This window comes from Amycolatopsis pigmentata (genome assembly GCF_042684065.1).
Classification (GTDB): domain Bacteria; phylum Actinomycetota; class Actinomycetes; order Mycobacteriales; family Pseudonocardiaceae; genus Amycolatopsis_E; species Amycolatopsis_E pigmentata.
In genome coordinates, this window is sequence record NZ_JBHUKR010000004.1 from 1 (window position 1) to 112,725 (window position 112,725).

At 68.2% G+C, this 112,725-nt stretch carries 107 protein-coding genes and 1 pseudogene (1 of these 108 only partly in view); 56 read left to right on the forward strand and 52 right to left on the reverse strand.

Going from position 1 to position 112,725, the window contains the following annotated elements; all coding sequences use genetic code 11:
• The first annotated feature begins 265 nt into the window (after positions 1-265).
• Positions 266-766, forward strand: coding sequence for a transposase (locus tag ACFSXZ_RS01730; protein ID WP_378260481.1), 501 nt, complete (start codon positions 266-268; stop codon positions 764-766).
• A gap of 147 nt (positions 767-913) precedes the next feature.
• Here the strand turns inward: ACFSXZ_RS01730 and ACFSXZ_RS01735 are convergent, their stop codons facing one another.
• Genes ACFSXZ_RS01735 through metX form a run of 3 tightly spaced genes read right to left on the reverse strand, consistent with a single transcriptional unit; the run spans position 914 to position 3,943 of the window.
• Positions 914-1,396: a CoA-binding protein gene (locus tag ACFSXZ_RS01735; RefSeq protein WP_378260483.1), complete on the reverse strand. Its 483-nt coding sequence runs from the start codon at positions 1,394-1,396 to the stop codon at positions 914-916.
• Positions 1,393-2,724, reverse strand: coding sequence for an O-acetylhomoserine aminocarboxypropyltransferase/cysteine synthase family protein (locus ACFSXZ_RS01740; protein WP_378260485.1), 1,332 nt, complete (start codon positions 2,722-2,724; stop codon positions 1,393-1,395). Before ACFSXZ_RS01740 ends, ACFSXZ_RS01735 begins: the two co-directional genes overlap by 4 nt.
• A gap of 19 nt (positions 2,725-2,743) precedes the next feature.
• Positions 2,744-3,943 (reverse strand): homoserine O-acetyltransferase MetX, encoded by a 1,200-nt coding sequence (gene metX / locus ACFSXZ_RS01745; protein WP_378260487.1) that lies wholly within the window; start codon positions 3,941-3,943, stop codon positions 2,744-2,746.
• A gap of 136 nt (positions 3,944-4,079) precedes the next feature.
• Here metX and ACFSXZ_RS01750 point away from each other — a divergent pair, with 136 nt between their 5' ends.
• From ACFSXZ_RS01750 to ACFSXZ_RS01765, 4 genes are all read left to right on the forward strand, one after another.
• On the forward strand, positions 4,080-4,637 hold the full coding sequence (locus ACFSXZ_RS01750) for an OsmC family protein (RefSeq protein WP_378260489.1): 558 nt from the start codon (positions 4,080-4,082) through the stop codon (positions 4,635-4,637).
• Positions 4,638-4,655: 18 nt separating this feature from the next.
• A complete protein-coding gene (locus ACFSXZ_RS01755; protein WP_378260491.1) occupies positions 4,656-5,906 on the forward strand; it encodes an NAD(P)-binding domain-containing protein in 1,251 nt (416 codons plus the stop codon).
• Positions 5,907-6,006: 100 nt separating this feature from the next.
• Positions 6,007-6,501 carry an OsmC family protein gene (locus ACFSXZ_RS01760; RefSeq protein WP_378260493.1) on the forward strand — a complete coding sequence of 165 codons (495 nt, stop codon included), beginning with the start codon at positions 6,007-6,009 and terminating at the stop codon, positions 6,499-6,501.
• A gap of 74 nt (positions 6,502-6,575) precedes the next feature.
• Complete coding sequence (locus ACFSXZ_RS01765; RefSeq protein WP_378260495.1) at positions 6,576-7,820, forward strand: FAD-binding protein; 1,245 nt, start codon at positions 6,576-6,578, stop codon at positions 7,818-7,820.
• Here the strand turns inward: ACFSXZ_RS01765 and ACFSXZ_RS01770 are convergent.
• Positions 7,817-8,767: a DMT family transporter gene (locus ACFSXZ_RS01770; protein WP_378260497.1), complete on the reverse strand. Its 951-nt coding sequence runs from the start codon at positions 8,765-8,767 to the stop codon at positions 7,817-7,819. The genes ACFSXZ_RS01765 and ACFSXZ_RS01770 overlap by 4 nt on opposite strands.
• Before the next feature lie 431 nt (positions 8,768-9,198).
• Here ACFSXZ_RS01770 and ACFSXZ_RS01775 point away from each other — a divergent pair, with 431 nt between their 5' ends.
• From ACFSXZ_RS01775 to ACFSXZ_RS01805, 7 genes are read left to right on the forward strand one after another with little or no spacing between them, the layout of a single operon-like run.
• The gene (locus ACFSXZ_RS01775; RefSeq protein ID WP_378260499.1) at positions 9,199-10,254 is read left to right on the forward strand and encodes a ketoacyl-ACP synthase III family protein; all 1,056 of its coding nucleotides are present in this window, start codon (positions 9,199-9,201) and stop codon (positions 10,252-10,254) included.
• 10 nt (positions 10,255-10,264) lie between these two features.
• The gene (locus ACFSXZ_RS01780) at positions 10,265-11,392 is read left to right on the forward strand and encodes an acyl-CoA dehydrogenase family protein (protein ID WP_378260501.1); all 1,128 of its coding nucleotides are present in this window, start codon (positions 10,265-10,267) and stop codon (positions 11,390-11,392) included.
• Positions 11,389-12,843, forward strand: coding sequence for an AMP-binding protein (locus ACFSXZ_RS01785; RefSeq protein WP_378260502.1), 1,455 nt, complete (start codon positions 11,389-11,391; stop codon positions 12,841-12,843). Before ACFSXZ_RS01780 ends, ACFSXZ_RS01785 begins: the two co-directional genes overlap by 4 nt.
• A complete protein-coding gene (locus ACFSXZ_RS01790; protein WP_378260504.1) occupies positions 12,840-13,568 on the forward strand; it encodes a class I SAM-dependent methyltransferase in 729 nt (242 codons plus the stop codon). The genes ACFSXZ_RS01785 and ACFSXZ_RS01790 overlap by 4 nt, the downstream gene beginning before the upstream one ends.
• Positions 13,565-13,843 carry an acyl carrier protein gene (locus ACFSXZ_RS01795; RefSeq protein WP_378260506.1) on the forward strand — a complete coding sequence of 93 codons (279 nt, stop codon included), beginning with the start codon at positions 13,565-13,567 and terminating at the stop codon, positions 13,841-13,843. The genes ACFSXZ_RS01790 and ACFSXZ_RS01795 overlap by 4 nt, the downstream gene beginning before the upstream one ends.
• An 11-nt stretch (positions 13,844-13,854) precedes the next feature.
• Positions 13,855-15,204, forward strand: coding sequence for an NAD(P)/FAD-dependent oxidoreductase (locus ACFSXZ_RS01800; RefSeq protein ID WP_378260508.1), 1,350 nt, complete (start codon positions 13,855-13,857; stop codon positions 15,202-15,204).
• Entirely contained in the window at positions 15,201-15,875 is a 675-nt protein-coding gene (locus ACFSXZ_RS01805; RefSeq protein ID WP_378260510.1) for an HAD family hydrolase, read from the forward strand. Before ACFSXZ_RS01800 ends, ACFSXZ_RS01805 begins: the two co-directional genes overlap by 4 nt.
• Here ACFSXZ_RS01805 and ACFSXZ_RS01810 read toward each other — a convergent pair.
• Entirely contained in the window at positions 15,847-16,869 is a 1,023-nt protein-coding gene (locus ACFSXZ_RS01810) for a ketopantoate reductase family protein (RefSeq protein WP_378260512.1), read from the reverse strand. The genes ACFSXZ_RS01805 and ACFSXZ_RS01810 overlap by 29 nt on opposite strands.
• A gap of 238 nt (positions 16,870-17,107) precedes the next feature.
• Positions 17,108-17,308 carry a hypothetical protein gene (locus ACFSXZ_RS01815; protein ID WP_378260514.1) on the reverse strand — a complete coding sequence of 67 codons (201 nt, stop codon included), beginning with the start codon at positions 17,306-17,308 and terminating at the stop codon, positions 17,108-17,110.
• 280 nt (positions 17,309-17,588) lie between these two features.
• On the opposite strand from ACFSXZ_RS01815, the gene ACFSXZ_RS01820 reads away from it, so the two are divergent.
• Positions 17,589-17,984 (forward strand): YchJ family protein, encoded by a 396-nt coding sequence (locus ACFSXZ_RS01820; RefSeq protein WP_378260516.1) that lies wholly within the window; start codon positions 17,589-17,591, stop codon positions 17,982-17,984.
• Between the two features lie 3 nt (positions 17,985-17,987).
• On the opposite strand, the gene ACFSXZ_RS01825 is transcribed toward ACFSXZ_RS01820, so the two are convergent.
• Both ACFSXZ_RS01825 and ACFSXZ_RS01830 read right to left on the reverse strand, forming a co-directional pair.
• Complete coding sequence (locus ACFSXZ_RS01825; RefSeq protein WP_378260518.1) at positions 17,988-18,593, reverse strand: hypothetical protein; 606 nt, start codon at positions 18,591-18,593, stop codon at positions 17,988-17,990.
• A gap of 55 nt (positions 18,594-18,648) precedes the next feature.
• Positions 18,649-19,134: a DUF6924 domain-containing protein gene (locus ACFSXZ_RS01830; protein ID WP_378260520.1), complete on the reverse strand. Its 486-nt coding sequence runs from the start codon at positions 19,132-19,134 to the stop codon at positions 18,649-18,651.
• A 176-nt stretch (positions 19,135-19,310) separates the two neighbouring features.
• Between ACFSXZ_RS01830 and ACFSXZ_RS01835 the strand changes: the two genes are divergently transcribed.
• Complete coding sequence (locus ACFSXZ_RS01835) at positions 19,311-20,807, forward strand: FAD-dependent oxidoreductase (RefSeq protein WP_378260522.1); 1,497 nt, start codon at positions 19,311-19,313, stop codon at positions 20,805-20,807.
• Between the two features lies 1 nt (position 20,808).
• Here the strand turns inward: ACFSXZ_RS01835 and ACFSXZ_RS01840 are convergent, their stop codons facing one another.
• On the reverse strand, positions 20,809-22,314 hold the full coding sequence (locus tag ACFSXZ_RS01840) for an FAD-dependent oxidoreductase (protein ID WP_378260524.1): 1,506 nt from the start codon (positions 22,312-22,314) through the stop codon (positions 20,809-20,811).
• A gap of 44 nt (positions 22,315-22,358) precedes the next feature.
• A complete protein-coding gene (locus ACFSXZ_RS01845; RefSeq protein WP_378260526.1) occupies positions 22,359-23,549 on the reverse strand; it encodes an SGNH/GDSL hydrolase family protein in 1,191 nt (396 codons plus the stop codon).
• Positions 23,550-23,704: 155 nt separating this feature from the next.
• Between ACFSXZ_RS01845 and ACFSXZ_RS01850 the strand changes: the two genes are divergently transcribed.
• Positions 23,705-26,953 (forward strand): AfsR/SARP family transcriptional regulator, encoded by a 3,249-nt coding sequence (locus ACFSXZ_RS01850; RefSeq protein WP_378260528.1) that lies wholly within the window; start codon positions 23,705-23,707, stop codon positions 26,951-26,953.
• A gap of 10 nt (positions 26,954-26,963) precedes the next feature.
• Positions 26,964-27,623, forward strand: coding sequence for a class I SAM-dependent methyltransferase (locus ACFSXZ_RS01855; protein ID WP_378260530.1), 660 nt, complete (start codon positions 26,964-26,966; stop codon positions 27,621-27,623).
• A gap of 14 nt (positions 27,624-27,637) precedes the next feature.
• Here the strand turns inward: ACFSXZ_RS01855 and ACFSXZ_RS01860 are convergent, their stop codons facing one another.
• Positions 27,638-28,240: a cobalt transporter gene (locus ACFSXZ_RS01860; RefSeq protein ID WP_378260532.1), complete on the reverse strand. Its 603-nt coding sequence runs from the start codon at positions 28,238-28,240 to the stop codon at positions 27,638-27,640.
• Positions 28,241-28,640: 400 nt separating this feature from the next.
• On the opposite strand from ACFSXZ_RS01860, the gene ACFSXZ_RS01865 reads away from it, so the two are divergent.
• Positions 28,641-30,536 carry a DNA/RNA helicase domain-containing protein gene (locus tag ACFSXZ_RS01865; protein WP_378260534.1) on the forward strand — a complete coding sequence of 632 codons (1,896 nt, stop codon included), beginning with the start codon at positions 28,641-28,643 and terminating at the stop codon, positions 30,534-30,536.
• 683 nt (positions 30,537-31,219) lie between these two features.
• Here ACFSXZ_RS01865 and ACFSXZ_RS01870 read toward each other — a convergent pair.
• The 6 genes from ACFSXZ_RS01870 to ACFSXZ_RS01895 all read right to left on the reverse strand — a co-directional run bounded on the left by ACFSXZ_RS01870 (position 31,220) and on the right by ACFSXZ_RS01895 (position 39,041).
• Positions 31,220-33,007: a DNA/RNA helicase domain-containing protein gene (locus ACFSXZ_RS01870; RefSeq protein ID WP_378260536.1), complete on the reverse strand. Its 1,788-nt coding sequence runs from the start codon at positions 33,005-33,007 to the stop codon at positions 31,220-31,222.
• Between the two features lie 1,353 nt (positions 33,008-34,360).
• On the reverse strand, positions 34,361-34,735 hold the full coding sequence (locus tag ACFSXZ_RS01875) for a nucleotide pyrophosphohydrolase (RefSeq protein WP_378260538.1): 375 nt from the start codon (positions 34,733-34,735) through the stop codon (positions 34,361-34,363).
• Positions 34,736-34,902: 167 nt separating this feature from the next.
• Positions 34,903-35,637 carry a VOC family protein gene (locus ACFSXZ_RS01880; RefSeq protein ID WP_378260540.1) on the reverse strand — a complete coding sequence of 245 codons (735 nt, stop codon included), beginning with the start codon at positions 35,635-35,637 and terminating at the stop codon, positions 34,903-34,905.
• 152 nt (positions 35,638-35,789) lie between these two features.
• Entirely contained in the window at positions 35,790-36,584 is a 795-nt protein-coding gene (locus ACFSXZ_RS01885) for a hypothetical protein (protein ID WP_378260542.1), read from the reverse strand.
• A gap of 427 nt (positions 36,585-37,011) precedes the next feature.
• Entirely contained in the window at positions 37,012-38,178 is a 1,167-nt protein-coding gene (locus tag ACFSXZ_RS01890; RefSeq protein ID WP_378260544.1) for an acyl-CoA dehydrogenase family protein, read from the reverse strand.
• A 17-nt stretch (positions 38,179-38,195) separates the two neighbouring features.
• Positions 38,196-39,041: a 3-hydroxybutyryl-CoA dehydrogenase gene (locus ACFSXZ_RS01895; protein WP_378260546.1), complete on the reverse strand. Its 846-nt coding sequence runs from the start codon at positions 39,039-39,041 to the stop codon at positions 38,196-38,198.
• Between the two features lie 130 nt (positions 39,042-39,171).
• Between ACFSXZ_RS01895 and ACFSXZ_RS01900 the strand changes: the two genes are divergently transcribed.
• The 5 genes from ACFSXZ_RS01900 to ACFSXZ_RS01920 all read left to right on the forward strand — a co-directional run bounded on the left by ACFSXZ_RS01900 (position 39,172) and on the right by ACFSXZ_RS01920 (position 47,108).
• Positions 39,172-39,840 (forward strand): TetR/AcrR family transcriptional regulator, encoded by a 669-nt coding sequence (locus ACFSXZ_RS01900; protein WP_378260547.1) that lies wholly within the window; start codon positions 39,172-39,174, stop codon positions 39,838-39,840.
• Positions 39,841-39,909: 69 nt separating this feature from the next.
• A complete protein-coding gene (locus ACFSXZ_RS01905) occupies positions 39,910-40,833 on the forward strand; it encodes a ketopantoate reductase family protein (protein WP_378260549.1) in 924 nt (307 codons plus the stop codon).
• Entirely contained in the window at positions 40,830-41,951 is a 1,122-nt protein-coding gene (locus ACFSXZ_RS01910; RefSeq protein WP_378260551.1) for an enolase C-terminal domain-like protein, read from the forward strand. Before ACFSXZ_RS01905 ends, ACFSXZ_RS01910 begins: the two co-directional genes overlap by 4 nt.
• A 95-nt stretch (positions 41,952-42,046) precedes the next feature.
• Entirely contained in the window at positions 42,047-43,294 is a 1,248-nt protein-coding gene (locus ACFSXZ_RS01915; RefSeq protein ID WP_378260553.1) for a flavin-dependent oxidoreductase, read from the forward strand.
• Positions 43,295-43,439: 145 nt separating this feature from the next.
• On the forward strand, positions 43,440-47,108 hold the full coding sequence (locus tag ACFSXZ_RS01920; protein ID WP_378260555.1) for a beta-galactosidase: 3,669 nt from the start codon (positions 43,440-43,442) through the stop codon (positions 47,106-47,108).
• A 51-nt stretch (positions 47,109-47,159) separates the two neighbouring features.
• Here ACFSXZ_RS01920 and ACFSXZ_RS01925 read toward each other — a convergent pair whose 3' ends face one another.
• Together ACFSXZ_RS01925 and ACFSXZ_RS01930 are read right to left on the reverse strand one after the other, a co-directional pair.
• Complete coding sequence (locus ACFSXZ_RS01925) at positions 47,160-49,109, reverse strand: LamG-like jellyroll fold domain-containing protein (protein WP_378260557.1); 1,950 nt, start codon at positions 49,107-49,109, stop codon at positions 47,160-47,162.
• A 147-nt stretch (positions 49,110-49,256) separates the two neighbouring features.
• Positions 49,257-51,407 (reverse strand): sensor histidine kinase, encoded by a 2,151-nt coding sequence (locus tag ACFSXZ_RS01930; protein ID WP_378260558.1) that lies wholly within the window; start codon positions 51,405-51,407, stop codon positions 49,257-49,259.
• A gap of 119 nt (positions 51,408-51,526) precedes the next feature.
• On the opposite strand from ACFSXZ_RS01930, the gene ACFSXZ_RS01935 reads away from it, so the two are divergent.
• Positions 51,527-52,462 carry a transporter substrate-binding domain-containing protein gene (locus tag ACFSXZ_RS01935; protein WP_378260560.1) on the forward strand — a complete coding sequence of 312 codons (936 nt, stop codon included), beginning with the start codon at positions 51,527-51,529 and terminating at the stop codon, positions 52,460-52,462.
• A gap of 215 nt (positions 52,463-52,677) precedes the next feature.
• On the opposite strand, the gene ACFSXZ_RS01940 is transcribed toward ACFSXZ_RS01935, so the two are convergent.
• Positions 52,678-53,766 carry an amidohydrolase family protein gene (locus ACFSXZ_RS01940; RefSeq protein ID WP_378260562.1) on the reverse strand — a complete coding sequence of 363 codons (1,089 nt, stop codon included), beginning with the start codon at positions 53,764-53,766 and terminating at the stop codon, positions 52,678-52,680.
• A 100-nt stretch (positions 53,767-53,866) separates the two neighbouring features.
• Here ACFSXZ_RS01940 and ACFSXZ_RS01945 point away from each other — a divergent pair, with 100 nt between their 5' ends.
• Positions 53,867-54,490 (forward strand): TetR/AcrR family transcriptional regulator, encoded by a 624-nt coding sequence (locus ACFSXZ_RS01945; protein WP_378260564.1) that lies wholly within the window; start codon positions 53,867-53,869, stop codon positions 54,488-54,490.
• Between the two features lie 10 nt (positions 54,491-54,500).
• On the opposite strand, the gene ACFSXZ_RS01950 is transcribed toward ACFSXZ_RS01945, so the two are convergent.
• Entirely contained in the window at positions 54,501-55,295 is a 795-nt protein-coding gene (locus ACFSXZ_RS01950; RefSeq protein ID WP_378260566.1) for an alpha/beta fold hydrolase, read from the reverse strand.
• On the opposite strand from ACFSXZ_RS01950, the gene ACFSXZ_RS01955 reads away from it, so the two are divergent.
• On the forward strand, positions 55,285-55,821 hold the full coding sequence (locus tag ACFSXZ_RS01955) for a TetR/AcrR family transcriptional regulator (protein WP_378260568.1): 537 nt from the start codon (positions 55,285-55,287) through the stop codon (positions 55,819-55,821). The two genes, ACFSXZ_RS01950 and ACFSXZ_RS01955, sit on opposite strands and share 11 nt — an antisense overlap.
• A gap of 66 nt (positions 55,822-55,887) precedes the next feature.
• Here ACFSXZ_RS01955 and ACFSXZ_RS01960 read toward each other — a convergent pair whose 3' ends face one another.
• The gene (locus tag ACFSXZ_RS01960; RefSeq protein ID WP_378260570.1) at positions 55,888-56,208 is read right to left on the reverse strand and encodes a muconolactone Delta-isomerase family protein; all 321 of its coding nucleotides are present in this window, start codon (positions 56,206-56,208) and stop codon (positions 55,888-55,890) included.
• Between the two features lie 297 nt (positions 56,209-56,505).
• Here ACFSXZ_RS01960 and ACFSXZ_RS01965 point away from each other — a divergent pair, with 297 nt between their 5' ends.
• From ACFSXZ_RS01965 to ACFSXZ_RS02020, 12 genes and pseudogenes are all read left to right on the forward strand, one after another.
• The gene (locus ACFSXZ_RS01965; protein WP_378262716.1) at positions 56,506-57,171 is read left to right on the forward strand and encodes a helix-turn-helix domain-containing protein; all 666 of its coding nucleotides are present in this window, start codon (positions 56,506-56,508) and stop codon (positions 57,169-57,171) included.
• 219 nt (positions 57,172-57,390) lie between these two features.
• Entirely contained in the window at positions 57,391-58,776 is a 1,386-nt protein-coding gene (locus ACFSXZ_RS01970) for an amidohydrolase family protein (protein ID WP_378260572.1), read from the forward strand.
• Entirely contained in the window at positions 58,773-59,786 is a 1,014-nt protein-coding gene (locus tag ACFSXZ_RS01975; protein ID WP_378260574.1) for an ABC transporter permease, read from the forward strand. Before ACFSXZ_RS01970 ends, ACFSXZ_RS01975 begins: the two co-directional genes overlap by 4 nt.
• A gap of 69 nt (positions 59,787-59,855) precedes the next feature.
• On the forward strand, positions 59,856-61,034 hold the full coding sequence (locus tag ACFSXZ_RS01980) for a substrate-binding domain-containing protein (protein WP_378260576.1): 1,179 nt from the start codon (positions 59,856-59,858) through the stop codon (positions 61,032-61,034).
• A 17-nt stretch (positions 61,035-61,051) separates the two neighbouring features.
• Positions 61,052-63,538 carry an ATP-binding cassette domain-containing protein gene (locus ACFSXZ_RS01985; RefSeq protein WP_378260578.1) on the forward strand — a complete coding sequence of 829 codons (2,487 nt, stop codon included), beginning with the start codon at positions 61,052-61,054 and terminating at the stop codon, positions 63,536-63,538.
• Between the two features lie 52 nt (positions 63,539-63,590).
• A pseudogene (locus tag ACFSXZ_RS01990) lies at positions 63,591-63,794 on the forward strand (NAD(P)-binding domain-containing protein); the annotation flags it as partial.
• A 22-nt stretch (positions 63,795-63,816) separates the two neighbouring features.
• Complete coding sequence (locus tag ACFSXZ_RS01995; RefSeq protein ID WP_378262803.1) at positions 63,817-63,963, forward strand: hypothetical protein; 147 nt, start codon at positions 63,817-63,819, stop codon at positions 63,961-63,963.
• Positions 63,964-64,081: 118 nt separating this feature from the next.
• Positions 64,082-65,443 carry a M24 family metallopeptidase gene (locus tag ACFSXZ_RS02000; RefSeq protein ID WP_378260580.1) on the forward strand — a complete coding sequence of 454 codons (1,362 nt, stop codon included), beginning with the start codon at positions 64,082-64,084 and terminating at the stop codon, positions 65,441-65,443.
• Positions 65,443-66,468 carry a ketopantoate reductase family protein gene (locus ACFSXZ_RS02005; RefSeq protein ID WP_378260582.1) on the forward strand — a complete coding sequence of 342 codons (1,026 nt, stop codon included), beginning with the start codon at positions 65,443-65,445 and terminating at the stop codon, positions 66,466-66,468. Before ACFSXZ_RS02000 ends, ACFSXZ_RS02005 begins: the two co-directional genes overlap by 1 nt.
• The gene (locus ACFSXZ_RS02010) at positions 66,465-66,956 is read left to right on the forward strand and encodes a hypothetical protein (protein WP_378260586.1); all 492 of its coding nucleotides are present in this window, start codon (positions 66,465-66,467) and stop codon (positions 66,954-66,956) included. Before ACFSXZ_RS02005 ends, ACFSXZ_RS02010 begins: the two co-directional genes overlap by 4 nt.
• A gap of 95 nt (positions 66,957-67,051) precedes the next feature.
• Entirely contained in the window at positions 67,052-67,699 is a 648-nt protein-coding gene (locus ACFSXZ_RS02015; RefSeq protein ID WP_378260588.1) for a class I SAM-dependent methyltransferase, read from the forward strand.
• A 45-nt stretch (positions 67,700-67,744) separates the two neighbouring features.
• Positions 67,745-68,017 (forward strand): transposase, encoded by a 273-nt coding sequence (locus ACFSXZ_RS02020; protein WP_378260590.1) that lies wholly within the window; start codon positions 67,745-67,747, stop codon positions 68,015-68,017.
• On the opposite strand, the gene ACFSXZ_RS02025 is transcribed toward ACFSXZ_RS02020, so the two are convergent.
• Entirely contained in the window at positions 67,903-69,180 is a 1,278-nt protein-coding gene (locus ACFSXZ_RS02025; RefSeq protein WP_378260592.1) for a dihydrolipoamide acetyltransferase family protein, read from the reverse strand. The two genes, ACFSXZ_RS02020 and ACFSXZ_RS02025, sit on opposite strands and share 115 nt — an antisense overlap.
• A 30-nt stretch (positions 69,181-69,210) precedes the next feature.
• A complete protein-coding gene (locus tag ACFSXZ_RS02030) occupies positions 69,211-71,406 on the reverse strand; it encodes an alpha-ketoacid dehydrogenase subunit alpha/beta (RefSeq protein ID WP_378260594.1) in 2,196 nt (731 codons plus the stop codon).
• A gap of 111 nt (positions 71,407-71,517) precedes the next feature.
• On the opposite strand from ACFSXZ_RS02030, the gene ACFSXZ_RS02035 reads away from it, so the two are divergent.
• Both ACFSXZ_RS02035 and ACFSXZ_RS02040 read left to right on the forward strand, forming a co-directional pair.
• Entirely contained in the window at positions 71,518-72,018 is a 501-nt protein-coding gene (locus ACFSXZ_RS02035) for a VOC family protein (protein WP_378260596.1), read from the forward strand.
• A 42-nt stretch (positions 72,019-72,060) separates the two neighbouring features.
• Positions 72,061-72,738, forward strand: a complete 678-nt coding sequence (locus tag ACFSXZ_RS02040) for a GntR family transcriptional regulator (RefSeq protein WP_378260598.1) — start codon at positions 72,061-72,063, stop codon at positions 72,736-72,738.
• Positions 72,739-72,749: 11 nt separating this feature from the next.
• On the opposite strand, the gene ACFSXZ_RS02045 is transcribed toward ACFSXZ_RS02040, so the two are convergent.
• From ACFSXZ_RS02045 to hutH, 7 genes are read right to left on the reverse strand one after another with little or no spacing between them, the layout of a single operon-like run.
• Complete coding sequence (locus ACFSXZ_RS02045; protein WP_378260600.1) at positions 72,750-73,313, reverse strand: carboxymuconolactone decarboxylase family protein; 564 nt, start codon at positions 73,311-73,313, stop codon at positions 72,750-72,752.
• Positions 73,314-73,368: 55 nt separating this feature from the next.
• Positions 73,369-74,148: an IclR family transcriptional regulator gene (locus tag ACFSXZ_RS02050; RefSeq protein WP_378260602.1), complete on the reverse strand. Its 780-nt coding sequence runs from the start codon at positions 74,146-74,148 to the stop codon at positions 73,369-73,371.
• Positions 74,145-75,290 carry an imidazolonepropionase gene (gene hutI, locus ACFSXZ_RS02055; RefSeq protein WP_378260604.1) on the reverse strand — a complete coding sequence of 382 codons (1,146 nt, stop codon included), beginning with the start codon at positions 75,288-75,290 and terminating at the stop codon, positions 74,145-74,147. Before hutI ends, ACFSXZ_RS02050 begins: the two co-directional genes overlap by 4 nt.
• Positions 75,278-76,570 (reverse strand): formimidoylglutamate deiminase, encoded by a 1,293-nt coding sequence (locus ACFSXZ_RS02060; RefSeq protein ID WP_378260606.1) that lies wholly within the window; start codon positions 76,568-76,570, stop codon positions 75,278-75,280. Before ACFSXZ_RS02060 ends, hutI begins: the two co-directional genes overlap by 13 nt.
• Positions 76,567-77,766: an allantoate amidohydrolase gene (locus ACFSXZ_RS02065; RefSeq protein WP_378260608.1), complete on the reverse strand. Its 1,200-nt coding sequence runs from the start codon at positions 77,764-77,766 to the stop codon at positions 76,567-76,569. Before ACFSXZ_RS02065 ends, ACFSXZ_RS02060 begins: the two co-directional genes overlap by 4 nt.
• Positions 77,763-79,409 carry a urocanate hydratase gene (gene hutU, locus ACFSXZ_RS02070; protein ID WP_378260610.1) on the reverse strand — a complete coding sequence of 549 codons (1,647 nt, stop codon included), beginning with the start codon at positions 79,407-79,409 and terminating at the stop codon, positions 77,763-77,765. Before hutU ends, ACFSXZ_RS02065 begins: the two co-directional genes overlap by 4 nt.
• Positions 79,406-80,911 carry a histidine ammonia-lyase gene (gene hutH / locus ACFSXZ_RS02075; RefSeq protein WP_378260612.1) on the reverse strand — a complete coding sequence of 502 codons (1,506 nt, stop codon included), beginning with the start codon at positions 80,909-80,911 and terminating at the stop codon, positions 79,406-79,408. Before hutH ends, hutU begins: the two co-directional genes overlap by 4 nt.
• Positions 80,912-81,318: 407 nt before the next feature.
• On the opposite strand from hutH, the gene ACFSXZ_RS02080 reads away from it, so the two are divergent.
• Positions 81,319-82,017, forward strand: a complete 699-nt coding sequence (locus tag ACFSXZ_RS02080) for a hypothetical protein (protein WP_378260614.1) — start codon at positions 81,319-81,321, stop codon at positions 82,015-82,017.
• Positions 82,018-82,244: 227 nt separating this feature from the next.
• Here the strand turns inward: ACFSXZ_RS02080 and ACFSXZ_RS02085 are convergent, their stop codons facing one another.
• The gene (locus ACFSXZ_RS02085; RefSeq protein WP_378260616.1) at positions 82,245-82,715 is read right to left on the reverse strand and encodes a MarR family winged helix-turn-helix transcriptional regulator; all 471 of its coding nucleotides are present in this window, start codon (positions 82,713-82,715) and stop codon (positions 82,245-82,247) included.
• Positions 82,716-82,800: 85 nt separating this feature from the next.
• On the opposite strand from ACFSXZ_RS02085, the gene ACFSXZ_RS02090 reads away from it, so the two are divergent.
• Entirely contained in the window at positions 82,801-83,388 is a 588-nt protein-coding gene (locus ACFSXZ_RS02090) for an NADPH-dependent FMN reductase (protein WP_378260618.1), read from the forward strand.
• Positions 83,389-83,391: 3 nt separating this feature from the next.
• Here the strand turns inward: ACFSXZ_RS02090 and ACFSXZ_RS02095 are convergent, their stop codons facing one another.
• Positions 83,392-83,958, reverse strand: coding sequence for a helix-turn-helix domain-containing protein (locus tag ACFSXZ_RS02095; protein ID WP_378260620.1), 567 nt, complete (start codon positions 83,956-83,958; stop codon positions 83,392-83,394).
• A 68-nt stretch (positions 83,959-84,026) separates the two neighbouring features.
• Between ACFSXZ_RS02095 and ACFSXZ_RS02100 the strand changes: the two genes are divergently transcribed.
• Both ACFSXZ_RS02100 and ACFSXZ_RS02105 read left to right on the forward strand, forming a co-directional pair.
• Entirely contained in the window at positions 84,027-84,740 is a 714-nt protein-coding gene (locus ACFSXZ_RS02100) for an AzlC family ABC transporter permease (protein ID WP_378260622.1), read from the forward strand.
• Entirely contained in the window at positions 84,740-85,060 is a 321-nt protein-coding gene (locus ACFSXZ_RS02105; protein WP_378260624.1) for an AzlD domain-containing protein, read from the forward strand. Before ACFSXZ_RS02100 ends, ACFSXZ_RS02105 begins: the two co-directional genes overlap by 1 nt.
• A gap of 10 nt (positions 85,061-85,070) precedes the next feature.
• Here ACFSXZ_RS02105 and ACFSXZ_RS02110 read toward each other — a convergent pair whose 3' ends face one another.
• On the reverse strand, positions 85,071-85,901 hold the full coding sequence (locus tag ACFSXZ_RS02110; protein WP_378260626.1) for a helix-turn-helix transcriptional regulator: 831 nt from the start codon (positions 85,899-85,901) through the stop codon (positions 85,071-85,073).
• Between the two features lie 120 nt (positions 85,902-86,021).
• Here ACFSXZ_RS02110 and ACFSXZ_RS02115 point away from each other — a divergent pair, with 120 nt between their 5' ends.
• Positions 86,022-87,128, forward strand: coding sequence for an aldo/keto reductase (locus tag ACFSXZ_RS02115; RefSeq protein WP_378260628.1), 1,107 nt, complete (start codon positions 86,022-86,024; stop codon positions 87,126-87,128).
• Positions 87,129-87,347: 219 nt separating this feature from the next.
• On the opposite strand, the gene ACFSXZ_RS02120 is transcribed toward ACFSXZ_RS02115, so the two are convergent.
• A complete protein-coding gene (locus tag ACFSXZ_RS02120; protein WP_378260630.1) occupies positions 87,348-88,556 on the reverse strand; it encodes a cytochrome P450 in 1,209 nt (402 codons plus the stop codon).
• A 291-nt stretch (positions 88,557-88,847) separates the two neighbouring features.
• On the opposite strand from ACFSXZ_RS02120, the gene ACFSXZ_RS02125 reads away from it, so the two are divergent.
• On the forward strand, positions 88,848-89,462 hold the full coding sequence (locus tag ACFSXZ_RS02125; protein WP_378260632.1) for a nitroreductase family protein: 615 nt from the start codon (positions 88,848-88,850) through the stop codon (positions 89,460-89,462).
• A 214-nt stretch (positions 89,463-89,676) separates the two neighbouring features.
• On the opposite strand, the gene ACFSXZ_RS02130 is transcribed toward ACFSXZ_RS02125, so the two are convergent.
• Entirely contained in the window at positions 89,677-90,357 is a 681-nt protein-coding gene (locus ACFSXZ_RS02130; RefSeq protein WP_378260634.1) for a LysM peptidoglycan-binding domain-containing protein, read from the reverse strand.
• Between the two features lie 565 nt (positions 90,358-90,922).
• On the opposite strand from ACFSXZ_RS02130, the gene ACFSXZ_RS02135 reads away from it, so the two are divergent.
• Complete coding sequence (locus ACFSXZ_RS02135) at positions 90,923-92,530, forward strand: serine/threonine-protein kinase (protein WP_378260636.1); 1,608 nt, start codon at positions 90,923-90,925, stop codon at positions 92,528-92,530.
• Between the two features lie 11 nt (positions 92,531-92,541).
• Here the strand turns inward: ACFSXZ_RS02135 and ACFSXZ_RS02140 are convergent, their stop codons facing one another.
• Positions 92,542-93,411, reverse strand: coding sequence for an oxygenase MpaB family protein (locus tag ACFSXZ_RS02140; RefSeq protein ID WP_378260638.1), 870 nt, complete (start codon positions 93,409-93,411; stop codon positions 92,542-92,544).
• The gene (locus tag ACFSXZ_RS02145) at positions 93,408-94,253 is read right to left on the reverse strand and encodes an SAM-dependent methyltransferase (protein ID WP_378260640.1); all 846 of its coding nucleotides are present in this window, start codon (positions 94,251-94,253) and stop codon (positions 93,408-93,410) included. The genes ACFSXZ_RS02140 and ACFSXZ_RS02145 overlap by 4 nt, the downstream gene beginning before the upstream one ends.
• A gap of 247 nt (positions 94,254-94,500) precedes the next feature.
• Here ACFSXZ_RS02145 and ACFSXZ_RS02150 point away from each other — a divergent pair, with 247 nt between their 5' ends.
• Both ACFSXZ_RS02150 and ACFSXZ_RS02155 read left to right on the forward strand, forming a co-directional pair.
• Positions 94,501-94,980: a hypothetical protein gene (locus ACFSXZ_RS02150; RefSeq protein ID WP_378260642.1), complete on the forward strand. Its 480-nt coding sequence runs from the start codon at positions 94,501-94,503 to the stop codon at positions 94,978-94,980.
• Positions 94,981-95,156: 176 nt separating this feature from the next.
• Positions 95,157-95,441, forward strand: a complete 285-nt coding sequence (locus tag ACFSXZ_RS02155) for a hypothetical protein (RefSeq protein WP_378260644.1) — start codon at positions 95,157-95,159, stop codon at positions 95,439-95,441.
• Between the two features lie 42 nt (positions 95,442-95,483).
• Here ACFSXZ_RS02155 and ACFSXZ_RS02160 read toward each other — a convergent pair whose 3' ends face one another.
• Positions 95,484-96,422, reverse strand: a complete 939-nt coding sequence (locus ACFSXZ_RS02160; RefSeq protein WP_378260646.1) for a GlxA family transcriptional regulator — start codon at positions 96,420-96,422, stop codon at positions 95,484-95,486.
• Positions 96,423-96,711: 289 nt separating this feature from the next.
• On the opposite strand from ACFSXZ_RS02160, the gene ACFSXZ_RS02165 reads away from it, so the two are divergent.
• Positions 96,712-97,173 carry a hypothetical protein gene (locus ACFSXZ_RS02165; protein ID WP_378260648.1) on the forward strand — a complete coding sequence of 154 codons (462 nt, stop codon included), beginning with the start codon at positions 96,712-96,714 and terminating at the stop codon, positions 97,171-97,173.
• Between the two features lie 3 nt (positions 97,174-97,176).
• Positions 97,177-97,461: a DUF3817 domain-containing protein gene (locus ACFSXZ_RS02170; RefSeq protein ID WP_378260650.1), complete on the forward strand. Its 285-nt coding sequence runs from the start codon at positions 97,177-97,179 to the stop codon at positions 97,459-97,461.
• 12 nt (positions 97,462-97,473) lie between these two features.
• Here the strand turns inward: ACFSXZ_RS02170 and ACFSXZ_RS02175 are convergent, their stop codons facing one another.
• The 8 genes from ACFSXZ_RS02175 to ACFSXZ_RS02210 form a co-directional block, all read right to left on the reverse strand.
• Positions 97,474-98,184, reverse strand: coding sequence for a GvpL/GvpF family gas vesicle protein (locus ACFSXZ_RS02175; protein ID WP_378260652.1), 711 nt, complete (start codon positions 98,182-98,184; stop codon positions 97,474-97,476).
• Positions 98,181-98,528, reverse strand: coding sequence for a gas vesicle protein GvpJ (gene gvpJ, locus ACFSXZ_RS02180; protein WP_378260654.1), 348 nt, complete (start codon positions 98,526-98,528; stop codon positions 98,181-98,183). The genes ACFSXZ_RS02175 and gvpJ (ACFSXZ_RS02180) overlap by 4 nt, the downstream gene beginning before the upstream one ends.
• Positions 98,525-98,752 carry a gas vesicle protein K gene (locus tag ACFSXZ_RS02185; RefSeq protein ID WP_378260656.1) on the reverse strand — a complete coding sequence of 76 codons (228 nt, stop codon included), beginning with the start codon at positions 98,750-98,752 and terminating at the stop codon, positions 98,525-98,527. The genes gvpJ (ACFSXZ_RS02180) and ACFSXZ_RS02185 overlap by 4 nt, the downstream gene beginning before the upstream one ends.
• Positions 98,749-98,913: a gas vesicle protein GvpJ gene (gene gvpJ / locus ACFSXZ_RS02190; RefSeq protein WP_378260658.1), complete on the reverse strand. Its 165-nt coding sequence runs from the start codon at positions 98,911-98,913 to the stop codon at positions 98,749-98,751. Before gvpJ (ACFSXZ_RS02190) ends, ACFSXZ_RS02185 begins: the two co-directional genes overlap by 4 nt.
• Entirely contained in the window at positions 98,906-99,601 is a 696-nt protein-coding gene (locus ACFSXZ_RS02195; protein WP_378260660.1) for a GvpL/GvpF family gas vesicle protein, read from the reverse strand. The genes gvpJ (ACFSXZ_RS02190) and ACFSXZ_RS02195 overlap by 8 nt, the downstream gene beginning before the upstream one ends.
• A complete protein-coding gene (locus ACFSXZ_RS02200) occupies positions 99,598-99,909 on the reverse strand; it encodes a gas vesicle protein (protein ID WP_378260662.1) in 312 nt (103 codons plus the stop codon). The genes ACFSXZ_RS02195 and ACFSXZ_RS02200 overlap by 4 nt, the downstream gene beginning before the upstream one ends.
• Before the next feature lie 9 nt (positions 99,910-99,918).
• The gene (locus tag ACFSXZ_RS02205; RefSeq protein ID WP_378260664.1) at positions 99,919-100,200 is read right to left on the reverse strand and encodes a gas vesicle protein GvpO; all 282 of its coding nucleotides are present in this window, start codon (positions 100,198-100,200) and stop codon (positions 99,919-99,921) included.
• A 238-nt stretch (positions 100,201-100,438) separates the two neighbouring features.
• On the reverse strand, positions 100,439-101,479 hold the full coding sequence (locus ACFSXZ_RS02210) for a DUF2891 domain-containing protein (protein ID WP_378260666.1): 1,041 nt from the start codon (positions 101,477-101,479) through the stop codon (positions 100,439-100,441).
• Between the two features lie 516 nt (positions 101,480-101,995).
• Between ACFSXZ_RS02210 and ACFSXZ_RS02215 the strand changes: the two genes are divergently transcribed.
• The 5 genes from ACFSXZ_RS02215 to ACFSXZ_RS02235 all read left to right on the forward strand — a co-directional run bounded on the left by ACFSXZ_RS02215 (position 101,996) and on the right by ACFSXZ_RS02235 (position 105,715).
• On the forward strand, positions 101,996-102,361 hold the full coding sequence (locus tag ACFSXZ_RS02215) for an SbtR family transcriptional regulator (protein ID WP_378262718.1): 366 nt from the start codon (positions 101,996-101,998) through the stop codon (positions 102,359-102,361).
• A 64-nt stretch (positions 102,362-102,425) separates the two neighbouring features.
• Entirely contained in the window at positions 102,426-103,541 is a 1,116-nt protein-coding gene (locus ACFSXZ_RS02220; RefSeq protein ID WP_378260668.1) for a serine hydrolase domain-containing protein, read from the forward strand.
• Positions 103,542-103,767: 226 nt separating this feature from the next.
• The gene (locus ACFSXZ_RS02225; protein WP_378260670.1) at positions 103,768-104,247 is read left to right on the forward strand and encodes a MarR family winged helix-turn-helix transcriptional regulator; all 480 of its coding nucleotides are present in this window, start codon (positions 103,768-103,770) and stop codon (positions 104,245-104,247) included.
• A gap of 117 nt (positions 104,248-104,364) precedes the next feature.
• Positions 104,365-104,592 carry a hypothetical protein gene (locus tag ACFSXZ_RS02230; protein ID WP_378260672.1) on the forward strand — a complete coding sequence of 76 codons (228 nt, stop codon included), beginning with the start codon at positions 104,365-104,367 and terminating at the stop codon, positions 104,590-104,592.
• A gap of 13 nt (positions 104,593-104,605) precedes the next feature.
• On the forward strand, positions 104,606-105,715 hold the full coding sequence (locus ACFSXZ_RS02235) for a flotillin family protein (RefSeq protein ID WP_378260674.1): 1,110 nt from the start codon (positions 104,606-104,608) through the stop codon (positions 105,713-105,715).
• A 166-nt stretch (positions 105,716-105,881) separates the two neighbouring features.
• Here ACFSXZ_RS02235 and ACFSXZ_RS02240 read toward each other — a convergent pair whose 3' ends face one another.
• Positions 105,882-106,388, reverse strand: a complete 507-nt coding sequence (locus ACFSXZ_RS02240) for a hypothetical protein (protein WP_378260676.1) — start codon at positions 106,386-106,388, stop codon at positions 105,882-105,884.
• Between the two features lie 63 nt (positions 106,389-106,451).
• Between ACFSXZ_RS02240 and ACFSXZ_RS02245 the strand changes: the two genes are divergently transcribed.
• The gene (locus ACFSXZ_RS02245) at positions 106,452-107,681 is read left to right on the forward strand and encodes a cytochrome P450 family protein (RefSeq protein ID WP_378260678.1); all 1,230 of its coding nucleotides are present in this window, start codon (positions 106,452-106,454) and stop codon (positions 107,679-107,681) included.
• A 12-nt stretch (positions 107,682-107,693) separates the two neighbouring features.
• Here the strand turns inward: ACFSXZ_RS02245 and ACFSXZ_RS02250 are convergent, their stop codons facing one another.
• The 4 genes in view from ACFSXZ_RS02250 to ACFSXZ_RS02265 are tightly spaced (at most 54 nt apart) and all read right to left on the reverse strand, a layout consistent with a single transcriptional unit that may run on beyond the window.
• Positions 107,694-109,202: a serine hydrolase domain-containing protein gene (locus ACFSXZ_RS02250; RefSeq protein WP_378260680.1), complete on the reverse strand. Its 1,509-nt coding sequence runs from the start codon at positions 109,200-109,202 to the stop codon at positions 107,694-107,696.
• A gap of 54 nt (positions 109,203-109,256) precedes the next feature.
• On the reverse strand, positions 109,257-110,411 hold the full coding sequence (locus ACFSXZ_RS02255) for a CapA family protein (RefSeq protein WP_378260682.1): 1,155 nt from the start codon (positions 110,409-110,411) through the stop codon (positions 109,257-109,259).
• 15 nt (positions 110,412-110,426) lie between these two features.
• Positions 110,427-111,248 (reverse strand): alpha/beta fold hydrolase, encoded by an 822-nt coding sequence (locus ACFSXZ_RS02260; protein ID WP_378260684.1) that lies wholly within the window; start codon positions 111,246-111,248, stop codon positions 110,427-110,429.
• Positions 111,249-111,273: 25 nt separating this feature from the next.
• A protein-coding gene (locus ACFSXZ_RS02265) for an alpha/beta hydrolase domain-containing protein (RefSeq protein ID WP_378260686.1) crosses the window boundary here: on the reverse strand, positions 111,274-112,725 show its 3' portion. The gene runs 12 nt beyond the window's last position; 1,452 of the gene's 1,464 nt are visible here — the last part of the coding sequence; its start codon lies off the right edge, out of view; its stop codon occupies positions 111,274-111,276.

Consider the following 112,725-nt stretch of genomic DNA (forward strand, 5'->3'; position numbering starts at 1 on the left):
CAGCCGCTCCACGAACCCCGCACACTCGAACCGGACGAGGACGAGTCCACCGGAGAACAGTCCATAATAGACAATCAGCTCGAGTGCGAGGCGCGGTTCGATGACCATGATGCTGGTGACAAGTCTCCGCAATCATACCCTCGGCCCAACCCCGAAGAACCACCACCGTTCTGATAGGGGATGTCTCTGTAGTGCCGCGCCACGGCAGGTTGGGCAGCGCACGAAGACGTGGAAGCGCAGTCGTGACCCGAATTTCGCCGCCAAGATGGCGCGCATCCTGGACCTGTATGACTATCCGCCTCGTGATGGTCGCGGGATCTGTGTTGACGAGTTCGGGCCCTTGAACCTGCAACCCCGTCCAGCTCGCGGCTGGTTCCGGCGCGGTCAGCCGACCCGGCTGCGCGCGACCTACAACCGGAAGGCCGGGGTGCGGCAGATGTTGGCCGGGCTGGATCTGGCGTCGGGGCAGGTGTTCTGCCGGTTCCGTGACCGTAGACGCTGGCCGCAGTTCCTCGACTTCTGCGAACAGTTGCGCCGCGGCGTCCCCACCGGGACGCTCTACCTGATCTGCGACAACTACGGTCCGCATGGCAAGGCCAAGGTCACCGACTGGTGCGCCGACCACGGGATCGAACTGGTCTACACGCCGAGCAAGAAGTCGCAATCGCGAGCTACCTACGGGGCGCAACCGGCATTGCCACCCCAAGCGCCACTTCGCGGCCGGCTCCAAATCCGCCTCCCGAATTACCTACCCAACGTTGCGTGACACAGCATTTGGGCCTGTCCTGGCGTGCTCCTGCTACCAGCCCATGTCGCGCGCGACCTCGGCCTGAGCCATGTCGACCTGCTCCCGCGTGACGCCGGGGACGTCTGTCTCCTGTTCACCATGGGGAAGCAGATCCGCCACCATGCGCTACTGGAGCCCTGCGCGGACCGAGGTGATGCGTTCGGTGTTGAAGCCGAGCCAGTGCATGCGGCCGACATACCGTGCGTGCTCGACCTTGATGCAACGGTCCATGACCACGCTCACGCCGCCGTCTTCCGCTATGCGGCCGCCGTCGGGGTTGATCACGCCGAACTGGCACCAGAGGGCACCGGCACCGATCCGCACCGCCTGCTCGGCGATCTCGACGAGGGCGTCCGGCGCGCGGAAGACGTTGACGATGTCCACCGGCTCGGGCACGTCGAGCAGGCTCGCGTAGCTGGTCTCGCCGAGGATCTCGGTGGCGCGGGGGTTCACCGGGATCACGCGGTAACCGTGGCGTTTCAGGTAGTAGCCGACGAAATAGCTGGCCCGCAACTCGTTGTTCGACAGGCCCACGATCGCGATCGTCTTCGCGGTGTTGAGTATCCGCTGGATTTCCAGCGGGTCCTGGTAGCGCGTCAGGTCCGTCATATCGTTTCCTTCTCCACGGTGGCGGCGACGTGGGCGAAGCCTTGTTCGAGGTCCCAGATCAGATCATCGACCGACTCGGTGCCGACCGACAGCCGCACGGTGCCGGGGCCGACCCCGGCCGCGCGGAGTTCGTCGTCGGACAGCTGGCGATGCGTGGTGCTGCCGGGGTGGATGACCAGGCTCTTGGCGTCTCCGACGTTGGCCAGGTGGGACCAGAGCGTCAGGCCGCGGATGAGTGCCTGCCCGCCCGCACGCCCGCCCGCGACGTCGAACGAGAACACCGCGCCCGCCCCTCGGGGCAGGTATTTCTCGACCAGCGGCCGGTACCGGCTCGTGGGAAGGCCGGGAAAGGTCACTCTCGACGCCAGGTCGTGTGCGTCGAGGAATTCCGCGATCTTTCGCGCGTTTTCGACGTGCCGTTCCATCCGCAGCGACAGGGTTTCGAGTCCCTGCAGGAAAAGGAAGGCATTGAACGGCGAGAGCGCGCCACCGAGGTCGCGCAGGGTTTCGGCGCGCAGTTTCATCAGATAACCGTAGGTACCGAACGTCTCGTGGAACCGCAGGCCGTGGTAGGCCGGCGACGGCTCCGCGACCACCGGGAACCGGCCGTTCGACCAGTCGAACGTCCCGGCTTCGGCGACCACACCGCCGATGCTCGTGCCGTGGCCGCCGATGAACTTGGTGGCCGAGTGGACCACGATGTCGGCGCCCCACTCGATCGGACGGCACAGATACGGCGTGGCGAAGGTGCTGTCGACGACGAGCGGGATCCCGTGCTCGTGCGCGATGGACGCCACCGCCTCGATGTCGAGCACGTTTCCGCCGGGGTTGCCGATGGTCTCCGCGAAGAACACCTTCGTCTCGGCGCGCACCGCCTGCTTCCACGCGTCGATGTCGTCCGGGTCGACCCAGGTCAGCTCGACATTCATCTTGCGCAGCAGGTGCTTGAGCTGGTTCACCGTCCCGCCGTAGAGCGCCGATGACGACACCACGTGGTCACCGGGCCGGAGAATGGTGAACAGTGCCGCCGCCTGCGCGGCGATACCGCTGGCGAACGCGACCGCGCCCGCCGCGCCCTCCAGGTTCGCGACGCGCTCCTCGAAGACCGCGACGGTCGGGTTCATGATGCGGGAATAGGTGTTCCCGTACTCCTGCAGGTTGAAATAGGCCGCGGCGGACTCGGGGTCCTCGAACACGTAACTGGTCGTCTGGAAGACCGGCACGGCGCGGGCGCCCGTATTGGGGTCGGGCCGCTGCCCGGCGTGCAGTTGCCGGGTCTCGAAACCGAACTCGTGGTCCGCCTCGGCACGCGGGAAATCGTCGGGCACCGCTACCTCTTCCTCGACCTCATCCGCGGGCGAGGAACCCGTGGACGATCGGCGTCTGTCGTTCTTCTTCCAGCAGGAAGCAGTCGTGGCCGTACGGCGCGTCGATCACGTGCAGTTCGGACGGACTGCCGAGAGCGCGAAGCGCGTCGTGGATTTCCTGCGAACCCGCCGGTGGATAAAGCCAGTCCGAGCTGAACGCGATGAGCAGCGTGCGCGCCGAAACGCTTTCGAGCGCGCGGGTGAGGGAGCCATCGCCGTACTGCCGCGCGAGGTCGAAATAGGTCAGCGCGCGCGACATCGTGAGATAGGTGTTGGCGTCGAAGCGTTTGACGAACGAATCGGCCTGATGACGGAGATAGTTCTCCACCTCGAACTCGGGTTCGGTGATGGTGTACCGGATGTCGTCGGCGAACTGCAGCCGGCGGCCGAACTTGTCGTGCAGAGCCGGCGCCGAGAGGTAGGTGATGTGGCCGACCATCCGTGCCACGCCCATGCCGGCGTCGGGGGAGCGGCCCGTCCCGTAGTACCGGCCTTCCTGCCAGGCCGGGTCGCGGAGGATCGCCTCGCGGGCGATCGCGTTCCACGCCATGCCCTGGGGATGAAGCGCGTGAGTGCTGGCGATCACCACGATGGAGTCGACCTGGCCGGGATAGAGAATGGCCCACTCGAGTGCCTGCATCCCACCCAGTGAGCCGCCCGCCACCGCGGCGAGCCGCTCGATGCCCAGCGCGTCGAGAAAGGCACGTTCCGTCCGGACCATGTCCGCGACCGTGATCACCGGGAAATCCGGACCGTAGGGCTCTCCGGTCGCGGGGTCGATCGACGAGGGCCCCGTGGTGCCACGGCAGCCGCCGAGCAGATTCGTGGAGACGACGAAGAAACGATCGGTGTCGAACGCCTTGCCAGGGCCGATCATCCCGTCCCACCAGCCGAGCGCCCCGCCGGCCGCGCCGTCACGGTCCTCCGCGCCGAACCCGTCCCGCGTGCTCGCGTCGGGCTGGACGGCCGAGAAACCGGCCGCGTGCGCGTCACCGCTGAGCGCGTGGCACACCAGAATGACGTTGTCACGCTGGGGGGAGAGGGTGCCGTAGGTCTCGTAGGCGACGCGGACCGAACGGAGTTCCCGCCCGCAATCGAGCCGCACCGGATCCGGCAGGTCGACGTGGCGCGTTTCCACGCTGCCGACCGAACCGGCCTTCAACGTCGACACGGGCACCATGGCCGCATCATATCCATCCCGGCACCTCCGGCGACCGGGATGACGTCGCGTTTCGCATGGTGAGACACGGGCCGACTCCCCGGTAGGGTCGTTTTCCAGCTTGTGGTGAACTCAACAGATCAGGGAGGACTGTCGCATGACGACGATCGACAGCATCGACAACGGGGTCAACGTCCAGGCGCTGCTCGACGCGCGCGAGGCACTCAAGAGCGCGCCCGAGGCGGCCCAGTTCACCTGGCGTTCCACCACGCGGTGGGAGAACGGTGTGCACACCACCTCGACGGTCAAGGACTTCGCCGGGCTCGGCGCCGAGCAGAGCCACAAGGCCGAGCACGAGTTCGTGGCGGACCACCCGGAGGTCTTCGCGGCCGAGGACCACGGCATCACGCCGATCGAGTACCTGCTCGTCGGCCTGGGAAGCTGCCTGACCGCGGGTGTCGCGTCCGTCGCGCAGAACCGTGGCATCCAGCTCCGCTCGGTCGAGGCGACCGTGGAGGGCGTGCACGACATCCGCGGCATCCTCGGTGCCGACAGCGACGTCCGTAACGGCTACAACGGTATCAAGGTGACGTTCACCATCGACGCGGACGCGTCCAAAGAGGACATCGAAGCGCTGGTCGCCCAGTCGCAGAAGCGCTCGGCCGTGTTCGACGCGCTGACCAACCCCACCGATGTCACCGTCGAAGTCGCCTGAGACCGGCTCGGACCAGCGTTGAGGGACCAAGTCACCACAGTTGTCATCGGCGCGGGCCACGCGGGCCTGACGGCGAGCCACTTCCTCGGCGCACGAGGCATCGACCACGTCGTGCTGGAGCGTGGGGAAGTGGCGAATTCCTGGCGGCGGGAACGCTGGGACTCGCTACGGCTGCTCACCCCCAACTGGCAGAGCCGGCTTCCGGGCCACCACTACCGTGGCCCGGACCCCGACGGCTACATGACCATGGGGGAAGTGGTCGAGTTCATCGATCGTTTCGCCGCGCTCTCCCGCGCTCCCGTCCGCACCGGCACGAACGTCACGTCGGTCCGGCGCACCGACGACGGTTACCGGGTGATCACCGATCACGGCGAAATCGGTTGCCGCACAGTGGTCATCGCCAGTGGTGCGTGCAACAGACCGGTTGTGCCGAAGCTCAGCGAGGCGGTGCCGGACGGTGTCGTGCAGATCACGCCGTTCGACTACAACGGCCCCGGCCGGCTTCCCGATGGTGGCGTGCTCGTCGTCGGCGCTTCGGCGACGGGTGTTCAGCTGGCGGCCGAAATCCGGCGATCGGGCCGGCCGGTCACACTGTCCACAGGGGAGCATGTCCGGATGCCCCGGATGTACCGTGGACGCGACGTGCTGTGGTGGATGGACGCGACGGGCGTGTGGGATCAGCGATACGACGAGGTGCCCGACCTCACCAGAGCGCGGCGGCTGGGGTCACCGCAGCTCGCCGGAACCCCTGACCGCACGACGCTCGACATCAACGCGCTCACCGCCATGGGCGTCGAACTGGTCGGCCGCTCGGCGGCCGTGCGGGACGGCCGGCTGTTGTTCTCCGGCGGGCTCCGCAACGTCATCTCGCTCGCGGACCTCAAGATGGACCGCCTGCTCAGCACCTTCGACGAGTGGGCCAGAACGTCCGGTAAGGACAGTGACGTCAAGCCTGGAGAACGCTTCGAGCCCACACGGGTGCCCGCGTCGACGCGTTTGGGGATCGACCTGGGCACCGGCGAAATCCGGACCATTGTGTGGGCGACGGGTTTCAAACCGGACTACTCGTGGCTCGACGTTCCCGTGACCGACGAGAAGGGCCGTCTCGAGCACGACGGTGGCATCGTCGACAGCCCCGGAATGTTCGCGCTGGGGCTGCCCGTGCTCCGGCGGCGCAAGTCCACGTTCATCCATGGCATCGAAGACGACGCCCGCGAGGTGATCGACCACCTCGCGCGCTACCTTGCCTCTTCCGGTCGAGTCGCTTGACTATCCACAATGGACTGTTCTCGGATTGTGGGAGTGCTCGCCCGCGACCGTGCCGTGGTCCAGACTTCTGATCACCAGAGAGTCCAGTTTGGAGAGTCAGATGTCTCTTTCCCAGGTGATCGAAGCGAGCAGCGAAGCGTTCGCGGGTGAGCCCGCCGCCGCGGCGGTGTCCTTCAGCGTCCAGCACGCTTTGGTCCCGAAGACCGCGACTGTGGTGGAAGTCAACGTCCGGGACCACGCGTTCTCGGTCGACGAGCCCGCCGCGCTGGGCGGAACCGACACCGCCGCGAACCCGGTCGAGTACGCGCTCGCCTCGCTCGGCTCGTGCCAGGTGATCACCTACCAGTTCTGGGCGGCCAAGCTCGGCATCCCGCTGGAATCGGTGAAGGTGACCGTGGACGGCGACCTCGACCTGCACGGCTTTTTCGGCTTGAAGGACACCCGGCCCGGTTTCACCGGCGTCCGGGTCACCGTGGAGCTGGGTGGGCCCGCGTCGGCCGAGGCCTACGAGGAGCTCAGGCGCAAGGTCGACGAGCACTGCCCGGTACTCGATCTCTTCCGCAACCCGACCCCGACGACAACCACCGTCGCCTGACCGTGCGCTCGTGAGTGCTGTTCCGCCGCGCCTGTCAGACTCGGGTGAGGATCTCCGATCACTCTGGAGCGCACATGGCGAGGACAGGTGTCCCGGCGGTCAACTGGGCAGGCAACGTCACTTTCGGCGCGGAGCGGGTGTACCGGCCGGAATCGGTCGACGAGGTGCGCGGGATCGTCGCGGGCAGCCGTCGCGTCCGGGCGCTCGGCAGCGGTCACTCCTTCAACCGGGTGGCCGACACCGAGCACGATCTCGTGCGGCTGGACCGGCTGCGGCCCACGGCCGAGATCGATCCGGACGCGGCGACCGTGACGGTGGCGGGCGGTATGCGCTACGCCGACCTGGTCTTTCCGCTGCACCGGGCCGGGTTCGCGCTGGCGAATCTGGCTTCGTTGCCGCACATCTCGATCGCGGGGTCCTGCGCGACCGCGACCCACGGGTCGGGGGACGGCCTGCGGTGTCTGGCCGCGGCGGTGTCCGGACTGCAACTCGTCGGCCCGGAGGGCGATCTCGTCGAGGTCGGCCGCGAGACCGAGGGCTTCGCCGGTTCGGTCGTCGCGTTGGGCGCGCTGGGTGTCGTGACCAGCATGACGCTGGACATCGAGCCCGCTTACGAGATGGCGCAACGCGTCCATCTCGGGGTTCCGTTGGCCGAGGTGGCGGGCGGGATCGACGAGGTGTTCGGCGCCGCTTACAGCGTCAGCCTGTTCACCGACTGGCGCAGCGGGCACGGTGACGTCTGGCTCAAGCGGCGTATCGGCGAGCCCGAGACCGGATGGGACGGCGGCCGCCGGGCGCGAGAGAAGATCCATCCGGTTCCCGGCATGCCGGTCGAGGCGAGCACCGAGCAGTTGGACGTCGTCGGGCCGTGGCACGAAAGGCTGCCGCACTTCCGGCCCGAACTGCAGCCGGGACCGGGTGACGAACTCCAGTCGGAGTTCTTCCTGCCCCGAGCGGCGGCCCCGGAGGCGTTCGCCGCCATCCGCGAAGTCGGCGAACTCGTCGCGCCGGTCCTTCACATCGCCGAAGTGCGCACGGTGCGCGGTGACGACCTGTGGCTCAGCCCGGCCTATCGGCGGGACACCGTCGCCTTCCATTTCACCTGGATCGGTGACATCCAGGCCGTACAGCCGGCCCTTGCCGCGGTCGAACAGCGGCTGGTGCCGCTGGGCAGCCGTCCGCACTGGGGCAAGCTGACCACCTTGACGCCATCGGAGACGATCGGGCATTACGAACGCGCCGGTGACTTCGAGCGGTTGCTGCGCGAGCACGATCCCGAGGGGAAGTTCCGCAACGCTTTCGTAGACGAGCTTTTCTAGCCCTGACCATCCCTCGCGGATCGCTCGCCTGCCCGCACGTCCGCCGATTCCGCCGCGCCGGGCCGGGGAATGAGCGGCCTCCGGCAACTCGAACCCGTGCGTGCCAAGAGAACGACACCGGCGACGGCGATCAGCGCGGCCGGGGTCCAGATGGCGGCATGCCCGGGTTCGAGCCGTTCGCCGAGGAGCAGGCGAGCGGCGGGGATGGCGGCGAGCGGGTCGAGCACCGTCAGCGCCGGCAACGACCAGGCGAGCGCACCGCGTGAGTAGGCCAGCTGACTGCCGAACTGCGCCGTCGCCGCGACGGCGATCGCGGCCGCGACCAGCAGCCAGAACAGTCCGCTGGTGACCGCGTGCGGGGCACGGCCCGCGGCCTTGAACGCGGCCGAAATCAGCACGGCGGCGCAGCCCGCCGCGATGCCACCGCACACCCCGCACGTCACCGCGCTGACGGGTCCGCCGCGGGTCCGTGCGGCCAGCGCGACCAAGAGGCCGACCCCGGCGACCACGCTCAGGACCACGACCGGAGCGGGAAGATGGTCCGCTCGCCCCGACGCCGGTCGCGCCGCGGACAGGAACAGGGCCAGCCCGCCGACGGTGCACAACGCGCCGAGCAGTTCACCACCGCCGGGCAGGCAGCGGTCCCGCACGGCCCGGATGCCGAGCGCGATCACCAGAGCCCCGGCGAGCAACGGCTGGACGATCGAGACCGGCGCCAACGCCAGCGCGGCCACCTGCACCAGACTTCCCGAGATCGTGGTGGCCTGCCCGGCGAGCCAGACCGGGCGCCGCGCCAGAGCGCGCAGGTCGATGCCGCGCTCCGGCCCGCCGGAGGACAAAGCCCGGTGCTGCAGGACCGATCCCGCCGCGAACAACACCGCCGCGCCGACCGCGAGCGTCGTACCGGCGGCGAAGTCGCCGACACCGGCCAGATGAGGTGCACGCACGCTGGGGACTTCCCCGGACTCCGCCCGTCAAACCCGTTTCGGCGTCGGCCGATCGGGCCGAGGGACCCGGTGTCGTCACCGGCCCGGCTGGTCCAGACCGGTGCCGCGGACCGGGTGCGCGATTTGCGCCCGGTCGGCGAATGGACGGGTTCGTGTGCCCGATCCGGAAAAACCGGGCAGATTTTTCTGTGCTTTCGTGCACAAGTCGTCATATTTCTGGAAGCGGCGACTCTCCAGACGAGATGTTGATATGCGGCGCTCACGGTGCGCGGCGGATCGTTCGTGTCCGTCGTATCACCGGAACGACCGGGTGTCACATTGCCGGTGTCCCGATTCGAATTCCGCCAAATGGGTCAACTCCGACCGTCGAAATAGCCGATTCGTTTCTGTGTTCTTCCCGTGCAGCCGCGAACCAGGAAGCGGGGACGTGAATGAAAACTCCCGATGTGCTCATCAGCGGCTTGGGCGCGTTTCTGCCGGAGCGGGTGCCCATCGGCTGGGCGGTCGACCGGGGACTGATCGAGCGCGAGGCGGCCGAGCGGTACGGGATCACGAGCGTCACGGTCGCCGGTGAGATCCCGGCGCCCGAGATGGCGGTCCGAGCGTGCCGGGAAGCGCTCGAGCGGGCAGGTCAGGACCCGGTGGCGCTCAGCCTCGTGCTCTATGTCAGCGTCTGGTACCAGGGCCCGCACGGGTGGTGTCCGCAGTACTACGTCCAGCGGCACACGGGCGCGGGCAAGGCCACGGCGGCCGAGGTCCGGCAGGGTTGCATGGGGATGTTCTCCGCGCTGGAACTGGCCGCGAGCCACCTCCTGGCGTCGGACGAGCACGAAGCCGCGCTGGTGACCTCCGGTGACAATTTCACCTCGCCACTGTTGGAGCGCTGGCGGTTCAGCCCGCATTTCGTCATGGGCGACGCGGGCTGCGCGATCGTCCTCAGCCGGCGGAGCGGTTTCGCCCGGCTCAAGTCGATCAACGCGGTCACCCTTCCCGAATACGAGACCATGCATCGCGGGCCGGAACCGCTGTATCCACCCGGCGCCACGCTGCCGGGCAAGCTCGACTTCGGCGACAGCAAACAGCGATGGCTGACCGGGCCCGACCGGGACCCGGCGGGGGCGCTGAAGTTGGTGGCAGCGCAGGACGAACTGGTCACCCGCACCCTCGGCGAAGCCGGTGTCGCGCTGGAGGACATCACCCGGGTCGCCTACGCCAACGGATCGCGAGAACGCGTCGAGGGGCGCGCCATGGTGCCGCTCGGCCTGCCGATGTCCCTTTCCACCTGGGAGCAGGGCCGGACCGTCGGCCACATCGGCGCCAGTGACCAGGTCGTCGCGCTCGAACAGCTTCTGGCGGCCGGCGATCTGGGAAAGGGAGACCATTTCCTGATGCTGGGGGTGGGCCCCGGGCTTACCATCGCGTGCGCCGTCGTCGAGATCGTCGAGACCCCGCATTGGGCCGGCGTGCCGGTCCGAGCGGCCGGGTGAGGCGGTCCTCGTGGACTTCACCTGGAGCGACGAGCAAATCCGGCGATATGAGCGTGTCCTGGCCGCGGCCCGGGAGATTCCCCCCGACCAGGGTGGGGAGAGGTTTCGCGAGGCATGGAAGCGGCTTGCCGCGATGGGACTGCTCGACGCGGCCGTTCCCGTGGAACACAACGGTTCCGGGCTCGGGGCGCTCGACACGGCAAGGATCTATGAGGCGGCGGGCGAAGGGTGTCCCGACACCGGCCTGCTCTTCGCCGCCGGTGCGCATCTTTTCGCCTGCGTCCGGCCGGTGGTGGAGTTCGCGGCGCCAGGGCTTGGCCGGGAACTGCTGCCCGGCCTGTGTTCCGGCGAGCTTGTCGCGGGCAACGCGATGACGGAGCCGGAGGCCGGGTCGGACGTCTCCCGGCTGTCCACCAAGGCTCGCCGGGTCGGCGGCGGGTACATCCTTGACGGAGTAAAGAGTTTCGTCAGCAACGGTCCGGTCGCCGATCTGTATGTCACCTACGCGACCACGGACCCGAAGGCCGGATATTTCGGCGTGACGGCGTTCGTGGTGGACCGGGACTCGCCGGGTCTGGTCGCGGGGCCGCCGATGGACAAGGCGGGCCTGACCTCCTGTCCCGCCGGTCCGGTCACCTTCCGCGAATGTTTCGTACCGGAGGAACGGGTCCTCGGCAGCCCCGGCCAGGGCAATCCGATCTTCCAGCTCTCGATGCGATGGGAACGGGCCTGCCTGTTCGCGTTGTACCTGGGGCAGCAGCAGCGGCTCGTGGAGCGGTGCGCGCGGCACGCCCGCGAACGGCGGCAGTTCGGAAAGCGCCTCGCCGACCTGCAGCCGGTCGCCGACCGGCTGGCAGACATGAAATTGCGCCTGGAAGGCGGCCGGCTACTGCTCTACCGGGCCTGCGCCGAGATCGACAGCGGCCGGGATCCCTCGCTGTGGGTCTCGATGGCGAAACTGGCCGTTTCGGAGGCCGCGGTCGCCACCGCCCTCGATGCCGCACGGATCTTCGGTGGCCGTGGCTACCTGAAGGAATACGGGATCGAGGCGGCGGTGCGTGACGCCCTGCCCGCGACGACGTTCTCCGGCACGTCCGACATCCAGCGCCGGCTGATCGCCAGGGGGATGGGATTGTGAGTCTTCATCACCTCGTGACCGGCTGGGCCCGGCGGACCCCGGACGCTCTCGCGGTGTCCGATATGGACACCGCATTCACCTACCGCGAGCTGGACCAGCGCGCGAACGACTACGTCACCGCGTTGCGCGGCCGTGGTGTCCGTGCGGGCGACCGTGTCCTCGTCTGGACCGCCAAGACCGTGGAAGCCGTCGCCCTCGCTCAGGCGGTCCTGCGGATCGGCGCGATCCAGGTGCCCGTCGCCCGCGGAAATCCGCGCGAGCGAGTGAGCCGGATCGCCGCGGACGCCGAACCGGCACTGATCGTCACCGATCACGACGACCCCTTCCCGGACGCCAAGTCGGTCACCCGTGCCGCCCTGCTGGACGAGGCGGAACCGGGGGCGATCCCGGAGCACGATCCCGTACGGCTGTCCGACCCCGCGTACATCCTGTACACCTCGGGATCCACGGGGAAGCCGAAAGGTGTCTGTGTGAGCCATGGCAGCGCGCTCGCCTTCGTGGAATGGGCTTCCGGCGAGCTGGGACTCACCGGTGCGGACCGGCTCGCCAACCACGCGCCGTTCAGCTTCGACCTTTCGGTTTTCGACCTTTACGCCGCGTTCCATGCCGGCGCGTCCGTGCACCTCATCGGGGAGACCCTGGCCCATGCGGCCGAACAACTGGTGGACTTCATCCTCGGCCGCGCGATCACCGTCTGGTATTCGGTGCCCTCGGCCTTGATCCTCATGACCGAGTACGGGGATCTGCTCGGCCGAGGTCCCGGTGCCCTTCGTGCGTGTGTGTTCGCGGGGGAGACCTACCCGCTGAAACAGTTGCAAAGTCTCCGGCGAGCATGGCCCGGCGTCCGCATGCTCAACTGGTATGGCCCGACCGAGACCAATGTGTGCACCTCCTACGAGGTCACCGCCGCGGACCTGACCCGCACCACGCCCATCCCGATCGGCTCACCGGTGGCCGGCGATCGCGTCACGGTGGACGACGGCGAAATCGTGGTCGACGGCCCCACGGTCATGATCGGCTACTGGGGCGCCGAACCCCTGCAGGGTCCCTACCGCACCGGCGATCTCGGCCGCTACGACGCCGATGGCCTGCTGGAATACCGGGGCAGGCGGGACAACCTGGCCAAGGTCCGGGGTTACCGGGTCGAACCGGCGGAAGTGGATGCCGCGCTCGTCACGCACGAAGGAGTTCGCGACGCGGTCGTGCTGGTCCTCGGAAACGGATTGCAGGCCAGGCTTCACGCTTTCGTCGTCGCGGAGCCTGGCGCCGAGCCCGGCCTGATCGACCTCAAGCGCCATTGCGCGGCGCGGCTGCCGTCATACCTGAACATCGACGCCCTGCACCTGATCGACGGGTTTCCCCGCACGGGCAACGGAAAAGTCGATCGTGTCGCACTTGGCGACCTGGTCTCCCCGGGAGACCGCACAGCGCGGGGGAGTGCGCGCGCATGACCGAGACGGCCTGGAACGAATTCTGGACCACGCTGCCGCCCGAACCCGGAGCGGCGCTGTGGGACTCCTCGCCCGAGTTGACCGCCGAGCGGCATCTTTCCCTGTTCCGCGGCTATTTCGAGCCAAGCCTGCCGCTGGTCGATGCCGGCTGCGGCAACGGCAGGCAGACACAGCGGCTGGCGCGGGATTTCCCGCGGGTCGTCGGGATCGACCTCGCCGAGGCGGCGGTGGCGCTGGCGAGCCGGACCTGCCCCGCCCCCAACCTGACCTACCGGTGCGCCGATCTGCTCGATCGGCGAACAGCGACGGCGTTGCACGCGGAATTCGGTGACGTCAACGTCTACGTCCGCGGGGTTCTCCACCAACTGCCCATGCCGGCGCGCGGCGTGATGCTGGCCGCGATCAGGGTGTTGCTGGGCGACTCCGGGCATGTGTTCGCCCATGAGCTGACCGACCGTACCGCGTGGTTCCTTCAGGAGTTGTTCGCCACCGGAGTGTCGCTGCCCAAGGCGGCCGGATTGGTCACGCACTTCGGCTTCGGCGCGCGTGCCGCCCCCGCACAGACGAGAGAACTGCCGCACCTGTTCGAGCGGAACGGTTTCGCCGTGGTCGCCGAAGGAGACATTCCCTTGTATACCACCGAAGAGCATCCGGACGGGCGGCCTTTGCGCCTGCCCACAAGCTATGTCGTTTGCCGTGCCGTTGCCGAGAAGGAGGACTCATGACCGGCCTGGATCGTACGAAGCTGGTGGAGGAATTGCTCCGATACACCAGGGAGGAACTGGAAACCGGCTTGCCCCCCGAGCGCATCACCCCGGACAGCCCGCTGCTCGAGTGGGGAGTGCTGGACTCGGTCCGCACCGCCCGGCTGCTGGCGCACCTTCGCGACGACCTCGGTACCAGGGTGCCGCCCACGCACATGACCGCCCAGCACTTCGCCACCCTGCGGGCCGTCGCGGACCTGGTCCTGAGCCTGCAAGAGCAGACCACTGCCCGGTGAACGGAGCGCGGATGAGTCACGACTACGACATCGGTGTCATCGGTGGCGGCCCGGCCGGCTCGACCGCCGCGTCCTATCTCGCCAAGGCGGGCCTTTCGGTCGCCGTGTTCGAAAGCAAGCTGTTCCCGCGCGAGCACGTGGGCGAGTCGCTGGTGCCGGCGACCACGCCGGTCCTGCTCGACATCGGGGCCATGGACAAGATCGAGGCCGCGGGGTTTCCGCGCAAGTACGGCGCGGCGTGGACCTCGGCCCGGGCGGACGGGGTCGACCCGCTCGGCTTCCAGGTGCACGATCACGGCCTGGGCGCGGCCGACGTGTTGTTCAACGAACGGGACCAACTCGGGGTGGACCGCGACTACACCTTCCACGTCGATCGGGGCAAGTTCGATCTGATCCTGCTCAAGCACGCGGAAAGCCTGGGCGCGAAGGTGTTCTCCGGGGTGCGGGTGCGCGAAGTGGACTTCGCCGACCCCGGCAGGCCCGTCCTGCGGATCGGGATCGGCCCGGTGACCACGGAGGTGGGCGTGCGCATGGTCGTCGATGCCAGCGGGCGCGAGACGATGCTGGGACGGCAGCTCAAGGTCAAGGTCCCCGACCCGGTGTTCAACCAGTACGCCGTGCACAGCTGGTTCGGCGGACTGGACCGCGAAGCCCTGGCGAACGACAGGAACCAGGCGGAATACATCTTCATTCATTTCCTGCCGATCAGCGATTCCTGGGTATGGCAGATCCCGATCACGGACACGATCACGTCGGTGGGGGTGGTGACGCAGAAAGCGCGGTTCAAGGAGAACAAGGACGATCTCGAAGGGTTCTTCTGGGAATCGGTGGGCAGCAGGCCCGCACTCTTCGACGCGCTGAAGAACGCCGAACGCGTCCGCCCCTTCAAGGCGGAGGGCGACTACAGCTACGGCATGCGGAAGGTGTGCGACGACGGAATGGTGATGATCGGCGACGCCGCCCGGTTCGTCGACCCGATCTTCTCCAGTGGGGTGAGCGTCGCGATGAACAGCGCTCGCCTGGCCTGCGCCGACATCATCGCCGCGGCGGAAGCGGGCGACTTCCGGGCGGACCGCTTCGCCGGCTACGTCACCAAACTCCGGCGCGGGGTGTCCAACTGGTATGAATTCATCTCCATCTATTATCGCCTGAACATCCTGTTCACCGCTTTCGTGCAGGATCCCCGGTATCGCATCGATGTGCTGAAGATGCTGCAGGGCGACGTCTACGACGACCAAGAACCCCAAGCCCTGGTGGCGATGCGGGAGTTCGTCAAGACGGTGGAAGACGATCCGGGCCACCTGTGGCACGGCCTGCTCGGAAATCTCAAGGTGTCGCCCGATTCGAAGGCACTGTTTTGACGCTGGAGTGGGCGGTCCTGTTCGACTTGGACGGCACCCTCGTCGACACCGAAGGACTTCTCCGCGAAGCCCAGCTCTCGGTGCTGGGGGAGTTGGGCGTTCCCGCCTCGGCGGTGCCGTTCGACGAGTTGCGCGGGCAGGGCGTCGCGGAGAACCTGGCCCGGCTCTGCGCACTGACTTCCTCACCGATAGAACCGCACGAACTGTATGCCCGCGTACAGCGGCGACTGCTGACCCGGCTGCGTGCGGGGGTCGACCCGCTGCCCGGAGCCGACGACCTGTTGTCGGCGCTGCGGCGGGAACGCGTTCCTTGCGCGCTGGTGTCCTCGTCCTACCGGGCGGTGATCGACGTTGTGGTGCCGTCACTGGCGAGGGCGATGTTCACGGTCACCATCGCGGGCGACGAAGTCGAGCATCCCAAACCCCACTCCGAGCCGTACCGCGTCGCCGCGGCCCGGCTCGGAGTGCCGCCGGGGCGATGTGTGGTCATCGAGGACTCATCCGCCGGGATTCGTTCCGGGCTTTCCGCCGGATGCGTGGTGGTCGCCGTCGCACCCGCTCGGGAATCGGTGGCGCTGACGGTGGACGGCCTGTCCGAGCTCACCGTCGAAAGGCTCCGGCGACTTGCCGGAGCATCAGAACTCACTCCTCCAGCGAGAGGGCCTGGCTAGCGGCCCTGTCCTCCTGAGGTGGGGGCGGAACAGCGTGGACCCGTCCCTCACGGGCGAAGTTCGGTTCGGCCGCTTCCAGTCGCGGCACCGAGATGCCCAACCGTCGTGCTTCGGCCAGGGTGTCCCGGCAGACCTCGCGCGGCTCCTCGGCGTCGGGGTCGGAGTGCGCCGCGAAATTCGCGCGAACCGGCGGGATATGAGCGGTCAGCCAGGCGAGTACGGGGGCCATCAGCCAGGTGGGCGCCCGGAACAGCGCCACACCGCCCCGGTGACGTCGCAGGTCGATGCCGCGCGCCTGGACGAGCGGCAGTAGTTCGCGCCCGGTCAGCAGCGCCTCGCGGAAGTCGCTCGTCGACCCGGCCAGCTTGGACAGGGAACCCAGCCGCAGGCCCTGCGAGAACAGGCCCGCATCCGACACGAAATGAACCCACAGCCAGCCGCGGAAGTCGGGCTGCTCCTTGATCCGGAGCCCGGCCTCGCGAAACGCCTGGCGCACGGCCCGTTCCCGGTCGGCCGGGGGGCGGCCGAGGGTGCCGAAGACGACCGACGGCAGCAGCCCCCCACGGAGCACGCCGTCCGCGCCGAAACCGCCACCGGCCTGGGGAAAGCCCCAGGAGACCCGGTCGAGAGGGAGGGCGCCGATCGCGGCGAGCGGCTCGGCCCAGAGATTGCCGAAAACCAGCACCGTGGCCCGGCCGACACGCGGAGTCAGGAAGGCCGTCGCCTCCGCGAGACGATGGTGCCCCACGCTCAGCACGATCAGGTCGAAGTCGTGGTCCGGCTCCAGTTCCTCGCGGCAGCGCACCGGCCACTTCTGGACGACGCGCTGCCCCCACACCCTGCGCCGCAGATCGAACAGGTCGAGGTCCACCGCGTCGCCGTACTCCGCGGCGCGGCCCGGGCGGACGTAGAACTCGACGTCGTGTCCGGTCCGTTCGAGAGCCCAGCCGTAGATGGTGGCGATCACGCCCCGGCCGAACATCAGGATCTTCAAGTCACACCTCGGGGTAGAGTCGATTTGGAGGTCATCTCCACTTCCAAAATATGGAGATCATCTCCAATTGTCAACTGGCCGCGCGGTGGGCTGGATTCGCGACCACTACCCGCGGCCCTTCCGCGTCACAGTTGCCGCGAGTACCGGCGCCAGTTCGGTGCCCCGCCGAGTCAGGACGCCGCACGGCCGCGCGGGCGAAACGGCGCGTGAACGGTTCCGGAACCGGCACGCCCTCGCATCACAGGTACCGCCGCGCCACCACTTCCGGATACTCCATCGGGCGTCCATTGTGGACAGACCGGGCCAGCCGGAGGTACTGCGCGTGCGTCCAGGCCAGCGGGGTCGCCGAAGCGGTGGGAGTGCCGGGCCGCCGTCGCGGGTACGGCGGATTCTCGTCCCACACCAGCAGCAGGCCGGTCGGACCGGCCGTCGCGGCCATGCCGGCCAGCCGGCCGGTGGCCGCGTGGCGGTCACCCCGGAGCAGCTCGTACTCCCCGCGCTCCCCGGCAAAGATCGGCCACGGCCGCCCGTAGGTGCGCTGGATGTCATTCTGGTTGACGTCCCACGGTTCGCCGTCGGCCTGCTCGCCGTAGCCGTCGCTAGGAAACCGGCGTCCACGACCGCCCGCTGGTCGACCTCGCCGGTGTTGTTGTTGCCCAGGTTGTAGGTCGTGGTACCGCCTTCGCGGTGTCCACAGTGGACAGCGTTAGGATCGGCCGGTGACCGACGACATCGCCGCCGGCTGCCGCTGTCCCTGCGGCTCCGGCGAAACCTATGGCACCTGCTGTGGCCCCCTGCACGCGGGCGAGCGCACGGCGGCCACCGCCGAGCAGCTCATGCGGTCCCGGTTCAGCGCTTTCGCCGTCGGTGACACGGCGTATCTCCTCGCGACGTGGCATCCCAGCACCCGGCCGAAGAATCTGGACCCCGATCCGGGACAGCGCTGGACCCGGCTGGACGTGCTCGCCACCACCGGTGGCAGCCCGTTCCACGACAGCGGCACCGTCGAGTTCCGTGCGCACTACCGTCGCGAGGGCAGACCAGGGTCGATGCACGAGCTCAGCACGTTCACCCGCGAGGACGGCGAGTGGCTCTACCTGCGGGCGGCCCAATAGCGCTCACACGCCGGCGCGTAGTCCAAGGCGTTCGAGGTGCCACCGGGCGAGTTCGGCGAGCACGTCGGGATCACGCTCACGCCAGCCGGCGGTGACGTCACCCGCGGCGGCAAGGCGCGGTAGCTTCTCGGTGGTCAAAGCGCGCAGCGCGAGCAGATCCTGTCCCGCTTCGCCGAGCCCGCGCAGCCGGGCGCCCGCGGTGGCACGACGGATGAACCGCCACCGCAGCGGCAGCCAGGTCACCAGCACGAACAGCACCGGCACGGCGATGAGGACGGTCGCGATCCAGAAGGCGAGGCTGCCGACCGCGTCGATCTGCCAGTGCCCGGCGTCGGCGAGTTTGGTGGCCGCCCCGGACCCGGTGTGCAGCGCCCCCGCGAGCGCCTTGCCGAGGAAGGGGACGTCGTCGGCATTGTTCGCGGCCGAGTCGAACGTGTGGGTCAGGCTGTCGCCCGCGTCGACCAGTCCGTCGCCGGGCGCGCGCAGTCGCATCACTTGGTCGTGCGCGGTCAAGCCGAGCCACACCGCGCCCGCGACGAGCAGAAGCGCGCACAGATCGCTGACCGCCTGCGCGGTGCGGCGGACCGGACGTTCGGCGTACAGCTTCATACGGGATCCTTTCGGCCGTGCGGGACGCGGGCAACCTACCCGGCCGCGTGCCGGGTCAGGATTCACGGTCCGGGGCCGGGAAGGACCTGTATCGCCGGCCCGGCTGGCCGAAGCTTTGCAGTGCGGCCAATGCCTGGCGCTGCTTCTCGTGAATCCGGTAGACGCCCGATTCGTCGACGGAATCGAGATAGTCGTCGAAGGTCTCGTTGTCGATCGACAGGTTGCCGACCGCCGACTGGATCGCGTCGGGCACGACCCGGAACGTCCGGCCGTTTTCCTGCCTGACGTCGATCAGCAGCAGCGAGCGTTCGGCGGAGGAGAACGTGACTTCGTCGGCGACGACGAGCACCGGGTAGCGGTTGCCCTCCGGAACCAGCGCGACCAGTTCGGGCACGGAAAGGCCCTGGTGGCCGGGATCGGCCATGACGGTCATCCAGTCGTCGCCGATCTCGTCCAGAATCGCCTGCCACGCCTCGTCATCGGTGAAGTCGGTCCGGAGGAGCGGCGAATAGTCGGTCTCGGGAAACCGGGTGGCGGTCACGCGTCCTCCAGGGCTCGATGGGAGGCCATCAGGTTACAAAATCACCTGTTGGGCGAGGAACCGGCATTTCGCCGCGAAGCCGGTGAGCGGCGCCGACGGGGGGTCGGGACCAGCGCGGCTTCCACTGGGCAAACATTTGATTGACCCCGGCAAGTGCCGCTGGTTACCAAGAACGCATGGATGAGCCGCAGCGCGAACCGGATCTCGAGAGCTACTTCGCCACCGCGACCGGACTGTTCACCGACGGCGGCCTGGCGGATCGGCCGCGTTCCCCCGCACCGGCCGAGCCGTCGGTCGCCACGATCACCGAGCCCGCCCGTGAGATCCCGGTGCACGAGGAGACCGACGTCCTCGTCGTCGGTGGTGGCCCGGCGGGCACGGCGGCGGCGGTCGCGGCAGCGCGCCTCGGGCAGCGGGTGACGCTCGTCGAGCGGTACGGGGATCTCGGCGGCCTCTCGGCGGGGGGACTGGTGATCTGGATCGACCGGATGACCGACTGGGCCGGTACGCCGGTCATCGCCGGCGTCGGTGCCGAACTGCTCGACAGGCTGCCCGAGGGAGCGCTCGCCGGGCCCGGCCCCGAATTGTGGGGATCGACCGATCCCGGCCAGGTGGCGTACTGGCGTGAGCGGCTGTCCGCCTTCCGTGACACCGTCTGCCGCTCGCCGATGATCGACCCGGAGTGGCTCAAGATCGTCTCCCACGAACTCCTTGTCCGGGAAGGCGTCCGGGTGCTTCTGCACTCCTGGGTGGTGGCCGCGGTCACCGAGGAGGACACCGTCCGCGGTGTGATCTTCGAGAGCAAGCAGGGCCGCCGGGCGATCCTCGCCAAGGTCGTCGTGGACGCCACCGGGGACCTCGATGTGATCGCGCAGGCAGGTGGTGAGTTCGAGACCGACGCCTTGAAGGACGGCACGGGCGGCAACGTGCAGCACTGCATCAACACCGCCTTCACCTGGACCGGTGTCGATATGAAGAAATGGCTGGCGTTCAAGCGGGACAACCCGGCGGCCCACCGTGCGCTGATGAACCGGGGGCGTGACCTCCTCGGCTATCTCGATACCCCGCACGTCGGCTGGCGCGACGACGTCGTGGTGTTCATGGGTCCCCGCATGTCCGGCTACAGCGGACTCGACGTCGAACACCTCAGCACGGTCGAACTGGAGTCCCGTCGGCGCATGGTCGCCCATCTGGACTTCTTCCGCCGCGAGGCGCCCGGTTTCGAAGGCGCGTGGATCATGCTCGCCGCACCGCAGATCGGCGTGCGGATGACACGTCGTCTGGCCGGCCTGCATCCCATGACGGCGGAGGAATGGCGGGCGGGGGTGCGCCACCCGGACGAGATCGGTGTTTCACCGTCTCCTTCCCAGAAGTTCCCGACGATCTCGGTGCCGTACCGGGCCCTGGTGCCCCAACGCCTGGACGGTGTGGTCGTCGGAGGCAGGCATGTGGCCAGCGACGCCACCACCCAGGCCTTCATGCGCGAGATCCCGCAGTGCTGGATGACCGGGCACGCGGCGGGAACCGCGGCGGGACTCGCCGCGCGCGGTGGTCTCCCACCCCGGGCGCTCGACGTCGGCCAGATCCGCCAAGAACTCCGTGAGCAGGGCGCCTTCCTGCACGAACGGGAACCCGCCCCGGTCACCGGCCCACCACTGTCCACAATAGACTGATTCAGGTCGCGGGCCTGCCGAACCAGCGGCCTGCGGCTCGTTCGAACGCCTCAGGGTCGGGGACGCGGTCGCCTGCCCAGGCGACGATGCCGTCGGGCCGGATCAGCACCGCGCCCAGCCCGAGGTCGTTTCCGGCCGGCCCGGCCGCATAGTGGAGCCGATTTTCCCAGCCCAGTGCCGAATCCTGGAGCGACCGGCCGCCGCCGAAGTCGAACACGACGCCTTTTCCGTTCGCCATCAGGTCGCCGAGACGGGTGCCGTCTTCGAGACGGAAGTCCGGAGCGTTGCGGCCCACCAGCGGGTGGTCACTGCCGAGGTCGTAGCGGTTGGACGATCCCGAGATCTTCTTGTGCAGGTAGGTGGTCACGTCGCGGGTCTCGATCAGGTCGTGGATCAGTTCCTGGACGGCCTGGGCATGGGGATCGGGTCTCATGACCGCCGCCTGGGCGCGTGTCCAGGCGAGTACCGCCGCGCCGATCGGGTGGCGTTCGCGGGTGTAGGTGTCGAGAAGCCCCTGCGGCGCATACCCCCGCACGGTCGCGGCGAGTTTCCAGCCCAGGTTCATGGCGTCACCGAGGCCGAGGTTGAGTCCTTGCGCGCCAAGGGGAGAGTGAATGTGAGCGGCGTCGCCCGCGAGGAAGACCCGCCCCTGCCGGTAGGTCGTCGTCTGCATCGCCCGGTCGGTGAAGCTCGAGGCGAGGTGGATTTCGCTGAGCGTCACGTCGGAGCCGGAGACACGGCGCAGGACCGCTTGGAGGTGTTCGCGAGTCGGCCGCTGTGAGCGATCGAACGCGCCACCGTCACACTCCAGCATGCCGACGTACTTTTCGGCGGGCCGGAGGTACATGCCCGTCGGCGTCAGGTTGAACCCGGGCCGCAGCTTTTCGGGATCGGCGATGGTGGCGAGCACGACGTAACCGGTGAACTGTGGCTCGGTCCCGACGAAGTCGAAGCCCGCGAGGCGGCGCACCGTGCTGCGTCCGCCATCGCAGCCGACGAGCCAGCGCGCCGCGTACTCCCGCTCACCGGCTCGCACCGTCACGCCCTCTTCGTCCTGGACGAACCCTGAGACCGCGACACCGCGCCTGACTTCCACACCAAGCGTGGCTGCCTGTCCGGACAGCACCGTCTCGACCGCTTCGAGGTTCGTCATCATGGCTTCCGTTGCGGGGCCGGGAAGCCGGAACGGCAGCGCGGCGGTGTCGACCTTGGCCGGATCGAGCATCATGCCGGCGAAATGGCCCACGCCCCGGGGAGAAGACAGCTCCTCCGTGCCGGGATCGTGGTCGACGCCCGACTCTTTCCACAGCGAGCGCAGCATCCCGCGCCGGTAGAACGCTTCGACCGAGGCCGCGGACAAGCCACGCATGCCGAGCGGGTCCGCCTTCCACGGGGACCTGGCTTCCGGTTCCCGCTCGAGGACCAGGACAGAGCAGCCCGCGAGACCGAGTTCGCAGGCAAGGAAAAGACCGACCGGGCCCGCACCCGCTATCACTACGTCATGCATGAGAAATCCCCTTTCGAACAATGATGGACGAGGTCGTGGGCGTGTCACTCGAACAGCGACAGGTCAATGGAGCCGGCCAGGGCGCGGTAGCCCGCGTCGCTGCCGTGCACGTCACCGGCGTGGAAGCCGTCCTTGATCCGGCGCGGGTCGGCCGGGTCGCGCCAGACGGCGTCGAAGTCCAGCACCCCGTCGAAGGCGCCGCTGGTGCGGATCCAGGTGTTGACCACCTGACGCGCGCTTTCACCTTCCGGCGCGAACATGTCGTCGTTTTCGTACGGAGTCAGCGTGGCGGCGTAGATCTTCACCCCGTGTCCGTGCGCCCGGGCGATCAGCTGGCCGTAGCCCGCGATGATGTCCTCCGCGGTGATCGGAGAGCCGGGGAACGTCTTCAGGAATTCGGCCAGGGGACCGTCGTCTTCACGCGGGGCGAAGGAGACGGCGATATCGCCGAGACCTTCGGACACGATGACATAACCGAGGCCCGGCGTCGCCAGCACATCGCGGTCGAACCGGGCCAGCGTCGAGACGCCGAACCCGTCGTTCAGCATTCGGTTGCCGCTGATGCCCTGATTGGAGACATGGACGGCAGCCCCGCCGTGCTCGATGAGCCGCTCGGCCAGACGGTCCGTCCAACGTCGGTTGGTATCCGGTGTCGAACCGAAGCCGTCGGTGAGCGAGTCGCCCACCGCGACGATGGTCTTGGCCGGGCCCTCGGGAATCACCTCCACCGCGGAGAGGAAAGCCTGGAGCGGCAGGGATGTGGCATGGGCCGGGCGGCCGGGGATGGCTACCGCATTTCCGGGAACAGTCCAGCAGGTCTGGACCCCCATGCCGTGACAGGTGCAGGTTTTCACCGGTTCCGGCAGGTAGAGGCTGAGGGACAGCTGGGCAAGCGGGGGCAAACGCAAGTCCACCGGATCGCTGAGCATCGGTGCACCCGGAGGGACGGTGACTGTCGGTCTGCCGTCGAAGGTCAGCACGCGGTCGCTGCCCGGCCGTACCCCGCCGGCGGGTGCCGCGAGACCGACCCGCGCGGCACCGATGGTCAGACCCGCGGTGCCGTACTCGTTGGTGAAGCGGATGCGGACTCGGCGTCCGCCACCGCTGATGCGTACCTCTTGGCGCAGTGTCACGTCGGCGAACGGCTCGAGCCCGGCGATCGCCGCGTCGGGCAGTTGAGGTGAAGCGCCCCAGGTGCGGACCCAGCGGTCAGCCGCGTGGTGGGCGGTCGTCATCGGCCCCTCCGTTGTCCGTTGTCGCGTTCCGCCGGAAGACCGGCGTTTTCTTCAGTCACACAGGGAGCTTGACGACGACCGCTCACACGCTGCGCACACGGCGCTGACACGGGTCCTGATGCGGGCGCCAAGGGTTCGTGCGCGAAAATCGGGGAATGCACGGGGGTGCGCGGCTTACCGTCACGCTGCTCGGCGCCCTTCGGGTGTCTCGCGGTGACGCCACGCTGCCCGTTCCAGGGGCGCGGTTGCAGGCGCTGGTCGTCCGGCTCGCGCTCGCCGGCGGACGCGCGGTCGACCGGGGCGTCCTCATCGACGCGATCTGGGCCGAGGACCCACCGGCCGACCCGGCTCACGCCCTGCAGGCGCTCGTCTCGCGGTTACGCCGGACCTTTGGCTCGGCCGGTGACATCACGCAACTCTCGGGTGGTTACCGGCTGAACGTGAAAGCCGCCGACGTGGACGCGCTGAGGTTCGAGCAGCTCGCCGCAACCGGCCGTGACCACCTGCGGTCCGGCGAATTCCATGCGTCGGCGACCGTGCTCACCGAGGCCGTGGCGCTGTGTGGCGAGGGCCCCGGCGCCGAGCCCGCGGTCGTCGCGGCGGTCGCGCCCGCCACCGCGACCCGGCTTTCCCATGTCTCGATCGAGGCGCTCGCGGACCTTGCCGAGGCCGAGTTGTCGCTCGGTCGTGCCGACGTGGCCGCCACCCGCCTGGCCGCCCTTCTCGCCGAGCATCCGGTCCATGAGCGCGCGGCCGCGCTGCTCATGGACGCGCTTGCCGACCAGGGCCGCCAGGCCGAAGCCGTTGTCCTCTACGAACGGGTTCGCGAGGCCCTGGCGGATCTCCTGGGCACCGACCCCGGCTCCGCCCTGCGTGAGCGCCACCTGCGCCTGCTGCGCGCCGAACGGACCGTTCGGGTCCCCGACCCGGCCCAGGTCCGGCCGGGTAACCTGCCCGCGCCGCTGACCAGCTTCATCGGCCGTGACGACGACCTCGCGCGGATCACCACGTTGCTGGGCGCCGGCCGCTTGGTGACCGTGCTCGGCCCCGGTGGTGCCGGCAAGACACGTCTCGCCGTCGAGGCCGCCCGCCGCCATCTTCCCGGCTACCGCGACGGCGCCTGGATGATCGATCTCGCGTCGGTCACCGAGCCCGCCAAGGTCGGCGCCGCGCTGCTGGCCGCGATCGGGCTGCGCGGCTCGGCGCTGTTCGAGGCTCCGGCCAAACCGCGCGGTGACCCGGCCGACGAACTGAGCGTGCTGGCGGACCAGCTGAGCGGCCGGGAAACCCTGCTCGTGGTGGACAATTGCGAGCATCTGATCGATGCCGTGGCGCAGCTGATTTCGGCACTGCTGGCGCGTTGCGGCGAATTACGGGTGCTGGCCACCAGCCGGGAGCCGCTGGCCATCGACGGCGAAGCGCTGGTCCCGCTCGGTCCGCTCGGCCTGCCCGAGCCGGACGCGGACGCCGAGCAGGCCCGCCGTGTGCCGTCGGTGCGCCTGTTCGCCGAGCGCGCGGCGGCGGTGCGGCCCGGATTCGACATCGACATGCGCACCCTCAGTGAGGTGATCCGCATTGTCCGCGGCCTGGACGGCATGCCCCTCGCGCTCGAACTGGCCGCCGTCCGCCTGCGCACGCTCTCGCTGGCCGAGTTGGCCGCCGGGCTCTCCGACCGGTTCCGCCTGCTCACCAGTGGCAGCCGGACCGCGTTTCCCCGTCACCGCACGCTGCGCGCGGTCATCGCCTGGAGCTGGGACCTCCTCAGCGAGGACGAACGCACGGTCGCGGAACGGATCGCGGCCCTGCCCGGCGGCATCACGCCTGCCTCGGCCACCGCGGTCTGTGCCGGTACGGCGGTGCCGTCCGGCGGGATCCGGGAGTTGCTCGCGGACCTGGTCGACCGGTCGTTGCTGCAGCTCTCGCCGGACACCGGCCGGTACCGGATGCTGGAGACGATCCGCGAATACGGCTTGGAACGCCTGGCCGAACGAGGCGCACTGACCGGCGTGCGGGACCTGGCCGCCCGCTACTTCGCCGAACTGGTCGCACGCCATGATCCGCTACTGCGCGGTCCCGAGCAGCTCGAAGCACTTCACGTGTTGCGTGGCGAGTACGACAACGTGCTCGCCGCTCTGCGCCACCTCTGCGACACCGGCGACGCCGACGCCGCGATCGGGCCGGCGCTGAACCTGGCGTGGTACTGGCAGATGCTCGGGCGGCACTCCGACGCGGTCTACTGGCTCGGCGAGGTGGTCGCGCTGCCCGCTGAGCGGCCGAGCGTGGCGCGCGACATCGCCGAAGCGATGCTGTTGCTCAACACTGTCGCCCCCCAGAGCGCGCTAATGAACGACTCGACCAAGGAGGGGAGAGGGGAACTGCGAGCGCTTACCGGCCGCCTGGCGAGCCGTTCGGATTTGCCGGGTTTCAGTGGGGCTCTGACCATGGTGCGGTTGGCTGCTCTGGAGCCGGCCGAAGCGTCATCGGCGACCATCCAGCGGCTGGCCGACGGGCCGGACGCCTGGCTGGCCGGGCTGGCTCGCCTGTGCCGCGCCCAGGCCGCCGAGGCTCAGGGCCGCCTCGATCCGGTGCGCGCCGATGTGACCGCCGCGCTGGACTGCTTCGCGCGCGCGGGCGACCGCTGGGGCCAAGCCACGGCTTTGCCGCTCCGCGCGCTTTTGCGGCAATACGACGGCGACCTCGCCGGTGCGCTGGCCGACTTGACCGAGGCCAAACGGCTCGCCCGCGAGTTCGGCTCGCTCAGCCTGAGCGACGAGATCTTCATCGACCTGCGCTGGATCGATTTGCACCTGCGGCTCGGCGAGACCACGCGCGCCGCCGAGATGATCGCCACGACCCGGGAGCGCGTGTCGCGCTCGTCTTCGCCCGACATGACGATTCTGCTCGACGCGCGGGAATCCGGCCTGTGGGCGCGGACCGGGAATCTCGGCCGGGCACAGGAGTTGGTCGAGTCGGCCGAGACCGGACTGTCCCAGCAGGTCCGGTTCAGCGGTGACCACGGGCAGGCCCTGGTCGGCGCGGCGCGGGGTGCGCTCTGTCTCGAACTCGGCGATGGGCCGGGCGCCGAGGAGGCGTTGAGCCGGGCGTACGCGGCGGCGGCCGAAAGCGAGGACATGCCCGTAGTGGCGACGGTGGCGGTGACCGTCGCCGGTCTTGCCGCGCTGTACGAGCGGGACCGCGAGGTGGCGCTCCTGCTCGGAGCCGCGGCCCGTCTGCGAGGTGCCCATGACCCCACCGATCCGCAGATTCGTACTCTGAGCAGCCGTGGCCGGGCCGCGCTCGGTGACCAGTGCTTCGCCGAGGAATACGAGATCGGCTGGGGATTGGCCGTGCCGGCCGCCCTGGCCCGGGTCGATCCAGCGCTGTTGCGGCGACGAGCGTTGTAACGTCCACCGGATGCCTGACGTTACCGCGGACGGCTGCCCGATCGAGGTCTACACCTTGCTGCGGGCGGCGGGCGAGCCCGAGATCGTCCACGCCGCACTGCCCGCCGGAGCCGGTGTGCTCGACCTGGGGTGTGGCACGGGCCGCATCGCTCGTGCCCTGACCGAACTCGGGCATCCGGTGCTCGCCGTGGACGAGTCGCCCGAGATGCTGGCCCACCTGCGCGACGTGGAGACGATCCGTGCCCGCATCCAGGATCTGCGGCTCGACCGCCGGTTCGGCGGGGTGTTGCTGGCGAGCCACCTGATCAACCACCCCTCGGCCGCCACCCGGCACGCATTGCTCGCCACCGCCGCCCATCACCTGGAGGCCGGCGGGCGGCTCATCGTCGAATGGCATCCTCCCGAGTGGTTCGACCAGGTCGCCGACGGCGACGGTGGGCAGGTCGGTCCGGTGCTGGTGCGCATCGAACGGCCGTTCCGCGAAGGTGACCTGCTGAGTGCGACGGTCCGGTACAGCGTGGCCGGCAAGAGCTGGTCGCAATCCTTCACCGCGCGCCGGTTGTCCGAGGCGGAGTTGAACAACGCACTGGCGGCCGTCGGCCTCGTCTTGACCGATTGGTGCACTGCCGACCACGCGTGGTTCAGCGCCCGACGCGTTCCACGGACATAGCCTTTTCGGGCTGGCTACTCGTGATCGTCTTCGAAGATGGTCCGGGCTTCGCGGGTGGCGTAGTAGAGCAGCAGGTAGCCGGCGAGTGGGTCGGCCCACCACCAGCCCAGAGTGGCGTTGAGCGTCAGGCCGGTCAGGACAGCGGCGGCGAGCAGGCCGTCGACGAGGGTGACGTGTCCTTCGGTGCGCAGCACGGGGTTGTCCAGTGCCGCGCCGGTTCGGGTTTTTCCCGCCGCGAGAAGGAACATGACGATGGCGGTGAGGGCGGTCCAGGCGATGCCGCCGGGGCTGTGGCCGGGCCGGTAGCCGGTGATCAGCACGAGCGTGGACTGAACGGCGAGGTAGATCGCGAGCAGCGCGAAGGCGATACCGATCAGCCGCAGCGCGCGGTGTCGCCGGGCGTGGCCGGTGTCGGACAGTTCCCAGACCACCACGATGGACGCGCCGATCTCGATCAAGGAGTCCAGCCCGAACCCGGCCAGCGCGACCGAGCGGGCCGCGATCGCGGCGATGGCCAAGACGACGATGCCGACGACGTTCCAGCCGAGAGTGAGGTACTCGAGCAGGAATCCCCGCCGCAGCAAGCGCGCGCGGCCGGCCTGATCAGCGGTACTCACCCATGTACTCTCTCATGGCGGATGTGTGGCGCCTCGCGCCGACTTCACCCGAAACCGTTGTCTGTGGCGACAGAAGGACAAGGGCTACACGGGAACGGAGTGCGAGCTGGCCCTGGCACTCGCTGGCCTGCACCCACCGCAACTCGGTGCCCGCCAAGTGCGATGTAGGTTCTTCGGCAACCTCCGAAGAGCATCACCCAGAAGATTCTGCTATGGAAGCCAGGATGCGCTATTTCGGCGCCTATATAACTCGTCACCTGGTTACGTTTAAACTATCGCCTCTGTTCGGCGCGCCGCCGGAACCGAAGCCGTCGGATAGAGCAGCGATACCCTGCCTGTACGCGGAGGGTAGTAGCTATACTCGTTCGCGTTAACTCGACGGAGTGATAGGGGAATTACCTTGCTGTCGACGTGGGGCACGGTGGAGGAACTGGCGAAGAGCGATCCCGAAATACTTGTGCGAAACCTCGCCGCGCACGCTGGCATCGCCTATTCTTCCTCCAGTCGTGGCGAACTCGGCGCATGGCGGAAGAGTATCCCCGCTTTGCTCAGGTTGTTAATCGACCTGGATCTGCGTCATGTGCACGTTTTGCTTGAGTATCGTCTTCCCTACAGCCCAAGGCGTGTCGATGCCTTGCTCTGCGGAGCGCATCCTGAAACCGGTCTGCCCTCTTACGTTCTTGTTGAACTCAAACAGTGGTCCAGGGCAAAGATGGTCGCGCCGGGCCTGGTGAGTGCTGTCGCCGGCCGCGTCCGGTTTGATCTGCATCCGGCCGAGCAGGTGCGCCGGTATTGTCGGTACCTGCTTGACTTCACGCCTTCGCTTGCCCGTCGGCCAGGTCTGGTCAAAGGTGCAGCGTACATGCACAACCTGTACCGCACGCCAGAGTGGAACCTTGATGACTTCGACTACGATGACTTCGGTCGTCTTTACACCGCCGACCAGCTTGGCGATTTCGCAACGGATCTGACCGTACTGTTGGACACCCGTCCGGAGTCGGCTGACGAAGCCAAGAAAGCGGCCAGGGCGTTAATCGAGGCCTCCCGCGTTCCGGCACGAACCCTGCTCAAGACGGCAGCCGAAGCACTCGCCGGCCGAGAGAGCTTCGTACTGCTTGACGAACAGAAGGTGGCCTATGACCTTGTGCTACGTGCTGTCGCGGCCGCGGATCGACGCGAACCGACTGGTCAGTGGCAGAAGACCGTCATCCTCGTCCGCGGTGGACCCGGTTCCGGGAAGAGTGCGATCGCGATCTCCCTGCTCGCCGCGTTGACAGGACAGCGGAAGACGGCACTGCACGCGACCGGATCGAAGGCGTTCACTGAGACGCTGCGTCGCTACGTCGCCAATAGCAGTGACCGTGCCGAGGATGTCTTCAAGTACTTCAACAATTTTGACGACATCGCCACTGATTCGCTGGATGTCCTCGTCTGTGACGAAGCACATCGGGTTCGCGACAACGACCATGTTCCGGCTAAATGGCGGGCCCGGTATCCTCCGCAGGTCGCCAAGCTGATCGACGTGGCCAAAGTTCCGGTCTTCCTTCTCGACGAGAACCAGGCCGTGCGGCCGGGTGAGGCTCAGACTGTCCACAGGATCGCCGAAGTTGCCCTCGAAAAGGGTTGTCGTGTCGAGGAAGTGCAACTCGACGGCCAGTTTCGCTGCGGCGGCTCACCGTACTACGACGAGTGGGTTCTGCGCTTACTCGGATTCATTGACGGTGGCCCGATTCGTTGGACTGATATCGCCGACGGAGCCGACGACGAGTACGTGGTGGACTCGGTCGATACACCGGACGCACTCGAGGCTTGGCTGAAAAGACAGGAAAAGAGTTTTGGTGGCACGGCCAGGATCGCCGCGGGGTTCTGCTGGAACTGGCGTCCGCCGGTTCGAGAAGGCGGCAAGTATGTCCTCGTCGAGGACGTCGTAATTGGCGGCTGGCGTCGTCCGTGGAACGTCAAGCAGGGTTACGAAGTGGAGGGAGTTCCATCGGCGTCATACTGGGCATCGGACCCTGCGGGTTTCGGTCAGGTCGGATGCATCTACACGGCGCAAGGGTTCGAATATGATTGGGCAGGCGTCATCTTCGGTCCCGACCTCGTGATCAGGGACGGTCGATGGCGGGCGGATCCAGAGAGGTCGCGAGACGAGCCAGTCAAAAAGACTGACCTTGAAACATTTGGAAAACTGATCCGAAACACGTACAAGGTCCTTATGACTCGCGGTATGCAAGGCGTATGTCTCTACTCGACGGATCCTGAGACTAACGCCTTTTTGAAAAGGCACTCGCGATAGGGGAACTGGTTTCATCCGTCGGAATCCTGAACCAGCATTGCCGGGCGTTGTGGTCCCGTATCCACCTTTGCCCAGGGGCCATTTCAGGGACAGTGCATGATCATCACCGGTGAGTGGATCTTGTTGGGAGGTCAGTCGATGGGGCGCGGTGCTGCACCGAGTATGACGGCGCGGACCCAGATTTCGTTGGGTTTCAAGCGGAACGTGTCCAATGCGGAGATTGTGCGGGTGATCGGGCCGGATCCGTCCGTGGTGTCGCGTGAGATGTCGCGTAACGGTGGCCAGGGAGGTGTATGGGGCATTGAGTGCGCAGTACCGGGCTGTGGAGATGAGCAGACGGCCGAAGGACCGCAAAATGCGGGCGAGCCCGCAGTTGTGGACCGAGGTGATGGCAGGCCTGGAGAAGTGGTCGCCGAGGCAGATCTCGGGCCGGTTGCGCCTGGAGCATCCCGGGCGTGAGGAACTGAAGGTGTCGCACGAAACGATCTATCAGATGCTGTACGTGCAAGCCAGGGTGAACCTCGCCGGAGTGATCCATGTGTACCAACACACAGCCTCAGCAGCACGGATGCGTTTTCGGCACGCGCACCGTCTGGATCAAACGTCATCGCCAACGACCGAGGTCGCCGCCTGCCGAAACCATTCTCGACGATGCGAGCATGCCTTCGGCAGGCTCAGGGCCCTCACAACTTGTGAACGCCCAGGTCGGCGAAGAGCTTTCTCGTGGCTGGGTCGACCGAGTAGAGCACGGTGCCGCGGATCGAACGGGTCATGAGAACCCCATACGCGTTCTGGATTGCGCGTTCAAGGTCGTCGTCCTCACGAATCCTGTTGGCTTTGCTCAGCACGTGTTCGCGGTGGACTTTCCAACCACTGCCATCCCAGGTGAGATCCGGTCCCATAATCACGCCACCCCATTCGTACTCGAGGCCCTGCGCGGTGTGGACGCAGCCTATCTGTCCGAAGCCGCCAGGGTCGGTTGCCCAGTACCGTCGCTTCGGGACTCCGGGTGTGTCGTGCTGGTCGCCGGCGTTCCACGGGCGCGCCCATCCCGGTTCCGGGGTGACTTCCGGATCGGTACCGCTGCGGTCTTCCCACTTCCAGCAGATCCCAGCGCTCATCCGAGCGCTCTGGCCGTTGTTCTCCTTGTCACGAAGGAAGTTCTCCATAGTGGCGGCACTGTCGGTGTAGTAGAGCTGAAACGGCTCTGGCTTGTCTCCGTTATCCGGCTTCCAGGGCAGTGGCTCACCGGAGAGCAGGTGTTGAACCCACGTGTCGTACGTCGAACTGCCGACGGCGCGGAGCACTCGGTCCAGGCTGATCGGCACGACCTCCGCACCGAGCCTCTTGATCTCGTCAACGAGCGCTTCCGGTGACCAGATCTCGTCGGAGAACAAGCGCTGGTCGCCGTCGACGAAGAACACAGGCACCTTCGCCCGGGTGACGACCACTGCGACTGAGGACTCGCCGGGCCGCATGGAGTAGGAACCCTTCATCGGGCGCGCCGTCAGCCGGTGGGCCTCATCGCACAGAATCAGGTCGAGCTCATCCACCGCTCGGTTGTCAGCGATGCTGTTCAGGGTGGCGAAAGCAGTGCGCCGACCCTTGGAGGCGCGTTTGAAGGTCTCGCGTGATGCGATCCCCCCAGATACGTAGCAGGCTTCGTGTCCGGCCTTGAGCGCCTGTCCGAGCAGCGTCAGACCGACCAGCGACTTGCCGCTCCCGGCCCGGCCACTGATGACGAAAACCTTCTTCGCGCCGGCCCGAGACGAGTCGGCTAGAGCATCTGTCACGCGCGTAACGGCAGTCAGCTGGTTCTCCACCAGACTGAACTGCGTATACCCGGCCACGATCGCTCCTACGTCCAACTCGATCAGGGAGCTGTCACGACGCCGCTCGAGCAAGGTTTCGGTCGCGCCGGCACCCGACTCTGTGCTGAAATTTTTCTTCAAAAAGCTCTCGAGCTCGTGCGGGAAGCGAGCCGTGAACGTCGGTATCCCATGGTGGGGTGAAACGTTCCTGATCCACTGAAAGTCCGAGCCTTTGAGATTGTGCAGATATGACGCACCGACCAGGTTCACGTAACGGTCGTCGAACATGCTGTGGTGCACCTTGAGTGCCCGCATGTTTTCGTATACTTGCACAGCCGGATGGTTCTTGTGTTTCCTGTATGCGTCGACGTAGATTTTCTTGAGGCCACATTGGTCGCACAGAACCCCTGGTCCCGCTTCGCGGCAACGTTCGCACAGACCGTCGGTCACGGCCGGTTGCGGGCGCGCGATCCGGCTCCATTGCTTCAGTTCTATTGCCGCGTAGCTCAGGCCGCCATCCGGATGGCAACCGGCCAGGACGACGTCGATGGGATTCATTTCCGGAGTTACCCGGTACTCCACGAACATCCAGACCTGGTCGAGACCGAGACGGTCCAACAGTGATGCCAGCCAGTATACGCTTTCTTGCCAGGATTTCACGTCCCCGTCGTCCGGCGGCTTTCCGCGGGGATGCGCTTCCCTATAACAGTTCTGGATTTCCTCGACCAGCCTGCTACTGTCTCTGAGGAACTCCCGGGCAGGCCAATACGCTTCCAGCGGCTTCCACTTCTTCGTTGCTGCTCTACTCTGAACCATTCCATCGGAATTTCTCGAAGGTTTAGCGATGCTCATCGATCAGGCGCGGCTGGGTCGGACGGGAGTACTTGAGCGGAACGTGTCGGATGCAAGGAGGTTCGAGCCCTCAATCTGCGCCGGCCTACCACGCCCCTCATGCTCAAGAGGTGTTCGCAGGTCCATCACCTCCCTGGATTTTGAACCGGATCACCCGAAAGTCTAGACAAGGGCAACACGATCGGGTGACGAGGTGGGCTTTTGCGAGATCGGAGCTCCTAGCGGCGGCAGCGGTGACCCGGCCGGGTTTCGTATGGGCGGCTTGGGTCGGACCGATGTAGTTACTCACGGTGGTCGACATATGACTATGTGTGCGTAACGTGAACGGCTCCCGGCCGGTTGGAACTCCAATACCTGGAAGAGTGGAGTTGTGGCACCCCGAGGAAGTACTCGTCTGAGCTGGGGGAACGCGCGGTTCGCATGGTTTTTAGTTCCGTGTGCAGACTGGCCAGCGACCGGCGCGGGTCACGCGCATGTCGCTGAACAACTTGGAGCGCATTGGGAGGTGGGTATGCGAGACCGAGGTCGACCACCTGCAGCAGATACTCGACGAACCTCGAAACACCCGGCCGCCCACCACTGTCGCTTTCAAGAACCCTGCCTCGGCGCGTGAAGCCAATGCCGGTTCACGACTCCGCACGAAGCATCCATCCGAGACACGCGCACCAACGAGCCATCCAGATCCGACAACCGAGGAACACTCACCGCAGGAAGACCAGGTAACGGCGCCAGTCTGGTCACCTACGCGCGACTGTGCGGGGGGTCTGGCCGAGGCACACGCCGACTCCACGACCATGTCCTGTCGGCCTGCCTGGGATTCTTCCAAGGCCGGTGTTTCCGGTCACCCCCACGCTGCGCGGACTCGGCGAGATGGGCACAGAGGGTGATGGTGTCCACGTAAGGGTGAGAAGCCGGTCTTCTGTGACCCCTATTTACGCTGGCAACGCAGCACCAGTGAAAACATATAAAGTCTACTACGCCAGTACTTCCGCAAAAGCACCGACCTCACCCCCAAATCACCCAAGCACGGCTCGACGTCATTGCCGACGAACGCAACGATCGACCCCCGCTACACCCTCAACTGGCTCAAACCCGCCGAACTCTTCAACAATCTTTTGCCACCAGCAAAAGCAGTTGACCCAGCCTGGAGCGTTTTAACGGTCACTCGCTCTGGTGTTTGCGTTCCAGCAACTGGTTGTGCTTTTCGGCGCGTCCACGAGCGAGTTCTTCCGGATAGCGTTGTTCGTTGCGAGCGATCTTTGCTCGCAACGCGGCTTCGAGGTCCACGTCGAGTACATCGGCCAAACGTAGAAGGTACGAGAAGACGTCAGCCATCTCATCCCGGACCTGTTCTGCCCGATATGGATCGGACATCAACTCGGATGACTGAGCGGCAGTGAGCCACTGGAAGAGTTCAACAAGTTCACCTGCTTCCCCAGCGAGCGCCATGACCAGGTTCTTAGGCGTGTGAAACTGTTCCCAGTCGCGACGGTGGGCGAAGTCGGCGAGTCGTTGCTGAAGGTCGTGGAGGCTCACGATTCCTTTTTACCAAGTGGGGTTGCCACACCGTGCTGCGGTCCCGCTCCTCCGCGTCACTGTTACCGAGCCGTTGACGGCTCGCTTGAAGGCTTCACCAGCTCGTAGCTGGTTGGGAGAGTGGAACGGCAGGGCAGTGACGTACACCCGCCGAACAAGGCACCGCGTCAGCTTGGAGCCAGGACGCAGAACGCGTTTCCCTCGGGGTCCGCGAGGCACTTCCATGACGCGTCGCCTTGGCCGATGTCGAGGTCGGTGGCGCCCAGAGCACGCAGCCGGGCCACCTCGGCGGCTTGGTCGTCCTGTGGGTACGGCGCGAGGTCGAGATGGAGGCGGTTCCCCAGGTTCACGTCGGCCGTGCGGAGAAACTCCAGATACGGACCGGCACCCGTGGCCGAACGAAGTCTCGCGTGATCGTCGCTCACCTCGTGCAAGGTCCAGTTCATCGCCTCGTGCCAGAACCGGGCCATGGCGCGCGGGGCCGCGCAGTTGACCACCACCGCGGCGATGGGTCCGGTGTCCTGGTAGATCGGCCGGGGCTCCAGTACGCAGAAGACGTTGCCCTCCGGGTCGGCCAGAACCGTCCACGGCACGTCACCCTGGCCCACATCGGCGGCCGTCGCACCCAGTTCCTTCAGGCGCGCGACCAACGCCGCCTGATGGTCCGCGGAGGTGGTGGCGAGATCGAGGTGCACGCGGTCGTTCACCGTTTCGGGGTCCGGGACGGCGATGACGTCGAGGGAGACGGTGGCGGGGTCGGGCCAGACGAAGCCCGGTGGTTGAACCGGGGTCGCACCGGGCCGCTCGCCGGTGACATCCCAGCCGAGCGCCTCGGCCCAGAACCGGCCGAGTGCTTTCTCGTCCCGGGCTTTGCAATTCACCTGAACCAGCCGGAGTGCCACGCGCGCAAGCCTAATGCATGTCCACTTTGGACCCCATCGGCCCGGCGGGGCATCAGCGGCGAATCGTTCGCCGCGGAGGACGGCCGGTGGCCACGACGCGGTAGCACCGTGGCCACAGGATCCGGTCATCGCGACCGTGGTGCTGCTTCGGTTCAGGCCGACGAGGCGCACCCGCCCACGGCGTTGCTCCAGGTCGGCTGGACCGCGAAGCTGCCGGTCGATTCGGACAGCGAGCTCAGTCCCTGCCAGGCGCACAGGTCACCGTTTTCCTCGCCATTGGAGTCGAGCCAGCCGTTGCCTGCCTGGGGGTCGGTTTCCGCCTCCGCGTATTCGTGGCCCCCGACGATGCTGAACCCATCCAGCTTGTTCCGCACCGAGTTGGCGCCGCACGAGGAACCGGCATCGAGGACATACGGCATGTTCGTGTAGGCGACGTTGCCGTTCCAGTCATGCCACGCGCAGAACCCGGCGTTCGGGAAGTTGTCGGGGCTGGTGCCCGACGGGCTGACCACGAAGATGTCGGCATTGGCTCCGGAGACACCGAAGTGGCTGGCGCCCCGGTTGGCCTCGGAGGAGATGTTCGCCTGGCTCGCGCTGCGCGGCGCGGCGGATCCGTTGTCCACCCACACCCCACCGAGCACCGGGTTCCCGCTCGAGGCGTTGCCACGGCTGTCGGTGTACTGGTTCATCACGTTGCTCCACCGCTCGGAACCGTTGCCCAGGCCGTTGAAGTAGTTGGTCAGGTAGGACTGGACCCCGTTGGCGTCGCTGTTCCACTGGGAGCCCCAGAACACCAGGTAGACCTTGGCGTTGTGTTCGACCGGACCGCCGCCCCACTGAAGGTTGCCGCTGGCCTGCGAGGAAGCCGTGGAGCCTTGCTTGTGCATGACGACCTTGTGGGAGGCCGCCGGCTGCGCCGCGCCCGCCGTCGCCGGTACCATCGACATCAAACCGATGGCGGCCGCGGAGGCCGCCGCGCCGAACAAGACATGGCGAGACCTTCGATTCAATGACATTTTATGTCTCTCCGGTTCTTTGCGAAAATGCAGGGAACCGTAACGTACAACGACCGGCGAAACTCCGGAACCGACTTTAGTCGGAGGTATTCGGAGAGAATTGATCCCCGTTTTCGGACCGAAGAATTATCGTCGTCCGCGCCGGAGAGCACCACCTACTACGGTAGGGAAGATCAGGTTCCCCCTTGCCCGGCACGAGCGGTCCCATCGTCCACTATGTCCGCTATGTGCCACGGAGATGCCGACCGTGACGGCAAGTCGCCACGGTCGGCGAGGACGTCGACCAGCGAGCCGGGCGCCGCGGCCGGCACCCACCCGGATCGATCATTTTTCCCGGTGGAAATGATCGCGGGCCGGTTCATTCCTTGAGCAGGGAACGGGCCATGACAATGCGTTGAATCTGGTTGGTGCCTTCATAGATCTGGGTGATTTTGGCGTCACGCATCATGCGTTCGAGCGGGAAATCGCGGGTGTAGCCGTATCCACCCAGGAGTTGCACGGCGTCGGTGGTGACCCGCATCGCGACGTCGGAGGCGTGGCATTTCGCCGCGGCGCCGAAGAAGGACAGATCCGCGTCTTCACGTTCGGACTTCGCGGCCGCGACGTAGACCATCTGGCGGGCGGTTTCCACGGCCATGGCCATGTCGGCGAGCATGAACTGGATGCCTTGGAAGTCGGCGATGTGCTTGCCGAACTGCTTGCGCTCGCGCACATACGCCAGGGCGTGGTCCAGCGCGCCCTGGGCGATGCCGACGGCCTGCGCGGCGATGGTGATCCGGGTGTGGTCCAGGGTGCGCAGGGCGATCTTGAGTCCTTGACCGGGTTCGCCGACCAGGCGGTCACCGGGAATGCGCGCGTTGTCGAAGAGCAGTTCGCGGGTGGGCGATCCCTTGACGCCGAGCTTGCGTTCCTTGGCGCCGAAGGTGAAACCGGGGTCGGATTTCTCCACGACGAACGCGCTGACGTTGGCTCCGCGCCGTCCGTCCGGATCGGTGACCGCGAGAACGGTGTAGTACTCGGAGAAACCCGCGTTGCTGATCCACGATTTCTGGCCATTGAGGACCCAGTCGTCGCCGTCCCGCGTGGCACGGCAGCGCATCGACGCGGTGTCGGACCCGGCGTCGCGTTCGGAAAGCGCATAGGAGAACGCGGCTTCTCCCCGGGCCAGCGGCGGGAGGTACTTCGCTTTGACCGCCTCGTCCGCGGCGAGGACGAGCGGCAGGCTGCCGAGTTTGTTGACCGCCGGGATCAGCGACGAGGAGGCACACACCCGAGCGATCTCTTCGATCACGATGCAGGTGGCCAGCGCGTCGGCACCGGCGCCGTCGTAGGCCTCGGGCACGTGCGGGGCGTGGAAGTCCGAGGCCACCAACGCGTCGTAGGCGGCCTTGGGGAACTCTTCGCGTTCGTCGACCTCGGCGGCATAGGGCGCGATGCGTTCCTCGGCCACCGCGCGCACGGCCTCGCGGATGGCGTCGTGGTCTTCGGTGGTGGTGAACAGGGCGAAGTCGCTACGGGCGGGCATGGCAGGAATCTCTTTCGCTAGGCGTAGGTGTAGAAGCCGCGGCCGCTCTTGCGGCCGAGCAGGCCGGCGTCGACCATCCGGGCCAATAGCGGCGGTGGGGCGTACAGCGGTTCCTTGAACTCGTCGTACAGCGATTCGGCGACCGCCTTCGTGGTGTCCAGCCCGATCAGATCGGCCAGCGCGAGCGGACCCTGCGGATGCGCGGCCCCGCGCACCAGGCCCTCGTCGATGTCCTCGCGGGTGGCGAAACCGGATTCGAGCATGCGGATCGCGGCCAGGATGAACGGGATCAGCAACGCGTTGACCACGAACCCGGCGCGATCCTGGCAGCGGATGGCGTGCTTGCCCAGCACGTCGTGCACGAACACGCGCGCGCGGTCCAGGGTCTGCCCGGAGGTGAGCAGGCTCGGCACCAATTCCACCAGGGACAGGACCGGCACCGGGTTGAAGAAGTGAATGCCCAGCACCTGGGCGGGCCTGCCGGTCGCGGTGCCGAGTTTCATGATCGGGATCGAGGACGTGTTCGACGCCAGGATCGCGTCCGGCGCCGAAACGATCTTGTCCAGCCGGCCGAACAACTCCGCCTTGACGCTCTCGTCCTCCACGATCGCTTCGATCACCAGCGTCCGGTCCGCCAGTTCGTCCAGGCTTTCGGTGACCCGCAGGCGCCGCAGGACTTCGGCCGCGTCGGGAATCTTCCCCTTGTCCTCGGCCCGCTTCAATGAGGCCTCCAGGCGGCGGCGTCCGGCCTCGACCCTGGCTTCCCCGGACTCGACGACGACCACGTCCAGTCCGGCCCTCGCGCAGACCTCCGCGATTCCCGCGCCCATCTGGCCGCATCCGACAACCCCGACACGCTCCATACCCACCCGCCTTTGCTGGAACTCGATACCGCGATTACGGTACTCAGTACCAGCCGGTAGGAGAAGGGTGGCGGTCCCGGATATGACCGGCGCCACTGCCTAGGCTGGACGGTGGTTCGTCGGAGGTGGGATGTCAGCGAAACCGGTCAAAGTGCGGCTGACCGAGGCCGCGTTCGCGTTGTTCGAGGAACGCGGCTACGACCAGACCACTGTGGACGACATCACCGACCGTGCCGGGGTCGGGCGCACCACGTTCTTCCGTACCTTCCGCGCCAAGGAAGACGTCATCTTCCCCGACCACGAAGTCCTGCTCAAGGCGATCGCCGCACGCCTGGACGGCTCGACCCGGCACACCGCGGTCATGGCCGTCACCGAGGGCGCGCGACTCGTGCTCCGCCACTACCTCGCCGAAGGCGAACTCGCCCGGGCACGCTACCGGCTGACCCGGAGCGTCCCCGCGCTTCGCGACCGCGAGATCGCCGGCACTCAGCAGTACCAAAGACTCTTCGGTGAATTCCTTCACGGCTGGATGGGCGGAGGCCAGGACACCGCGCTCAAGGCCGAACTGATGGCCGCGGCCATCGTCACTTCGCACAACCATGTGCTCCGCCGATGGCTGCGCGGCCAGGCCCACGACCCCGAAGCCGAGTTCGACACGGCAATGGCCGAAACCATGCGGCTGTTCAGCACCCCGGAAACCGCGCCGGCCGGGAACGCGCTCGTCGTCTTCCAGACCGCGAAAGACCTCGACACGATCCTTCCGGAACTCAAGCGGCTCCTCGGCGAACCACGGGTATGAGCGAGCGGAGGACGACGGGCCGGTCCCGGCTCGACGGCTGACTACCATGATCTGGTGAAGGGAGGTCACATGCGGATCGCCGTGATGGGCACCGGAGGCATCGGCGGCTACTTCGGTGCCCGGCTGGCCCACGCCGGCCACGAGGTGGCTTTCGTCGCGCGGGGCGCGCACCTGGAGGCGTTGCGGACGAGTGGACTCCGGGTGGAGAGCCCGCTCGGTGACCTCCATCTGCCGCGGGTCGAGGTAACCGCCGAACCGGCCGAGATCGGCACGGTCGACCTCGTGCTGTTCGGCGTCAAGCTGTGGGACACGGTCCAGGCGGCCGAGTCGGTCAAGCCGCTGATCAAGAACGGGACCGGGGTCGTCTCGTTCCAGAACGGCGTGGTGAAGGACGACATCCTGCGCGAGATCCTCGGGCCGGAAGCGGTTGTCGGCGGGGCGAGCTACATCGCCTCCACCATCGCCGGGCCCGGGCTGATCCGCCATACGGGCACGCTGCAGAAGCTGGTGTTCGGCGAGTACGACGGAACGCTGACCCCCCGGGTGCGGCGGTTTCGCGACGCCTGTCACGACGGTGGCATCGACGTCGAGGTCAGCGACCGGATCGAGCAGGTGATCTGGGAGAAGTTCGTCTTCCTGGTCGGGCTCTCCGGCACGACCGGCCTGGCGCGCTCGCCGATCGGCCCGATCCGCGACCACGAGCGCTCGCGGGCGTTCCTGCACGACGTCATGGACGAGGTGGTGCGGGTGGCCCGCGCGCAGGGGGTGCCCTTGCCCGCCGATTACGCGGACGACCGGCTCGCCTTCGTCGACACCGTCTCCGCGGAGATGACCTCCTCCCTGCACAACGATCTCGAACGGGGCAATCGCCTCGAGGTCGCGTGGCTCAGTGGTGACGTGGTCGAACGCGGCGCCCGGCTCGGCGTGCCGACCCCCTGCAACAGGGCAATCAACGACATCCTCTCGGTACACAGCGAAGGAAGGGCCGGATGAACCCGTCCGGCGCCCGACCCCACCCTGGGGACGCGCCGGCCATCCACTCGATCGACGCGACGCTGGTGGTGGTGCCGATGCGGCGGCCGCTGGGCACCAGCGCCGCCGTCATCACCGAGGCGCCGCTCGTCCTCGTCGATCTGCGGACCGAGGACGGGATCACCGGCCACGCCTACCTGTTCTGCTATCTCGAGTCCGCCGGACACGCCGCGATCACGTTGATCCGGGAGGCCGGCGCGGCACTGGCGGGCACGGCCGCCTCTCCCGCCGCCGTCCGGCGAGTCCTGGAGACACGGTTCAAGCTTCTGGGCCTCCGTGGCCTCGTTTCGGCGGCACTGGCCGTGGTGGACGTAGCGTGCTGGGATGCGCTGGCGATCGCGGCCGGGCTGCCCCTCGCCAGGCTGCTCGGCGCCACGATCCGGCCGGTGCCCGCCTACAACAGCAATGGGCTGGGCCTGATGGAACCGTCCGCGGCCGCCGACGAGGCGTTGGAACTGGTGGACGAAGGCTTCCGCGCCGTGAAGATGCGGCTCGGCCGCCGGTCCGCGACGGATGATCTCGCCGCGGTCCGGGCGGTCCGCGCCGCGCTTCCCGATGATGTGGCGCTGATGGCGGACTACAACCAGGCACTGAGTCCCAGTGCCGCCCGGGAACGGTGTCGCCGGCTCGACGACGAAGGTCTGTCCTGGATCGAGGAGCCGGTCCGGCACGACGACTACACCACGACGGCCGAGCTGTCGGCGTTGCTCCGCACCCCCGTGCAGATCGGCGAGAACTTCTCCGGACCGCGCGCCATGTCGCTCGCCCTGCGGCACAACGCGAGCGACCTGGTGATGCCGGATCTCGAGCGCATCGGCGGGGTGAGTGGCTGGCTCGGCGCCGCCGCGCTGGCCGACGCCGCCGACACCGAGATGTCGTCGCACCTGTACACCGAAGTCAGCGCCCATCTGCTCGCGGCCACCCCGACCGCCCACTGGCTCGAATACGTGGACTGGGCCGATCCGGTCCTCCAAGAGCCGCTGAAGGTCACCGAAGGCCGGGTGAGTCCCCCGGATCGTCCCGGCACCGGACTGGCCTGGGACCGCGGCGCCGTCGCACATTTCCGGCGCCTTCCCTGAAGCGTCTTTCCGGCTCATCGAGGTTCCCCCTGATCGGGGGTGTCGAGCGCCGTGCTGCTCACGCATCCTTGAACGGGGAACAAGGGGGGATCGCGGTGAAAGTCGTTGTCGTGGGTGCGGGGATCGCCGGGTTGACCGCCGCGTTGCGCCTGCACCAGGAGGGTATCGACTGCGAGCTCTACGAACAGAGCGCGCGGATCGGCGAGCTGGGCGTGGGCTTCAACGCGCTCCCGCACGCGATCAAGGAACTGGCCGAGCTGGACCTGCTGGACAAGCTCGACGAGGCGGGCGTCCGTACCCGTGAGCTGATCTATGCCCATCGCCTTGGGCACGAGATCATGCGCGTTCCGTGCGGCATCGAAGCCGGATTCTCCTTTCCCCAGTTCAGTTTGCATCGGGGACGGCTTCAGGGCGTGCTGTGGCGTGCCGTGCGGGAACGACTGGGGGAGCGCGCGGTGCGGACCGGGCACCGGCTGGTCGGCTTCGAGCAGGACGCCGGCGGCGTCCGGGCGCGTTTCGCCGACCCTCACGGCGGTGCGCCGGGGACGGTGGACGGTGACGTCCTGGTGGGGGCGGACGGAATTCATTCGGTGGTGCGGTCCGTCCTGTTTCCCGGCGAGGGTGCGCCGCGATGGAACGGGGTGATGATGTGGCGCGGAGCCACGGAGTGGCCCGAGTTCGGCACCGGCCTTTCGGTGATCATCGCCGGCGGCACCGCGGCCAAGCTGGTGATCTATCCGATCGCGGAGGGACGCGCTCCGGGCACGAAACTCACCAACTGGGCGATCTGCGTGCGGACCGGGCAGGACGGCGATCCGCCGCCGGAGCGGCAGGACTGGTCCAGACCGGCGGATCCCGGTGTGCTCACGCGTCATGTCGATCGGTTCCGGATCCCGTTCGTCGATCACGCCGGCATGATCCGCTCGACCGAACGGTGCTTCGAGTTTCCGATGTGCGACCGGGATCCGCTGCCCTGGTGGAGTCAGGGCCGGGTGACCCTGCTCGGGGACGCGGCGCATCCGATGTACCCGATGGGATCCAACGGCGCGGGGCAGGCGATCCTGGACGCGACCAGCCTCAGCCGCCGGCTGGCCTCGCACCGCGACCCGGCCGAAGGGTTGCGGGCCTATCAGGACGACCGGCTGGCGGCCACCAGCGAAGTGGTGGTCCGCAACCGGACCGGCGGCCCCGAGCGCGTGATCGACGAGGTCGAACGCCGTGCCCCGGAAGGGTTTTCCAACCTGGAGGACGTGATCGACGCCGCGGCGCTGGAGGCGATCGTCACCGGTTACGCCAAGGCGTCCGGCTCGTCCCAGGAGCAGGTGAACACGCGCGACCGGTGACGAATCGAGCGGCCATGGCCGCGACCTTCGGCCTGGGCCACTCCGGTGTCTGTTCTTGACGTCTTCTGTCGGGTTATTTAGCGTTCCTGTTTGTTTCTGACATCCAGTCCGCCACTGGCTCAGCGCTGATCCAGGGGGTTTTTGCGTGCGCCGTGCCCTTTTCGCCCTGTTCGTGCTCGTGTTCGCCGCCGGACTGGCCGTCCCCGCCTCCGCGGCACCGCCCCCGAAACCGTCGCACACCGTGACCTACGACGGCTATTCCTACCTCGTGGACGGCCAGCGGACCTATTTGTGGTCGGGGGAGTTCCATTACTACCGGCTGCCGAGTCCGGACCTGTGGCTCGACATCTTCCAGAAGATGAAGGCCGCCGGATTCAACGCGACCTCGTTGTATTTCGACTGGGGCTATCACTCGCCGAAGCAGGGGGTCTACGACTTCAGCGGGGTCCGCGACCTCGACCGTCTGCTCGACACGGCACAGCGGGCCGGTCTGTACGTCATCGCTCGGCCGGGTCCGTATATCAACGCGGAAGTCGACGGCGGCGGCTTTCCCACCTGGCTGTCCACCACCCCGGGGCACACGCGTTCGGCGGATCCGGTGTATCTGAAGTACTCCGACGAGTGGCAGACGCAGATCGACCGGATCCTCGCGCGTCATCAGATGACCAACGGCACCGGCACCGTGCTCGCCTACCAGGTGGAGAACGAGTACTACAACGGCGGGGCGGACGGCCGTGCCTACATGAAGCACCTGGAGGACAAGGCTCACCTCGACGGGATCACGGTTCCCTTGGTGGGCAACAACAACGGCACGTTCAACGCCGGTGAGGCCGCGCTCGACGTCGACGCCGCGGACTCCTACCCGCAGGGTTTCGACTGTTCGAACCCGTCGAAATGGAACGGCGTGCCGGACATCAGCTACGATCACGTCCCGGGCAAACCCCTGATCACCGCGGAATTCCAGGGCGGCGCCTTCGACCCGTGGGGCGGACCGGGCTACGCCAAGTGTGCCCAGCTCATCAACGACCAGTTCGCGAACGTGTTCTCCAAGAACAACATCGCGGTCGGCGCGACGGGCCAGAGCTTCTACATGCTCTACGGCGGCACCTCATGGGGCTGGAGCGCGATCCCGCAGAACTACACCTCCTACGACTACGGCGCGGCGATCACCGAAGGCCGCCAGTTCGATCCCAAGTACGCCGAGGACAAGCTGATCGGCTACTTCACGCAGTCCGTCACACCGCTGACGAAGACCGACGGTCATGGGCCGGCGCCGCTGTCCGACCCGGCGTTGACCGACACCGCGCGGATCAACCCGGACACACGCACGCAGTTCCATACGTTGCGGCACAACGATTCGACGTCGACCGCGGTGAACACCACGACCATGGCGCTCGACGTGGACTCACCGCCGGGAGGTGGTGTGGACCACTACCCGGTAGTGCCGCAGGAAGAGGGCACGGGCATCACCCTCAACGGCCGCGAGTCGAAGATCCTGGTCGCCGGATACGACCTGGGGCAGACGCGGATGCAGTATTCGACGTCGGAGATCATGACGCACGCGACCATCGGCGGCCGTGACGTCGCGGTCCTCTATGGCGATCAGGGCCAGCCGGGCGAAACAGTACTGCGCTTCGGGAAACAGCCCTCGGTGCGGGTGATCGATGGCTCGGCGACGAGCGTGTGGGATGCCGCCCGCGGCGATCTGCGGCTGAACTACACACACCAGGGCCTGACCCGGGTACTGGTGTCGGAGCCGGGCAACCGCCCACTGCTTCTGCTGCTCGGCGACAAGGCGACGGCGGCGACCTTCTGGAAGGACGACACGGCGTCCGGCCCGGTGCTGATCCGCGGCACGCAGCTGGTGCGGACCGCTGCCGACGAGCGCGGCACGCTGGCGCTGACCGGCGACACCGGCGCCGACGGCGCGTTCGAGGTGTTCGGCACGGCGCGCGCGGTGACGTGGAACGGTTCGCGGGTGCCGACGAAGGTGACCTCCAGCGGCAGTCTGGCGGGCGACGCGGCCCCCGCGCGCCCGGTCACGTTACCCGAGCTGAGGGACTGGAAGCAGCAGCAGGAGTCGCCGGAGAGCCGGCCGGACTTCGACGATTCGGCGTGGCCGGTGGCGGACAAGATGTCCACCAACTCCTCGACGCCACCGGCCACGTTGCCGGTGCTGTTCGCGGACGACTACGGCTTCCACACCGGGAACACCTGGTACCGCGGGAGATTCTCGTCCGACGGCAAGCAGACTGGGATCGTGTTGTCGAGCCAGAGCGGTGGCCCGGCGGGCGCTTTCTCGGTGTGGCTCAACGGTGTCTTCCTCGGCAGTTCGAAGACTCAGCAGCAGAACTTCGCCTTCCCCCCGGGGGCGGTGCGGCCGGGGGAGAACGAGATCTCCGTGCTGACCGTCGACATGGGGCATGAGGAGGACTACAACGCGTCCAACGGCAGCAAGGCGGCGCGCGGGCTGACGTCGGCATGGTTGACCGGTTCGCCGCTGACGTCGATCACCTGGCGGCTCCAGGGCGTCCGGGGTGGTGAGCAGGGCCTCGACCCCACCCGGGGGCCGCTGAACACGGGCGGTCTTTACGGCGAGCGGGCAGGCTGGTCGCTGCCCGGCTTCCCCGACGCGTCGTGGCGTCCGGTTTCCTTGCCCGCCAAGGACACCACGCCGGGTGTGTCGTGGTACCGGACGTCGGTGGCGCTCGACCTGCCACGAGGCCAGGACACCTCGCTCGGTCTGACGGTCACCGACGATCCGGCGCGGCAGTACCGGGCACTGCTGTGGGTCAACGGATGGCAGATCGGCCAGTACGTCAACTACCTGGGACCACAGCGTAGTTTCCCGATCCCCAACGGGATTCTGAACCCGAACGGCCGCAACACCATCGCGGTCGCGGTGTGGAATCTCGACGGCAGTACGGGCGGACTCGGCAAGGTCGCGCTGACGAACTACGGCAGTTACGCCTCGCCGCTGACCGTCCGGCAGAACTACTCGCCGGGCTACGACCCCGGCAAGTACGCGATGCCCCCGGCACCCACCGCTTCGGCGTCGCTGAGCGTGCCGGACACGGTGACCGGTGGGCAGATGTTCACGGCGTCGGCGACCGTCCGGGTGCCTGCGGGCGCGGCCCCGGCCTCGGACGTGACTCCGGTGTTGTCGGCCCCGTCCGGGTGGACCGTCGGTGCCGCATCGCCGCCTTCGGTGGCTCGAATCGACGGCGGCGGGGCGGCCACGTTCTCGTGGCCGGTGACCGCTCCGTCCACAGTGGACGTCTCCGCGTTGAAGGTCTCGGTGTCCTACCGGCAGCGCGGCCACGCCGGGTCGGTCTCCGACGAGCGCGTCATCGGCACTGTTCCCCCCGCGCCACCCGCGGGTCAGGTGGCAGTGAGCAGCCTGCCGTTCCGCGCGGCCACGAACGGCTGGGGCCCGGTCGAACGCGACATGAGCAACGGCGAGACGGCGGCGGGGGACGGCAGGCCGATGACCATCGGCGGGGTGTCCTATGCCAAGGGCCTCGGCGTCCACGCGAACGGTGATGTGCAGGTCTACCTGGCCGGGAAATGCACCCGCCTGACGGCCTCGGCCGGTGTGGACGGTGAGGTCGGCAACGCGGGCAGCGTCGCGTTCGCCGTCGCGGCCGACGGCATCACGCGGGTCACGACGCCGGTGGTGAGGGGAGGTCAGGCGGCGGTGCCGATCGACGTCGACCTCACCGGGGCGCAGGTGGTGGACCTGATGGTGACCGACGGCGGTGACGGCAACGGCAACGACCACGCCGACTGGGCGATGCCCACCCTGACCTGTTAGACCGCCCGCGACGGTGACGGGCGGTCCTCCGCGTCGACCTCCGCGTAGCCGCTAGCTCCGCCGGTCGGCGGCGATCATGAACTCGCCCACCGTCAGCGGCCGGTTGACCACGCGCACGTCACCGACAAAACCGTGGAAGATCTGGTTGATCGCGCCGCCGTAGTCGTAGCCGCCCAGCGCCCACGGCAGGCCGAGCTGGGTGATGCCGATGGACGGGGTGGCCGGGTTGTCCACCGTGGGGCACCCCTCGACGTACAGGACCGAACGCCTGCCGTCGTTGACGATGGCCAGGTGCCACCACGTGTCTTCGGGCAACCCGTGGCCCCAGTTGGTGGTCGGGTAGCTGAGGTTCGTCGGGTAGCAGTTCCACTGCGGCTCACGGTCACCGGAGAAGCTGAGCGTGACGATCGGTTCCTGCGGGTCGGTGTTCTGGCCGTTCTTGCCTGCCTTCCCGGCCTCACCCCATCGGCTGAGCACCGCCATCCACGAATTGCTGTCACCGTTCCAGTCCAACGGGATCTTCACGAACACCTCGATGGTGTAGCCGCGCGGGAATGTCTCGGTGTTGAGCGGGGCCTTCGCGGCGGTGGTCAGATAGGCGCCGTGCAACGGTTTCTGGCCGCCGTCGAAGTACAGGCTGCCGTGGCCCGGTTGATCCGGATGGTGCTGATCGGACCAGGTCAGCACCTTGCCGGTGCTGCCGGGCACGACGGTCAGCGTGCTCAGGTCGTTGCCGTGGCCGGAGAGGTCGCGGATGGTCTGGCCCGCGGTGACCGGCGCGCCGTTCGCACCACCGCCGTCGAACCGCCAGTACGCCAGCGTGCCCGGCACGACCAGTCGCGCGGCCGGCCGGCTCGGGCGGACGGGCACGGGGGAGAACGACGCGAAGCGCCGGGCGAAGTCGACTCCGATGGCGAACCGGTCCACCGGCGTGGTGAGCCGGGCCTCCTGCGCGGCCAGCTTGTTGCGGTGCTCCGGTGACTGGGCCAGGATCCACGGCGAGATGGTCTCCACGTCGATGGTGTTGCGCACCAGGTCGAAGTGGTACAGCCGGATCATCCCGCCGCCGCCGAAGTAGCGGTTCTGGTAGTTGGTGATGTGCAGGTACACGTCGTTGCCCGCGGTGTTCTGCTTGGTGATCCGCCCCGGCGGCCAGAAGTGCCCGTTGAGGGCGAGGAAGATCTGGTCGTTGTCCTTGATCAACTCGTCCCACACCTGGCGGCCGTAGTCGGTCAGGACGGCGTTGTTCTCCGGATCGCCCGCCTGGTAGGGGTAGACGTTGTCGTCGTAGACCGAGCCGACGATCTCGTGCGCGGTCAGGATGACCGGCAGGCCGCGGTGGGCCTTGACGAACTGGTTCGCCCAGGCGAAGCCGGTGGCCGAGGTGCGCCAGTCCAGGGCCAGCAACAGCCACTCGCGGCCGGCGGCGCGGAAGATGTGCGCGGTGTTGTAACCCGAGGGGTCCGCGCCGGCGAACGTGGCGGACTTGGCGAACCGTTTCGGCCCCATGATTTCCAGATAGGGCGTCGAGCCGCGGGTGTCGTCGCCGGACACGTCGTGGTTGCCGGCCAGCACGCTGTAGGCCACGCCGTGCGAGTCGAGGATGTCGAACGCCTTGCCGGCGGCGGCCATCGACGAGGACTGCGCGTCCTCGGTCAGGTCGCCGAGGTGCGCCATGAAGACGATGTTGTGGCCGGAGGCCTTACCGCTTTCCTCGATGATGTAGCGGAACGACGCTTCCTGCGGCTCGGGGTTGATGCTGCCCTGCGCGCCCCAGTACAGGAACTGGGTGTCCGGCATGACGGCCACGGTGAACTGGAGGCTTTCCGGGTCCGGGTTCCACCGGCCACCCGGCCCGGGCACGGCCGGGGCCGCCGTGGCGGACGCCGCGCCCGCCGTCAGCGGACCGAGGGCGACCGCCCCGGCACCGGCCAGTCCGGCGTTGCGCAGGAAGGTTCTCCGGCTGGCCCCCTGCGGCTCGTCACCGTCGTGCACACCCATGGTTTTCCCCTAACAGTGCGGGATTCAGGGAATCGTGATCACGCGGCACGCTACGCAGGGCCGGCCAATGACGAACGAACACCAGGCAACGAATACCGGTCCGCTGCGTTGCTTTGCCCTCCCCGGGCCGGTTCGAGCGCCGGCCGCTCAGGCGGGCCGATTCCCGTTGCCCCTCACGGCATCATGAGACAACAAGGTGGTTTGTGACGGACGGTGCCGGAACCGGTTCGCCACCATCGAATCGGAGATCGGCAAGGAGCCGCTGATACTCGTTGCCGAATGACGGTCGCCGGGCCGCTGAGCCACGCCGTTGTCGTGAATTCCGGTCTTCGTTCGCGGAGCCGGCCTGAGCGGTTGGTCCCGCGCGGTGTTCCTCGGCCGGTCCTTGGCTTCGCGTCGCACCACGATCAAGGACGGTGGCACCAGCACACGAGCGAGAACTCCCGGCTCCTCGTCTCCGTCACTGAACAGCCGGACGGCGATGTCGTGGCGCCTCGCGAGCTGTGCCACCACATGAAGCCCCATCTTCCTGGTCATCGACCCGTCGATGTCGGTCGGCGCCGTCAGCCGGGCGTTGATGTCCGCCAACTCGTGTCCGGTGATACCGATACCCTGGTCGGAGATCTGGATGGCGAGGGTGTCGTCCGCTCGCAACGCGGCACGGACGACCACCGTGGTGGCCGGCTCGGAGAAATGCGTGGCGTTGTCGAGCAGTTCCCCGATCAGATGTACCAAATCGTGGGCCGCCGAGCCACGGACGGCCGCGTCCGGCACCGACAGCACGCGGACCCGGGGGTACTGTTCGATGCCCGAAATCGCCGCGCCGATCACCTCACCGACCGGCCACTCCTTACCCGACTTCCGGTCGGAATGGGTTCCGGAAAGCACGAGGAGGTTGTCGCCGTTCCGGCGGACGAGCGTGATGAGATGGTCCAGTTCGAAGAGGACGGCGAGCCGATCCGCATCGTCTTCATCCTGCTCCAGCCGGTCGATCACACCCAGCTGGCGGTCCACCAGGCGCTGGGACCTCTTGGCCAGGTCGACGAAGATGCCCTTGACGTTCTCCCGCAACAACGCCTGCTCCACCGCCAGCCGTACGGCCTTCTCGTGCACCAGGTCGAACGCCCGCGCGACGCTTCCGATCTCGTCGGCGGAGGTCACGGCGACCGGCTCGACCGCATGCTCCAGCGCGGTCTCCGGCTCCGGGTCTCGCATGATTCGCTCGATCGCCGAGGGCAACTGGTTCTCCGCCACGTCGATCGCTGTCCCGCGCAGGCGCAGAAGTGGCCGTAGCAGCGACCTGGCCACCCCTGCCATCACGGCCATGACCAGGAGCAGCCCGCCGATCACGGCCACGCAGGTGAGGATCAGCGCCCGCCAGACCTGGTCGTAGAGCGCTCCGGCATATCCGCTCACCTCGGTGAGCAACCGGGTTTCCACCTGGCTCATCAGGGAAAGTGTCTGCGCGGACGATCGCGCGACGTCACCCGGATCCAGGCCGATGGGGAGATTCCCGCTCATCCTGGCCTCGGCCAGTTCCTGCAACTGGTAGCGGTGCTTTACCGGATCCCCGGTCACGGTGGTCTCGTAAGCCTCCCGCGCCGACGGGACGGCGCTCCCGCCGAGTTCGGTCACCAGGTTGACCAGGGTCACTCCCGCCTGGGTCATCGCGGCTTGCTCATCCGGCCGCAGTCTGCCGGTCACCGCGCCCTTGCGCAGGTAAGTTCCTTGCTGGGCCGAGCATTCCTTGATTTTGGCCAGCAGCACCGCACCCGCATGCCGGCTGAGTAGTCCCTCGTCCGTCACGGCGGTGTCGAACTGCTGCTCAAGTTCGAGCAACACACCGATGACGGCCGTGTAGGCGCTGATCGGGACGCTGGGGTCGAAACCGGCGTCGGCCGCGGCGTGCCGCACTTCGTCGAGCGAGCGTGCTCGGTTCACGATCTGGTGGTACAGACTCGTCGTCTTGACATCGCCGATTTCCCCGACGAGCCCTTCCTGGTTTTGGAAGGCGCTCGTCGCGCCACGCGAGGTGGCGACGCTGCCGATGAGTTCGTCGTCATTGGCGGGCCGGCCGGCCGCGATCCACCCGGTCATCGCATCGCGTTCCGTTTGCAGCGCGCCGGCCATCCTCGCCGCGGCGGCGTCGAGCTGGATCTGTTGCCGGGCATGGCGATACACCCCAGCGGTGGCCTCGCTCGCCTGGATGCTGACGCCGGCCAGCGACAAGGCGGCCGCCGTGGGCAGCACGACGATCGTGATCAACCTGACCCGTAGCGGCCAGTCCGAAAGCGACACGCGATCGCTCCTTCTCTTTTCTGGCAAGGGCGCCGTCCCCCCGTCGGCGCATGTGTAAGATCGCGCCGATCGCTCTTCGCCGTTGGAGATGCCGGACAGTCGCATGGGGACGTGGCGTTATGAAGAAGCTGCCTGACCGTAGGGGTTTCCTGACGATGGGCGCACTCGGTGCGGCCGCCCTGCTTGGCGGCTGCACCTCCGCCGGCGACGCGCCGGCGACCGCTCCGAACGGAAATCCGGGAGCGCGAGACAATCTTCTCACCCGTGGGCCGGTAGCCCCTGACGGTGAATTCTCCGGTATCCCGACAGCGCGGGAAATCAGGGCGCAGGGACGTCTCGTGGTGGGGGCGAACCTGGCGAAACCGCTGATGTCCGAACGTAACGAAATCAACGGTGAATTCGAAGGGTTCGACACCACGTTGGCGAAACTGCTCGCGAAATACCTCGTCGGCAGCCCTGCCACGGAGGTGATTCCCTGCTCCGCCGACACCAAGGAGCCCCTGCTGGAGACCGGCGTCGTCAACGTGGTCATCGATACCTACTCGATCACGCCGGAGCGGGCCGGCAAGGTTTCCTTCGCAGGCCCCTACCTCGCCGCGGGACAAGCCATCGCCACGCTCAAGACCAGAACCGGGATCACGGGACCGGCCGACCTCGGCCGCGCTACGGTGGCCGTCGTTTCGAACACCACGAGCGTGGATGCCGTGCGCCAGTTCATTCCGACCGCCGCGCAGCTCGTCCTGCCCGCGAGCCAGGACTGCGTGCTCGCGCTGGAACAGAAACGCGCTGACGCCTACGTGCACGATCTCGTCGTTCTCGCCGGAGCCGCCCACCTGAACGACCATCTCAAGGTCGTCGGCAAGCCGTTCACCAACGAGTGGTACGGAATCGGCATCAGGCATGGGGACAACGCTTTCAAGAACGCCGTCAATGCCTGGCTCCGGCAGATCGAAGACCTCGGGCTCTGGGCGGAGGCCTGGCGCCAATCGCTGGGTACCGTCGTGGAAGGCGGTGTGCCGGCGCCGCCCGCGGTCGGCTCGGTTCCCGGTTCGTGACCCCGGACAGCGCGGAACGTCGGCGAGGCACGTCACGGGCGCCTGCCGGTCTTCGGTGTCTCGGAGCGTCGCACGGTGTGCCAACTTCACGTCTTTCGCGGTCAGCGGGTTGGTCCGCTGCCCAGACCTTCGCGGTTGACCGGACTGTATGCGCGATGCGCACGACGCGACAGGTTTCTTGATCGAAAGTTGACGTTCCGGGCCTGGTCAGGAATTCAAGCGCTTTCCGGGGGAACGACTTCCTCACCGGCGCACCACACGGCACGGATGGCGCGGGTGGCGGAGATGTCGTCGACCGGGTCTCCCTCGACCAGGACCAGATCGGCACGCAGCCCGGGCCGGACCGCGCCGCGGTCGGTGAGGCCGAACGCCCGCGCGGGCAGCACGGTGGCCGCGCGCAGGATCTCGGCCGGCGTCATTCCGGCCCGCGCCATCAGTTCGAATTCGCGATGCAGGCTTTCGCCGTGTGGTACCTGACTCGGCGAACCGGGTGCGGAATTCGCATCGGTACCGGCCAGGATCTCGACGCCCGCCGAGTGGAGATCCGACACGCTGCGGAGCGGATCTTCGATCGGCGCGCGACCCGCCAAGGGGCCGTGCAGGACGCCTTCCACCATGGCGAGGGTGGGAATCGCCGTGCGCGCGGCGGCCTTCATCGCGATGACGTCGTCCTCGCGGATCCTGCCGATCACCGGCACGTGGGTGACGAACTCCGCGCCGGATTCGACAGCGAGCCGGTAAGCCTCGACCCGGGCCGCGTGCACGACGGTCTTGAGGCCGTGCTCCCTCGCGGCGGCGACCAGGGCGCGGAGGGTCTCGGCCGTCGGTCCGCCCTCTCCGGGGGCCTCGGCGACACCCTTGATGTAGTCGACGCCCTCGGCGACTCGTGCCTCGACATGACGGCGGGCGTCGGCGGGGGTCAGGACCACGGCTTCGGCCGGCATTTCGAGCATTCGCGCGTGGTTTCCCCCGGGGCCGATCGCCGGCAGTCCCGCCGTGCGGAAGTCCGCCGCCCCGGTCACCTGGCGCAGGGACGCCACCCGCTCGGCGGGCCAGCAGGCCATGTCGAGCCCGGTCGTCACGCCCCACGCGGCGAGGGCGGTGAGACTCTCCGGTCCGTGCACGTGGACATGCGCGTCGATCAGGCCCGGCAACAAGGTCGCGCCCGCGCAGTCGACCTCCCGCGCGCCCGCCGGATCGTCCCCGATGACCGCACCGTCGATCACGACGGTGCGGGGTTCGGTCAGCTGCCTGCCGTCGAAGACCCGCACGTTGCGCAGTGCCGTCTTGCCAGTGCCGGACATGGGCTCCTCCAGTTTAGTGAACAAAGTTGTTCACTAAGACCGTACCAGGGGTAGCGACCCGGTTCGACAACGCCGGTGCCCGGGGGTTATATCGGTAGCCATGAATCCGGGTGCCGGCGAACAGGCGGTGAGAGACGTACGGAAGCCCACCCGGCGTCGGGGCGATGCCCTCACGACCGCGATCTACCGGACGGTCCTCGACGAACTGGCCCGGACGAGTTTCGAGGCACTGTCCTTCGACAAGATCGCCGTCGCGGCGGGGACCGGAAAGGCCGCCCTGTACCGGCGCTGGTCCACTCCGGCCCAGTTGGTACTGGCGGCCTTGACCGACCCCGCGGCCGGCTTCGGCGAGACCGCGATCCAGCCCCGCACGGGCACGCTTCGTGGCGACCTCGTCGTGCTCCTCGAACATCTGGTGCGGGCCCTGGACGAGCCGCGCGGCCGCGCGCTGCGGCCGCTGATCGCGAACCGTCACCGTCATCCCGAATTGTTCGAGGAGGTGCACCGGCTGGTGATCCGGCCCCATCAGGAGGTCCTGCTCGAGGTCCTGCGGGAGGGGGCCGCCCGGGACGAGGTCGCGCCGGAGCAGGTCACCGCGCGCGCCGCCTCCGTGGGCCCGCGCCTGATCGTCTTCGAGGCGTGGACCCGGGGCCAGGTGGACCCCGCGGAGGTCGAAGCGATCGTCGACGAGGTGCTGCTCCCGATGGTCTCGCCTCGTCGCTGAACGTGGGCGGCTACGAGTTTCGAATGTGGTTGTCTCCCAACGGATTCGACGGACCGGCGAGAAAATCGACGATCTCGCGCGTGACCCGTGCCGGGTCGTCCTCCATGACGAAGTGGCCGGCGTCCGGGACGACGACGAGTTCGGCCGTGGGGATGTCTTCGCTCAACCGCAGGGCATAGTCCAGGGGCTGCCACTGATCGGCCGCGCCCCAGAGAATGCGGACGGGCATGGTCAGCCTGTCGAGTTCGCCGCTGATTTCCTCGGTGTATTTCGCGTCGTAGTGCCGCACCTGATGTTCGAAGAACGACGACCGGCCCAATGCCGACCGATGCGGCGCCAGATAGGCGTCGAGGACCGGGCCGGCCATTCTCCGCTCGTCGGTGACGGTCATTTCGAGCTGGCGTGTGAGAAGTGCGTCGAACGCGTTCTGGGTCAGGTTCCGGTACTCGTCCAGATGCTCGTCTATGATCTTCCGCCAGGTCGGCGACGGCCAGGAGTCGTAGCTCACCGTGTCCATGAGCATCAGGCGCCGCACGCGGCCGGGATGGGCGACGGCGAATCGCTGGCCAATGGCGCCACCGATGTCGTGCGCGACGATAGCGACACGGTCCAATCCGAGTTTCGCCAAGAGGTGTTCGAGGAGTTCCGTTTGTGCCGCGACGGACGTGTCGCGACTCGACGGCCGTTCCGATGCGCCGTAGCCCAGCAAGTCGTACACGATGGTCCGGTGTCCGGCCGCTTCGATCCGCGGCGCGACGTTTCGCCATTCGAAGGAATGCGACGGCGTGCCGTGGATGAAGATCACGGGCTCGCCCTGGCCGGAGTTGTTCTACGAACACGGCATCCACGCCGTCGGGGTCGACGTGATCGCCCAGCACGCGGGTGTCACCAAAAAGACGCTCTACGACCGGTTCGGCTCCAAGGAGCGCTTGGTTGTGGAGTACCTGGCGGAACGAGACAGGCGGTGGCAGCACTTCCTCCAGCGGAGGCTGGCGCATGCCGGGCCGGCCCCGCGGGAGCAAGTGGCCGCCGTCTTCGAGGCCGCGGAGGCGTGGGCCCGGCGTTGGGGGCGGAAGGGGTGCGCGATGGTCAACGCGCATGCCGAGATCAGCGACCCCGGGCATCCGGCCCATCCGGTGATCGTCGGACAGAAACACCGGATGCTCGAGTTGTTCACCGAGTTGGCCGCCGCGGCCGGGGTCGCCGAACCCCGGATCGTCGGCAGGCACATCATGCTGCTCCATGAAGGAGCCGTCGTCGCCGCCGGCATGAACACCATCGGCGACGTCTTCACTTGTGCGGCGGCCGCCGCCCTCGGCTTCCTGCGATGATCGGCTATTTCCGGGTGATTCCTCCGGACAAAGGACATCGTCGCCGCGCGGAGCGCGACGGCCGGCTCACGATCGCGCTCGGTGAGCGGCCTCCGCCGCGTCCGGGGGCGTGGTCGGATAGACGTCGGCTTCGAAGAACCGGGCGAACGGCAGAGTTGCCAGCGTCTCCGCCACTTGCTCCTCATCGGCGGCGATGACCTCGACGAACGTCGCCCGCCGCGCGGGGGAAACGTAGTGAGCGCCAATCCTGCCTTCCGAGCGCAGTACCTCCAGTTGCTTCTGCTCGGCATCTCTCAGCGCGGCGAATTCCGTGAAGTCCGTGTCGTCGCGGAGGGTCGCGAACACCATGAACGTCCGTGCCGTGGCGGTATCCGGGGTCGTCGGCATGATCGATCCTTTCGAGGGTGCTTATGTCATCGACTGACATCAGCCTAGCACGCCGATGTCAGTTGGTGACATCGATGCGAAGCGGCTGGAACACCGGCGGCTTCCTGTGGTGATCGAGGCTGGTGCGATGGCGATCACGAATGTTTGACAGCTGGTGTTGAATCTCATTAATCTCATCGTTGCCTAGCCACCCCTGCGCCTGGAGGTCGAGTTGTCCGTCAGTGTCAAGTCCCGCGAAACGGACCACGGAGGCGGCGCGCCGCGCGTCCGGGTGACGGGGGCCTGATCTTGACCGAGATGGACAGCGCGGGAAGCCGGATCCGATCCGCGCGGCGCGCACGGGGCATGAGCCTTCGGGCGCTCGCGGAAAAGGTCGGTGTGTCCGCGAGCATGCTCTCCCTGCTCGAAAACGGCCGGTCACGCTCGTCGGTCCGCACTCTCTACGCCGTCGTCGAGGCGCTGGACATGACGATGGACGAGCTGTTCGCCGAACCGGGGCCATCGTCCGCGCCCCCGCCTCCCGCGCCGGACGGGCCGGAGGCGCCTTCCTCCGCCATCACCGTGGTCCGCGCGGAACACCGGCGCCGGATCGAGATGGAGACCGGCGTGATCTGGGAGCGGCTGGGCCGCAACGCCAACGACGGCCTGGAGTTCATGCTCGTGATCTATCCGCCGGGCGCGAAGTCCAGCGATTCCGGCCGGTACCAACGGCACAACGGACTGGAATGCGCGCACGTCATGCAGGGTGAGCTCACCTGCAGGGTCGGCTTCGAAGAAGTCACGCTGCACGCCGGCGACAGCATCACCTTCGACTCCTCCCGTCCGCACCTGCTGGAAAACGGCGGCACGGAGGAGGTGCGGGCGGTCTGGGTCGTGCTGCACCGGCACGCCGAAGAAGCCCCTTCGCATCTACCGGGCCTGGCGGTCGGCGACCGGGGCCGTTGGCCGGACCGTTCCTCCTGACCCGTTCCCCACCTCTCACTCCCGAAGGGCCCGCCGACCTCGCTGTCGGCGGGCCCTTCGGTGTTTGTTGATCACGATGAACAAGCCTGAGTGGACAGATGTCGAGTCCTACTTGACAAACTTCCAGCGTGACTCGCATAGTTCCTGCACGCGGTTCCGCCACGTGGCAGATCAGCGGATCGACGAACACGACGCGGTGTCTTGTGGAGGTTCACGCTCATGCGCACCCTGCTTCTCTCCGGCGGAATCATCGTCACCTGTGATGACCGGCATCAGGTTCTGTGGCCGGGAGACGTCCTGATCGCCGACGGCAAGATCGCCGCCATCGGCCGGGATCTCGATGTGACCGACGCCGAACGGATCGACGTGAGCGGCCGGATCGTGATGCCGGGACTGGTGGACACCCACCGCCACACCTGGCAGTCGGTCGTCCGCAACATCGCGTCGGACTGGACGCTCGATCAGTACCTCGCCGGTCTCCACACGGGACTGAGCAGGTACTTCCGGCCCGAGGACACCTACGCCGGCAACCTGATCGGCGCGCTCGAGGCGCTCGACGCCGGGATCACCACGCTGCTCGACTGGTCCCACAACCTGTTCACCCCGCAGCACACCGACGCCGCGGTCGACGCGCTGACGGAAGCGGGCCTTCGCGCGGTGTTCTCCCACGGCGGCGGGGCGCGGCAGTGGGGCGGCGTGATGCCCTCACCGGTTCCCCATCCCGCCGAGGATGTCCGGCGCCTGCGGGAGGGCCGGTTCGCCACCGACGACGGGCTGGTCACGCTGGGTCTGGCGCTGCGCGGCCCGCAGTTCACCACGATGGAGGTCACGGAGGCCGATTTCCGGCTGGCGCGCGAACTCGGCCTCCGGGTTTCGGTCCACGTCGGCGACGGCCACTGGGGCAAGACCAAGCCCATCCACAAGCTCAACGACGCCGGGTTGCTCTCCGAGACCACGACGTACGTCCACTGCAACACCCTCGCCGACGACGAACTACGGCTCATCGCGGACACCGGCGGCACCGCGTCCGTCGCGGCCGACGTCGAAATGCAGATGGGCCACGGCTGGCCCGCGACGGACCGTCTGCTCGCCGTGGGCATCAAGCCGTCGCTGTCGGTCGACGTGTGCAGTTCGATCGGGGGCGACATGTTCACTTCGATGCGCACGACGATCGCGGTGCAACGAGCCACCGACAACACCGGTGCGGTCGAGGCGGGCGTGCCGTTGGAGCGGGTCAAGCTCAGTTGCGCGGACGTGCTCCGGTTCGCGACGATCGAAGGCGCCCGGGCCAACGGGCTGGACCGGGTCACCGGTTCCCTCGAAGCCGGCAAGGCCGCGGACATCCTGATCCTGTCCGATGACACGCTGGCCACCATGCCGATCAACAACCCGTTCGGCACGATCGTCTACAGCGCGCATCCCGGCCTGGTGAAGGACATCCTGGTGGACGGGAAGTTCGTCAAGCGCGACGGAAAACTGGTCGGCGTCGACCTGAACCGCCTGCGCCGGCTGGCGGAGGCCTCGCGCGACCACGTGATCGGTTCGCTGGAAGGCGCCGCGATCGGCGGCGGCTGGCAGCCCGAACCGAACCTGGCACTCGCGTGAGCGCGCCCGCCCTGACGCAGTCCGTCGTGCGCGCGAGCGATCCGCTCTCGCAACGACTGGTGGCCTGGCCGGTCAGCCGCGCGCTCGCCGCCGTCGTCATCCTCTTCGCGGCGAGCGCGGTGATCGCCCCGGCGAGTGTCAGCCAGAGCGCGCTGCTGGCGATGTTGCCGTTCGCGGCGCTCACCGCGACCGTCTCGGTCGGACAGACGCTCGTCGTTCAGCAGGCCGGTCTCGATCTGTCCGTGGCGGGCGGGATCTCGCTCGGCGCGCTCATCGTGGCCAGGTTCGGATCGCCGCAGTCGCTCGGGCTCACCCTGGCGATGGTGCTGGCGCTCGTCGTGGCACTGGCCGCGGGCACCGTGAGCGGGATGATCATCAGCATCTTCGGCCTGCCGCCCCTGGTCGTGACGATCGCGATGAACGCGCTGCTGATCGGCCTGGTGCAATACCTTTCGGGCGGTTACAGCGCACAGGCGCCGCCGTCGCTGGCGGAGTTCTCGGTGGGCCGGACCTTCGGCATACCGAACCTGGTCTCCGTCGCGGTCATCCTGATCGTGGTGGCGCAGGTCGTGCTCAAGACGACCGTGCTCGGGCGCCGTTTCGAACTGGTGGGTGCCAACCGCCGCACCGCGCACGCGGCGGGGATCAGCACCCGCCGCTATTTGGTAAGCGCTTACATGCTCTCGGCCCTGCTGGCCGCCACCACCGGAATCCTGCTGGCCGGATTCCTGCGCACCACAACACTTTCCTCCGGCGACGCCTATCTCCTGCCCTCGGTCGCCGCGGTGGTGCTGGGCGGGACGGCGCTCTCCGGTGGCCGCGGCAGCCTGGCCGGCACCGCGCTGGGCAGCCTGTTCCTCGGCCAGCTCAACCAACTGGTTCAGACCTACACCCAGACGACGGCCGTGCAGAACATCGTGCAGGCCGTGATCATCGGCGTCGGTATCGTCGTCCAGCTCGATCTGGCGCGCAGACTGCGGCGCCGCACCATCCGGCGAAACCCGAACTGACACCCCGAGTTCCGGCGATCCGGCTTTTCCCTCACCCCACCTCTCCCTGCCGCACTTCAAGGAGATTTCATGTCCAGCAGAGCACGACGTCGTGTCACTGCCGCCCTCGCCACGGCCGCGGTCGTGACCGCGACACTGGCCGCCTGTTCCAGCGTCAACAAGGCCGAACCGTCCACAAACGACTCGTCCGGTGGCGCGAGCAAGGTCGCGGTCGGCAATTCCGGCCCGGTGTCCGCGCTGATCCCGATGGACCAGGTCTGCGGCGACAAGCCGGTCAAGGTCGGCCTGGTCGACGGTTACGGCCTCAACGCGTGGTCGAAGATCGTGCGTGCCGAGGTCGAAGACGAGATGAAGAAGTGCCCGGCGATCACCAGCTTCGACTACGTCGCGGGCCGCGGAGATCTGCAGGCGACACTGGCCGGTATCACCAGCCTCACCACCAAGGGCGTGAACGTTCTTCTGGTCATCCCTGACGCGGGGCCGGGCGCTTCGCACCTGGCGGCCATGCGCGCGGCGACGCGGGCGGGGGTCACGGTGGTCCCGATCGCCTCCGACCCGACCGGTTCGGCTGGTTCCGACTATCTCGACTACGTCGACTGGGACACCGCGTATTCGGGTGAGGTCTGGGCGAAGTGGATGATCGACCGGCTCGGCCCGAAGGGTGGAAACCTCGTGATGCTCGGAGGTCCGGCGGGCAACGCCGTGTCGGCCGCCGAGTTGAAGGGCGTGAAGAAGGCACTCGCCAGTGCACCTCAGGTCAAGCTGCTGACCGAGGAGCCGGTGACGACCAACTGGGACCCGGCGATGGAGCAGCAGGCGATGAGTGCCCTGCTGGCCAAGTACCCGCAGATCGACGGTGTGATCAGTGACTACGGCGCCGCCGTTTCCGGGGCGGTGCGGGCCTTCACCAGTGCCGGACGGCCGCTGGTGCCGATCGCGACCACCGACGACAACGAACTCAGCTGCGGGTTCGACGCGTTGAAGGCCACCAGCCACAACTACGAACTGGCCACGGCCTCGTCCCGGACGTGGATCGGGCGGGTCGGCCTGCGCAAGGCCGTCGCGCAGCTCAACGGCAAGGCCGACGGCGAGCCTTCGCTGGTCCAACTACCCCTGTACGAGGACTCCACCGGCAGCGCGGCCGGCGCCATCGCACCCTCGAAGGCATGCCGGTCCTCGTTGCCCAATGACGCGCCGCCGTCCTCGCAGCTGACCACCGCTCAGCTCGGCTCCCTGTTCGGCGGTTGATCGCGGTGGTGGTGAAGGTGGAAGCAGCGGTCGACACCGCGCTCGCGCTCTCCGGCATCGTCAAGCAGTATCCCGGCGTCCGTGCGCTGGCCGGGGTGGACCTCACCGTCCGTCCCGGCCAGGTCCACGCGGTGCTCGGGGAGAACGGCGCGGGAAAGTCCACATTGGTCGGTGTCGCCGCCGGATCGGTGACCCCGGACCAGGGCCGGATCACGTTGCTGGGCAAGGAATACCCGGCGATGACACCGGTGGTGGCCCGCGCTCACGGGCTGGCGCTGGTGTATCAGACACCGGCGCTCGCGCCGAGCCTGACCGTGGCCGAAGCGATGCTGGTGCTCCTGCCCGAGACGGTGCGCCCCTCGGTCGCCGGCGCTCGCGAATGGACTCGGAACCACTTCGCGGGCCTGGGCCTGGAGATCGACGCCGAACTCAGGATCGCCGACCTGACACCGCGTGAGGCGCACCTGGTCGAGATCGCCGCCGCCCTCGCCACCGATCCGCGGGTTCTCGTGCTCGACGAGCCGACCGAGGCGCTGGGCCCGGACGAGACGGACTGGTTGTTCCGTCAGGTGCGGGCCCTGGTCTCGACCGGTGCCGCGGTCGTCTACATCACGCACCGCATCCCCGAGATCCGGGAGATCGCGGACACGATGACGGTGCTGCGGGACGGCCACGTGGTCGGCGGCGGAGACGTCGCCGAATTCACCGACGAGCAGATCGTCGAACTCATCGTGGGCCGTTCGCTGGACACCACCTTTCCCGGCAAGCCGGATCTCACCGGCGCCGGAACGGTCTTCGAGTTCGAGGGCCTGACCGGCGCCGGGTTCCGGGACGTCAGCGGGTCCGTGCGCGCCGGCGAGATCGTGGGGTTCGCCGGTGTCGAGGGCAACGGGCAACGGGAGGCGCTTCGCGCGCTCGCCGGGCTCGGCCGGTCTCAGGGGAGGGTCCGGGTGGGCAGGCGGACGGCCCGCCTGTCCAGTCCCGCCGCGGCCGCCGCCTGCGGCATCGTGTTCCTGTCGGGGGATCGCCTGCGGGAAGCGATGTTCGGCGATCTGAGCGTCCGCGAAAACGTCGACGCCCTGCGGTTGCCGGACATCGCGGCGGCGCGCTCGCTCGTGCTGCCCGGGAGGGAACGGGCGCTGGTCGCCCCGGCGGTGGCCGCGCTGCGCGTCAAAGCGGCCAGTTTGGACACTCCGGTCAACACCCTCTCCGGCGGCAACCAGCAGAAGGTGCTGCTGGCGCGGGCCAGTCTGGGCTCGCCGAAGGTGCTCGTGGTCGAGGACCCGACCCAGGGTGTCGACGCCGGGGCACGGCTGGAGATCTACCGCGTGCTCCGCGAAGTCGCCGGGCGGGGAACGGCCGTGGTGGTGCTGTCCACCGACGCGGTCGAGCTGGAAGGGCTGTGCGACCGGGTTCTCGTGTTCTCGCGTGGGCGCGTCAAGGCGGAACTACAGGCCGCGACACTGTCGGAACGGGAGATCACCGGCGCGGCCGTGCTCTCCACCGAACTGAGCGAGGAACGGCCACCACCCACCGGATCCCGCACTCGCCGCCGCCTGTTCGGCGGTGAGTCGCAAGCGGTGGCCATGCTGGCGCTGGCCATCCTCGTCGCCGGGCTGACCACGCTGTCGTCGCCGGCGTTTTTGAGCAGCCTCAACATCGGTCAGTTGCTGCTGGCCACCTCGTCGCTGGCCTTCGTCAGCCTCGGCCAGCTCCTGGTGGTGATGACCGGCGGGATCGACCTGTCGGTCGGTTCCGTGGTGGCCCTTTCGGTGGTCACCGTGTCGTTCTTCTCGGGTGGTTCGCCCGCGCTGTTCGTGGTCGGGTTCTGCGGTGCCGCCGGGGCGGGCGCGCTCATCGGTCTGCTCAACGGCCTGCTGGTGTCACGCGTGTCGATGCCGCCGGTGGTGGCCACCCTGGTCACGTCGATCGGCGTGCTGGGGATCGCCCAGTTGTTGCGCCCCCTGCCCGGCGGGCAGGCCGGGGACGCATTGCTCAGCCTGCTCGGCACCACGTTCGGCAGCCTTCCGCTGGTGTTCGTGCTCACCGTCGTGGTGGGCGTGCTCGCGCACGTGGTCGTCCGCCGCACCAGGGCGGGCCGTGCGTTGCGGGCGACCGGGTCCGACGCGGTGCGAGCGGCCCGGATGGGCGTCGGCACCGCGCGCACGAGGCTGTCGGCGTACGCGGTGGCGGGTGTTCTCGCCGCGTTGGGCGGGGTCGCGCTCTTTTCGCAGACCGGCGTCGGCGACGCGTCGGTCGGGCAGGCACTCACCTTGACCTCGGTCACCGCGGTGGTGCTGGGCGGCGCGAGCATCTTCGGCGGCACCGGCTCGGCGCTGGCGACCGTGGCCACCGCGATCTTCCTGCAGACCATCACCAGCGCGCTGAGCTTCCTGTCGGTCAGTTTGGCCTGGCAGTACTGGATCGAAGGCATCCTCGTGGTCGGCGCGGCACTCGTTCCCCTGGCCAGGCGGAACAGTTCCCGCCGAAAGGCGGACGCCTGATGAATCCCTTGTCGCGTAACGGTAATCGCGTCGAGCTGGAGGCGTGACGGGGATGGACGAGAGCACCGGGGCTGTCGGAGTGCTGGGCACCGGACGGATGGGTACGGCCATGGCACGGCGGCTGCTGGCCTCCGGCGAGCGGGTCATGGTGTGGAACCGCACTCCCGCCAAGGCCCGGCCCCTGATCGACGAGGGTGCATTGTGGACGGACACGCCGGACGGGCTCGGCGGCTGTGCGGTCGTCCTCGTCGTGGTTTCGGCTTCCCAGGACCTGATCGATGCGCGAGCACGAGGTGCCGATGCTGCTGTCCGCCACCGTCCGCGAACTGCTTTCCTCGGCGATCGGCCACGGGCTGGCCGAGCGGGATCCGCTGTCGCTCTACGAACTTCAGTCCGCGGCCGCGGGCATGGCCTTGGAGGAGTGACCCGATGACGAATCCGTACACGTACTCGGCGGTCGACGGGCGGGACGCGCACCGTCAGACCGCCGGTTGAGCCGTGCTCGACAGGGGCTCGAAGCACCGAAACAGTCAGGAGAAAGCCATGGGAACGGCCACATTCGGGATGAACGTCGTCGACTGGGAGGCCCGCGTCGACGTCGACCGGCTGCGCCGGGAGCGGCTGGCCAAGCTGAAGAAACAGCTCGACGGTTCCGACGTGGGCGCGTTGCTGACGTTCGACTTCCACAACATCCGCTACATGACCGCCACGCACATCGGCACCTGGGCGATGGACAAGATGATCCGGTTCGCACTGCTTCCCCGGGGCGGCGAGCCGGTGCTGTGGGACTTCGGTTCGGCGGCCCGGCATCATCAGCTCTACGCGCCCTGGCTGGACTACCGCACCGGTCTCGACGTGGCGGAGCCCGCCCGCGGCACCAGCGGGGCGCGGGCCGGGATTTCCGTGCTGCGCGGTGCTTTCCATCCTGACGCCGGCATCGCGGAATCGGTGGCGGACAAGATCTTCGAAGAACTCGAACGCTACGGCCTCCACACCGAACCCATCGGTGTGGACGTCATCGAGATGCCGGTCCTGATGGCCTTGCGCGCCAAGGGAATCAGGGTGGTGGACGGGCAGCAGGTCTTCCTCGAGGCCCGGCGGATCAAGACCGACGACGAGATCTCCCTGCTCACCACCGCCGCGTCGATGGTCGACGCCGCCTACGACGAGCTGTACGCGTTCCTGCGGCCCGGCGTGCGCGAGAACGAAGCGGTCGGACTGGTGTCGAAGCGGCTGTTCGACCTCGGTTCCGAACAGGTGGAGGGCGTCAACGCGATTTCGGGAGAGCGCTGCTCACCGCACCCGCATGTGTTCAGCGACCGTCTGCTGCGGCCCGGCGACCCGGCTTTCTTCGACATCCTGCACAGCTTCATGGGCTACCGCACCTGCTACTACCGGACGTTCGCGGTCGGCAGTGCCTCGCGCGCCCAGGTCGACGCGTACCAGCGGTGCCGCGAATACATGGACCAGGCGATCGAACTGGTCCGGCCCGGTGCCACCACGGCCGACATCGTCAGAGTGTGGCCCACCGCGCGGGAATTCGGCTTCGCCGACGAGGAAGCCGCCTTCGCGTTGCAGTACGGCCACGGCGTCGGGCTGTCCATCTGGGAGAAGCCGATCTTCAGCAGGCTGGTCTCGCTCGACCATCCCGAAGTGCTCGAGGAGGGCATGGTCTTCGCGCTGGAAACCTACTGGCCTTCGGCCGATGGGGTGGGCGCGGCGCGGATCGAGGAGGAACTGGTGGTGACCGCCGACGGCGCCGAGGTCATCACGAAGTTCCCGGCCGAACGGCTGCTGGTCGCGGGCCAGCGCTACTACGGCGTCGGCGGCCCGCTGCCCACCGAACGTCATGCCCAGTCCCACATCAACAACCGTCCCGACCCACGGACCCAGGAGGTGGCCTGATGACAGGCCGACGCATCGCAGTACTCGGCACCGGCGCGAACGGCGCCGCGATCGGCGCGGACCTGACGCGGGCCGGCCTCGACGTCACGTTCATCGAGCAGTGGCCCGAGCATGTCGCCGCGATGCGTGCGGCGGGCGTCCGGGTGGACATGCCGGACGAAAGCGTCGTGACCCGGGTGGACGCGTTCAACCTGTGCGAGGTGGCGACCATGCGTGTCCCCTTCGACGTGGTGTTCGTGCTGGTCAAGGCCTACGACACGCGATGGGCGTGCGAACTGCTCAAGCCGCTGGTCAAACCGGACGGCCTGGTGATCGGGCTGCAGAACGGGATGACGGTCGACACGATCGCCGATGTGATGGGCGCCGAGCGGACGCTGGGTGCGGTGATCGAGTGCAGTTCCGCGATGTTCGAGCCCGGCGTGGTCGAGCGGCACACGCCCCCGGCGAAGTCGTGGTTCGGACTGGGCAGTCCGACGGCGGCGACCCACGGGCGCGAGGCCGAGGTCGCGGAGATCCTCGGGCACGCGGGCACGGTCGAAATCGTCGACGACATCCGGTCGGCCAAGTGGATGAAGCTCGTCGTCAACGCCGGTGAGCTGGTGCCGTCGGCGATTCTGGACGTGCCGATGCGCGAAGCCTTGGACACGCCCGGAATGCGGGAGTTCATGCTGCGGGCCGGGGTGGAGGCGGCCGAGGCCGCGGTCGCGGCCGGTCACCGTCTGGTGCCGATCTTCGGCCTCGGCGGTCTCGACCCCTCGGACCCGCACGGTTTCGTGGAAACCCTGCTCGACACCGTGATGTACGACTTCGCGCTGCCCCACACCAGGACGACCGTGCTGCAGGACTGGATGAAGGGCAGGCGCTGCGAGGTCGCCGAGATCAACGGCCTGGTCGTGGAGGAACTCGCCCGGCACGGGCGATCCGCGCCCGCCAACGCGATCGCGGTGGAGCTGGCGCGGCGGATCGAGTACGGGGAACTCAAGGCACAGCCGGAAAACGTGGACCTGATGGTGGGACGGCTATGACGAAGCTGCTCATCGAGGATGCCGCCGTCGTCACCATGGATCCCGCGCTCGGCGAGTTCGAGCGGGCGAGCATCCTGATCGAGGACGGCACGATCGTCGCGGTCGGCCCCGGCCTCGAAGCCGACGCCGAGCGCACCGACGCGTCGGAGATGATCGCCATGCCCGGCATCATGCCCCGGCTCGTCGCGATACCCCGCGCCTCGATTTCAGCCACCAGGACAAGCTCGTCCCGATACAGCTTCCGGCGCTGGATTTCTTTCTCCCGCAACGCATCGAGCACCGCCGTGTCGCTCAGCGAGGACACGTGCCCGGGAGTCAGTGTGGCCATGTCCACGAGTATACCAGCGTATCGAACGGGTGTTTACACACTTTCGAGTACAATTAAACCGAGCGAACGGACCATTCGCGCGCCGGCGGAACCCACAGGTCAATGCGCCACCTGGGATGATGACCGTGGTGCCCCCAGCGGCGGCGATAGGCTTGGCTAGTGCCGTGAACACCCAGACCAGACTTGCCTGACCACGATCGGGCTCACGTCGTTCCGGACGCTGCCCGTGTCAGTGGTACCCGCTACATTCCCGGAATGGTCGATCTGGACTCCCTCCCCGCCACCCGTGATGCCTACGACGCCGTCGCAACGCGCTATGCACAGCACTTCACTGACACTCTGCGTGACCGGCCGCTGGAGCGTGCGCTGCTCGCCGCGTTCGCCGAGTCGGTACACGCTGGTGGCGAAGGCGAGGTCGCGGATCTGGGCTGCGGGCCCGGGCATATTACCGCTCATTTAAGACGGTTGGGACTGCGTGCCTTCGGTATTGACGCGTCGCCCGCGATGATCGCGCTGGCCCAGGAGGCCAACCCGGAGCTGCGGTTCGAGGTGGGCTCGATGGCAGCGCTCGACATCGCGGACGGTGCGCTGGGCGGGGTGCTTTCGCGATCCTCGATCATCCACATCCCACCGCAGGACCTCCCGACCGTGGTCGCGGAGTTCGCCCGGGTCCTGGCCCCGGGGGGTCAGCTGCTGATCAGTTGCTACGCCACCGATGACCCCTCGATCTCCAAGCAGTCCTTCGACCACTCGGTGATGACGGCCTATCGCTGGTCGCCCGACCACCTGGCGGGGGTGCTGCGTGATGTTGGCGTGCGCGAGATCGCCCGGGTGCTGTTCCAGCCGAAGGCCACGGACAAGCGGCAATTCGATGAGCTGCATTTGCTGGCGGCCAAGAATTAGGGCTTCGACCAGTGGGTTCGCCGGGCTGGTGGTACCGCCGGTTGGATGTGCAGTGATGTCCGTCCGACTGCTGGGGGTGTAGTGGCTCGGCGCGTCATCTTCGACAACCTGTCCGCGCACAAGGGCGAGAAGATCCGCCGCTGGGCCAGGAAGCACCGGGTCGAACTGTGCTTCACCCCGGCCTACGCGTCCTGGGCCGGGCCTCAGGCGAGCAGTCTCAGCGGCTCCTCCAGGGTCGTCACCAGCACACCCATCCAGCGGGCGGCGAGCGCGCCGTCGATCGCGCGGTGGTCGACCGAGAGGACGAGCGCCAGCTGAGTGGCCACCTCGACCGTGCCGTCGACGACCACGGGAGCCTGGACGCCGGCGCCGACGGCCAGGATCGCGGAGTGGGGCGGGTTGATGATCGCGGAGAACTCCTCGACCCCGAACATGCCGAGGTTGGTGACGCTGATCGAACCGCCTTCCAGGTCGTGCTGCCGCAGTTTCCCGTCGCCTGCCTGTGCGACGTAGGCCTTGACCTGGGCGGCGATCGCACTCGGCGTCGCCTTCTCGACCGCGCGCAGCACGGGCGTGACCAAGCCTCGCTCCGAGGCGATCGCGACCGCGATGTCGACCGATTCGAACTGGCGCAGGGCGTCGTCGGCCCAGACGACGTTGGCCTCCGGCACCGCCCGATGTGCCACGGCGACCGCGCGCAGCACGAGGTCGTTGACGGAGATCTTCGTCGCCGAGACCTCGTTGAGCCGCTTGCGAAGGTCGAGCAGTGCGTCGATGCGCGCGGTCCGTTTGAGGTAGAAGTGCGGGATCGTCTGCTTGCTCGCCGTCAGGCGGTTCGCGACCGCACGCCGCAACCTCGAGTGCGGGATCTCTCGGAAACCCAGCGGAAAACCGTTGTGTGGCAATGGTTCGGCGGACCGGGTCACCGGTGGCTCGGCGGGAACCTCGGGGACCACGTCGGTTCCGGCCTGTCGCGCGTGCGCCACTGCCTGCGCCACTGCCTGCTCCACGTCGCGGCGGACGATCCGGCCGCCCGGGCCTGTGCCGCGCACCGTGTCCAAGGACAGGCCCGCCTCCTTGAGCAGCTTGCGTGCCAACGGGCTGGCGAAGATTCGTTTCGCCGCACCGTTTTCCGCCACTGTCTGCGGCGCCGCCGGCGGTGTTGTCTCCGGCACGGTCTCCGGGACCGCCGACGGCACGCCGAGTTCGGCGAGCAGCGCGTCGATGTCGCCGACCTGCTCGTCCTTGGCCGCCAGAACCGCCATGGGGGAGCCGACCTCCACCGTGGCCCCTCCACTCACCAGCGCGCGCACGATCACCGCGTCGGTCTCGGCCTCCATTTCGACGGAGGCCTTGTCGGTTTCGAGGACCACGATCGGCTCCCCGGCGGCGAAGGGCGTGTTCTCGCCGACCAGCCACTGGGACAGCACGGCTTCCGTGGCGCCCGCGGCGATCTCGGGCACGCGCAGCAGCGTTGCCATGACTTCACTCCTTGATCTCGGGCAGCCCGGTCAGCGCGACGCGGTCAGTTCGGCGGCGATGCCGCGCAGGGCGGTGACGACTTCCTCGGTGCGGGCGGTCGCCGCGCGCTCCAGCACCTTGCTGATGCTCGGCGACGCCTCTCCGCCGGTGACCCGCTCGACGGGCGCGTCGAGCCAGTCGAACAGACGACGCTGGATCTCGTCGGCGAGCCACCCGCCGTAGGACGTACCGATCGCGCCCTGCTCGACGATGAGGACGCGGTTGGTCTTCCGGACGCTCTGCTCGATGGTGGTCCAGTCCAGGCTGGCGCGGTCGAGCCACCGCAGGTCGACGAGGTCGGCCGTGATCCCGGGTACCTCGTCGAGCGCTTCGAGGCAGTGCCCGACCATCGACAGGTAGGAGATCACCGTGAGGTCTTTCCCTTCACGGCGCAGCGCCGCCTTGCCCACCGGGATGCGGTAGTCGAGGTCCTCGGCCGGCGCCGTGCCGGTGGCGGCGTAGAGGTCCACGTGTTCCAGCACGACCACGGGGTCGTCGCAGGCGATCGCGGTGTTCATCAGCCCCACGTAGTCGAACGGGTTCGACGGCGCGGCCACCCTCAGTCCCGGCGCCGTGGCGAGAATCCCCGCCGGGTCCATCGAGTGCTGCGAGCCGTAGCCCGTGCCGGCGGAGAGTTTGGTGCGCAGCACGAACGGCACCGCGTGCTCGCCACCGAACATGTGGCGGGCCTTCGCCACCTGGTTGAACAACTGGTCGGCCGCGACCCACATGAAGTCGGCGTACATGAATTCCACGATCGGCCGGAACCGGCCGTCGAGCGCCATGCCGCCACCGAGACCGGTGAACGCGTTCTCGCTGATCGGGGTGCCGAGCACGCGTCCGGGGAACTGTTCGAGCGCTCGTTTCGTGGCGCCGTTCGTGCCGCCCTTGAGCCGGTGGACGTCCTCGCCCAGTACGACGACCCGGTCGTCGGTCTCCAGCCGGCGGGCGATCACGTCGCTGACGACGTCGATGAACTTGCGCTCCGCCAGCTCCCCGGAGAACGTGTCCGCCTCCTCGTAGCGGCTGCCCGCCAGCTCCCGCAGGTCGCCGCGGACGCCCACGTCGACGAAACCGGGATCGGGCCACAGCGCGGGCCTGATCCGGCGCTGACCGGGCTTGCCGCCGGGGAGCGGTTCGAGCAGTTCTTCCCCGATTTCCCGCATCACCCGGTCGATCTCGTCCCGGGCCGCGCGCACCTCGTCCTCGGAGACCAGCTCGCGGCGGAGGACCTGGGCGGTCAGCAGGTCGATCGGATCCCGGTCGCGCCAGGCCTTTTCCTCGGCCTTGTCGCGATAGCCGAACGCACTGCCGGGGTAGGGGCCGTTCTGGTGGAAGTAACGGTAGACGTCGGCCTCGATGATGACCGGGCCGTTGCCCGCCCGCAGGTGCGCCAGCGCCTCGGTCATGGCCAGGTGGACCGCGAGTGGATCCATTCCGTCGACGCGCCAGGCGGGGATGTTGAACCCGAGGCCGCGGCCGGACAGGCGCGGCTCCGCGGTCGCCTCGTCGACGGTGGTGGCCAGGGCGTACTGGTTGTTCTCGATGAAGAAGCACAACGGCAGCCGCCACGCGGCGGCGAGATTGAAGGTCTCCAGGACGGACCCGATGTTGACCGCGCCGTCGCCGAAGTAGGTCACGGTGACCGCGTCCGTTCCGGCGTGCCGCTGGTTCCATGCGAAGCCCGCGGCCTGCGGGACGCCGCCACCGACGATCGCGTTCGTGCCCAACGCACCGGCCTCACGCCACCGCAGGTGCATGGACCCGCCACGACCCCGGCAGTAGCCCTCCGCCAGGCCGCAGATCTCGGCCAGGGTCCGCCGCAGCACGGTGCGGACCTCGTCGTTGAGTTCGGGCAGTACTCCGGACTTGTGCGGCATCACGTGGCCGAAGGCCTTCGCCAGGAACTGGTGGTGCCCGCGGTGCGAGCCGTTGACGAAGTCGTCGCTCCGCAGGGGGAGTACCGACCCGACCGCGCCGCCCTCCTGACCGATGCTCGAGTGGGCCGGTCCGTGGACAAGGCCCTGTGCGGCCAGTTCGAGCACGTACTCCTCGAACCTCCGGATCCACATCGCCTGACCGAGCATCCGCACCAGCGTGTCCGGGTCGGCGGCGTCCCAGTCCTTCCTCGAGGTGGTCAGCGCGACCCAGGGCGAGGCGGCGGTCAGGTTCTCACGGGCGGGCATCGGCTGCTTCTCCCAACATGGACACGAGATGGATCCATTTCGCGGCTCGGCAGCTAGGTTATGGCTAACATAGAGCCGAAATCAAGCACAAATGGATCCAATGGAGGATTGATGCCCATCCCCGGACTGACCCGCGTCGATCACTTCGGCATCACCGTCCCCGACCTCGACCAGGCGCGGGAGTTCTTCGTCGACGTCCTCGGGTGCGAGTACCTGTACACGCTCGGTCCCTTCGGCGGCGACGGCCGGTGGATGCGCGAGCGTCTGGGCGTGGACGAGGCGGCCGTCATGCGCCGGCTGCACTTCTTCCGGCTCGGCGGCCAGGCGATCTTCGAGGTCTTCGAGTACGAGGCACCCGGCCGCCGCGAAGACGTGCCGCGGAACAGCGACATCGGCGGTCACCACATCGCGCTCTACGTGGACGATCTCGACGCCGCCGTCGCCGACCTGCAACGCCGTGGCCTGCGGGTGTTCGGCGAACCTACGGCCAGCAAGGGCGCCAGCGAGGGCCAGCGGTGGATCTATTTCCTCTCACCGTGGGGTGCGCAGTTCGAGTTGGTGTCCTACCCGGGCGGGAAGGCGTTCGATCACCACCCGGAGCGGTTCGCCTGACAGACTGTCCGCGTAGTGAGCGCGCCCGACGGAGGAGGAGCAGTGTCCGATCGCGACGGTGCCGTGCCGGCCACCGTGGCCAGTCAGCGGATCGCCGATCACCTGCGTGACCGCATCCTGGCCGGTGAACTGGCTCCGGGCGCCAGGATCATCCAGGACGAGCTCGCCGAGGAACTGCGGACGAGCCGTCTGCCGGTGCGCGAGGCACTGCGGATCCTGCACTCACAGGGACTTGTGACCCTGCGAGCCAACCAGGGCGCGTGGGTCACCAGCATGGACATGCGCCAGTGCGAGCTGACCTACAAGATGCGTGAGCGGCTGGAACCGTTGCTGCTGACCGAATCGGCACCACGGTTGACCGTCGAGGACATCACCGAACTCGAGGAGATCCAGGCCCGCATCGACGAGACCGAGGACGTCGAGAAATTCCTCGTCCTCGACCGGCGGTTCCACTGGACCACCTACCGCGGGCACCGCGACGCCGACGAACTCGCCACCCTGGTCGCACGGCTGTGGGACACCACGCAGCACTACCGCCGCGCCTTCACCAGGCTGGCGGGCGAACGGCGGTGGTGGACCATCCGCGCCGAGCACCGCCTGCTCATCGAAGCCCTGCGCGACCACGACCATTCGTCTGCGGCCGACGTGCTGGAACTCCACATTCGCCGGACGCGAGTCGAACTTTCCCGCCATCCCGAGGTATTCCAGAACACGGCCTGAGGTCCAGAAGATTACGGGATCTGGTCCGCGTCGAAGATCCGCAACTGCAGGGCCAGCAGTTCGTAGTAGCCGATCAGGGTGGTGAGTTCGAAGACCCCGGCGGGACCGACGACCGCGGCGATTTCCTGGTACTCGGCGTCGGTGAGGGTGCGGTGCGCGAGGATGCGTTCGGTCGCCGCGGCCACGGCGGCTTCGGCGGGATCCGCGAGATCGGGCCGGATTCCCTCGCGCAGCGCGGCCATCTCGTCCGCGGTCAGCCCGGCGCGCGCTCCGGCGGCTTCGTGGGCATAGCGTTCGAACCGGCTGGCCCGGTGCGCGGCCACCATCAGGATGGCGATTTCCCTGGCCCGGTCCGACAGTTCTCCCCGGTACCGGATAGCGGCGCCCAGCCGCTGGAGGGCGTCGCCGATCGCCGGGTGGAGGAGCATGGCGTTGAACGGGCCTTCGAGGCCGCCGTCCTCATCGGTCAGGCTGAAGACACCGTTCGCCGTCCGGGGCCCGCTCGCGATCGCGTCGTAGACCACGCGCTGGTGTTCGTCGAGCTGGTCGGGAGTCAACCGGGCGATGCGGGCCATGAGGGTGCCTCCTCTTCGGACCGCGAGCATACCCGTCCCGGGCGCGCGATCGGGCTCAGCCGTCGCGGCCGCGCAGCCGTTGGGTGAGCTCACGCGCGACCTCGCGGACGGCGGCCGCGCGTCGCGGCCAGGTCTCCCCGCACGGGCGGTCGCCCGGGCACTCGTGCCGGAACGTCATGCTGACCGCCGCGATCGGGTGGCCGGAGTGGTCGACGACCGGATAGGCGACCGAGGCGAAGTCCCGGGTGATGAAACCGTCCTCCACCGCCCAGCCGGTGCGGGTCTCGGCGGAGAGAACCTGGCGCAACTCGGTGAGGTAGCGCGGCCCCCGCCCGGTGCGGCGCACGAAGTCTTCCCTGCCGGGAAAGAGCACCCGCACCTGTGCCTTCGGCAACCGGGCCAGCATCGCGCGTCCCGACGCCGTCAGGTGTGCCGGAAGGCGGACCCCGGCCTCGGTGACCACGGTCTCCGGACGGCGCGGCCGCTCCTTGATCAGGTAAAGCAGCTCGTTGCCGTGCAGCACGCCGAGGTGCGCGGTGTGCTGCTGGTCGTCGACCAGCTGTCGCAGGATCGGCCCGGCGAGCCGTTCGAGGGGTACGCGGCGCAGGGAGGCCGAGCCGAGTTCGACCGCCGCGATCCCCAGCCCGTAGCGGCGCTCGCCGGGCAGGTAGGTCACGAAACCGGCGGCCGACAGTTCCGCGAGGAGGTGGTAGGTCGTGGACCGGGGAATGGTGAGTTCACGCGTGATGGTCGCGGCGGAGACCGGTCCCGCGTGCTCGGCAAGCAGCCGCAACACCGCGAGCCCTCTCCGCAGCGCGGGAATTTCGGTCATCATGTCATTTTGACTCCTCGACGCCACACTGCCCAGGTCAGCGGGACGCCGGGACGGTAGGCCAGGTGGGTGATCCCTGGCGCGTCGAGGACGTGAACGTCGGCCCGGGCGCCTACGCGGATCACGCCGACATCCTCACGCCGCAGGGCCCGAGCGCCGCCGGCGGTCGCGGCCCATACGGCTTCCTCGACCGACAGCCCCATCTGCAATACCGCTGTCGTCACACAGAAGGCCATCGAGGTGGTGTACGAGCTACCCGGGTTCGCGTTGGACGCCAAGGCGATCACCGCTCCGGCGTCGAGCAGCCGCCGGGCAGGCGCGAGCGGGTGGCGTGTCGACAGGTCGCAGGCGGGCAAAAGGGTCGCGACGGTGTCCGAACCAGAAAGCGCTTCCAGGTCCTGGTCGGTCAGATGGGTGCAGTGGTCCACACTGGCCGCGCCGAGACGGACCGCCAGCTGAACGCCGGGCCCGGGGCCGAGCTGGTTTCCGTGCACCCGCACGCCGAGTCCGGCCCCGAGCGCCGCCCGTAACACCCGCTCGGACCGCGCTTCGTCGAAGGCGCCCTGTTCACAGAACACGTCCACCCAGCGCACGGAGTCCGCGACCGCGGCGAGCATCTCGCCGCTCACCAGATCCACGTATCGCTCTCCGTCCACGCCAGGGGGAACCACGTGCGCGCCGAGGAAGGTGACTTCGTCGACGGCCTCGGCGGCGATCCGCGCCGATCTGACCTCGTCGGACACGGTCAGCCCGTAGCCGGTCTTGGTCTCCAGGCAGGTCGTTCCCTGCCGCACGGCTTCGGCGACCAGCCGGGAAAGGTTCGCCGCCAGTTCGGTGTCCGTCGCCGCCCGGGTCGCCTCCACCGTGACGGCGATTCCCCCTGCGGTGTAAGGGTTGCCCGACATCCGCGCCTCGAACTCGGCGGTGCGGTCACCGGCGAAGACAAGGTGCGTGTGGCTGTCCACCCAGCCCGGCAACACGGCCCGCCCTCCGACGTCCACCCGCTCGTCGGCAGCGGGCGGGGCCGAAGCGGAACCGACCCAGGCGATCCGCTCGCCGTCGAGCACGAGCGCCGCTTCCCGGCGCCTGCCCAGCTCCGGATCGTTCGTGGTCAGCTCGCCGATGCCGGTGATCAGGATCGCCACAACGCCTCGATTTCCTTGCCCAGCAACGCTTCCGGCGTCTCGATCAGCTGGTGTGCACGGTCCCGTACGACCCATCGGCCGCCGATCAGCACGTCCGTCACGTCGGCCGCGGTGGCGGCGAACAGCGCCCCGGCAGGCTCGGTTCCGGCCGTCCGCACGGAACCGAGGTCGACGACGACCAGGTCCGCGGCGGCCCCTGGGGCGATCCTGCCTGCCTCGCCCCAGCCGATCGCGTCGTGTTCGGTCGCCGTCGTCAGGAGCTCCGGCACCGCGAACCGGCCGCGTTCTTCGGCGGCCAGGCGGTCGTCCAGCTCCAACGCGCGGGCTTCCTCGAAGGCGTCGATCACGGCGTGACTGTCGCTGCCGAGGCAAAGTCCGACGCCCTCGTCAGCCAGTACTCGCGCGGGGCCGATGCCGTCACCGAGATCCCGTTCCGTCGTCGGGCAGAAGCAGACGCGCGTACCGGTCCGCGCGAGCAGCCGGACATCGTCCGGCGTGAGGTGGGTCGCGTGCACGGCGACGGTCCTGGGGCCGAGTACTCCAGCGTCATCGAGCAATGCGGCCGGCGTCCGCCCGTGGCGGCGGAGGCATTCGGCGTTTTCCGCCTGCTGCTCGGAAAGATGGACGTGCAGTGGCCCGGCCCACTCGGCCACGACCGCGAGCTGATCGAACGGCACCGCGCGGACCGAATGGACCGCGGCACCGACCCGGGCTCCTTCCGGGGTAAAGGATTCCACCCGGGCGGCCCACGCTTCGGCATCCGCGTCGGCGAACCGGCGCTGCACATCGTCGAGTTCGCGACCGAAGCCGCCCGTCAGGTAACACGCGTCGAGGACGGTCAGCCTGATCCCGGCTTCGTCGGCGGCACGGACGAGCGCGTGGCTCATCTCGTTCGGATCGGCGTAGGGCGTCCCGTCGGGCGTGTGGTGCACGTAGTGGAATTCACCTACGCTCGTGTACCCGGCCAGCACCATCTCGGCGTAGACGCCGCGAGCAAGCCGGTAGTACGAATCCGGGTCGAGTTTCGCGGCCAGTGCGTACATGCGCTCCCGCCACGTCCAGAACGTGCCACGCTCGTGATGCGTCCTGCCTCTCAGCGCTCGGTGAAAGGCATGCGAATGACCGTTGGCGAAACCGGGTACGACAAGTCCTTCGAGGATGGTCCCGGTCCGGGGCGCGTCCTTGGTCACGGACACCAGAACGCCCTCGGAGACCGATAGGCGCACGTCATCGGCGACCCCGTCCGGAAGCCAGGCATGCTCACACCAGTAATCCGTCATGTCGAGAAGTTCCTGAGCACTTCGGTCAAGGCTCGGGCGCCGTGTTCGACATCGGCGTCCTCGGCGAATTCCTCGGGGGCGTGGCTGATTCCGGTCGGGTTCCGCACGTAGAGCATGCTCGCGGGAACGTGCTCGGCGAGGATGGCGGCGTCGTGCCCTGCTCCGGTCGGCAGTTCGGGCACCTCTGGAAGCAGCCCGGCCAGTCGTTTCCTGAGCACGGGATCGAAGGTGACCCCGCCGGCGTAGGACTCCTCGGCGATCGTCACCTCGCAGCCTTCCTCGGACGCGGCCTGCCGCGCGGCGTCCGCGATGGCGTCGACCATCGACCTGGTCCGGTCGTCACCGGTGACCCGCGCGTCCAGCCAGACGTCCACTGTGGACGCGATCACGTTCGTACCACCCGGCCGCGGGACGAGCCTGCCGACGGTCGCGCGAGCACCGGCCACCCCGGACGCGATCCGGCGGGCGGTGGTGACCAGGGAGGCGGCGGGCAGCATCGGGTCGCGCCGGCCTTCCATCAGCGTCGCGCCCGCGTGATTTCCCTGTCCACGGAACGAAAACCGCCACCGGCCGTGCGGGATCACCGTGCTCCCGACCGCGACCGGCGAGTCGAGGTCGATCAGCCCCCGGCCCTGCTCGACGTGCAGTTCGACGAACGTGCCGATTCTGGACAGCGCGGGCACGTCCCGTCCGAAACGGGCCGGGTCCAGTCCGGACCGCGACGCGGCCTCCGCGAGCGTCACACCGTCAGGGCCGCGCAGCGCGCGCGCCTGATCGGCGTCGAGCGAACCGGTGAGGAGCCGGGAGCCGAGGCACGGCACCCCGAAGCGGCCGCCCTCTTCCTCGGCGAACATCACCACCGCCAGCGGCCGTGTGGGGCGAAATCCTTCGGTGTGCAGGGTTTCCATCGCGTGCAACGCGCTGACCACTCCGAGCGGACCGTCGAACGCGCCGCCGCCCGGCACCGAGTCGAGGTGACTTCCGGTCACGACCGCGCCCGGCCCCGGCATACCCCACCACGCCCAGATATTGCCGTTCCGGTCGGTCTCCACGCTCAGCGCACGCCGCTCGGCCTGCTCCACGAACCACGTCCGCAACTCCGCGTCGGCTCCGTCGAACGCGTGCCGCGAATAGCCTCCACGCCGTCGATCCCGCCCGACATCGGCGATCTCGCGGAGCAAAGCCACCGCGCTCACGAGCCTTCCCGCATCGGAATCCGGAGACCGTGGTCCGCCCCGATCCGGGCCGCTCGCTCGTATCCCGCGTCGACGTGCCGGATCACTCCCATCCCGGGGTCGTTGGTCAGCACCCGCTCGATCTTCTGCCCGGCCAACGGCGTGCCGTCCGCCACGCACACCTGCCCGGCATGGATCGACCGCCCCATGCCGACCCCGCCACCATGGTGGATCGACACCCAGCTCGCCCCGGAAGCGGTATTGACCAGCGCGTTGAGCAGCGGCCAGTCGGCGATCGCGTCGGATCCGTCCGCCATCGCCTCGGTCTCCCGGTAGGGCGATGCGACGCTGCCCGCGTCGAGATGGTCCCGCCCGATCACAACGGGCGCTTGGAGTTCGCCGCTGGAAACCATCTCGTTGAACCGCGACCCCGCCAGGTGCCGCTCGCCGTAGCCGAGCCAGCAGATCCTCGCCGGAAGCCCTTGGAAGGCGACGCGCTCACCGGCCAGCCGGATCCAGCGGGCCAGGGAATCGTTGTGCGGGAACAGATCCAGGATCGCCCGGTCGGTCGCCGCGATGTCGCCCGGGTCGCCGGACAGCGCGGCCCAGCGGAACGGTCCCTTGCCCTCGCAGAACAGCGGCCGGATGTAGGCGGGGACGAAGCCGGGGTAGTCGAAGGCCCGCTCGCAGCCACCGAGTTTCGCCTCGCCGCGCAGTGCGTTGCCGTAGTCGAAGACCTCCGCTCCCGCGTCGAGAAACCCGAGCATCGCATCGACATGCTTGGCCATCGATTCCCGCGCCCGTTCGGTGAACTCCTCGGGTTTGGCGGCCGCGTAGTCGTGCCAGTCGTCGACCGGCACGCCGACCGGGAGATACGCCAGTGGCTCGTGCGCCGACGTCTGATCGGTGACGATGTCCGCTTCGAGCCCCCGCCGAAGCAACTCCGGCAGCACTTCGGCCGCGTTGCCGATCACGCCGACCGACAGGGCTTTCCCGTCCCTCTTCGCCTCGGTCACCCGGACGACCGCGTCATCGAGATCGGAGGCCAGTTCGTCGAGGTAGCGAGTCTCCAGCCGGCGGCGGGCGCGGGCCGGGTCGCACTCGACCACCAGCGCCACGCCTCCGTTCATCGTGACCGCCAGCGGTTGCGCACCGCCCATTCCGCCGAGACCGGCCGTCAGGGTCAGCGTGCCCTTGAGCGAACCCCCGAACCGCTTGGCCGCCACGGCGGCGAACGTTTCGTACGTGCCCTGCAGAATGCCCTGCGAGCCGATGTAGATCCACGAACCGGCGGTCATCTGCCCGTACATCATCAACCCGGCTCGCTCCAGTTTCCGGAATTCGGGCCAGTTCGCCCAGTCTCCGACCAGGTTCGAGTTGGCCAGCAGGACCCGGGGCGCCCACTCGTGCGTGCGGAACACGCCCACCGGTTTGCCGGACTGGACCAGCAACGTCTCGTCACTGTCCAAAGTGGTCAGGCACCGGGTGATCGCGTGGAAGCTGGCCCAGTCCCGTGCGGCCTTTCCCGTGCCGCCGTAGACCACCAGATCCTCCGGCCGCTCGGCGACCTCCGGATCGAGGTTGTTGTGGAGCATCCTCAACGCGGCTTCGGCCTGCCAGTTCTTCGCGGTCAGCGCCGATCCGCGAGCCGCCCGCACGGTCATGGTGACACCTCCAGAATCGCACCCGATGACACAAGCTCTTCCACGGCTTCGATCTCCGGCGCCAGGTGCCGGTCCGGCCCCGGTCCGCCGACTCGTTCCCTTACCAGGTCCCGGATCGCGCCGGTGACCGGCGACGGCCGCAGCGGCGCCCGGAAGTCGAGGGCGCGGGCCGCGGTCAGCAGTTCGATCGCCAGCACCGTGGTCAACCCGTCGACGGCCCGGCGCAGCTTGCGGCCCGCCGCCCAGCCCATCGACACGTGGTCCTCCTGCATCGCGCTGCTCGGAATGGAGTCGACCGAAGCGGGCACGGCCAGCCGCTTGAGCTCACTGACGACGGCGGCCTGCGTGTACTGCGCGATCATGTGGCCGGAGTCGACGCCGGGATCGTGAGCCAGAAACGGGGGCAACCCGTGTGAGCGCGAGACGTCGAGCATCCGGTCCGTGCGCCGCTCGGCGATACTGGCCACATCGGCGACCGGAATGGCCAGGAAGTCCAGCACGTAAGCGATCGGCGCGCCGTGGAAATTGCCGTTGGATTCGACTCGGCCGTCCGCCAGCACGACCGGGTTGTCGATCGCCGCGGCGAGTTCACGATCCGCGACCACTTCCGCGTAACCGACCGTGTCGCGTGCCGCGCCGTGCACCTGTGGCGCGCACCGCAGCGAATAGGCGTCCTGCACGCGAAGGTCTTCGGGGCCGCGATGACTCGCGACGATGCCGGAACCCGCGAGCGCGGTGAACATTCGCCGCGCGGAGACCGCCTGACCCGGATGCGGGCGCAACGCCTGAAGGTCGGCGGCGAACGCGCGATCCGTACCGAGCAGCGCCTCGACGCTCATCGCCCCCGTCAGGTCCGCCGTGGCGAGAAGGCGGTCGAGGTCGGCCAGGGCCAGGATCAGCATGCCGAGCATCCCGTCGGTGCCGTTCGTCAGCGCCAGCCCTTCCTTCTCGGCGAACACGATCGGCTCGATCCCCGCCTCCCGCAGGGCTTCCCCCGAGGGCAGCCGCCGTCCGGTGCCGTCGATGACCTCGCCCTCGCCCATCATGGCGAGCGCCACCGCCGCGAGCGGTGCGAGATCGCCGGAGCAGCCGAGCGAGCCGTATTCGCGCACCACCGGCACCAGGCCCTCGTTCAACAGAGCGGCCAGCGTGGTCGCGGTCTCCGGCCGGACTCCCGTGTGCCCACCGGCCAGCGTGCGAAGGCGCAACAGCATCAGCGCACGGGTGACCTCCGGTTCGACCACGGGCCCGGCGCCCGCGGAGTGCGAGCGGATCAGCGAACGCTGCAGCGCGGTCCGGTCCTCCGGCGGAATATGCTTGATCGCCAGTGCGCCGAATCCGGTGGACACGCCGTAGGTCGGTGTGGCCGCGCGAGCCAGGGCGTCGATATGCTGCCGCGTCACGGTCAGGTTCTTCACCACGGACTCCGCGAGCTCCACCCGCGCCTGGCCGCGTGCCACGGCCACCACCTGGTCCCGGCTGAGCGGACCCGAAATCATCATGTGCCCATTCGACCCCATGTCTCCGGTCGAGATGGCTCACGGCGGAGGAGTTTTGTCTGGTATCCCAGACACCCCACGCGCCCGTTGCTCTTATTGAGTGGATGTCAACACGAGGAGGTGTAGCGGTTGCCGTTGGTGGGTAAGGGAAACGAACTGCCGACGGACAGCGCTGGGAGGCGTGAGTGACCTCGAAAGCCCGCATCGGACGCCGGACCCTCCTCCTTTCATCGGTACTCGGACTGGTCGGCGCGTGTGCCGGCCGCACTCCTGCCCCTCCTCCGCCACCGCAACAAATACGCGCCAACGCGACTCCGGCCCCGACCACCTCCACGACACCCGAAGTTCCGCCCCCTCCTCCGTTCCGGGTGGGGTTCTGCGGCGCTCCGGGCAGCCCCGCGCTGGGCCGGATGACCGGAGACCTGGACGCGGCCGGTGCGGAGCTGCGACGGCAACTCGGGGCCTACCCGGGAAATCCGCAGCCGGTCGTGGAGTTGATCGCCACCGTGGTGCAGGGTTCTCCCGGTTCCGACGGGTTGTACCGGACGCGGGCCGACGACTCGACGGTGCAGCAGTACCTCGACGAAGCCCGGCGGCTCCAGGGCATGCTGCTGCTGAACATCCAGCCGGGGCACGCAGAGTTCCTCGAGGAGGTGCGAGCCTACGAGCATTGGCTGACCCAGCCCGACATCGGGATCGCGCTCGATCCGGAGTGGGCAGTGGATCCCGGCGTCAAACCGGGCCAGGCGTATGGGCATATCGACGGCTCGAAGCTCGACGCCATCTCCTCCTATTTGTCGGAACTGGTCGCCCGGCACTCGCTGCCCACGAAAATGCTGGCCTACCATCAGGTCGCCGCGTCGGTGGTGCGTTCGGAGGACGATCTGCGACCTCATTCCGGGGTGTACCCGGTCAAGATCGTGGACGGGATCGGCAGCCGCGACCTCAAACTCGACACCTGGAACGTCGTGATGCGGACCAAACCGGCGCACGTCGCGGCCGGCTTCAAGCTCTTCTACGACGAAGACACCCGGGGCGGCTCGGTGTTGATGCGCCCGGACGAGGTGATGGCGCTGACCCCGGCGCCCTCCTACGTCGTCTACGAATGATCTGCCATCGTCGTTTCATCGGGATTTCATCGCGGCGGTTGAGCTAGCCTGGTTGTTGTGTTCGGTCTGGCTGAGCCGCCGTTGTTCACCCGTCGGCACGGCGCCGGCCGGATCCTGATCGCCGGGGCAGGCGGCGGTTTCATTGAGCCACGGGCGATCTGGTCGACATCGCCGAGCGTTCGGCCCGTCGTGAACTGCTCGGTCGGAGCGGATTCCGGCGGGCGAATCTACTCGGCGTCGGCGGCGGTTTCGAAGCGCTCGATCGTCTGTTCACTCCAGGTCCGGATGACGCTGGCCTGCTGGGGAGTGAGGGAATCGAGAAAGTAGCGACGGATATTGCCCGCGTGTTCGATGATCGCGTTCTCGGCGGCGTCGCGGCCGTTGGCGGTCAGGCCGATCGCGGTGCGACGGCCCGCGGCCCCGGACTGGGTCCGCGCCACGAAGCCGCGGTTTTCCATGCGGGTCAGTTGGTGGGAGACGCGGCTTTTTTCCCAGTCGAGCGACTCGTTCAGTTCGGCGACTCGCATTTGGTGACCGGGTGCCTGCCACAGTGTCACCAGCACGCTGAACTCGGCCTTCGAGATGCCGCACTCGCGCTGCAGGCCGCGGTCGAGTTCCCGGGTGAGCAGGCGCTGCGCGCGCATCCAGGTGTCCCAGAACTCCCACTCGCCGGGTTCGAGCGTACGAGTCTCCGCCATGCCGGAGATCATACGGGCCGCCTACAGTTGACGCATCAACCCAATCGTGGCAGAGTTGACGTATCAACTGATTGGGAAGGACACCATGGCTCTCCGCATCGGCATCATCCTCGGCAGCACGCGACCCGGACGCCGGGGCGAGTCGATCGCCTCCTGGGCGCTCGCCACGGCGCGCTCCCACGGTGGCGCGGACTTCGCACTGATCGACCTGGCCGACCACGGCCTTGGCAACCTCGACGAGGGTGGGAACCCGACACATCAGAAATACGAGCACGCGCACACCCGCGATTGGTCGGAGGTGATCGACGGTTTCGACGGCTTCGTTTTCGTTGTGCCGGAATACAACCACTCGTTCCCCGGCGCACTCAAGAACGCGCTGGACTACGTCTACCGGGAGTGGAACGACAAGGCCGCCGGAATCGTCAGCTACGGCGGATGGGCGGCGGGTGTCCGGGCCGCCGAAGCGCTGCGGCTCGTGCTCGCCGAGCTTCAGGTGGCCACGGTCCGCGCCCAGCCCGCCATCGACCTGCATGCCGCGTTCACCACTGGCGCCTTCGCTCCGCCCGAAGGACTCGAAGCCGCTGTCCGTGACATGCTCGACCAGGTCATCGCCTGGACGGAAGCACTGCGAGGCGTGCGCGAGGCCAAGGCGAAAGTGGCCGCCAACGCATAGGGGTCAGGTGTACTCCGCGATCTCGACGCCGAAGGTGCCCGGTTCGAGGGCCTCGAAGATGTGCGGGATGTCGCCGGGGTAGCAGATGTAGTCGCCGGGCAGCAGTTCGACCGGATCCTCTCGCGGTCCGGCCTTGGCGCGGCCGGCGCTGAGGACGATGTGCTCGACGATTCCGCTCATGTGCGGGTCCGAAAGCCGGGGCTTCCCGGGCTCGGCGCGAACCAGGTACACGTCGCGCCGGGCTCCGGGCGGGCACGAACTGAGCAACGTGGCCGCGTAGTCGGCGTGTTCGGCGAACACCGTCGGACCGGTGCCGGCGCGGATGACCTGGATCCGTGGCCGCTCCGGTTCGACGAGCCGGGAGAACGGGACATCGAGCGCCACGCACAGCGCCCACATCGTTTCGACGCTGGGGTTCCCGGTCCCCGATTCAAGCTGGGAGAGGGTGGATTTCGCGATGCCCGCGCGTTTGGCGACCTCGGTGAGGGACAGCCCGGTGCGGGCACGCTCGCGGCGCAGGGACGCGGCGATGACATCGAGTGGTGCGCCGCCGGACGCGGTCGGGGGCATGCGTTCGCTCCATCGGTCGTTCTGTTCGACTTGACAAACACGGGCGTGCTCGTTCAGTGTAAGGCACTATGCGTTCGATATGGCGAACATGTACCCGTGTCCTGGGGCGGGATCTTCTCCGTGACATCGGACTGGTCTGCCTCGCCGACGCCATCGTGGGCATCTCCTACGGCGCGATCGCGGTGGGCTCCGGTTTCCCGGTCTGGGCCCCGATGCTGCTTTCGGTCCTGGTCTTCGCCGGCGCCTCGCAGTTCATGTTCGTCGGCATCATCGCCGCGGGCGGCAGTCCGATCGCCGCCGTGGCGGCGGGCCTGCTGGCGAACACGCGGCATCTGCCGTTCGGTTTCGCGATCGGCGACGTCCTCGGCAAGCGATGGGCGTCGAGGATCGCCGGCAGCCACCTGATGGTCGACGAATCGGTCGCGTTCGCCCTGTCCCAGCGCGACGAGAGCCGCCGCCGCGCGGCCTACTGGGCTTGCGGGACCGGACTGTTCGTGTGCTGGAACGCCGGCGTCGTCGCCGGGGCGTATGCCGGGACGGCGATCAGTGACACCGGCGCCTTCGGCCTCGACGCGGCTTTCCCCGCAGTCCTGCTCGCGCTGGTCCTGCCGTCCCTGCGGGACCGCGCGGCCCGGCTGCCGGTGTTCGCCGGTGTGGCCGTCGCGCTGGTCACGACACCGTTCCTCCCCGCCGGGCTGCCGGTGCTGCTCGCCTTGGCCGGCGTGCTGGCCGGGATGACCACGAAGGAACCCGTCGAACCCGAGTCCGAGGGAGTGCGCTGATGGACGGGATCGAGTTGATCATCGCGAGCGGCGTGCTCGCGGCCGGGACCTTCGCCTTCCGCTTCGCCGGGCCGGTCCTGCGGACCCGGGTCACCGTGTCGCCCCAAGCCGAGAAGTTGATGGCGCGTTCCGCCGTCGTCCTGCTGGCCGCACTCGTCGCGGTCACCGCGCTGACCGAAGGGCACGAGTTCGCCGGCTGTGCCCGTCCCGCCGGTGTCCTGGTCGGCGGCGTACTCGCCTGGCGGAAGGCACCGTTCGCCGTGGTCGTCGTCACGGCCGCCGCGGCCGCCGCCCTGCTGCGGCTCGCCGGGGTCCCGTGATGGCCCGGAATCACCGTGCGGACAACCGATCCAAGGCCGACTGGCTCTCGTCGTCCGCGGCGCGGTAGATCAGCAACCGCTGGTCCGGATCCTCGATCGGCATGAGCACTTCGAACTGCACCGTGATCACGCCCGCTTCCGGATGCCGGAGCACCTTGTGCCCACGTCCGTTGACCTTGACGTCCCGTTCGGCCCACAGCCGCGCGAATTCCTCGTCACGAGTGATGAATTCGGCGATGAGGTCGGTCAACGCGCGATCCTCCGGATGCGCGGCCCACGCGGCGCGCAGGTGGGCGATCCCCTCCCGCACGACGCGTTCGCGGTCGGCATAGAACTCCCGCATCTTCGGATGCATCAGGCACAGCCACATCGAATTGCGCTGCGACGGCGGCAGGGTGTCGAAATCGAGGAGCAGCCTCGCCATTTCGCCGTTCCAGGCCAGAATGTCGTAGCGGTGGTTCATCAGCATGGCCGGCAGCGGCGAGAGGTCGGCGACCAGGCGGGCCAGCGGCGGCGCCGCGGCGGTGGCGAGTTTGTCGGTGTTGCGAGGGCGCTGCTTGGCCAGATCGTAGAGGTAGGCGCGTTCGCCGGGGGACAGGCGCAGCGCACGAGCCAGCGCCTCCACCACGTCCACCGAAGGCCGCAGCCCGCGAGCCTGTTCCAGCCGCACGATGTAGTCGATGCTGACCCCGGCCAGTTCGGCGACCTCTTCGCGGCGCAACCCCGGGGTGCGCCGGGACCGCCGACCCGGTGGCAGGCCGAAATCCCGCGGATCCAGGCGTTCACGCCGGGACCTCAGGAACGCCGCCATTTCCTGTGTCGCGTCCACGGTGCGGGTCATCGTTTCGATCCTACCGCCAGGGTAGGACCGGCTTTCCCAGGAAGTTCCTTCCCTTAACGCTCCCTCGCGGCGGGCACAGACTTCGGTTTCGGCAACGGATCACGAGCACAGGAGGACACGATGCCGCTCACCCTCGACACCTACCGGCTGCTGGGCCGCTCCGGGCTGCGGGTCTCCCCGCTGGCGCTGGGCGCGGCGACCTTCGGCACCGACTGGGGCTGGGGCGCCGAGCAGGACGATGCGCGCAAGTTGTTCGACCTCTACGTCGAGCGCGGCGGCAACTTCATCGACACCGCCAACACCTACACCAATGGCAGTTCCGAGCGCATGCTGGGCGAATTCACCCGCGACAACCGCGAAAGCCTGGTGCTGGCGACGAAGTACACGACGCTGCGCCGGCCCGGCGATCCGAATTCCGGGGGCCCGCACCGCAAAAGCCTGTTCGCGTCGGTGGAAGCCAGTCTGCGGCACCTGAACACGGACTACCTCGATCTGCTTTACCTGCACGTGTGGGATTTCACGACACCGGTCGAGGAGATCCTGCGTGGTATGGACGATCTGGTCCGGCAGGGCAAGGTCCTGTACGTGGCGATGTCGAACGTCCCGGCCTGGCAGATCTCGCGCATGCAGGCGATCGCCGACCTGCGCGGCTGGTCGCCGCTGGTCGCGTTGCAGATCGAATACAACCTGATCGAGCGTGGCGGGGAGCGCGACCTGATCCCCATGGCACGCGAAATGGGGCTGGGAGTGGTCCCTTATTCGCCGCTGGCCGGCGGGGTGCTCACCGGCAAGTACAGCCGCGACGACCTGGCCGTGGCGGACGCGGGAGCCGGCGACGGGACCCGCAAGAACTTCAACGCCGCTGTCGGCGTGCTCACCGAACGCAACCTCGCGGTGGCTGAGGTCGTGAAGGAGGTAGCCACGGAGTCGGGCCGCACACCCGCCCAGGTCGGCCTGGCCTGGACCCTCCGGAACCCGGGCGTGACGGCATCGATCATCGGCGCGCGCACCCCCGCGCAGCTGGAGGACAACTTGGGCGCGCTGGACGTCGACTTCACCGCCTCGCAACTGGCTCGCCTCGACGAGGCCGGCGCGATCGAACTCGGTTTCCCGCACGACATGCTCGCCGGCGAGAGGATGCGCGAGGTGACCCAGGGCGACATGAAGATCGTCGGCTCGAAGTGGGCGCCCCTTGATGAGGGGTATTGCGGGGGTGCTTTTGAGTAGAAGTACGCACGACGCGGTCGGCCGCGTCGCGTAGCGTTTTGATCGTCGGCAGTGCGGGCGGAGGAGGCCGTACTGCCGGCGCCATACTGTGCCGATCGTTACCAATGCGACCACAGCCACGGCGGAAACGGGTCTATACAGCCAGATTGGCCGCGGTCGGTCTCCGCCTACTTTTGGTCGGATTGGTCAATGGGGAACGAGGGCGCCGGTTTGGCCGCCTCACCAGGTCACCGGGAGTTCGTGGACGCCGTAGACGACCATGTCGTGTTTGAATTTCAGGCTTTCCACGGGCTCGGCCAGCGCGAGGGTGGGTATGCGCCGGTAAAGCGTGCCATAGACCACCTGGAGCTCGACGCGCGCGAGCGGCTGGCCGAGGCACTGGTGGACGCCGTAACCGAAGGCGACATGGTGTCGCGCCTTGCGGTGGATGTCGAGCCGGTCGGGATCCGGGAACACCGCGGGATCGCGGTTCGCGATGTCGCCCGCCGCGACGATGCCGTCCCCGGGCCGGATGTGCCGCCCGTCGAGTTCGATGTCCTCGACCGCGACGCGCCGGCGGCCGGAGTGGGTGATGGTGAGGTAGCGCAGTAGCTCCTCGACCGCGTTGGCGATCAGGCCCGGGGAATCGGTGTCTCTGATTTCGGCCAGTTGGTCCGGGTGCTGGAGAAGGGCGACCGTGCCAAGGGCGATCATGTTCGCCGTCGTCTCGTGCCCAGCCACGAGCAACAGCTGGGCCGTCCCCGCGATCTCCTCTCGGCTCATCGCGCCGGTGCGAAGCTGCCCCACGGTGAGCCGGGAGATCAGGTCGTCGCCGGGCTCCTTGTTCTTCTTGTCGACGAGCTCGCCGAGATAGGCCAGCAGTTCTTCGGTCGCCGCGAGCGACTCCTCCGCGGTGCTCTCGCGGGAGATCAGCTTCTTGCTGACGCGGTGGAAGAAGGCACGATCGGCGTAGGGGACGCCGAGGAGTTCGCAGATGACCAGCGACGGCACCGGAAGCGCGAAGGCCTTGACCAGATCGGCCGGTTGGGGCCGGCTGAGCAGATCGTCGATCTTCTCGTCCACGATCCGCTGGATGCGGGGGCGCAGCGCCTCCATCTTCTTGACCAGGAAGTCGCCGGTGAGCAGGCGCCGCCGGGCGGCGTGCTCCGGGTCGTCCATGTTGATGAAGGCCTTGAACCGTCGCCGCCGGGCGGCGATGCCGGGGGTGGGGTGCGGGTAGCCGGGGTGCTCGGTGTCCGAACTCGTCCGGGTGCCCGCGAGCACCGCTCGCACATCGTCATACCGTGTGACCAGCCAGGGAGTGCTTCCGTCCCACAGTCGTACCCGGGAGACGGGTTGCTCCCGCTGCAGCCGGGCCAGTTCGGGCGGCGGATCGAAGGGACAGCCCGCATCTCGCGGCAGGGGAAAGGCGGGGGAGACCTCCGTCATGTGGCCTTCTTCCCACTTGGTGAACGACCGTTTGGCGAATTACTGAACAGATGTTAGGGACTCCGGTGAGCGGGTGTCAACGGCGGTAACCCGATTGGACTCGCGACGAAAGCGTTGGCAGCAAAGAAAAGCCGGGCATTTCGTTCAGGCGAGCAGTCCGGCCTCACCAGTGCCGACCTGGAGCGGTGCCGCGGCGCTGGAGGCAGTAGGGGAACAAGCGCCGGTCTCGGCGGGTTGCGCCGGAAGAGACGTTGCCCCGACACGGCCGATGGTGCCCAAGAAGGAGTCGCGATGACCGAGCTGCTGCCGTTGACACCGGACCAGTTGCTGAGCACGACGCGAGCGGTGCGCAAGCGGCTCGACCTGGACCGGCCGGTGCCGCTGGAGGTCGTCCGTGAGGCACTGGAAGTGGCGCTGCAGGCACCGTCGGGCGGCAACCGTCAGCACTGGCATTGGATCGTGCTGACCGATCCGGCGGTCAAGGCCCAGGTCGCGGAGTACTACCGCCGCTCCCATCTGGCCTACAGCGGCGCGCGTCAGGTGACGGACACGTCGACGGCCCGGCTCGCGTCGAGTTCGGACTACCTGCGCGAGGTGCTCGCCGACGTGCCGGTGCTGGTGATCGGCGCGATCGAGGGTGAACTGCCCGCCGGCAATCAGGCCGGGATGTGGGGCTCGCTGTTGCCGGCCGCCTGGAGCCTGGCACTGGCGCTCCGGGCCCGCGGGCTGGGCACCACGTGGACGACGCTGCACCTGACCTACGAGCGTGAAGTCGCCGAAGTGCTCGGCATCCCGCCGGAGGTGCACCAGGGTGTGCTGCTGCCGGTCGCCTACACGAAGGGCACCGACTTCCGGCCCGGCCCTCGGGTGGATCTGGACTCGGTGTTGCACCTCAACGGTTGGTGATCGGCGCGTCGAGACGGTGAGGCCGTCCCGAAGCGTGCGGTGTAGGGGGGTGGGCATGCCCAGCAAGTGGGCCCGCCTACACCGCACGCCCGCCGCCGCGAGCCCGGGGGCGGCGCCCGAGCGCACCGCCCCTGGGACCATCAGCGGCTCGCCGCCAGGGTGCGCATCGTCCGGGGGATGGCGATGCGGATCCCGACGGTGGTCCGCGAACGGGTCACTTGGTCGCGATCTTCTGCCCGACCAGGATCAGGTTGGCGTTGGGGATGTACTGCGAGTTCAGCTGCTGCAGGTGCTGCCAGCCGCCGGGGGTGCCCAGCCGGCCGGCGATGCCCGACAGGGTGTCGCCGGCGACGACGGTGTAGTCACCGTTGGGGTTCGACCCGGTCACACCGGCCGGGGCGGCCTTCTTGGTTTCCGTGGTGGTTTCGACCTTGGCCGGGCCGGGCTGGGTGGTGGCGGCGCCCGTCGAGGCCGTACCGCCGCCGGTCTGTCCACCGAAGTTGGCGAACTTGGCCGGGCCCGCACCCGTGTGGCATTCCCACGGCGCTGAACCCTGCTTCGCGTAGATCCGGTCCGCGACGATCTGCTGCTGCGCCGGAGTGGCCTTGTCCGCGGTGGGGGCGAACTGGCCGCCGCCGTTGGCGAGCCATGTCCCGGTCACGATCTGGAACAGGCCGGCGGGCCGGCCGGCCCGGATGCCCGCCGCGGTGTTGTTGACCGCGGTCGGATTACCACCGCTCTCGCACATGATGAGTCCGGCCTGCCCGGGGAAAGCGTCGGCCGTGCCCGCACCGGCGATGCCGATACCGCCGAGCGCGGCGCCCGTGATGGCCGCGGTCGCGCCGGTTCGCCGGAGAACGGTTTTCGTTTTACTGGGTTTGTTGTGACGTCCCACGGTGGGTGGGCTCCTTTTCGCTCGAACACCGCGCAGGGGGCGCCTCCACGCCTGGTTCCAGGCCGCGGGCACCGGGGGTTCGCGGTGGCTTCCGGCCGCTGATCCTCGGGGTAGATCGCAGGTCACCGCGAAAGCGCGAGAAGATTACGAAAGGAAAACGTGGGTGTACATATTCAGTGACAATGGACACAGATCATCAATTCGGGTAGTGATAACACGACTTTCCGTTATTTTCATGACCGGCTATCCGGGCAATGAATCTTGGCTCTACCGCAACGAGACCCGCGGAATTCGGCACCCGGCAGACCTGTTCCGGAGTGCGATTGACAATTTCACACAGAAATCGTCGATCTTCGATTTCTGACGGCGATGCCCGAGCGGCGGCGCCGTTTCGTGGTCACCGGGAACGTGAACCGTCCCGGTGCCCGGGACTCGCGCGCTCACCCTGCGATCGCGATTGCCGACGCTTCGCTACCTCACCGGTTTCGCCGTTGATCGTCCGCGGCCACCCGGAGGGTGCGTCCCGCCGGGGGCGTGCCGGGCCTACGGGGCACAATGGCCGTCTATGGATGGCTTGGTGGGGCGATATCTGGTTGGCCGCTATCGGCTGGTCGATCCGATCGCGTCCGGTGGCATGGGATCGGTCTGGCGGGTCTGGGACGCGCAGGCGCGCCGGTACGTGGCGGCCAAGCTGCTGCGTCCGGCCGACGCGGTTTCGCTGCTGCGGTTCGTGCGGGAGCAGTCGCTGCGGGTGGAGCACCCGCACGTGGCGGCGCCGACGGGGTGGGCGGCCGAGGACGACCAGGTGCTGCTGACCATGGACCTGGTCCGCGGCGGCACCGTGGCGCACCTGCTCAGTGACTACGGCACGCTGCCGCTGTCCTACGTCGCGGTCCTGATCGACCAGCTACTGGACGCGCTGGCCGCGGTACACGCGCATGGCATCGTGCACCGGGACGTGAAGCCGTCGAACCTGCTGCTCGAGCCGACTGGGCGGGGCAAGCCGATGCTGCGCCTGGCCGATTTCGGCATCGCCGTGGTGATGGACGAGCCGCGGTTCACGCACAGCCAGGTGATCGGCAGTCCGGGCTATGTGGCTCCGGAGCGCATGCTCCACGTCGATCCCGAACCACGGCAGGACCTCTACGCGGTAGGTGTGCTCACCGCCCGTCTGCTGACCGGGCAGGCGACCGCCGTCGACCGCACCGGTGAGCTGCCCGGGTCGGTGCGCGCGTTCGTCGAGGCGTTGTCGTCGGAATCGCCGGCGAACCGGCCCGAGTCGGCCGAAGCGGCGCGGCGCGAGTGGCGGACGGCGGTCGAACAGGCCGGGGCCGAACCGATCGGCCCGGCCGGTCTGGGCACGATCGAAGTGTTCGAGCGCCTGAGTCCGTTGCCCAGCGGCTTCGGCCCGGACGGCCCGGTCTCCGGTTCGCCCGACCCGGAGGCGACCAATGTGCTGGACACGGCGGCGATTTCCGCGGCCGCCCCGGCTCCGCTTTCCCGGACCCGACCGGACGATGACACCGGTCCCCGGCGACCCGCTCGGGCCGGGCTGGGGCGCCCTGTCGTCATCACGGTGGGGGTCGTGGCGCTGGTTCTGGCGATCGGCATCCCGGTGACACTCTTCCTGCGCGACGCCGACTCGATACAGGGATCGGCCCAACCTCAGCAGCCGGTCGTGGAATCTTCCGCGAGCACCACGATGTCGACCACGACCGCGTCGTCGTCGTCACCGGCGCCCGTCCCTCCGCCCGGATCGCCGGTGACCACGGCGCCCCCCACGCCCGCCGCCGGCGCCACGACTTCGGTGGTGGTGCGGACCGTGGTCCCGGTGGACGACAGCTTCTCGGTGTCGACGACCGACAAGTGCGGTGTGGTCGACTTCGTCGACCATGGCCAGGGGGCTTCGGGGTCCGCCGCCCAGGACAGCGTCGTCGTGCACGACACCTGTGCCGACGGGCACGGGGTGAAGGCGTGGGTGAAGCTGGACGGCACGGCACTGGGCTCGCGCTACAACGGCAACAGCCAGGCCGGAGCGCCGGTGACCTGGTACCCGTTCACCACCCTCACCGCAGGGCAGCGGATCACGCTCTCCGTTTGCCTGGTCGACGGAAGCTCGGGCAACGCACCCGCACGGTGTGGGGAGCGCACCGTCACCCTGGTCGACGGCTGAGGCGAGAAGGCTCAGGAGGCGTTTTTTCGCGGCAGCGGGCCGAAATCCTCGACGGTCCAGCCGCGAGGGTAGCTGCGCGGCTTGGGCCGGTAGGGCCGGGAGTCGGGGCGAGGGGGCAGGAAACGGAGCAAACGACCACGTGCTCGCAGGGCCGCGCGCGCGACCTTGGTGAGCCAGCGCGGAGGCGCCGCGAGCCCGAGTAACGGGGGCAGTTCCGGCGGGAGGAGGGCCGCGATCGTCTTGGGTACGTACACCCGCAGGATCGGCCGCAGCGGCGCCGGGAACCAGTTGACGATGACCGCCAGCACGTCCGCGGCGACTTCGCGGTTCGCGGGGTCGAACGCGGCTCGCTGGGCTCGCTGTTCCCGCAGGAGTCGCTGGAAACCCTCGTAGTCGTCGGGGATCCCGGTGAGTCCCATCAGCCGTCCCTGTGCACGCGCGCTCGCGACCAGGGCCCGGATCTCGTGCTCCGAAAGTGGCCGCCAGCCGTAGTTGCCGATCCACTCGATGGGCGACAGGGTTTGCGACGCCAGCACGTAGAGGAAGTCTTCGTTGGAAATCCCGTAGCCACGGTGAATGCGGTTGAGCACCCGCACGGCGTCGTGCCCGTGTGCGGAGTCCGGCCCCGACCGCTTCATTTCGTATTCGAAGAGCATGGTGTCGTCGAATCGTTTTTGTCCCGCTTCGGCGAAGTTCCGGCTCTCCGCCAGGACGCGGCTGATCGACGGTACGAGCAGGTCGGTCAGCACCGACATTTCGAAGCCGACGCGGTAATCCCAGGGGAATTCGTAGCGGGTGATGATCCGGCAGATCTCGGTGTGGTCGCGTTCGGGATCCAGGGTCTGGATGTGACGCAGGCGCCGGTAACGGTCTCCCATCATGCCGCCTTCCGTGCGACACCGGCCAGAACATGAGTACGCGCCGGTTCTTCGGCGGAGTAGGTCTCGGAGTCGGGCCGCCACGCCGGTGCGTAAACGACGCCGGGTTCTTCGAGGGGCCAGTCACCGAAGAACCGGGCGAACTCATCCGAAGTCCGGCTCAACCCGGGGTTGGTCGTGCCCTCGTAGAAGGCTTTCACCTCGCGCATCGCTTGCTGTTCCATGCTGCTCACGGGATTCTGCGTGGTGATATGCGAAAGCACGAGCATCGACCCCGGCGCCACCATGTCGCGATAGAACTCCACGGCCCGATGGGGGTGCTGGTCGTCGTCGATGAAATGCAGGACGGCATTGATCACGATCGCGATCGGCTCGCTGGGCTCGATCACTCCGGTCTCGGTCACGCGCCGCCAGAGGTCCCACGGCTGGAGCAGATCCCCGGCGATCGCGCGGTGCCGGTCCGGATCCGCCGTGTCGGCCAGCAGCACCTGGGAGTGGGCGAGCGCGATCGGCTCGTTGTCGATGTAGACCACGCGCGTGTCCTGGTCCGGGCGGGCGTCGTCGGCGACTTCGTGCACGTTGTTCTGGGTCGGCAGGCCCGAGCCGATGTCGACGAACTGCCTGATCCCCGACGCGGCGCAGTGCCGGACCGCCCGGCCGAGGAACTGACGGCACGTCAGGGCCGATTTGGGAAAGATAGGCAGCTTCGCCCGGACCTTCTCGGCGAACGCACGATCGATGGCGTAGTTGTGCGTACCGCCGAGGAGGTAGTCGTAGACTCTGGCGGCGGAAGGTCGGTCAAGGCTGCCTTCGATCTCCTTGAGCACTTCATGATCACTCGCCATACCCGAGATGGTCCCATACCGGCGAGTAGGTCGGGTGATCGGATCCGGTGCCTCGGCGCCGGCTCGGATGTCTGAACCACAGGTTCAGTCCCGGGGATGGTAAGGAACCGTAGTCGAGCATGCGCAGACAGTGTTGGTCAGGGGACCTCGCAAGGGGTCCCTGCGACCTGGCGGACGATGTGGGCATGAGCGCCTGTGAGACCGACGTCCCGGCTCCATGCCGTTGCCCAGGAGCCGGGAGGAGATAATGGCCGACACCGATCAACCCGTCGCCGCCTATCAGAAGATACTGGACCGACTGTACGACAACGCCACTTACAGTGCGCAGGCGTACTTCGAAGCGGCAAAGGGTGCCGAATTCCTCGGCAAGGTCATCGTTTTTCTGCCTGCCCTGATGGCCGCCTGTGCCGGGGCTCTGGTCGCGTTGGATTTCTCGAAGGCGTGGGGGATAGCAGCCGCCGCGGCGGGGTTGGTGTCGGCCACCGGATCGTTCCTGGGCGCCGAGCGCAAAGCTCCGTCGTTCAGGGAGTCGGCGCGTAGATATACCCAGCTTCGCCACAAGATAGCAAGCGCCGCCGATTTGGCGACGTTCGCCAGTGTCAAAGACCTCGCCGAAATTGTGAAGAAGCTCGAGGTGGAGTATTCCGAAATAGTGGGGAGAGACGAACCTGTCTCCAACCGGTATTTCAACCGGGCCTCGCGGCGGGTAAAACGCGGTAAGGTGTAGGCCGGTGAACCGGCAGCCGGAAGCGATCAGGTCACCGGCGATGAGCGTCGTCGGCGATGACCGTGCGGGTTTCCGGCCGGGGGGACGATCGGCTTGACGGTCGCATTCCGTCGTGGAAAGAACCGCCCGCCACATTCGGGCTCCGCGGCCGGGGTGCTTTCGGTGGTGGCGGCGCTGTGGTTCGGCGTGGCCGTCGCGCTCGGCGTGCCGTGGTCGCCCGCATCGGCACTCGCGGTCGTGGTGGCCGTGGCTGCGGTGGTGCGCAGCGTCACCCGGTCGCCGATCGATTTCCACAACCGGGCATCGTCGCCGTCGAGGGACTGTTGCTCCCGGCCGGGCTGCTGGCACAACTCCTGCGCGGGCCGGAAGTCTTGCTGATCGGGCTGGTGCTGCTCGGCAACGGCATCGCCTTCACCGCGCCGGTCACCATCGTCCTGTGCGTACTGGCGATCATTTTCTGACCGCATGGCCGGAAGCGCGGCGGCGGCCCGGCTTCGAGCACGTCACCGGAAGGCGCCACGGTAGGTCTGCGGGCTGGTGCCGACGATCCGTTTGAACCGGTCGCGAAAGGCGGTGGGTGAGCCGAATCCGACCTGGCCCGCGATGCGGTCGACGGCGTGATCGGTGGCTTCGAGCAGGTACTGGGCCTGCCGGATGCGGCTGCGGAGCAGCCATTGGAGTGGCGTGGTGCCGGTCTGCTCCCGGAAGCGGCGATTGAGTGTGCGGGTGCTCATGCCGGCATACGCGGCGATGTCGTCAAGGGTGAGGTCTTTGGCGGTGTTCTCCTCGATCCAGCGCAGCACCGGTTCCAGGATGGACCCCCGTGGGGTGGGCGGCTGGTCGTGGACGATGAACTGAGCCTGCCCGCCCTCGCGTTCCAAAGGCATGACGGACAACCGGGCGGCGTCGGCCGCTACCGCGGAGCCGTGGTCCCGGCGGATCAGGTGCAGACATAGGTCCAGACCAGCGGCGGCTCCGGCCGAGGTGAGCAGGTGACCGTTGTCCACGTAGAGGACATCGGGGTCGACGTCGATGGCGGGATAGCTGTCCGCGAGCAGGCCCGCGGCGACCCAGTGGGTGGTCGCGCGCAGCCCGTCGAGCAGTCCGGTGGCGGCGAGGATGAACGCGCCGGAACAGATCGACGCGATCCGGGTGCCCTTGGCCGCGGCCAGCCGCAACGCGTCGACGACCTCGCCGGGGACCGGGGTGGTGAGGTCGGAGCAGCCGGGGAGGATGATCGTGTCCGCGTCGTCGAGGGCGTCCAGACCCCACGGCGGCTGCAGCGTGAACGCTCCGGCGTCGACAGTCGAGGTGGGGCCGCAGATCCGGACCCGGTAGGGGAGCCGGCCGTCGGGCAGCCGGGTGCGGGAGAACACCTCGATCGGGGTGGACAGGTCGAACGGAATGACCTTGTCCAGGGCGAGCACGGCCACGGTGTGCATGGCGACAATCTACGTTCTCGTCGGTCTACGGCCAAGGGCCTGATCAGCCCATCTGCTGATTTGTGCTGGTCAGCGTGTTGGCGAGAATCCGTTGGAGTGTGGCAATTCAGCCGATTCCCGTGGCCGCGGGCGGTGACTAGCGTCTGCGTCACCAGCAACAAGGAGGACTGATCCGATTGCTCGCACCGCTCGTGTCGTCCGGCGGGTCCGGCCCGGTGGGCCCCGTCTTCAGATCGTCCACAAAGGACAATGTGCGCCCGTTCGGCGTCGCGGTCACGGGACGAGGCCGATGACGAAATTCCTGCTGTCGGTCCACGTACTCGCGGCCATCGTCGCGATCGGACCGGTGACCGTCGCCGCCAGCATGTTTCCTCCCGCGGCACGCCGCGCCCTGGCGGCATCCGACACCGGCCGGGAGCTCGCCGTTCTCCGTTCCCTGCACCGGATCTGCCGGATCTACGCCGCGGCCGGGGTCGTGGTCGTGGTGTTCGGGCTCGCCACCGCGGGCAGTCTCCGCGTGCTGGGCCAAACGTGGCTGATCATCTCGATCGCGCTGACCGCGCTCGCCGCCGGCGTGCTCGGACTGCTGGTTCTGCCACGCCAGCAACGCGTTCTCGCCTCGGTGACCGGCCACTCGACCGCCGACGACGCACCGGCACGGCTGGCCATGTACACGGGGATGTTCAACCTGCTGTGGGCCGCGGTCACCGTGCTGATGATCGTCCGTCCCGGCTCCACGACGGGGGTGTGAGGCATGGATTCCTTGCGGGCACTGAAGATCGCCGCGAGCGGGGAACTCGCGACCTTGGCCGTGCTGCTGGCCAACCTGGCCACCGTGCACCGGCCGGAGTTGTCGTCCTCGGCCGGACCCGTGCACGGATGCGCCTACCTGTTCGTCATCATCCTCACCGTCCGCCTGAGCCGGGCCACCACCATACGGGTGGCGGCACTGGTTCCCGGCATCGGCGGGCTGATCGTCCTGCGGCAACTCGCGCGGGCGGCGCGCGAGGAAGACTCGCTGAGCGGCCGTGTTTCGTGACGCCGCCCGTGTCTACCAGCCCCAACGGGAGGCTGGGGCCGAGGCGGCCGGGGTCTCGACGTCGAGAAAGTTGTAGGCGGGCAACGGTCCGACATACTCGACCGCGACCGCCTCGTGTCCGCCCAGTTCGGCGGTGGTCGCCCGGAAGGTCTCGAGCCGGGTCAGTGGCACGAGGAACGCCCGGCGTTCGGTGAGATGGTCGTCCTGGTCGAGTTCCGCTTGGGCATGCGCGAGCGCCGAGACCGGTTCGAGCAGCGCGTCCGATCGGCGTCGCCGCCATCCGACCAGGCGGCGCCCGATCTGTTCGCCCTGCCGGACCCGGGCGGCCAGGTCGAGGCCGGCGTACGGCCGGGTCTCGCCTTCCTCGAAAATCGCACGCAGCGCGGCATCGTGGTCGAACTTCAGATAGACGTGCACTTCGGCCATCCCGTCGAGCCGATCGAGGTGTGCGCGCAGGAGCCCGGCGGTGGGAGCGAGCACCTCCGCGCGCACGGCGTCCTCGTCCTCCGCCACGGCACCGAACCGCAACGGCACGACCGGACCGTCCAGCACGAGACCGGAGAGCAGTCCTAGCTGCACCAGCGCGTTCTCACCGGTCACACCCGCGCCCCGCGGCAGTTCACTCACGATGGCGGCCAGGTCGTGCCAGACCACGAGGCGGAACGACGTGCCGGGCGGCATCGGGTGCCCGGCACGCGCCACCGCGTGCAGCGCGAGCCTCACTGTCCTTTTCGTTCGGGCGCGGGGTCGACGGGGTTCATCGGAGCTCCCGGGGCCGCGGGCACCGGATCGGTCAGGAGCCCGAAGGTGCCCGCGATTCCCTGGCCGACCGCGCGAGGGCCGGTCGTCGTGGTCACCGCCGCGGGCTGCGCGTCGAGTCGCTGCATCGCCTCCAGATACCGGATATAGGTGTCCACGCTCGCGATGACGACCTTGACCTGGATCGTGAGCAGTTCGATTCCGATCAGCGAGACCCGGACGGTCGCGTCGATCACGAGTCCCTTGTCCAGCAGGATGTTCAGCGCTTCGGCCAGCCCGCCTTGGGCGGGCGCGGCAGGAGCCGTCATGGTTGGGAAATCCTTTCTTCGAGAACGGCGCGCAGTTCGGTGAACTGACGGTCCAGCGCGATCAGTGCGGTGCCGAGCCGTTCGATCTCCTCCGGGGAAAGCGATCCGCTGTCCACCCGGCGCAGGGCTTGCCGTTCGAGGAGGTCGCGCACGATTTCCAGGACGGCGACGACCAGGCGGCCGAGCCTCTGCCCCGAATCGGCCGGGACGCGAGGGGTGCTCACGGGACCGAACCGAGCAGCAGACGCAGATCGAGCCGGATCAGGTCGATTCCGGCAAGGGAGATGATCACGTCACCGGTGATCACCGCGCCGCGGTCCAGCACCCGGTCGAGCAGGTCGACCAGTCCGTCGGCGGACGGCGTGATCGCATACTCCTCAGGCATCGGCGGTCAACTCCTGACGCGTGAACGAGTAGGGCGGCCACGGACCGGTCAGCTCCACGCTGTCCCACCGCCGGATCTCGGCCTGGAACCCGGCCTCCCGGTCGGTCCGTACCAGGTACGCGGTGTCGAACAGGATGTCGGTCGCCCGACGGGTCCGCGGCAGGATTTCGGTGGCGTAAGGAGCAAGCGCGTCCTGGATTTCACCGGCGCGTGCCCGCTCCTCATCCACCGCCGAAAGCCGTTTTCGGCGCAGGGCGAGATATTCGGTGCCGGTCAAGCCGTCGGTGGGAACCTGCTTCCTTTCCCCTGGCCGGCGTCGTGCGCGAACGCCCCATTCGCGATGCCCGTCGATCCGGTCGAGCCAGCCGCTCGCCTGCTCGTGCCGATCTTCGAGCAGAGCGATCGCCGCGTCCCTGTCCCGCAGAACCGTGCCGAACCGCAGCGGCAGCACGGGCTGGTGCCGGAACACCGTGCGTACCACGGCGTCGTGACGCCGGGCGAGGACCACCAGCGGATCGTCCTCCGCGGGCTCGCCCGCCCACCGCGAGGGATCCACCTCCGCGAACCGCGCGAGTTCCACTTCGGCCACCACGAGCCCGAGGCCCCGGTGGGCGAGCAGGAAGAGCTGCCGATCGAGTTCGAACGGCCGGTCCCTGGTGATCACGTAGGCGCAGAGCCCGCGACTCATCGCCGTTCCTCCAATGCTTTTTCCAGGTCGCTGACCCGCTCCAGCAATTCGGTGTTCCGTTGCCGGAGTTCCTCGGTCCGGTGCCGGAGCTCCGCGGGCTGCCCGGCGTGGGGCGTGAAGTACGGATTGTCGCTCCACCAGTCCATGCCCATTTCGCGCGCGGTCTGAGCGGACGCGACGAAGAGCCTCAGGCGCAACGTCAGCAACTCGACGTCGACCACGCTGACGGCTATTTCGCCGACGATGACCACACCCTTGTCCAGCACGCGTTCGAGCACGTCGGCCAGTGAGCTCGAATTGTTGTCCACAATGGATCCCTACAGGTCGGTGGTTCCCCGGGTGTAACGCCTCAACCGCTCACAGGCGAGCAGCTCACCTGCCGCATCGACATCGACCCGGTAGGTCGCCAGCACGGTGGTGGTGGCCGGAATCCGCTCCAGTTCGACCACGTCGACCAGCACGGACCAGCCGCCGTCCTGGGTCTTCCGGACGCCGGTCACGCCCTCCGGTTCCCGGCCGATCAGCGCTCGGAACTGGTCCAGGGCGGCCCCGATGACGACCGCGGCCGGATGGGGAGGTGGCTCGGCTGAAACATTCATCGTGTGCTCCATCGCCACACCGCGGGGTGCGCGTTAGCCGGTCACGAAAAGATCTGCGGTTTGCCGGATCACGCATACCGCCGAATGGACCAGTCGCTTCATCGGGATTTTATCTATTGTGGACAGACGAGGTCCACTTCGGTCAAATGCGGCAGGAAGACGAAATGCGTTGTCCGGCCGGACTGTCCACATCGGATCACTGATGCCGGGCCGCGGGCGGCTGGAACGGGCCTGACGCTCAACTGAGCAGGAGGAGGGCGTAGTAGGCCAGGAAGTGCTCGACGGAATACGGGCTGCCGGTGGTCTGTGGCAAGGAGGCGGAAGTGTGGTGCCGTGCGGCGTCGAGCATGACCGGGACCCGGTCGTCGTCGCTGGGGAGAGTGCACGCGAGGCGATGCCAGCACCAGGCGCGATGCAGGTTGAGACCGTGAAGGTGAGCGATCTGCCCGTCGGAAGGATCGCTCACGGTGGCCGGGGTGAACAGGGCGGTGGGCTGCCGCTTCGCGATGCCGGGGAGGAACCGGCGCAACCAGTCGGTGAAACCGGTCGCCGGCAACAGCCGCGCCATCAGTTCGGCCTCGGCCAGCGCCGGGGACAGGAAGTCGGCGCCGGATGGCTCCCATGCGCCCGGATAGTCGCTGTCGGAGCCGAACCATCGCCTGGCTGTTTCGGTGATGACCTGCAGCAGGCGGGGTTCGTCTCGAGCCGCGCGGTATTCGGCGTAAGGCAGCGCGCGGGAAAGCCCGAACGCGCCGTTGGTATGCACCCCATGCCGCACCGGATACGTCGCTTGCGGGAGCCAGTCGAGGTAGCGGGTCACGAACACCACGCTCAATTCGTGGAGCGCGGCCGACCAGCGTGCGGCGTCCGGGTCGGCCCACGTGGCGGTCTCGTGGGCCAGTTCCAGCAGCGCGGACCAGCCGTAGGGGCGCTGGTTGGTGCGCTGCTCGTCGCGTGCGAAGTAGGCGGCCTCGGTCGTCAGCGCCTCGACGGTCAGGTGTTCGTTGAGCGTCCGGCGGATCTCTGTTGCCGGCACGCTGTCGGCATGATGGCGCAGCAGGCGCACCAGCACCCAGAACATCTCTACACAGGAGTGCCAGTCGTAGCTGCCGTAGAAACACGGGTGCAACTGCCGTGGGGTGGGGACAGGCGCCGCGGCGGTGTGCCGGTGCAACTCGTGGTGTGGATACTCGCGCACCACGTTCGCCAACGCCACCCGGGCCAGATCACCAGCACTGGCCTTCAGCAGCCGGCGCCGCTCAGTTTCCCATTCGGTCACCGGCACACCCCTTCGGATTCCGTACCCCGCGGAACAACCCACTATAAGACCGGAATTGTTCGCCACGGTCGGCTCTGTGCCCCGGATCCGGTTGCCGTCATCGGTGAACGGGCCGCCTACCGAGGATGTAATGTTGTCGTCGCTGGAATTTCGAATCTGAACAGTGCGCGACGTGCCGGCAACTTGTATTGACAAGTTGATCACCACGCGGGGAGGCTGCTGGCGTCACCAGCCCGCGCTCCGTCGCGCGAGGGCGGCTTTCCCGGCAAAGGAAGTCCTCATGTCCGATCTCTCCCGTCGCCGCGTTCTCGGCTCCGTCGGCGCCGTCGCCGCGGCCACCGCCGGTCTGCTGCCCCGTAGGCGGTCGCGATCAGGGCTTTCATCGGTGTCCTCCGGTCAAACGGACCACGCGGTCCGGTTAGCCGCGGACGAGGTCATTTCGCGACAAAGGACGACCTGATCGCCGCGATTGTCAGAAAGGACGTCGACGCGCTTGATGCCGCCGGTCAACGCCTGCTGGCGTCCCCGGACCCTGGGGCCGCACTGCTGGAATTCCTCACCGAGGCAAGCGGCCGGCGGGAACAGCGGGATGTGTCGTTCCTCCTCAACGTCGCCGATGGCGGCGCCGAGGTGATCGCGCTCCGCGACCGGCTTTACCGGACGATTCGCGCACTGGTGGACCGCGCACGCGACCATGGTGCGTTACGGCCCGACGTGACCTGGACCGATGTCGTCCTGCTGATGTGCACGCCGAACTGTGTCGTCGAACACCTGCGAAGCCCGGCACCTGACCTGTGGCGGCGCTATCTCGGCATCATCTTCGACGGCCTACGCCCCGAAGGCGCCCATCGGCTGGCGCAACCGCCCCCGACCCTGTCCTGACAGTCCCGCGTGGCCTCCGATAATCGGTGGCGCTGTCTCGATTCGTGGCCGGATACTCCGACCCGTGCAGGGTTTCGTGGACGACCGGTTCGCACCGGTGGGCGCGGTGTTCGAGGAAGGCCTGGCCAACGGCGCCGAGGTAGGTGCCTCGGTGTGCGTGAACGTCGACGGCCGGACAGTGGTCGATCTGTGGGGCGGGTTCGCCGACGCGGCCCGGACCCGGCCGTGGCAGCGGGACACGATCGTCAACGTCTATTCGGTCACCAAGACCATGACGGCGTTGACCGCTCTGCTGCTCGCCGACCGCGGGGAGGTCGACCTCGCCGCGCCGGTGGCGCGGTACTGGCCGCGGTTCGCGGCAAACGGCAAGGAACGGATCACGCTCGCGCACCTGCTGAGCCATTCCTCGGGCCTGTCCGGGTGGGAACAGCCGGTCACGGCGGCGGACCTGTACGACTGGGAGAAGGTGACCGGGCTGCTGGCCGCGCAGGCGCCGTTCTGGACGCCCGGCACAGCCAGCGGGTATCACGTTCTGACGCAAGGCTTTCTGGTCGGCGAAGTGGTGCGCCGGGCCACCGGACGCACGGTGGGCGCGGTGTTCCGGGAGGAGATCGCCGAACCGCTGGGCGCCGATTTTCACATCGGCCTGCCCGCTGAGGAGGACGCTCGCGTTGCCGAACTGATCCCCCCGGCAACGGGTAAGGCACTGTTCGCGGACCCGACCCCGTTACAGGTCAACGCGGCGACCAACCCGCAGGTCGACGTGGCCGCCACCCGCGGCCGGGCCTGGCGCGGCGCCGAGATCCCTGCCGCCAATGGCACCGGCAACGCTCGCGCGATGGCGACCGCGCTCGCGGTCCTCGCCTGCGGTGGTGTGGCCGGCGGCCGGCGCCTGTTGTCCGAGGCCGGTTGCCGTCGGGCACTCGAGGTTCGGGTCGAAGGCCGGGATCTCATCCTCGACCTGCCGCTGCGCTTCGGTCTCGGCTTCGCCGTCTCCGCCGGGATGATGCCCAACCCGAACACGCTCTACTGGGGCGGGCTTGGCGGGTCGCTCGTCATGGTGGATCTCGACGCTCGGACCACGTTCGCCTACGCCCCGAACCGGATGACCGACACGCTCTCCGACGTACGCGGCCTGGGCCTGGCCATGGCCATGTGGGAAGCGATGGCCCTGATCTGACCGACCGGCCACGCCGTCTCACGGTTGCCGCGTGAATCGAGACATTCCGGTAGCGGCGAGACCGGAATACTGGCGCAGCGGCACGCGGACCAAAGGGTAAACGGACAGGCCGACACGAAACGGTCGTCGGCCAGGTTGTCGTGGAAGGTCCACTTCGGACAGATCGATCAGATTCGCTTGCGGACCGGTGCATGACATGTCAAGCTCCGGGCGGTAGGCTGGCCGCATGTCCGAGACTTCCGCGCGCTGGCTTGATCCCGCCGAGAAGGCCGCCTGGCTGAGCTACCGGCAGATGACAAGGCTGCTCGACGCGCAACTCGCGAGCGATCTGCAGGCCGATTCCGGACTGTCCGAATCGGACTACGACGTGCTCGGCACGCTCAACGACTCGGAGGTGACCTGGTGCCTGAAGGATCTGGGCGCGCGCCTGCTCTGGTCGCAGAGCCGCCTCTCCCACCACATCGCGCGGATGGCCGCGCGTGGGCTCGTCGAGCGGCTGCTCTGCCCGACGGACGGCCGGGGCACCGATGTCGCGATCACCCCGGCCGGCCGCGAGGCGATCGTCGTCGCCGCGCCCGGTCACGTGGAGTCGGTGCGCCGCCATTTCTTCGACCATCTCAACGCGGCCGATATCAAGGCGCTGACCGGGATCGGTGAGAAGATCAACGAGCACCTGCGGGCCGGGCTGGACCAGACCCGGATCTGAGCTGCCGGGATTCCGCGGTCACGCGAGCGCGCCGGCACGCGGGGGCGGAAATTTCGATGCCGCCTCAACCAGGCGACACCGTGGCTCGCCGGGAGGGTCAGGCGGTAGGTTCACAGCGTGGCCGGCGATTCTTCGGTAATTGGGCGAGTCGGTGAGCTCACCCACGCCACCCGCGGCCAGGGGGGTCCTGGCGAGGTGCGGGTCAAGATCCGTGGCGGCACGGAGATCTTCCTGGCCTGGTCCGAACGACCACTGCCGGCCGGCAGTCCCGTGCTGGTCGTGGAATCCCGCGGCCCGCGCGCCGTCGGTGTCGTGCCCTGGTCGGACCTTCCTGACACTCGATGACGAGGAGAGCACCATGTTCGGTTACCACGTTCCCGCGCCGGACCAGGCGATGCTGATCTCCGGTGGCCGGGGCGGGCACGGGGACAGTCCGTTCCGCGTAGTGACCGGGCACGGCAGTTTCGTGCTGCCGTTCTTCCGGAAAGTCCGGTTCCTGACGCTCGCGATGTGCGAGGCCGAAGTCGCCGAAGCGTGTGTCACCAGGCAGGGCATCGCGCTCAACGTGCGTGCCGTCATCGCGTTCAAGGTCGGCAACGACGAGGAGAGTATCGTCAATGCCGCGCAACGCTTTCTGTCCGATCAGGACCAGATGTCCATCCTGACGGGCCGGATCTTCGCCGGTCATCTGCGTTCGATCGTGGGGTCGATGACGGTCGAGGAGATCGTGACCGAACGGCAGAAGCTGGCCACCGAGGTGCTGGACGGGTCGAAGGCGGAGATGGCCAAGATCGGGCTGACCGTCGACTCGCTGCAGATCCAGTCGATCGACGACATGAAACTCGGGTATATCGCCGCGATGGCCGCGCCGCACAACGCCGCGATCCAGCGGCAGGCCCAGATCGCGCAGGCGCAGGCGAACCAGGCGTCGGCCGAGGCCGAGCAGGAGTCGCAGCGGCGGCAGGCCGAGTACGCCCGGCAGACCGCGGTCGTGCAGGCGCAGTACAAGGCCGAGGTCGACCGGGCACAGGCCCAGGCCTCGCAGGCCGGGCCGCTGGCGCACGCCCAGGCCCAGCGCGAGGTGATCGCCATGCAGACCGAACTGGCTCAGCGCGAGGCGGAACTGCGCCAGCAGCAACTGGTCGCGGAGGTCGTCAAGCCGGCCGACGCCGAAGCCGAACGCGTGCGCATTCTCGCCGAGGCGGAGGCCGAGAAGATGCGCATCCAGGCCGCGGCCGCGGCTTCCTACGACCGGGTCGCGCTCGACCGGATGCTCATCGACCAGCTGCCCCAGATCGTCAAGGAGGCCGCCGTCGGCCTGTCCGGGGCGAACGTCAACATCCTCAACGGTGCCGACGGACTCGGTGAACTCGCCTCCGGGCTGGTCAGCCAGGGTCTGGCGATCCTGGACTCGGTGAAGAAGGGACTGGGCGATTCTTCACCGGCCGCCGGGGAAATCGAGCCCTGATCACTCTGAACCCGCCCACGAAATCGAATGTGGACCGGAAAAACCCGGCCGGGGTGCCTCAGCCAACGTAGTGGGCGTCGGCCTGGGCGGCCTCGCCGACACACAAGCCACTGGACATCACGAGCGTGTCGTGAATCCGGGACTTGACGGGGTGAACGCCTCGGCGTCAGGACCGGAAGGCCTCGTTGAGGATCGTCATCCTGTCCGGGCGCCCTTCGAGCAGGATCAGGCTGAGCACGACGAGGGGATCGAGGTCGGGGGCGTGGTGCGTTTCCAGGGTCCGGACCGTTCTCCCGGGCTCCGATTGCTGACACACCTCGAGAACCACGCTTTCGGCGACGATGACGTCGAACCGGAGCCGCGTGCGGAACCTCCGGCGGTGAATGCGATATTCGCGGGTCCACAGCCGCACGACGTTCTTGTGCCGCTCGCCGACCTGCTGCCCCCGCGCGGACAGCAACGGCCGTCCCCGGGCGAAGTCGATCACCAGGCGCGGCTCGTCGCCGACGCGATCCTGGCCGCCCAGTACGGCTTGACGGCGCGGGCCGGACTGCACGGAAAACGCCCGTGCGGTCCCGTCCTCGCTGGAGAAATGCGATCCGAAGCGCCACATTCTCACCGTGCCGGGCCGTAATCCCGCTCTGCTGCCGTGGTCGTCGGATCGGCTGAACACGATCTCAGTCTATGCGCCGGTCAACGGCTCCAACTCGGGAAATCTCCGTGGCAGTATGGCTGAATGCCGTCCGAACCTGTTGTGGACCTGCGCGACCCGGCCATTCTGGCCGATCCCCTCCGTGGCTACGACCGCATTCTCGCCGAGTCACCGATCTGCTGGGCCCGGCTGCCGAATGGCGAGGAAGGGTGGCTTGTCACCCGGAACGACGACGTCCGCGCGGTGCTCACCGACCCGGCCGTGCGCAACGATCCCACCGGCCTGCCGGGGAAAGGTGCGCAGACCCAGGAGCAGGCGCTTCTCGCGCTGGGCACTCCACCCGAGCACCTGCCCTACCTGCGGGCGAGTCTGCTCAGCCTGGACGGTGCCGAGCACGCGCGGCTGCGCCGCGGCATCAGCCACGCCTTCAGCGTGTCCCGTGTCGCCAAGCTACGGCCTCGTGTGCAGCAGATCGTCGACCAGTTGCTCGACGATCTCGAAGCCGCGTCGGGTTCCGGGAACACACCGGTGAACCTGCTCGACCGGTACGCCTACCCACTGGCCATGACCGTGGTCGGATCACTGGTCGGCGTGCCCGAGGCGGACCAGGCGGACTGGTGGCACTGGGGCAAGGTGCTGGTCGGCGGCGCTCCCGCGAAGATCGCGAAGGCGATGGGAGAGATGATCTCCTTCTGTCACGCCCTGGTCGACCTGCGCCGGGCCCAACCACGGGACGACCTGATCAGCACGGTCGCCGCGCACGACGAACTGACCGATATCGACGCCGTGGCCGTGCTGATGTTCCTCGTGCTCGCCGGGCACGAGACCATGGCGCACCTGCTGTCCAACGCGGCGCTCGCGCTCATGCGTGATCCCGCCCAGCGAGAGCTGCTCCGCACCGAGCCCGCCCTGTGGCCGGCCGCGGTGCGCGAACTGGTCCGCACCGACGGCCCGGTGCAACTCGCCCGGCTGCGCTACGCGGCGACCGACATCGTGGTGGGTGGCGTGCGGATCGGCGCGGGTGACGCGGTGCAGGTGGTACTCGGAGCGGCCAACCGCGATCCGGCGCAGTTCGCCCATCCGCACGACAGCGACGTGCGGTGGCAGGCCCGGCACGGCCGCCGTGAAGGCAGCGTCGGCTTCGGATGGGGACCGCATTTCTGCCTCGGCGTGGCCCTGGCGAAGCTGGAGGCCGAGGTCGCGCTGCGCAGCCTGTTCGATCGCTTTCCCGCTGTGCGTCCGGTGGCCGAGCCGGCGTGGGTGCCGTTGCCCCGCGGTCGTCACCGCGTCACCCTCGACGTGCGGCTGTACTGAGGACTTCCGGAGTCATCGCGGCGCGCGGGCGAAGAAGTCGACCGGCATCGTCATTTCGGCGGCCGAAGCCCCGCATTCGAGCATCCACAGCGCCGCGGCGGGACCGAGACTCTCGCCCAGGGCGCGGAGTGCGTCCGGATCGGGGGCGACCGCTCGCGCCTGCTCCAGCCCGCGCACGAACGCGTCCGGGTCCCAGCCGCGTGGGTCGGCGTCGCCGAGGCAGTGCGCCCCGTCGGTCATCGCGGTCAGCGCCGCGGGTGGCAGCGGGCCGGTCACGCCGAGCAGGCCGTGGGTGCGTTCCCCGGCCAGAATCCCCATCCAGCGCGAACTTTCCGGGGTGGGACGGGGTCCGGTCCAGCGGGGTCGCGGGTCCGTGTCCAGGAGCGTGTCCGTTCCGGGGGCGCCGGATCCGGCCCAGCGGCCGGCCCACTCGACGGCCAGGCCTGGCGCACTCCGGCCGGCGGGGTTGTGGAACCGGGCCATGTCCCACCGGTTGCCGACCGCGACGGCGGCGAAGTCGCGGTGCGGCCAGACCCGTGCCTCCCACCAGAACCCCCACGGGAACGCCGCGGTGTGCCCCCACCACCAGTCGTCGCCGAGCTCCGGGTCGGCGAGTTCGAAGGTCAGGCCGGCGAACGAGCGGACGCCGTGCGGACTCGGGCGTGCGAGCCGCGGGGTCACCATGGTGGTCAGCGAGTCCGGGCTGACCAGACCGTGGTCGCCCCTGGCGGTGCGGAGCAAAGATTGCAGCAGCCGCCCGGCGTCCGCGGCACTGGTGTGCACCCCGACGCCCGGGTAGGCCGCGGTGCGCAGGGGCGGGCTTGGCAGGCACCAGTCGCCGAACGCCATGTAACCCGTCGCCCGGTCGGCGATCCGGTCCGGGGAACCGGTCGCCCAGGGATTCCGTGTGCCGTCGTCGATGCTCGTACCGGTCATCCCGGTCGTGGCGAACACCTGCTTGTGGACGCGGGCACCGTAGGGTTCGCCGGTCAGGTGCTCGACGGCGCCGCCCAGCACACCGACGCCGAAGCTGGAGTACGCGTAGGCACCCGGTGTCGTCACCAGCGGCAGCGCCCCGCCGTACTCCACCGCGCGCCCGACTTCGTGGCGGCGCCGGATGTAGTCGAGGATCGGTTCGGCCGGTGCGTCGAGTGCCGTGGCCGTGACGATGTCGCTGTAGTAGCCGCCCTGGTGGGCGGCGAGCATGGCGGCGGTGACCGGTGGGGGGTCCAGACCACGCACGCCCGAGGGCAGCAGCTGGTCGATCGGTGTGTCCAGGCCGGCCACGCCCTCCTCCACCAACCGCAGGAAGGCCAGCCCGGTAACGGGTTTGGCGAGCGAACCCGCCGGTGCCACCGTCTCGGCGGTCATCGGTGTGCCGGCGCCCAGGTCCGCGAACCCGGTCGCGGTCGTGCGCAACTCGGTGCTCGTCGCCACCGCGACGGCGACGCCAGGGGTGCCGGTGACCGCCGCGAGCCGTGGCAGCACGGTGTCGAGTGCCACCATCACATCGTCGAGCATGTTTCTCCTTGCCGGGGCGATGAGGTGCCATCATCGCGTGCCGTCCGGAGATGGTCACCCCCCGGTGCGGCGAGTCTGCCATTCTCCGTTCTCGCTGACTTCCACGAAATCGTCGTCGCGCCAGGAGAAACGTGTCGACAGGTGCGCGCGGCGGCTGATGGATTCCACGTATTCGGCGATTTCCTGACCGCCGTCGAGCCGGCGCCGGGGGACAGGGCGGCCGTGATCGTCGATCCGGCAGGGGATGAATCCGGCGGTGACGGCACCATCCTCGCCGAGGTGGACCGAGGCGATCATCGTGTTGCGGCTTTCCGGGTGAAACGGGTAGAACGGCATGCCGGGGTCGGGAGTGAAACCGAAGAGTTCCCTCCGCTTGCGTGCCCAGGCCTGGCGTTCGGGGTTGTCGTCGTCGGCGGGAGTCAGCGAGCGGGTGACCGTGACGAAGTTGCCCAGGCCGTGGAAGATCGGGCGGCCGCGATGCATTTCGATGCCGCGGAGGATGTGGGCGTGGTGGCCGAGGACGGCATCGGCGCCGGCGTCGATCGCGGCCCGGGCCAGCGGTCCCTCGTACATCGCCAGGACGGCCGGCGTGTGCACGATTCCTTTGTGGAATGACACGATGACCGCGTCCGCGTTGTCCCGGGCCGCCGCGATGTCCTCGGCGAGCAGGCTCAGGTGGTCCGGTTCGGCGAAGGTGTAGATCCGAGGCGGGCCGCCAGGGTTGGCGCCTTCGGGTTCGTAGTGGGTGAGAATGTGGACGTAGGCGCATCCGGGCTTGGCCGAGGTCGCCCAGGATTCGCGTGGCCCGACGCAGTTGTAGCTCAGGACCGCGATTCGCGCACCGCCGGCATCGCAGACCGCCGGTCGGCGCGCTTCGGCCAGTGTGAGGCCCGCACCGGCGGTGCGCAGACCGGCGGACCGCGCGTGGTGGACAGTGTCGGCAAGCCCCTGCGGCCCGGCATCGCAAATGTGGTTCCCGGCGAGCGTGACGGCACCGAACCCGGCACGGGCAAGCGCGCCAAGGGCGGCCGGATCGGCCGCCGGAGCCGGGATGTCGGTACTCGTCTGGGTTTTCGTGGTGGAGTGGGGCACTTCCACGTGCCCGACCACGAGATCGCCGGTGCGTAGCACGGTCCGGCTCGGCTCGAAGAACGAATCCGGACCGGGTTCGGCGAGGATGAGGTCCCCCACCGCGAGAATGTGCGCCATCGCGATCCAATCCGCTCAGGAATTCAGTTCGCCGAGGTAGACGGCGATCTCCGCGACCAGTCGTTCCGGGCGCTCGCTGGCGACGAAGTGGCCCTCGTCCTCGAACAGCACCGCCTTCGCACGCGGCACGCTACGCGCCGCTCTCAACGCGGACTCGGGTGAGATGACGCCGTCGCGCATCCCGGCGAGGATGAGCACCGGAACATCGATGGTCCGCAGGATCGTGGCGAGTTCCTCGTCGGACGTGGCCTCGGGAAACGGCATGCCCTGGTTGATGCGGGCCTCTTCGTCGCTGTAGTCCAGATGGCGCCGCACAAGTGTCGCGATGGTCTTTTCCCGGATCGCGGTCCGCTCCGGCGTGTCCGTCGAGCCGCCGAGAACGCGGAACTGGTTTTCGATGACGTCGGCGTTCTTCCGGCTCTCGACGATCGCACGGCGGCCCGCCGACGAGGACGTGTCCCCGTTCCTGTCGTGCGGGGTGCCCACCACGGAGATGAGTGCCTTCAATCGTTCGGGATGGCGCCGGGCCAGGTGCCAGCCGATCCCGCCGCCGTGCGAGACGCCGGTGTAGACGAACCGCTCCAGGCCGAGGTGGTCGGCGAACGCGAGCACGTCGTCGGCCCACTGGTCGAGCCACCCCTGTTCCGGCGGCGCGGTCAGGTGGGTGGACCGGCCGAATCCGCGAGCCTGGAGCGTGAACACATGACAGTTGGTGGGGCCGTCCGCGAGCACCGCCGGGTAGGTGTCGAAGCCGGCGGCACTGGAGAGAACCACCTCGTCGCCCGTGCCGTATTCGTCGAACCAGAGTTTGACGTCGCTCAAATCGAAAAAGGGCATGAATACCTCCAGCGGACGCCCGGATTCACCGCGCCGGAACCGGACGGTTCCGGGGGAGCAGGGTCAGCGCCCGGTGCCCGGCCGCGACCAGTAACGGTTCCACCTCTTCCCAGCGCAGGAAGCCCGCGCCGACCATGGCCAGGCAGTTCTCCCGGTACCGGGTGAGGTAGGTCTCGGCCGTCGGATACCTGGCGATGAGCAGATCGGCCGAAAACGTCGTCATGTGGCCGGCCAGCCAGGTCATCGCCTCCGGTTCGGCCATCGGCATCCAGGGAGAGGGCCGGCATTCGCCGGGCACCGGAGTGCTGTGCGGGTGGTACCGCGCGACCGGTGTTTCGACCCAGGGGGTGCGGATCCCGCCCAGGACGTTGCCGTGTTCGTCGCGTGCCAGGGGCACCGCATCACCGATTTCACCGCAAGGCTCCTCCTCGAAGGTGAACCGCTCCGCGTGTGGCGGGGCCTGGCCGTCGGCGACCCACCGGTCCAGAAGCGAAAAGACGGCGCGGGCGACGAAATCCATCCGGGCGTCGCTGGGCGTCTCGAGGATCCGGCGGCTGGGCACCGGCAGGCCGCGACGGCGGTACTGCTCCTGGTTGGTGTCGACGTGGTGTGGGCCGGTGCTGTCGTGGGACGTTCCGGCCACCTGGTAGAGACGGTAGCGATCGGCCGGATCGTCGCTGTCGGCGCGCAGGACCGGACCGTGGGTTTCGGACTCGACCTCGCTGAGCAGTTCGATCACCGGCACGCCATGACTTCCGACGATGCGTCGCGGGTCCCGCATCGTGGGCTGGTCCGGACCATTCGACAGCCCGGGATAGCCGGCGCGGGCCGCCCCTCCGGAGGAAATGGCGATGACGTAACCATCGAAAATCGGTTCTCCGCCGGGGAGCCTTCGGCGTTCGTGAAATCCTTCGCCGAGAAACACACGGCAGAAGGAGCCGGTCATCGACCAGCCCGACAGGTAGGCGCGCGTGATTTCGGGCCCGTCCCACAGCCCGAAGGCGCGCGTCCGGAGCGCCGTGACGACGTCCGCGACGATGTCGTAACGCAGGCTGGGCGCGGGAATCGAGAGCCGGCCGTAACGCGCGGGATCGAACTCCGCGCGCAAGGATTCGGCGATCCGCGGTTCCTGTGTGATCCCCACCCAGGCCGCTCCCGTGCGCATGATCCAGGGATGCAGCACACGCCAGGAGATTGCGGTGTCGTACTCGGGATGCAGCGGTTCGGCCTGCACCACTCCGTCGAACCGCGCCTCGTCCACCGGCCGGCGGACGAGGATCCGTGTGGTGTAAGGAACGTCGGCGTCCGGCACCGCTTGCCCGTGCTCGTCGTAGGTCCACGCGTTCGCGTTGCCGCTGACGAGGTATTCGTCTTCGCGATAGCCGGCGGCCTCGAGGTCGACGCCGAAGGCGGTGCCGGGGAGCCGGGCGACCCCGAGCGGCAGGGAGTGGGCCGAGGTCTCGAGCCGATGTGCTTG

Excerpts from the sequence above, each read along its gene's own strand:
- ACFSXZ_RS01730 (WP_378260481.1), top strand. The coding sequence starts at position 266 with ATGGCGCGCATCCTGGACCTGTATGACTATCCGCCTCGTGATGGTCGC.
- ACFSXZ_RS01735 (WP_378260483.1), bottom strand. The coding sequence starts at position 1,396 with ATGACGGACCTGACGCGCTACCAGGACCCGCTGGAAATCCAGCGGATA.
- metX (WP_378260487.1), bottom strand. The coding sequence starts at position 3,943 with ATGGTGCCCGTGTCGACGTTGAAGGCCGGTTCGGTCGGCAGCGTGGAA.
- ACFSXZ_RS01750 (WP_378260489.1), top strand. The coding sequence starts at position 4,080 with ATGACGACGATCGACAGCATCGACAACGGGGTCAACGTCCAGGCGCTG.
- ACFSXZ_RS01760 (WP_378260493.1), top strand. The coding sequence starts at position 6,007 with ATGTCTCTTTCCCAGGTGATCGAAGCGAGCAGCGAAGCGTTCGCGGGT.
- ACFSXZ_RS01765 (WP_378260495.1), top strand. The coding sequence starts at position 6,576 with ATGGCGAGGACAGGTGTCCCGGCGGTCAACTGGGCAGGCAACGTCACT.
- ACFSXZ_RS01775 (WP_378260499.1), top strand. The coding sequence starts at position 9,199 with ATGAAAACTCCCGATGTGCTCATCAGCGGCTTGGGCGCGTTTCTGCCG.
- ACFSXZ_RS01790 (WP_378260504.1), top strand. The coding sequence starts at position 12,840 with ATGACCGAGACGGCCTGGAACGAATTCTGGACCACGCTGCCGCCCGAA.
- ACFSXZ_RS01795 (WP_378260506.1), top strand. The coding sequence starts at position 13,565 with ATGACCGGCCTGGATCGTACGAAGCTGGTGGAGGAATTGCTCCGATAC.
- ACFSXZ_RS01800 (WP_378260508.1), top strand. The coding sequence starts at position 13,855 with ATGAGTCACGACTACGACATCGGTGTCATCGGTGGCGGCCCGGCCGGC.
- ACFSXZ_RS01815 (WP_378260514.1), bottom strand. The coding sequence starts at position 17,308 with ATGGCCGCGACGGCCGGTCCGACCGGCCTGCTGCTGGTGTGGGACGAG.
- ACFSXZ_RS01825 (WP_378260518.1), bottom strand. The coding sequence starts at position 18,593 with ATGAAGCTGTACGCCGAACGTCCGGTCCGCCGCACCGCGCAGGCGGTC.
- ACFSXZ_RS01835 (WP_378260522.1), top strand. The coding sequence starts at position 19,311 with ATGGATGAGCCGCAGCGCGAACCGGATCTCGAGAGCTACTTCGCCACC.
- ACFSXZ_RS01840 (WP_378260524.1), bottom strand. The coding sequence starts at position 22,314 with ATGCATGACGTAGTGATAGCGGGTGCGGGCCCGGTCGGTCTTTTCCTT.
- ACFSXZ_RS01845 (WP_378260526.1), bottom strand. The coding sequence starts at position 23,549 with ATGACGACCGCCCACCACGCGGCTGACCGCTGGGTCCGCACCTGGGGC.
- ACFSXZ_RS01850 (WP_378260528.1), top strand. The coding sequence starts at position 23,705 with ATGCACGGGGGTGCGCGGCTTACCGTCACGCTGCTCGGCGCCCTTCGG.
- ACFSXZ_RS01855 (WP_378260530.1), top strand. The coding sequence starts at position 26,964 with ATGCCTGACGTTACCGCGGACGGCTGCCCGATCGAGGTCTACACCTTG.
- ACFSXZ_RS01885 (WP_378260542.1), bottom strand. The coding sequence starts at position 36,584 with ATGTCGATGGTACCGGCGACGGCGGGCGCGGCGCAGCCGGCGGCCTCC.
- ACFSXZ_RS01890 (WP_378260544.1), bottom strand. The coding sequence starts at position 38,178 with ATGCCCGCCCGTAGCGACTTCGCCCTGTTCACCACCACCGAAGACCAC.
- ACFSXZ_RS01895 (WP_378260546.1), bottom strand. The coding sequence starts at position 39,041 with ATGGAGCGTGTCGGGGTTGTCGGATGCGGCCAGATGGGCGCGGGAATC.
- ACFSXZ_RS01900 (WP_378260547.1), top strand. The coding sequence starts at position 39,172 with ATGTCAGCGAAACCGGTCAAAGTGCGGCTGACCGAGGCCGCGTTCGCG.
- ACFSXZ_RS01905 (WP_378260549.1), top strand. The coding sequence starts at position 39,910 with ATGCGGATCGCCGTGATGGGCACCGGAGGCATCGGCGGCTACTTCGGT.
- ACFSXZ_RS01910 (WP_378260551.1), top strand. The coding sequence starts at position 40,830 with ATGAACCCGTCCGGCGCCCGACCCCACCCTGGGGACGCGCCGGCCATC.
- ACFSXZ_RS01925 (WP_378260557.1), bottom strand. The coding sequence starts at position 49,109 with ATGGGTGTGCACGACGGTGACGAGCCGCAGGGGGCCAGCCGGAGAACC.
- ACFSXZ_RS01935 (WP_378260560.1), top strand. The coding sequence starts at position 51,527 with ATGAAGAAGCTGCCTGACCGTAGGGGTTTCCTGACGATGGGCGCACTC.
- ACFSXZ_RS01940 (WP_378260562.1), bottom strand. The coding sequence starts at position 53,766 with ATGTCCGGCACTGGCAAGACGGCACTGCGCAACGTGCGGGTCTTCGAC.
- ACFSXZ_RS01945 (WP_378260564.1), top strand. The coding sequence starts at position 53,867 with ATGAATCCGGGTGCCGGCGAACAGGCGGTGAGAGACGTACGGAAGCCC.
- ACFSXZ_RS01955 (WP_378260568.1), top strand. The coding sequence starts at position 55,285 with ATGAAGATCACGGGCTCGCCCTGGCCGGAGTTGTTCTACGAACACGGC.
- ACFSXZ_RS01960 (WP_378260570.1), bottom strand. The coding sequence starts at position 56,208 with ATGCCGACGACCCCGGATACCGCCACGGCACGGACGTTCATGGTGTTC.
- ACFSXZ_RS01965 (WP_378262716.1), top strand. The coding sequence starts at position 56,506 with ATGGACAGCGCGGGAAGCCGGATCCGATCCGCGCGGCGCGCACGGGGC.
- ACFSXZ_RS01970 (WP_378260572.1), top strand. The coding sequence starts at position 57,391 with ATGCGCACCCTGCTTCTCTCCGGCGGAATCATCGTCACCTGTGATGAC.
- ACFSXZ_RS01980 (WP_378260576.1), top strand. The coding sequence starts at position 59,856 with ATGTCCAGCAGAGCACGACGTCGTGTCACTGCCGCCCTCGCCACGGCC.
- ACFSXZ_RS01995 (WP_378262803.1), top strand. The coding sequence starts at position 63,817 with ATGCGCGAGCACGAGGTGCCGATGCTGCTGTCCGCCACCGTCCGCGAA.
- ACFSXZ_RS02000 (WP_378260580.1), top strand. The coding sequence starts at position 64,082 with ATGGGAACGGCCACATTCGGGATGAACGTCGTCGACTGGGAGGCCCGC.
- ACFSXZ_RS02005 (WP_378260582.1), top strand. The coding sequence starts at position 65,443 with ATGACAGGCCGACGCATCGCAGTACTCGGCACCGGCGCGAACGGCGCC.
- ACFSXZ_RS02010 (WP_378260586.1), top strand. The coding sequence starts at position 66,465 with ATGACGAAGCTGCTCATCGAGGATGCCGCCGTCGTCACCATGGATCCC.
- ACFSXZ_RS02015 (WP_378260588.1), top strand. The coding sequence starts at position 67,052 with ATGGTCGATCTGGACTCCCTCCCCGCCACCCGTGATGCCTACGACGCC.
- ACFSXZ_RS02020 (WP_378260590.1), top strand. The coding sequence starts at position 67,745 with ATGTGCAGTGATGTCCGTCCGACTGCTGGGGGTGTAGTGGCTCGGCGC.
- ACFSXZ_RS02025 (WP_378260592.1), bottom strand. The coding sequence starts at position 69,180 with ATGGCAACGCTGCTGCGCGTGCCCGAGATCGCCGCGGGCGCCACGGAA.
- ACFSXZ_RS02030 (WP_378260594.1), bottom strand. The coding sequence starts at position 71,406 with ATGCCCGCCCGTGAGAACCTGACCGCCGCCTCGCCCTGGGTCGCGCTG.
- ACFSXZ_RS02035 (WP_378260596.1), top strand. The coding sequence starts at position 71,518 with ATGCCCATCCCCGGACTGACCCGCGTCGATCACTTCGGCATCACCGTC.
- ACFSXZ_RS02045 (WP_378260600.1), bottom strand. The coding sequence starts at position 73,313 with ATGGCCCGCATCGCCCGGTTGACTCCCGACCAGCTCGACGAACACCAG.
- ACFSXZ_RS02050 (WP_378260602.1), bottom strand. The coding sequence starts at position 74,148 with ATGATGACCGAAATTCCCGCGCTGCGGAGAGGGCTCGCGGTGTTGCGG.
- ACFSXZ_RS02060 (WP_378260606.1), bottom strand. The coding sequence starts at position 76,570 with ATGACGGATTACTGGTGTGAGCATGCCTGGCTTCCGGACGGGGTCGCC.
- hutU (WP_378260610.1), bottom strand. The coding sequence starts at position 79,409 with ATGACCGTGCGGGCGGCTCGCGGATCGGCGCTGACCGCGAAGAACTGG.
- hutH (WP_378260612.1), bottom strand. The coding sequence starts at position 80,911 with ATGATGATTTCGGGTCCGCTCAGCCGGGACCAGGTGGTGGCCGTGGCA.
- ACFSXZ_RS02080 (WP_378260614.1), top strand. The coding sequence starts at position 81,319 with ATGACCGGAGACCTGGACGCGGCCGGTGCGGAGCTGCGACGGCAACTC.
- ACFSXZ_RS02085 (WP_378260616.1), bottom strand. The coding sequence starts at position 82,715 with ATGGCGGAGACTCGTACGCTCGAACCCGGCGAGTGGGAGTTCTGGGAC.
- ACFSXZ_RS02090 (WP_378260618.1), top strand. The coding sequence starts at position 82,801 with ATGGCTCTCCGCATCGGCATCATCCTCGGCAGCACGCGACCCGGACGC.
- ACFSXZ_RS02095 (WP_378260620.1), bottom strand. The coding sequence starts at position 83,958 with ATGCCCCCGACCGCGTCCGGCGGCGCACCACTCGATGTCATCGCCGCG.
- ACFSXZ_RS02100 (WP_378260622.1), top strand. The coding sequence starts at position 84,027 with ATGCGTTCGATATGGCGAACATGTACCCGTGTCCTGGGGCGGGATCTT.
- ACFSXZ_RS02105 (WP_378260624.1), top strand. The coding sequence starts at position 84,740 with ATGGACGGGATCGAGTTGATCATCGCGAGCGGCGTGCTCGCGGCCGGG.
- ACFSXZ_RS02110 (WP_378260626.1), bottom strand. The coding sequence starts at position 85,901 with ATGACCCGCACCGTGGACGCGACACAGGAAATGGCGGCGTTCCTGAGG.
- ACFSXZ_RS02115 (WP_378260628.1), top strand. The coding sequence starts at position 86,022 with ATGCCGCTCACCCTCGACACCTACCGGCTGCTGGGCCGCTCCGGGCTG.
- ACFSXZ_RS02120 (WP_378260630.1), bottom strand. The coding sequence starts at position 88,556 with ATGACGGAGGTCTCCCCCGCCTTTCCCCTGCCGCGAGATGCGGGCTGT.
- ACFSXZ_RS02125 (WP_378260632.1), top strand. The coding sequence starts at position 88,848 with ATGACCGAGCTGCTGCCGTTGACACCGGACCAGTTGCTGAGCACGACG.
- ACFSXZ_RS02135 (WP_378260636.1), top strand. The coding sequence starts at position 90,923 with ATGGATGGCTTGGTGGGGCGATATCTGGTTGGCCGCTATCGGCTGGTC.
- ACFSXZ_RS02140 (WP_378260638.1), bottom strand. The coding sequence starts at position 93,411 with ATGATGGGAGACCGTTACCGGCGCCTGCGTCACATCCAGACCCTGGAT.
- ACFSXZ_RS02145 (WP_378260640.1), bottom strand. The coding sequence starts at position 94,253 with ATGGCGAGTGATCATGAAGTGCTCAAGGAGATCGAAGGCAGCCTTGAC.
- ACFSXZ_RS02150 (WP_378260642.1), top strand. The coding sequence starts at position 94,501 with ATGGCCGACACCGATCAACCCGTCGCCGCCTATCAGAAGATACTGGAC.
- ACFSXZ_RS02160 (WP_378260646.1), bottom strand. The coding sequence starts at position 96,422 with ATGCACACCGTGGCCGTGCTCGCCCTGGACAAGGTCATTCCGTTCGAC.
- ACFSXZ_RS02165 (WP_378260648.1), top strand. The coding sequence starts at position 96,712 with ATGACGAAATTCCTGCTGTCGGTCCACGTACTCGCGGCCATCGTCGCG.
- ACFSXZ_RS02170 (WP_378260650.1), top strand. The coding sequence starts at position 97,177 with ATGGATTCCTTGCGGGCACTGAAGATCGCCGCGAGCGGGGAACTCGCG.
- gvpJ (WP_378260654.1), bottom strand. The coding sequence starts at position 98,528 with ATGACGGCTCCTGCCGCGCCCGCCCAAGGCGGGCTGGCCGAAGCGCTG.
- gvpJ (WP_378260658.1), bottom strand. The coding sequence starts at position 98,913 with ATGCCTGAGGAGTATGCGATCACGCCGTCCGCCGACGGACTGGTCGAC.
- ACFSXZ_RS02195 (WP_378260660.1), bottom strand. The coding sequence starts at position 99,601 with ATGAGTCGCGGGCTCTGCGCCTACGTGATCACCAGGGACCGGCCGTTC.
- ACFSXZ_RS02205 (WP_378260664.1), bottom strand. The coding sequence starts at position 100,200 with ATGAATGTTTCAGCCGAGCCACCTCCCCATCCGGCCGCGGTCGTCATC.
- ACFSXZ_RS02225 (WP_378260670.1), top strand. The coding sequence starts at position 103,768 with ATGTCCGAGACTTCCGCGCGCTGGCTTGATCCCGCCGAGAAGGCCGCC.
- ACFSXZ_RS02235 (WP_378260674.1), top strand. The coding sequence starts at position 104,606 with ATGTTCGGTTACCACGTTCCCGCGCCGGACCAGGCGATGCTGATCTCC.
- ACFSXZ_RS02245 (WP_378260678.1), top strand. The coding sequence starts at position 106,452 with ATGCCGTCCGAACCTGTTGTGGACCTGCGCGACCCGGCCATTCTGGCC.
- ACFSXZ_RS02250 (WP_378260680.1), bottom strand. The coding sequence starts at position 109,202 with ATGCTCGACGATGTGATGGTGGCACTCGACACCGTGCTGCCACGGCTC.
- ACFSXZ_RS02255 (WP_378260682.1), bottom strand. The coding sequence starts at position 110,411 with ATGGCGCACATTCTCGCGGTGGGGGACCTCATCCTCGCCGAACCCGGT.
- ACFSXZ_RS02260 (WP_378260684.1), bottom strand. The coding sequence starts at position 111,248 with ATGCCCTTTTTCGATTTGAGCGACGTCAAACTCTGGTTCGACGAATAC.